Here is a 115,343-nt window from a genome sequence, read left to right on the forward strand (position 1 = left end):
TAATAACGCCTACACCGAATCCCTGCGCCAGGGCAAAAACGCCTACGAAATAGAACACCGGATTGTCCGTAAGGCTACCGGGAAAATCCGCATTGTCCATGAAAAATGCGAGCATATCCGCGATGAAAACAACAAGGTTATCTATTCAATCGGGATGGTCCACGACATCACCGAGCGCAGGCAAGCGGATGAAGCCGTCAAGAAATCTGAGCAGAAACTCAAGGCCATATTTAATTCCATGCCCTGCGTGGTGATGATAATGGACGAGGAACGTCGGGTCATGGCTATCAACAATGCCTCCCAGCAAATCCTCGGCATCCCGTCTGATAAAATATTCAACCAGCGCTGGGGCGATGCCCTAAAGTGTATCCACGCCTCGGAAACGCCGCAGGGCTGTGGATTTTCCGCAAGTTGCAGCAACTGCCAAGTCAGGAATACGGCCCTGACGGCCCTGTCCGGCAACAGCATACAGAAGGTCAAGGCGGATTTTGAATTTCTGGTGAACGGTGAAATCCAAAAGCGGCTGCTGGCCATCAACGCCGCGCCCATAGAATACGAACAGAAGAAAATGGCCGTAATTATCGTGGAGGATATAACCGAACTGGCCTATCTGCGCCAGCGGCTCAAGATAGAGCATTCCTTTGCCGGCATCGTGGGCAAGGATGAAAAGATGCTGGAATTATACGACTCCATCAGGGAATTGGCCGACTCCAGCGCCCCGGTCCTGGTTCAGGGCGAGAGCGGTACCGGCAAGGAACTGGTCGCTTCGGCTATCCACAATGAAGGCCCGCGCCGGAATAAACAATTCGTGCCGGTTAATTGCGGCGCCCTGCCGGACGGCCTGCTGGAAAGCGAATTGTTCGGCCATTGCCGGGGCGCGTTTACCGGCGCCATCCGCGACAAAAAAGGACGGTTTGAACTGGCCCACGGCGGTACGATTTTCTTGGACGAGGTGGGCGACCTGAGCCCGGCCATGCAGGTCAAATTGCTTCGGGTCCTCCAGGACGGCTCGTTTGAGCCGGTCGGCTCTGAAAAGACCATGAAGGTCGATGTCCGGATCATCAGCGCCACCAACAAAAACCTGCACAAGGAAATCAAGGCCGGACGCTTCCGGGAAGACCTGTTCTATCGGCTGTGCGTGGTACCCCTGACCATGCCGCCCCTCAGGGAAAAAATCAACGACATCCCGCTTCTGGCCAAGACCTTCCTGGAATGGTCGGCCAAAGAATACCAAAAGGAAAAGGTATCGCTATCTCCGGAGGCGTTGGATATCCTGATGGGATATTATTGGCCCGGTAATGTCCGGGAATTGCAGAACGCCCTGCAATTCGCAATGGTTAAATGCCGGGGCAAGGTGATTAAGCCAGAGAACCTTCCGGCCAGCATATCTCCATTTAATAAACGCCCGCTCCTGCGCAGGCAGCGAAAAGGCAAGCTTGACTCACGGTCTGTGGAAGAGGCCCTGAAAAAAACCGCGGGCAACAAACTGGAGGCCGCCAAACTCTTGGGCGTGGGCCGGGCCACCATCCACCGGTTCCTGGCTGAGAAATAGGGCCGCCAACCCCGTCACATTGCCTGGCTTAGTTTTTGCTTAGACCGCATAGGAATATCCCTTATAGCCTGACTGTATGTCTTTCCTATATAAACTGCATTTCTTACGTTGCTAAACCGTATTACTTACGCTGCCAAACTGCATTTCCTCCGTTATTAAACTGCATTACTTTTCCGGACGAACTGTATTTCTTCCGTAGGCAGACAGTATGCCTTCTATATAGAAACATAGTTTCCCCTATAACGAGGGGGAGTGTCCCCCACCCCTCCCCCAGTGGGGTGTCAGCAACCTGCATGTTACAGGCGTGGTTACAGCATGGTTATATTTGTCTCAATTATCGCATCGTCTCATTTATTCTAAATGATACATATACCGGCCAATACCAACTGGTAACTCTTAGCATAACATCATATACTACACAATAATATGTAAAATAACCCCTGTTATTAACGATCCCGGTTAACGGCTGAACCGTACACGATGTCTCATTTATCTGCGCCTTTATAAGACACTAAAAACCTGTCATTTATTTATCGCATTTCCCTAACCTGTTACCTGACAAACGATTACAAATGTATTTTAAACATTATCCGTCAAAAGGCGGTTCTGGCACAGGAATTGCTCTTATTACTTTAATGAATGTCATCACCAATGGACAATATTAAGTATGGGATGACTGTAAGGGAATAGCGGCCATAATTATCCCTCCTTTAAACGCCGCTATTCCCGGTTTTTAATAATATTGTAAGATGCCGAAGAATAAAAATGCCTGGTACTGATAGTAATCATAGGGACCATTCGCGTTACCGTATCAATAACACAATGGTCCAATATAAACCGGTCCATTTTTTGGGGTTGTTTGGCAAGACCTCCAAAAAGCATCTGATACTGGATATCTCGCGAGATGGGATGCAGTTTGTCACGCGGGAGGGATTTAAGAAAGAGGCGCTGCTCTCCCTGGATATCTCGGCGCCGGACCTGGATAACGGGATAATCCACGCCCAAGGCCGGGTGGCCTGGGTCAGAAAGGCGCCGGACCTGGAGGCCTATGGCGTGGGCGTTAAATTCGACCCGATGGAACAGACGGAACAGGATAAACTGAAATCGCTGATTGACACCAATAACCTGAATAAGACCAAGATTTCCGACAGCGTGCATCTTAAAATAAACGGTAAATTATGATAACCACCTGAAAGGAGAGGGATATGCAAGATTCAAAGGTTCAGATAAGCCCGGACACCTGGGTATATATAGATGAGGACCGGGCCAAGCTAATCGTTGAAATAGACCTGCCCCGGGACAGCTCGGCCGGGCCGGCATCCGAGGAACAGATGAGAATACCGGAGTTTCTTCGGCTAAGAAATAACGCCTATTAAACAGGAGGCGAACTTGTTTCCGAAATCAATCATTCGAATTATTAATGCCAACGGGCGTATTTACTTAATGCCATCTCTGGTTCTCATCATTGGCATCGGATTAACGCTGTTCTTTTTCTTCTGGCTGCGGTCCGTGGAACTCCGGCAATTACAGGACGACCTTAATATCACCTCGCGAGACCGAATACAAGACGTAATTGAGCATATGGAACAACGCAAGTCAAAGCTATTTAACTTCGCCAATGCCTTTTATTACGCCCACAGCGATAATATATTAAAGGGCAATGTCGAGGGGTTTTCGCAAACGGCCAACCTGTTCTTAACCAGCCATTCGGACATTAAAAAGATAATGCTGATACCCCGGGTAGGCGATGCCCAGCGCGCCAGGTTCGAATCCTCGCTGCGCAGCCGGGATAATTCTCCGCTCCAGATTACCGAAGAAAACAACAAGGGAATGTTAACCCGCGCCGGCCCCCGCCCGGAATATTTCCCGGTCCATTCGGTGGAACCCCTGGGAGAAAATTACGACTACGTCGGTTTCGATCTATCTTCTCAACCAACCTATAGGGAAACCATAGACCGGGTCTGTAAAACCGGCGATATCCTCTGCACAGACCGCATTCCGCTGGCCTTCGGCTCCAAAGACCGGTTCGGGGTGGCGCTCTTTATCGCAGTTTACCGGGGCAATGCCTTCTCCGCTGAAGAGCGGACCAAAAACCTCTTCGGTCTGGTGGGCATGGTTATTGACATCGGCCGAACGGTGGAAATATCATTTGATAAATTTAAGGATGAAGGAATCGACCTGTACCTTTATGATTCCTCAGATGATGATAACAAACATCTGCTTTACTATAATCGTTCGCTTGCGCCCTTCGGCGTTCAGCGTCATGCCTCGCTTAGTTCGGCCGGCGACAGAATAACCAACCCACCGGAAGTAGGTCATTCCGTATTGCACTTCCGGCAGGAATTCTCCGTTGCCGGGCGCCAATGGACAGTGCTGGCCGTTCCCACGCCGGGTTTTCTGGCCACGCGCCGGAACCGTCTGCCCTGGAGCATATTGGTTATGGGGCTACTGGCCACCGGACTGGTAAGTTTCTATTTTATCACCGGTTCCCGGCGCACGGCACAAATTACCCAACTGGTAGCCCGGCGCACCTCGGAACTGTCCGCTGAAATCACCGAGCGCACTAAGGCCGAGGCCACGATTAAGGACGCCAACCTCCAACTGACCCACTGGGCGGCTAAACTGGACCGCTATAACCGCCAGGTCACCCTGTTAAGCGAGATGAGCGAACAACTCCACCTGTGCCTGACCAGCGAAGAGGCCTATCGCGTCATAAAACAGTTCGTAAAGAAATTATTCCCGGACGAATCCGGCGCGCTTTATATCATCAACGCCTCCAAGAATTTCCTGGAAGCCGTGGTGACCTGGGGCGACCTGGCGATTGAACCCGTGGTCTCACCGGACGACTGCTGGGCGCTCAGGCGCGGGCAGATCAACCTGGTCAATGCCTCCCACTCCGGCGTATTGTGCCGCCATTTTGCCAAGCCAGCTGCATTCAGTTACTATATGTGCCTACCGATGATGGCCCAGGGCGAAACCATCGGCATCCTGAATATCCGCCACCTTAAAACCACCAGTGATGACAGTCAGACCCGTTATTTCGAAGCCCAGAAGCAACTGGCCACTACTGTCGTGGAACACATTTCATCGGCCCTGGCTAATCTAAGCTTGCGCAAGAAACTCCGCGAGCAATCCATCCGGGATCCGCTGACCGAACTGTTTAACCGCCGTTATATGGAGGAATCCCTGGAGCGCGAACTGCATCGGGCCAAACGCAACAATTTGCCCATCGGCATTATTATGTTCGATATCGACAACTTCAAGGTATTCAACGACACGGCCGGCCACGATGCCGGTGACAAGGTTCTTCAGGCCCTGGCCGGTCTGATGAAGGCGCAAATCCGCGAGGAAGACATCGCCTGCCGGTTCGGCGGCGAGGAATTCATCCTCATCCTGCCGGATATGCCGCTGGATAAGGTCAAGGAGCGGGCTGAGAATCTGCGCAGCAAAGCCCAGACGCTTACCCTGAGCCATAAGGATAAGCCGCTCGGCCCGATTACCATTTCGCTGGGCGTGTCGGTTTTCCCTTTGCACGGCGCTACGGCCGAGACCCTTATCAAGTCCGCGGACCAGGCCATGTATCGCTCCAAGGAGTCCGGCAAAAACCGGGTGATGATCAGCGATGTTACGGAACCGCCCAAAGACGGCGGCCAGATATTGAAACCGGAAAAAATCGGGAAACACCTGTGAACCCCGTTAGAATCGTCCGGAGTAGGCGAAACGGATTTCTATGGGCGTTTAATCCATCAGTTAACGCTGATCTAACAAGGCAAGGAGATGTTGTTGATATGGATACTATAAAAAAAGAGTTAATCGGCGGTGATTTTGAACTGGACCGGCAGAAACTCATCGGCACCGGCTCATGGGGCAATGTCTATCTCGGTTTCCAACGTTCCCTCAGCCGGCCGGTGGCTATTAAGATACTAAAAAAAGAACTGGTCCAGGAGGAAAATTTCGTCAAGTATTTTCAGCGCGAGGCCAGCACCATGGCTAAAGTCGTGGATGAACATATCGTCCAGGTCTATTTCGCCGGTGAGTATGACGGCTCGTATTTCTTTATTATGGAATATGTCCCGGGCAAACCACTGTCCAGATTCCTCGAACGCGGCCGGAAATTCACCGTGCCGGAAACCATCTATGTAGCTAAGGCCGTAGCCCATGCATTGAAAGCCGCCTGGGAATCGCCGGCTAAAATAGTCCACCGCGACATCAAACCCTCCAATATCATGGTTTCTTACACCAGCACTATTATCAACCCCCTGATCCAGGAACACCAGCCGCCGGAAAACCTGGCCTTTCTGGATTTGAACATTATGGAAAGCAAAATCAAGGTCATGGATTTCGGACTGGCCCGGATCAGCAAGGGAATTCTGGAATCGACCATGAATGGCCGGATTATCGGCACTCCTAAATATATCTCGCCCGAACAAGGAGTGGGCAATCCGGCTGATATTCGCTCGGATATCTATTCGCTGGGCATTGTTATATATGAAACTGCGGCCGGACGGATTCCCTTTGAAGAAGATTCGGCCATAGACCTAATTAAAAGCCATATCCATACCGAGCCGCCGGCTCCCAGTTTATTTAACAACCGCATTTCCGGAAATTTAGAGGCAGTCATACTCAAATGCATCCAGAAAAACCCGATGGATCGTTATCAGAACCCCAATGAATTATTGGCCGCCTTAAAAGCCGTGCAACAGGCAAATGACCCACAGAGTTATCCGGTGGTCGACCCGCCGGGCCGCCGGGCAACCGACCCGCAGGGTCAGGATGTTCGGCTAACCCTGCCGCCGCCCCCGGTCGAGGCGCCGGTGAATGACTTACAAGACTACCTAGTAGGCGGTTCCGCATCAACCAGGCCGCAGGAAACCGGCGATAAATACCCAACCATTATACGGATTATTCAGGAATCTAAAATAAAATACTGGGCTGTTGCGATTGCCCTGCTATTGGTTATCGTTATCGGCATCATCGCCTCTTTCACCCTAAACAACAAGGTTAACCTATTTACCGTATCGCCGGATTCGTCAGTCCCAAATGTCAAATTTGACGCCCTACTCAGCCAGGCCCGACTGGCCATTAAACTCAAAGAATTTGACCGGGCCAAGGAATTAATGATGCAGGCCGCAGGCCAGAATCTTGATTCCGGTGAACTGAAAAAACTCATCCAGGAATACAACACCGCCCAGCCCTGTCCGGTTCAGGAAAACCTGATTCCAACCATCAGGGGTATGCTTAAACACGCCCAGATGGAAATAGCGGACAATAATTTTGACAAGGCGCGCTTTATCTTATCCGAAGCCTATTTCCTGGACCCGTGCTCACCGGAAATAGACGTGGTCTTCCACGAGATGGAGGCGAAAAAGAAATTGCTCCAGACCCCGTCCGTTAACTCCGCTGCCAACCAGAAAATCGAGGCCTTACTCCAGGAAGGGCTGGCCTTTCTCCGGCAGAAAAATGTCGCGGACGCCGAACGCAAACTCATCGAAGCCCGTTACCTGGCCCTGCAAAACCCCGGCAACCTCAAGGAATTAGGGGACGCCATAAACAATCTCCTGGAAAATATCAAGAAAGAATCAAGTGGCAAATAAAAACACTAAAACCAACGGCGCGCCGAACTCCGCAGAGACCGGGAGTACCCACCGGAACGGACCGAACTCCGCTCCGATGCCCTACGGGTTCGGAGCGCCCCGAACGAAGCATCGGGACGCAGAGACCGCGCCAGCGAACTACAAACTCCCGCTCAGGATTCTTGTCACCACCGTCGTATTAATATTTGCCGTCGAGATGGAGGTGATGGTCCTTATCGACTCCCTGCAGCTGTCCAAGACAGACCGGATAATCATAGATTCGCTTTTGTTAGTCGCCATTCTCGCTCCTATTCTCTACATCCTGGTATTCCGCCCGGTCAACAAAATCGTCAAGCAATGCCGGCAGTCCGAGGAGGAATATCATACCATCCTGCGCACTACATTGGACGGTTTTTGGATTACCGATATGCAGGGCCATTTCCGGGATGTCAACGACGCCTATTGCCAAATGCTCGAATACAGCCGCGCCGAATTGCTCCGGATGCACATCTCGGATGTGGAGGCCTATGAATCGCCGGCCGAAATATTCGGCCGCATCCAAACCCTGATGGAACACGGCTCGGGACGTTTTGAGGTCCACCACCGGGCTAAATCCGGCCGCATCCTCACCCTGGACCTGTCCATTAATTACCTCAGGGAACAGGGCCGGCTCTTCGTCTTCGGGCACGATATCACCAGGCGCAAGCAGACCGAGCAGGAACTCAGCGACGCCTATGACAAACTCAATAATTCGGTGAAAGTCCTGGGCCGGCACAACAGCGAAATAACCCTGCTGGCCGAGATGAATACCATGCTCCAGGCGTCCTTCACTATTGACGAAGCGCATCAGATTATCGGCCAGTATCTACCCCGCCTGTATCCGGCCGACTCCGGCGCGCTTTATGTTTTCAATTCATCGCGTAATTTAGCCGAGACCGTGGTCAGCTGGGGCAAAGCTGTGCCGGAAGAGCCGAACTTTACACCGGAGGAATGCTGGGCGGTCCGGTTAGGCAAACCCTATCTCAGCAAAAACACGCCGGACGCCAAGCCGGGCTGCGGCCACGCCAAAAACATATCCGGCATATTATTCTGCGTGCCGATGATATCACAGAATGAGGTCTCGGGCGTATTGGCTTTGGTCTTCAGCCCGGCCGAGGCCGGCACGGATGAAAACATCCGTCTGGAACAGAAAAAGCATATGGCCGTTAATATTGCCGGCCACGTCGGCCCGGCCGGCCAGAACAAGCCGAGCACGCTGTTGATATGCCGCAACAACTTCGCCCGTTCCTTTGCCTGGCAGAACGGGAATCAGCTGGAGATTATCGACCAGTACAACGGCAAATCCGCCGAATCGAATATCCAGTCGGCCGCCGTTCTTGACCTGGACGGCGACGCGGTTCCTGAAATCGTGCTTTACGACAGCCAGGCCAAGCAGCTGTCCATACTCAAGAGAAACGGCGGCGGCGTTTATGAGATAGCGGAAAACGCGGACGTGGGCTATTTCAACCTCAGGGAAATATTCATCCGGGACATGAATAATGACGGCGCGAAAGACCTGATCCTTTTCGGCCAGGAGCGGTTTGGAATTCTTTATGCCGGGGTTGCCGACCAGCAGTTCGAGCCGCTGGCCGGATACAGCACGGCCATCAAGAAGGGTGTCTATACCCGATACGCGGTGGGTGACGTCAATTCGGACGGCGTAAAAGACATCGTGGTAATCGAGGCCAAGCGGCACAATCTGGAAATCCTTTCCATAAACAATAAAAACGAGCTCAGGCAGGAACTAACCTGGCCGATATTCGAGGACCCTGAAACCAACCTGCTGGATGAAGAGATGGATGACTACCGCTGGCGCAACCTGCCCACCACCGAGCCGCGCGAGATAAAAATAGCGGACATCAACAACGATGGGAAAAGCGACATCCTGCTCCTGGCGCACCGCAACCTCATCATTTATTTGCAGGAGTAGCCGGGGCAAAAACGCGGGATTAAATCCGCGGGCCGGGGCAGATTATCCGGAAAGAATGAGTGACATGAAAATATTATATCCGGCCCTGCTGGTCGCCGGGCTGGCGCTCAACGCCTGCTCTTCCGGGCCCCAAATCTCTCCGGAGGACGCCCGGATGTATGAACTCGGATTCCAGAAATTACAGGATGAATGGGCGGCTCCGGAGGAAATAAACGGGTTTATCCTTGATGAAAAAGGAGTGCCGGCTGATTTCGCCTCCCAAGCCGCGCCGATCGGCTTATGCATGACCGCGGCAATCAAATACGATGCCGCGCCCGAGGATATCGAGAAAATCAAGAAAGGATTTACGCGCTTTTCAGAGCTGATCTGGCATAATACCTGGGGCAATATGCGCGTAAAAAAGCGGTTCTGAATAATAACGCCGATAAGGGCTACATATCCCTGGAAAAGCTGGGCCGGGAACAGGGTGGGCACGCCTATTTCGGAGGCCTGATTACGGTGGGCGTAAACCTGCTGGACATCGGCGGCAGGCCGGATATCGGCGTGCGCGTCTTCGGGGCCGGAATCCTGCACGAATTCAACCACTCCATGTTCCACCTGCCGGATGAGTATCCTTATAAGAGCCGGTCGGACAAGCCCCTGAAAAAATGCGTCATGGACCCGCGCAGCCGGGTGACATCGCTCTGCGCCGACTGCGAGAATCTAATTCTGAAGCGTTTTGCCGCCTTTAAATTCCCCGCTGAAAACGAAAGGGCCGGCTGGGCCGACGCGCATCCGGCGCCCGAAATATGTTTCGTCATCAAATAAAGCCAAGCCTGACGTAATTCCCGGTCCGGCCGCGGCGGCGCCATGAAAATAATAAAAGGGCAGATAAGATTAAGTTTTCAGGTTACGCGCCGTGATGAAATAGTTGTTTTCGCCGAGGGAAATGATAGGATGGCAATAAAAGGATGTTATATGAAAACCTTATCGGCCGGCGTATTGCTTGCGGCGTTGTTCCTGGCCGCCGGTTGTTCAGCGCCTAACGCCTACAAGCCAAAGGCGAATTATGAAAGTTACGGATACACCGGCGCAATCGGCCAGGGGATGCCCAACACCAATATCGGTTACGCCCTGTTCGCCGGGAACAAGGAAATCACTCCTGAACTGCTCAAAAGCCACTGTCTCAGGCAGGCCGCTGAATTATCCGCCGCCCGGGGCTATGATTATTTCCAGATAATTAAGACCGATTACTATACGGGCAAGGTCCGCGAGGAAAAGTCGCGCTATGCGGGCAAGGGCGAAGACAGCATCAGCAAGTACGAGCGTTATTTGGTGTGGGAGGAAAAAGTGGACGCCAAGTGCCTGCGTCTGGATTTCCGGGCCTTGCGCGGTCCGTTGCCCCGGCTTGACGCCCAGGCCCATCCGCCTGAAACATACTCCGTTTCCCAAATACTCAGGCCCGGGTCCGGCGCGCCCGGCAACGGGAACCCAGCGCCTGAATCAGCCCCGGCCAAATGCGCCAGGTGCAGGCAAGTCAACCTCCGGCCCGTTAATCCCGAACACTGCGATGCCTGCGGGAAATACCTGTTCAGTACCCTGATTTGCCCCTTCTGCGCCGAAGAAGCCGGTCCGGTCCACCAGGGCAAAAATAAGTGCCTGCGTTGCGCCAGGGAATTCCGCTTTTCCGCCTGCACGGACTGCGGTATGGAGCATAGTCTGAAGGAATTCAAATCCTTTAAATGCTCATTCTGCGGGGCGCTTTCAGAACCCGGCGTGGAATCAGGCCCGGACAGCTTCAACTGTCCGCATTGCCGCAAGCGTCTGGATTGGCCCGCCGAATTGAGCGGGGAATACGCCTGCGCGAAATGCCAGAAAGCCATTACCATTCACGCGTGCCCGGATTGCGGCGCGGCTCACGCGCTTGATATTCCGAAACCTTATACCTGCTGGGTTTGCGGCAAATGGGTTAAACTTAATGCGCTGGAAGAGGAAAAACCCGCCTGTCCGCATTGTTCCGCAAGCCAAGCCTGGCCCGAGGGCCCGGTTTCAGTCGGCCGATGCCTGAGCTCCGGGAAAAAAGTATATCTGGCGCATTGCCTTCGGTGCGAAAAATGGCTGGCCTTGGACGGGCCGGGAGATTTCTTCTGCCGGCGATGTGGAACCTGGACCGGGATTTACTGGTGCGGCAATTGCAAAGAATTCCAAAGGGGCGACCCAAACAGCCCGCCCGATAAATGCCCACGCTGCCTGAAAGATATGGTAAGGGATAAAAAGTAGCTGAGAATAGCGCCGGCCAAACGCCTTAATGCCGATTAAAGATGACAAGACCCAAGAAAATCACCGCCCAGGATGTTTATAACTACACCAAATGCCGGTATCGGGTTTATCTTGATTCCAACGGGGACCGGAAGGAAAAAGGCGAGGCCGGGCCGTTCGTAAAGTTATTATGGGAGAATGGGCTCCTGAAGGAAAAAGAATACATCTTGACATTGAGCAAGGAGAGGGTTGAAGACCTCAGCATGTACCTTCCGGATGCGGCATTTGAGAAAACCATTGAAAGCATGAAGGCCGGCCGTGAATTGATATACCAGGGATGCCTTCAGGTGGACACTTTCCTGGGGCGGCCGGACCTCCTTCTCAAGCATGCAGACGGCTCGTCCAAATTCGGCGCTTATTACTACGAGCCGATCGATATCAAGGCCGGTAGGGGATGGGAGGAAAAAGACGGAGCGCGGATTAAATTCAAGGAGCATTACGCCTTTCAACTGATGTTTTACCGAATGGTGCTTAAAACAATCCAGGGATGCCTTCCCGAAGAAGCGCGGATTATCAATGTTAATAAAGAACCGGAAAGTTTCAACCCCGGGGAGTTTGAGCTTGGCTTTGAAACGGCCTTGGCCGAGGTTACAGACCTGGTCCAGGGCCGCAAAACCTCCGAGCCGGCGCTGGGAGGCGGATGCGCCCAGTGCGAATGGCACGGACATTGCCATAAATGGGCCAGGGAAAACAACGACCCGACTCTAATATTTTATGTAGGCAGGCAGGCAAAGCTTAAACTAAAGGAAGCCGGCCTGCGTACGGTTAATGATATTGCCGGCATGGACATAACAAAATATCTTAAGGGAAAATATAAGATACCGGGGGTGGGCGAAACGACATTGTCCAAAATGCAGAAGCGCGCCTGCGTGATACTGTCAGGCCGGCCCGAAATCAGAGCCGGATATTCATTCCCGGACGCCGGGAACGAAATATATTTTGACATCGAGGACGACCCTACGCGGGGAATCACTTACCTATTCGGGCTGCTGATTAAAAAGGGCGGCAGGGAGGATTACCGTTGTTTCCTGGCCAAAAAACCAGAAGATGAGGAAAAGGCCGTCATAACATTCTGGGACTTTATCCGGAAGACGGACGACGCGGTTTATTACGTCTATTCCGCCAAGGAGCGTTCCACCTTAAAGCACCTGATGGAAAGGTATAACCTTGATGGGGAAATTTTCAATAAGTATGTCGGTTCGGAGTTTGACCTTTATAGCGACCTGGTTTTCAGATATTCCGACTGGCCTGTTTATTCCTACGGTTTAAAGCACATCGCGGCACAGATAGGGTTCAAATGGCGCGATCCCGACCCGTCCGGCGCCAACTCTATCGTTTGGTATAATGATTACCTGGCAAATCCAGGGGATGAGGGTAAAATCCAGAGAATTATTGATTATAATGAAGACGACTGCCGGGCTATGGTCGTGCTGACGGATTACTTCAGGAAGGCGCAACACCAAAGGTAGCTCCAGTTCATATTTAATTATCCACTCGTACAATTCGTGTTATTCTTTCCATAGACGGGCAGGCGGTAGATCTGATAATTTAATCACTCTGTTTTCCGCCGGGAGTCTGCGGGGTGCCGCTGGGCAAGAGCCGACACGTTGCTGTGATTCTGCCGACTCTAATGTCTCATTTTTTATACTGTCTCATTTACAATAAATGATACATGAGGCTGATGATTAACACTGATTTAAATTGTTATAACACAATATGTATCAAGATAATAAACAACGCTGACCTGATTATTGGTCATCGATGCTTGTATTTAAGGTAAGAATAATGTATCATTTATCCCTTTATCACTAAGACATCCAGAAAAGATTCTATACCCATGCTGTTTCCTTAACTGATTATCCGGCAAGCGATTAAAAATGTATCTGAAGGTATTGCCGGGGCAAGGGTAATTCTGGCACGGTAATTGCATATAAGTAATTAGAGGAAATTACTAACTTTATGAACAAGAGAATGTGGCGCCATTAGGGCGCCATGGCGCTTCGGCGCCGAAAGGAGTCAACGAAATGTTTGATCAACAGAAGATGGCCCAGACGGTTCTTAACCTGGCCCAGGATTACACTACCACGACCATGCAGGTAATGCGGACCTCAATGGAGATGTACGAAAAGACCCCGGATACGATGCTGAAACAAAGTATGGTAGTCCAAGAAGAAGGCCAGAAACTGATGGCCGATTGGACCACTAAGGCCAAACAGGGCCAGAAGAATTACTGGGATATGATGGATGAGAACATCAAGAAGATGTCGTCATTTTTCAGCCCGAACGGCCACAACACGGACAAGAAAAGAACAACGGCAAGTTAGGCGAATAAGACGCCTTAATAACAAATAAGAATGCCCCGTTATATGACGGGGTCTAACTCGCCCGTACGGGCGGAGTAAGAAAAGGAGGCAAGAAATATGAGCGGTAACGGATATAATACGACCAATATCGGCGAGAATGCCGGCAAGGTCTGGCAGACCCTGGCCACCAACGGCGGTCGACAGCTGGAAACGATTGCCCAGCAATCCAATTTGCCGGCTGAACAGGCCTATCTGGCCCTGGGCTGGCTGGCCCGGGAGAACAAGATTAATTTCGCTCCACGGGGCAAATATACCTATGTAGAACTGACCAAGGCGGAAAAGGACGCCTGCGCCATATGCACGCACTAATTACTCAAAAAACCTATGATTGTAAGCCGTCGGAGAGAGCAATATCCCTCCGGCGGCATAATGAAAGGAGCCAGACAAGACATGGGACAAAAAAGATAATGAACCAAAAATATAACAACCATCTAAAGAAATCGCTGGAACTGGCCAAAGAACTGATTATCCTGGCGGACGAAGGCGAATCGGAAAGCGTGGATAACGGCTGCCGGGTCCTTTACGGGATTCTGCGTGACTGCGCCTATAAGATTAAGGCCCGGGCCGAAGGCGAGTTGAAGAAGCATCTTTTCACGATTATATAAAATAGATTTTTGCGCCCCGGATTTTTGTAATATCCGCGGGCTGGTGATCGCCTAAAGAGGTTAATACTGCTCGGTTGTTCGCCTCGACTAAGCTAAAAAGGAATACTGATGACCCAAAAACAAAGCATAAAAACCACCCTGATATTCGGGCTGTTTTTCATATCCCTGGGCGGCTGGCTGCTACACCTGCGGGTTCATTCCCCGTCTGCTAATTCCCTGAATTACATCCCGTTTTTCATCGGGCTGGTTAATATCGTAATCATTCCCTGGATGTTCTTCTTCCGGCGCCTGATACATTGGGCTTATATATTAAACGGGATGAGCGTGATTGTCGGCATCATCCTGATGGCTCATTTCTCGCTGGGTAAATTACCGCCGGAGTTAAGCTGGGGTGCGATTTTCCTGAACACCACCCTGGCGGATATCATGCTCCTGTGCGGAAAGTTCGTAGCGGGCAAGGCGCTGTTTGATTTGGAGTTCAGTCAGATAGACAAGAACCTGCCGGTGAAGTCCAGGTTCCTGCGCTATCCCAACCTGGGCTGGTGGCTGGTGCATCTGGCGGCCATTGCCGCGGTTTACGCCATCGGCGCGGAGGTATTATAATATGGAGAAATTTAGAATCGGCACAGTCGGCTGGGCAATCCTGCACCTAATCGCCATCGGCCTGGTATTCTTAGCCGGTCATTATATAAAGTTCTGATAACAAATGTAACCCCTCCGTGGCGCCAGCGGCGCCACTACGGGATAAGAGCCAGTAAGTTGCTTAGTTTACACTGAGTGTAACGAATGTGCTCCTAACTGGCTCTAAGGAGTTAACTCTATGAAAAAGTTATTGGCCAGCGGAACCGTTCTGACCGGCGTATTAATCGCCTGGGGCTGCGGAAAGGCCGAACCGCCGGTTCAGCCAACAGGAGCGCCCAAGACCCCTGTGCAAAGCACTGGTCGGGAGCACCTACGAAGCGCACCGGGAGACACCGAGACACCCAAGGTTGAAACGACGGCAACAACAAACGAGGCCCCAAAACCGGCCGAGGCGGTAAAAATTCCGGTACTACCCCACACCATCAGCGATGCCGAAGTGGGTAAGAAGGCCGTCTGTCCGGTTATGGGCACTGAGGTCACCGTGACCAAGAATACCCTGTCCGCCGAATACAAGGGCAAGGTTTATTATTTCTGCTGCGGCGACTGTCCGGGTCCGTTCAAGGCCAATCCGGAAAAATACGCTAAATAGTTTATGAAGAATAAGAATTTTAACGCCTCGGCCATCAAATGGCTGGGGCTGGCCATCGCCTCGGAGAAGGCAGCGCTGGATGATTATCTTGAATACGCGCACCTGGCCCAGGATAAAACCGGCAAGGATATGTTCATCAAACTGGCCCAGGATGAGTTCCGGCACATGACCATACTGGAAACCGAACGGGAACGGCTCCAAGCCGGACGCGCCTGGCTGTCCGTGAAAATACCCGCCTCGCCTGTCGAGCAGGCCATTACCCGGCTCGATAAAAACACCTCCGCGGCTCAGGCCGGCGAAACCCAGGTGCTGGAATTAGCCCTGAAGGCGGAGAAAAAGGCCGGAGAATTTTACCTGGCCCAGTCAGGGAAGGTGGACAGCCCAGCCGCCTGCGCGCTCCTGCAACGCCTGGCCCGGATGGAAAACGCACATTACCAGATACTCCAGGCCGAATTAGACAACATCAATAAGACCGGCTTCTGGATGGGATTGAGCGAAATATCAATGGAGGTGAACTAAGCGAAGCGTGAGGCGGAGCACCCCGATATTATCTGGGAGCGCACGCAAATAAATTCCGTCATCCTTGATTTAGGTCAAGGCGTATTGTCGGCAAATAAGTTATATGATTATCATTGAACATCCCGATGCTTATCGGGATAAGAGCCGGAATATCCAACCGGCTCTAAAAGGAGGAAAAATATATGAAGATTAACGTTATTTTTTACAGCATGTACGGCCATATATACCAGCTGGCCGAGGCGGTGGCGGCCGGAGCTAAAGAAATAACCGGCGCCGAGGTGAAACTACTCCAGGTACCGGAGACCCTGTCCAACGAAGTTCTGGGCAAGATGGGCGCATTGGAAGCCAGAAAGCGCTTTGCCCATATCCCAACGGCGACGATGGACGATTTAGCCCAGGCCGATGCGATTATCTTCGGCGCGCCGACCAGATTCGGCATGATGTGCGCCCAGATGCGCACCTTCCTGGATTCTACCGGCGGGCTGTGGGCCAAGGGCGCGCTCGTCAACAAGGTGGGCAGCGTTTTCACCTCCAGCGCCACCCAGCACGGCGGACAGGAATCGACCATCCTGAATTTTCACACCACCCTGCTGCATCACGGGTTTATAATAGTAGGCGTGCCGTATTCCGAACAGCGCCAGATGGGTCTGAAAGAAATCTCCGGCGGCTCGCCGTATGGGGCGTCGACCATTGCCGGGCCGGACGGCGCCCGGATGCCCAGCGAAAACGAACTGGCCATTGCCCGATTCCAGGGCAGACACGTGGCGGAAATTACCGGACGTTTAATCGATTAAGGTATAAGTGTTTCCTTGACTTTAACCTGTAAATAAGATAAGGAGGTGAGTATGGCCAAATGGAAATGCAAGGTTTGCGATTACATCTATGACCCTGAAAAAGGGGATCCGGATAATAACATTCCGGTTGGTACGTCTTTTGAGGACCTGCCCGACGACTGGGTTTGTCCTGAATGCGGCGTGGGCAAGGAAGAATTCGAGAAAGTATAATGTTTAGTCCCGACAAAAACTGTCGGGATAAGACCCAGTAACGGACTTCCGCCCCTTCGGGTCGGAATTCCTAACTGGCTCTAAAAAGGAGTTGCGGTATGCGAAAATGGGTTTGCGGAACCTGCGGTTATGTCTGGGACGGTGACAACCCGCCCAATAACTGCCCCAAATGCGGCGCGCCTAAGGATAAATTCACCCAGCTGCCCGAAGATAAAGCCAAGCTGGTTGACCGGTCCCGGCTGACCAATGACCTGCATATGAAGCTGGAGGCCATAATGAATAAGGCGATTGCCGTGGCCGAGGATGGCATCAAGGACAATCTCGACCCGCCTTGCGTGGTGGTATTCAATAAAGCCAAGGCCGATGCGGAAATCATCAAGCAGATGATCAAGGCGGAAATCCAATCCCATATAAACAAAGGCAAGTGGGGATAAACAAAATATTGTAAACTGTCCCTGTGGGACATAAAAGAAGGAGCTAACCATGCCAAAGGCATCAAAAGAATTGCTGGACCTGTTGAACACCGCTATTGCGCGTGAGTTGCAGGTTTCCATCCAGTACATGTGGCAACACATACTCTGGAGCGGCGTGAAACACTTTGCGGTCCAGGAAAAGTTCAAGGACATCGCGATTGAGGAGATGAAACACGCCGAATCCATCGCCGAACGGCTCTTCTATCTGGACGGCATGCCCACCACCAAGCCGTCTCCGATAATTGTCGGCAAGAATCTCAAGGAGATGGTTGAGCAGGATGCCAAAGACGAAGAAGGCGCCATAAAACTCTACAAGGAAATCATTGAAGCGGCCGGCAAGGAAGGCGATGAGACTACCAAGCAGCTGTTCCGGAATATCCTGATGGAAGAAGAAGACCATCATGATACCTTTACATCCCTGTTGGAAGAGATTTAATATTAGAGTCAGTTAGACCTATGAAGTTTACCCTGAGTAAACGAAGGGTTACCGACTCTTACATGGCGCCAAAGGCGCCATCTAACTCGCAGTAACTCACTGCGTTCGAACTACGAGTAAGAAAGGAGTTGACTATGTCAGGATGTTGTTGTGGCGGAAGCAAGAAAAAGACGAAGAAGAGAAAGAAATAAGAATAAAACCAACAGGGAATACTTACTAATCATTATGGGAAAGAAATACGGGTATTTCACCTAAACCACATATAAGATAGAAAGGAAAGCTATGCCCACCTGTTTCAAAGCAATAGCCGTTATTGCCATCGCCTTAATCATCACTGTAGGATGCTCCCAGACCGCAGCGAAACCGGAGCCGGTCCAGCCAACGGTGACTTTAAACTATGACTTCATCGACCGGGGCGCCACTCACCAGGCGGAAATGGAAGATGTCATGGGTTCGGTGGTGGCCGGATACCTGATAGTAAACGAAGAATACCCCCGCTCGACGCTGGTAAACTATCTTTACAGAGGCAAGTGTTTTTATTTCCCGCTGGTAACCACGGCCCAGCCGGGCTTTTTCAAATCGCTCCAGTCCAACCCCAAGGTCTTTTTTGCGGTGGATAAATACACCCAATTGCACTGGTGGAGCGCCAACGTCTTCGGCAAGGCCGAGATAATCAAGGAAACAGCTCGGGTGTCCCAATGGCTGGAGGAATATGAAAGAACCCTGGGCAAAGACGGGTTTAATTACCCGGCCCCAAAAGACGTGGCCAATACGGTCATTGTCAAGATTACGCCCGAAACCATCACCGGCCGGAAGATGAACGACCCGCAGAACCCGAATTACGCGCCGCGCCTGCCCTGGATGACCCTATCGCACGGACGGGCGGATACGGATGTTACGGCCCGGGCACTGCCGGTTGAAGTATCAGGATCCACCTTAGCCAAGGAAGTATCTTTGGGCGGAGTCGAACCCGCTGTGGTTGAATCAATCCTCAAAGGCGTGGGTGGTTGTCGGCTGAACATCGTAGACACCGAGTATCCATATTCCATCCCGATGAGCGTGATGTCGTATACCAACGGTAATGTCATCCTGCACTCAAATAAAAAGGGCCAGAAGATGGATTTGCTCAGGGTTAACCAGAAAGTGAGTCTGGATTACCAGTGGTTCTGGAACAATTCCAAATGGACCGCGCTGTATTTGGAAGGCCACATAAATATCCTGGAAAAACCCGAAGAGATAGCCAAGGCGCTGGGCATGGGCGCGCCCCAGATGTTTGATAAGATGGCCCAGCGGATGGCCGTTTTGGAATTCGTTCCTGAAAAAATATCAGCCCGGCAGATAGAAATACCGATTAAATGGTATTCCCAGATGCCCGGCACCAAAACCAGATAACCTCGTCCCTAAAGGGACAAAACCAGACCCCGCCCCGTTGTAACGTCGGGGCGGGATAAGAGTCAGTACGTCACTGCGTTTCTACTGACTCTAAAAGGAGTATCCTATGTGCGGATGCGGATGTGGCGCTAAAAAGAAGACCAAGAAGAAAAAGAAATAACAGGAAACAAAAGCCGGCAACGTATTTAAGAGAGGAGAAGTTTCACTATGTGTAAAACCTGCGTAAAGCATAAGAAGAAAAAAAGGTAGAATTAAACACGGGTTATTCTTCTATAAATAAATGGATTACTCCATCAAAATCGGGGGCGAGGCCGGCCAGGGTCTGCAGAGCATCGGGCTTATCTTGGCCAAAACATTCAACCGCGCCGGCTATCATATTTTTACGGTCCAGGACTACGAATCCCGCATCCGGGGCGGGCATTCGGCTTTCTACCTGCGTTTCAGCGATAAGCCGGTCGAGGCGTCATCAACCCCAATAACCTTCCTGGTCTGTTTTGATAAACCAACCCTGTCTCTCTACCAGACCGATGTATCGCCATCCGGTTACATTATATATAACTCTGATGCCATTAAAGAAGAAGTTCGGTTGAAGCCCTTTGACGAAGTTAATGGTCGGGAACTCGCTACTGCGAGACCGCGTAGTGCAACGAAGCGAACTAAGCAACTGGAGCGCACCGGGAGACATTCCGTTCCGGTCCCGCTGGATACCCTAGCCCTGCAAACAGGCAATGACAAGATATATGCCAATTCCATTGCGCTGGGCGCGGTTATCGGCCTGGTCGGCTGCGATTTCAATATCCTTTCTGCCACCCTGGCCGAATTCTTCGGCGGCAAGCATAAACAAGGCGATGTAGTGGAAAAGAATATTCTTTCCGCTAAAACAGGGTTTGAGCTTATCAGGAATAAATTCCCGCAATGCCCGTTTCCCTTGGCGGTTAAACCACGCAACAACCGGATGGTCATCACCGGCAGCGAGGCCATTGCCCTAGGCGCGCTGGCGGCCGGATGCAAGTTTTATTCCGGCTATCCGATGACCCCGTCCACCGGCATCCTGAATTATATGGCCCACGCGGCTGATAAAATGGGCGTGGTAGTGGAGCAGGCCGAGGACGAGATTGCGGCCATCAATATGGCGCTGGGCGCATCGTACGCCGGCGTGCAGGCCATGACCGCCACTTCCGGCGGCGGATTCGCCCTGATGATTGAGGGCCTGTCACTGGCGGCCATGACCGAGACGCCTATTGTCATTGCCCTGGGCCAGCGGCCGGCCCCGGCCACCGGATTACCCACCCGAACCGAGCAGGCTGACCTGGAATACGCGCTCTATGCCGGGCACGGCGAATTCCCCCGGGCCATCTTCACGCCGGGCAATGCCCAGCAGTGTTTTTATCTGACCGCCCACGCTTTCCAGATTGCCGAGAAATACCAGATTCCGGTCTTTGTCCTGACTGACCAGTATCTGGCTGATTCCTATCAGGATTTTGAGCCGTTTGATATATCCAGGATTGATGCCACCCGCTATATTATGACGGATGGAGAATTATCATCCGTGAAAGAATACAAACGCCATGCGCTTACGCCGTCCGGCATCTCGCCCCGGGCCCTGCCCGGCCAGTCCCAGCACCTGGTTATCACGGACAGCGACGAACACACTGAAGACGGACATCTGACCGAGGATTTGCAGGTCCGAACCCAAATGGTGGATAAGCGCCTGCGCAAATACGAGGCGCTCTCCAAAGAGGTTATTGCGCCGTCTTTAGAAGCAAATACTAAAGCCAAGACCATCTTGGTTTCCTGGGGTTCTAATTACGGCGTGGTCAAGGAAGCGGCTCAAGCGCTTGATTACGCCGCCCTGCACTTCCAGCAGGTCTGGCCATTTCCCAAGGATGATTTTCTCCGGCTGACCCAAGGCGCCCAAAGGATTATCGTCATAGAAAATAACGCCACCGGACAGCTGGCCCGGTTAATAAAAAGCCAGACCGGCTTAACAAATATTAGTTCTATTAATAAATATAACGGATTGCCGTTTACAACAGATGAGCTAACCGCAAAGATTACAAAATAACATCTTTGTATTCATCTGTGTAATCGGTGTAATCTGTGGTTGCAATTATGTCAACAGTATTCGACAATAACACCAAGCCGGCCTGGTGCCCGGGTTGCGGCGACTTCGGTATCCTCAATGCAGTCAAGAAGGCATTGACAGAATTAGGTAGGGCGCCACACCAGGTGGCCCTGATATCCGGCATCGGCCAGGCCTCTAAGCTCCCGCACTATCTTAACTGTAATGTCTTTGACGGCCTGCACGGCCGGCTCCTGCCCGCGGCCCAGGGCGTCAAGATTGCCAATAAAGACCTGACCGTCATTGCCGTGGGCGGGGACGGCGACAACTACGGCGAAGGCGGCAACCATTTTATCCACGCTATCCGGCGCAATGTCAATATCACCCTGCTGGTCCACAACAACCAGGTTTACGGGCTGACCAAGGGCCAGGCATCGCCCACCAGCGATTTGGGAATGGTCACCAAGGTCCAGCATGACGGGGTGTTATTAACGCCCTTTAACCCGATGGCTATTGCTATTGCCTTGGACTGCGGGTTTGTGGCGCGGTCATTCGCCGGCAACCCGGCGCACCTGACTGACACCATCAAGCAGGCCGTCAATCATAACGGCTTTGCGCTGGTGGACATACTCCAGCCCTGCGTGACCTTTAATAAAATCAACACCTACAAATGGTATCGTGAACGGGTCTATGACATCGGTAAAGAAGCAGGGTATAATCCGTCAGACCGTCTCAAGGCATTTGCCAAATCGCTGGAATGGGGCGACAAAATACCTATCGGTTTGATATACAAAAAAGATAAGGCATCCTATATTGACTCGGTTTCTGTGCTTCAGGATAAACCACTGGTCAATCAGCCGCACCAACCAGAAAAAATAACCGATTTGCTGGCTGAATTTGTATAGAGGGTAGTATCACCTCGCCCCATAACCACTATCACCACGCCCCATAACCTCTCCCGCCCTGCCAGAGGTGAGGTATAGCCCTCAGAGAGAACCTATCCCGCCCTGCCAGAGGTGAGGTATAGCCCTCAGAGAGAACCTCTCCCGCCTTGGCAGAGGTGGTCTATCGCCCTCAGAGATAACCTCTCCCGCCCTGATAGAGGTGGTCTATCGCCCCCAGAGATAACCTCTCCCGCCCTGATAGAGGTGAGGTACCGCCCTCAGAGAGCGCCTCTATCGCCCTGCCAGAGGTGGTCTATCGCCCCCGGAGATAACCTCTCCCGCCCTGATAGAGGTGGTCTATAGCCCTCAGAGAGAACCTCTACCGCCCTGATAGAGGTGGGGTATAGCCCTCAGAGAGCGCCTCTATCGCCCCCAGAGAGGTGCTCTATAGGGGCGGGAGAGGGGCTCTATCCAGGGGGGTAGGGGGGTCTCTTGCCCTAAGTCATTGTCAGATAAGGTTCATTATTTTATGAAGGTGATAAAAATACACCAAAGAAGATATGAATTAGCCACATACCTGTTTAAGACCCGCCTCTGGAGGGAGAAATAAGGGGCATCAAATCCGGAAGGTGGTAAAAATAGTGATGGACAATTACGCAGTCGGGCAGGTATTACTGTCCTATCCCGCCGAGAATCTGCAGACCCAAGTCATAAGCCGCGACATAGGCGTAACTGCCTGCAACAAAGACGCCCTCGGCAGGGCCCGGCGTATAGTAAGAGCCGGCTGAAGCTGGAGCGGCTGGGTTAGAGATATCTATAATCTGCAGCCCTGAATATGCATCCGCGACATAGGCGTAACTGCCTACCACATAGACATCCACGGCAGAACTCGGTGTATTGTGAGAACCGGCTAAAGCGGGAGCGGCTGGATTAGAGATATTTATGATTTCCAGCCCTGACTCAGCATCAGCGAGATAGGCATAACTGCCTGCCACATAGACGTTATAGGCATGGCCCGACGTATAGCAAGAGCCAGCTAAAGCGGGAGCGGCTGGATTAGAGATATTTATAATTTCCAACCCTGCAGTCCAAGCCGCGACATAGGCGTAACTGCCTGCCACAAAAATGCCACCAGCAGAGCCCGACGTAGCGTAAGAACCGACTAAAGCGGGAGTGACCGGGTTAGAGATATCTATAATCTGCAACCCTGAATTAGCATCCGCGACATAGGCATAACTACCTGCTACGAAGACGCCACCGGCAGAGCCCGGCGTATCGTAAGAACCAGCTAAAACTGGAGTGACCGGGTTAGAGATATCTATAATCTGCAACCCTGAATTACCATCCGCGACATAGGCATAACTACCTGCCACATAGACGCCCAAGGCAGCGCCAGGCGTATCGTAAGAGCCGACTAAAACGGGAGTGACAGGGTTAGAGATATCTATAATCTGTAGCCCTGAACTCCCGTCCGCAACATAGGTATAACTGCCTGCTACATAGACATCGTATGCCCAAGCCGGTGTATTGTAAGACCCGACCAACTGGGTATTGAAACCGGTGGTAAAACTCCAAGGATTACCGGTTGTCGTTCCGGCCGAGTTTTTGGAATCAATTCTCCAGTAATATGTGGTGGTGTAAGCAAGCGCAGTCGGAGAAGTATAACTAAGGGCCGTTATACTTGTCGTAATAGGCGACCAGCCGGTAGAGGTCGTGCCGAGATAGACATCATAAGATGTCGCGCCGCTGGCCGATGCCCAACTCAATTGCAGGGTAGCTGGCACACCCGTCTCCCCATTAGACGGCATAGGTGAAGTTACCTGATTTGGTGGTGTGTTACTACTGCCACTCGTAGATTTATCGCAGAAGCCGCCATAACCCAAGGCAATAATAACTCCCAGTAAAATAGCCAAGGTTATTTTTGATATGGTATTCATATAGTTACCTCCATCTATAATATACATACAATTCCTATTTTGTCAAGGTGAACCCGATAATATTTCGGCCTGTTTGCATCCCAACCTACATAGGGATAGGCAGGTCTTATTGTCCAACTTGTACCGAGGTCAATCTATTGGCTGTATCACCCAAACCTAATTGACCGTAGTCATTACCTCCCCAAGTCCAGAGCGTGCCGTCGGTCTTCAGGGCGATACTATGATTAGAACCACAGGCAATGGCGATTGCGCCTGTCAAACCGGTTACCTGCACCGGGGTCAGCCGGTTAGTAACAGTCCCATCGCCCAACTGACCTGAGCCATTATATCCCCAGGCCCAAACCGTTCCGTCATTCTTCAGGGCGATACTGTGATAATCACCGCCGGCAATAGCAATGATATTTATCAGTAATCCAACCCCACCCGGCCCTTTAACCTGCACCGGAGTTAAGTGGTCAGTAGTCGTCCCATCTCCTAACTGGCCATACCAATTAGCTCCCCAGGCCCAGACCGTTCCGTCATTCTTCAGGGCGGACATACTGTTATAAAAACCACCGGCAATGGCGATTACACCAGTCAAGCCGGTTACCTGCACCGGGGTCAATCGGTCTGTCGTGGTTCCATCCCCTAACTGGCCATACCAATTATTTCCCCAGGTCCAGACCGTGCCGTCATTCTTCAGGGCGACGTTGTGGATAATCCCTTTGGTAATAGCGATTACACCTGTCAGGCCGGTTACCTGCACCGGGGTTAACCGGTCAGTCATGGTTCCATCTCCCAACTGGCCGTAATAATTGCTTCCCCAGGTCCAGACCGTGCCGTCATTCTTCAATGCTATACTATGATAAGCGCCACCGGCAATGGCGGTGATATTTGTCAGGAATCCAACCCCACCCGGCCCTTTAACCTGCACCGGAGCTGACTTCATAGCAGTAGTTCCATCACCCAATTGCCCCCAACCATTATTTCCCCAGGCCCAGACCGTTCCGTCATTCTTCAGAGCCATACTGTGTTCATAACCACCGGCAATGGCAACTATACCGGTCAGGTTCATACCGGACAAATCTTTTACCGGCACCGGACTTAACCGGTCAGTAGTAGTCCAATCGCCTAATTGACCGGAACTATTTAATCCCCAGGTCCAGACCATCCCGTCATTCTTCAGGGCTATACTGTGGGAACCACCACCGGCAATGGCAATTACGTCCACTAATCCGATTACCTTTACCGGGGTCAATCGGTTAGTGGTAGTTCCATCGCCCAACTGGCCGAAATAATTATATCCCCAGGTCCAGACCGTGCCGTCATTCTTGAGGACTATGCTGTGGGAACCACCGCCTGCAATGGCGATTGCGCCTGTTAATCCACTTACCTGCACCGGAGTCAACCGGTTAGTGGTAGTCCCGTCTCCTAACTGGCCATACCAATTATTTCCCCAGGTCCAGACCGTGCCGTCACTACTCAGGGCGGCGATGCTGTGATAACTACCGCCGGCGATGGCGATTATATTGGTCAGCCCGGTTACCTGTACTGGGGTTGATTTGGGAGTCATAGTCCCATCGCCTAACTGGCCGAAGAAATTATTTCCCCAGGTCCAGACTGTGCCGTCATCTTTCAGGGCTATGCTGTGGGCATCACCGCTGGCAATGGCGATGATATTTGTCAGGAATCCAACCCCATCCGGTCCTTCAACCTGCACCGGTGTCAACCTTGTTGTGGTAGTTCCATCACCTAATTGCCCCCAATTATTCAATCCCCAGGCCCAGACCGTGCCGTCATTTTTAAGGGCTATGCTGTGGGAACCAGTGCCGTCGAATGGTATGCTGTGGGTACCACTGCCGGCAATGGCAATTATACCTGTTAATCCGCTCACCTGCACCGGAGTCAATCTATTAGTAGTAGTCCCATCTCCTAACTGGCCGTAAGAATTATATCCCCAAGTCCAGACCGTGCCGTCATCTTTCAGGGCTATACTGTAGGAACCACCGCCTACAATGGCGATTGCGCCTGTTAATCCGCTCACCTGCACCGGAGTTAAACTGTTAGTAGTGGAATTATTTCCTAACTGGCCCTTATCATTCAATCCCCAGGCCCAGACCGTGCCGTCATCCTTAAGGGCTATGCTATGATAACCGCCGCCGGCAATGGCGATTATATTTGTTAAGCCAGGTATCTTTACCGGTGTCAATCTGTTAGTAGTAGTCCCATCACCCAACTGGCCGAAATAATTATATCCCCAGGTCCAGACCGTGCCGTCATTCTTGAGGACTATGCTGTGGTAGACTCCACCGGCAACGGATGACCAGTTTGAGAACAATGACTGCGTGGTAAAACTCCAAACCGCACCCGGTGTCGTCCCGCCGGCATTCTTGGAATCAATCTGCCAGTAATAGGTGGTGTTGTAAGAAAGCACTCCGGGCTTGTAAGTCGCGCCTACCTGATTGGTTTTATAGGGCGGCGGGTTGGTCGTGCCGAAATAGACGTCATAAGAAGCAGCGCCCGTGGCAGGCCCCCAGAACAGTTGACTGTAAACAGAAACATTTATTGCTAAACTACTCGGACTGTGCGAGGTCACCTGGGCCGGCGGTGCAACTATCGTCCTAAAACTCCAGATATTGCCCGGAGTGGTTCCCCCAACATTCTTGGAATCAACCCGCCAGTAATATTGAGTGTCATTAGTTAGCGTGCTCGGATTAAAAGTCATTCCTGATTGATTATTGCTAACACGATTTGTAGGTGGATTAGTTATCCCAAGATATACATCATAAGAAGTAGCACCACTGGCAGCATTCCATCTTAACTGTGGAGTAACTGAGATATTACTTGAACCATCTACAGGAGTAAGCAAGGTTACCAGAGCAGGCGGTGCAACTATGGTTCTAAAACTCCAGACATTGCCTATTGTTGTTCCGCCGACATTCTTGGAGTTAATCCGCCAAAAGTAAGGAGTGTCATTAATCAGTGTGCTTGGATTAAAAGTCGTTCCTGATTGATTATTGCTGACACGATTTGTTGGTGGATTATCTAATCCGAAATATACATCATAGGAGGTCGCGCCAGCGGCAGCAGCCCATCTTAACTCTGGAGTAACTGAGATATTACTTGTATTATTTCCGGGGGTTGGTGAACCAACCTGGGCCGGCGGTGCGACTATAGTGGTAAAACTCCAGACATCACCTTGAGTTACCCCGCCTGCGTTATAGGAATCAACCCGCCAGTAATATATGTCGTTATTAAGAAGCGGGCTAAACGGGCTCGGAAGGATATAGCTCGTACCTGTTTGAGTACCCATAAATCTCCAGGGCGAAGTCGAACCGAAATAGATAGCATAATAGGTAGCGCCGGCGGCAGGCGCCCACCTTAACTCTGGGGTAACTGATACATTACCTGAAGCATCTGCAGGATTAGGCGAAGCCGCCTTGGCCGGAGGAGCGACAATTGTGGTAAAACTCCAGACATCCCCTTCAGTCGTGCCGGCAATATTACTGGAATCAACCCGCCAGTAATAGGTGGTGTTATAATCAAGTTGGCTTAGATCATAACTCGTGAGCGTGGTAGCGCCTTTATATGGCGGTGGATTAGTTGTTCCAAGATACACATAATAATAACTTGCGCCGGTGGCAGTCCTCCAACTTAAACTCAATTGCTGGTCAATCGGAATATCGGTCGCTCCATTATCAAGGAAAAGCAAGACTACCTTGTCAGGCGGAACTATTGTGGTAAAACTCCAGACGTCGCCTGTAATTGTTCCCCAAACATTCTTAGAATCAACCCGCCAGTAATAGGTTTTTCCGTAATCAAGTTGGCCCGGGTTATAGAAGTTGTTCGGAGTATTTGTCTTAAGCTGGGCTAAGGTTAGTTGCTCGGTTGTGCCGAAATAGACATTAAAAGAATTAGCGCCATCGGCAGGTGCCCAAACTAATTGTCGATTACCCTGGATATTGGTTGCTCCGTTACCTGGGTCTGGCAAGGTTACCTTGTCTGGCGGCCCCAGTGGCTTTGCCGGTGTAGGATGCGCATCATAATCGGAGGTACCTAATCCCAATTGACCATAAAGGTTCCATCCCCAAGTCCAGACCATGCCGTCATTCTTCAGGGCGACGGTATGTGAGCCGCCAGCCGCGATGGCTGACCATTTGGTGTCAGTACCAATCTGATTCGGTGTAGAATGCGCATTATTGTCAAAAATACCTAAACCTAATTGACCATACCCATTATAACCCCAAGACCAGAGTGTGTAACCAGACCCGCTAATCTTCAGTGCTAAGGTGTGAGAACCTCCGCAGGCAATCTTACGGCTCCAGTTGAACGTCTCGTCTACCATCTGCGGAAAGTTATATGATGTCTTATTTGGATTAGTATTAACAAAACCCAATTGGCCTTCATAATTATTTCCCCAAGCCCAGAGACGTCCATTGTACAAACAGGAAGGGTACGGTTCCACGGCAACTGTATGCTGCGCTCCGGCTGCAATGCTTACCCAGCTTGTCTTTGTCCCATCACTATTATACCTAACAATCTCTCGAGGAGTAGTATAACTTCCAGGTCTACCTAATTGACCAAACTCATTATCTCCCCATGTCCAGAGTGAGCCATCGATCTTCAGGGCGACGGTATGTAGCGCTCCGGCCGCAATGGCTGACCAGTCGGCATCATAACCTATCTGCTTTGGTATATTACTGCTATTCGCTGTCCCATCACCTAATTGCCAATGGAAGTTATCTCCCCAGGCCCAGAGTGTACCATTTGTTTTAAGGGCGACGGTATGCTGCGCCCCAGCCGCTATGGCTGACCAAGTATTATCAGTGCCTACCTGCACCGGTGAAAAACGGTCGGTATAATCACCTAATCCTAATTGTCCATTATTTCTTCCCCAGGCCCAGAGTGTGCCGTCATTCTTTAGGGCGACGGTATGTGAGCTACCGGCCGCAATAGCTGCCCAGTTGGTATCCATGCCAACTTGTATGGGCCGGTTTCTGTTAGTCCTATCCCCTAACCCCAATTGCCCCTCGGTATTCAACCCCCAGGCCCAGAGTGAGGCCCGGCCTTGACCTTCATTTCTCAGAACTACTGTATGACCTCCTCCGGTCGCAATGCCTAACGGTGGATTAACCCCTATATATAAAGAAAGGGTTATAACCTGCGCCACAATAAGATTATTGACAGTGTCAATATAGGCAATGGGGACATTTATCCACTGGTTTAACGTGCTGTCGTATTTGAGTAATATTACATCTTCTTCCCTTACTCCTAATGCAAGGATTTTTTGCTCATCATATGGGACTTTGATAGTGATTGGTTCGGTGAAAACCAGTCCGGGAGGGTCAACAAAATCAATAAGCGGTCCGGCATTTGTAAATCCAACTGGTTTAGACGGCAGGGCGGCAACAACTTCAGGCGTGGATTCTTGAATCATCAGAATGGCCGTGGTGGTCAGGGTTCCGGCCGGGATTTCTATGGTTGCCCCAAATATCGGGCTTTCCGGCGCGGTTACTCCAACCGTGCCGCCATCCGCGCCGACTGCGCTGACCACGACATCGTTCACAATAATGGTAACCGTCCCGCTCACAGAAAGATTACCAACGCCATTATCCGTTGCCGTAAATGTTACGGGATAACTGCCGGCCTGCTCATAGGTCGGCGTCCAACTGAATACGCCGGTTACCGAATCAAAGGCGGCGCCAGCCGGCAGGCCGCTGGCCGAATAACTCAACGCATCGCCATCCGGGTCTGTGGCTGACGTAAATGTCAGTAATTGGCCTTCATTGGTTATTTTATTATCAGATGAGGTTATTATCGGGGCTCTGTTAACATTGTTGACTATTATAGTAATTGCCTTTTCATCATACAGTGAGCCGGGGTCGGTTACCCTGAATTTAATATTGGGGTAAGTACCAGCCTGAGTGTAATCAGGCGTCCAGGAGAATGTATCTCCCTCAAGGATTGCGCCGGCCGGCAGACCGGTTGCTGAATAATTTAAGGTATCGCCATCAGGGTCAGTGGCTGATAAGGTGAATGTTAATGCGGCCCCCTCATCAATACTCTTATTGCCAATATCGGTTAATACTGGAGGCCTGTTTACATTATTTACTGTTATCGTTATTGACTTGGAATCACTCAATGTATTAGCAGCGGCTGTAAAAGTAACCGCATAACTGCCTGCCTGTGCATAGTCTGGCGTCCAACTAAATACGCCTGTTACCGGGTCCAGCGCTGCGTTATCAGGCAAACAGGTCATTAAATAAATTATGGCATCGCCATCCGGGTCTATGGCAGAAAGCACAAAGGTTAATAACTGGTTCTCGTCTGTGGTCTTATCTCCGGGCGAGGCAAGAACTGGCGGTCTGTCTATATTATTTACGGTAATAGCAACTGTCTCTTCATCAGCCAGAGGAGTCGGACTATTATCAGTAACCCTAAATGTAACATAGTAAACACCTGTTTGTGTATAGGTCGGCGTCCAACTGAATGCACCTGTTACCGAATCCAAGGTCGCGCCATTCGGCAGGCCGATTGCCGAATAATCCAGCGCATCGCCGTCCGGGTCTGTGGCAACCAGCGTAAAGGCCAGATTAACATTCTCGTCCACGTTCTTGTTGCCAATGGCATTTAAAACAGGCGCTGTATTGACGCGACTTAATACGGTAATCGTCCCAGTCATCGGTAAGGAAACCCCGATTATCTTAACCTGCGGCTCTTTATCGTTGTTTCCCTGTCCATGATTATCAACGTTTTTATTATGCTGGTTGCCATGGTTACCGTTGTTATCGTTATTACTGTTGTTGCCGTTAGATTCATTATCTACTTTGTCGTTCTTATCATCTTTGTTGTCGGCGTTATCGTTAGATTCTTTATCAACCTTCTTTCTTATCAATTCCCCAATAAGGGTATATTGATATACCCCATCCTTAACCAATTCGTTCTGTAAGTTCTTACCATTACAGGTCTGGGTAACTGTAATAGGAAAATAAACATCTTCGCCGTCTTCTTCGTTCGGGCGTGGCGGCGGAGAAATCTCCTGCTCATTGGTAAACTGATTGACCTTTTCGCCGGTTACGCCGTCAGAGAGTTCCCAGGCATGCCTTATAAAATACTTAAACATCTCCTCTTGCGTATCTGACTGAGAACCCAGCCCATCCGTATATTTCACCAGAAATTCACCGGTGAGGACCGCTTCACCCAGCGCAGGAGAAAACGGGTCCGGCGCATCCGAGACCTTATCTAATACAAGTTTTTGGTTATTGACCTTGCCCTGGCCATGGATGCCGCTGCTTCCGGTAATGAGCCCTCCATTATCGTCCATCGGACAACCTTTGGTACCTACTGTCAGAGATGTGATTCCGATTAACAATGCTATAATGCTTATTCTTTTTATTACGTTCATCTTTCCCTCCTTGTTTTATAGTATTGTTTGACTCGGTTAAATGATATCTAAGACGCTACGACAATGAATGCAGAACTAACTTAATTATAATTAATATATACCTTATCCGGGAAAAATCAAGTGAAATCTGATATTTTCTTAGCACATCCCTTAACAGGTTACTTATTTGGCTTCTCAGGTATGGGCATAATAATAGACGGCCGCACTGGTATCCTGAATATTCCCATTTCCGGCATCCCGAAATTATCGGGACTCCACTGCGGTTTCGATGGCAAGGGTATGGAATATTCCGGCTTAGGCCGGACGATTTCTATCAGGAGTTCCTTGATGGTCTTTATCTCGCCCTTGAGTTGGTTAATCTCGGCTTCGTATTTCTCTTCCCTTTCAGATTTCTTATATGCCCTGGCAATTTTGGTTTCCTTCTTCTTTAACCGTTTCTGTAAGTCCTTTGCCTTTACTTCCCTTTCCGCCTGAAGGAGCGAGTCGGTGATATTGACATCGCTCGGTTTTAGTTCCAGTCCTTTCCTAAAGTCAGCAATGGCCTTGTCCAGAACCTCCATATTGGCGTAAATCACGCCCCGGTAGAAATAGGCCATGGCATCCTGGGATGTTAATCCAATGAGTTTATTGAAGTCAGTTAGCGCCCGGCCAAATTCACCGGCCACGGCATAACTCCTGCCCCGGACCGTATAAAGCATTACTGCCTCGTTGCGGTCCTCGTCCCTGAATATCTTTAGCGCCGTATTGCAGTCAATAACGGCATCTTTATACCTGCCGAGCAGTTCATAGGTCATCGCCCTGAGGATGTTGAAATACGGGCTGACCGGCTCTATGGCCAGTCCCTTTTCGCAGTCAGCCAGCACATCCTTGAATCTGCCGGACAGGAAATTGATATTGGCCCGGTCAAAATACGCCTCGGTATAATCCGGGTTGTGCCGGATGGCGGATGACAGGTCATTCAATGCCGATTGATACTGGTTCATCTGGCTATAGATTAACGAGCGATGGTAATACGGGTCTGCGTCATAGGGCGAGGATTCTATTGCCTTGGAGAATGAATTCAGCGCCTCGGCCGTGTTATTGAGTTTCCCGTAACACAGGCCTAAATGATAATAAGCATCAGATAATATTTCGGTATCGTTCTCAGAGGGTTTTTTCCTGGGCGACAATGCCCGGACTATGGAGTCAAATAGTTTCTTGGCGTCCAGGTATTTATCCTGGTTATATAAAGCTACGCCCTGTTTTATGGTAGCGCGGAATGAAGAACGTTTCATAAAAGCCCCCTTATAGGCATTTGGCAGTAGGCACTGGGCATTAGTTTTCCCCAATGCCTCATCCCTCTTGCCTAATGCCCGGTTTCCCTATAGAATTAATATAAGCGTTAAGTTGCGGATGCAGATTCTTACAAAGCGCATCCATTTCCTTATACTCTTTATCGGTAATCAGTTTCCTTTTTAATGCCCTCTTTAACCAGAAGGTGATTTCGTGCAAAGAGCCGCGGGCATAATACAGAAACTTGATATTTTCCTTATAATGATACCTGCCGAATCCTTCAGCAATGTTAGCGCCAATAGAATCACCGGCTCTTACCAATTGTTCGCCGACGGTCCTCTTGGCAAAGGCATTCCACTTATCACAAATATCCCAAATCTTATCCGCTATCTCCTCGGCAATCTGATAAACTCTCAGGTCTTCTATGTTCGTTACCATAAATCCTCCTTAAAGGCAATAGTCATTGGGCAATAGGCATCAGGTTTTAATTACCTAATCCCCAATGCCCAATCCCTTATGCCCCGTTTTAGGCACCCATTTCGCCACTTCCTTGTTGCGCTGTTCCCAGACCTTGCGCCAGGCCTGGCCGAATATCGCCCGCAGGTCGTTCTCGGTCTTGGCCCTGAAGAGCGCCTCATCCTGATTGATGGCTATGTATTTCCTGCCCCTGCTCACGAAGCAATACCAGAGCCGGTGTTCCTCGCCGTTCAAGACAGCCAGGATTCTGAATAACATCGCCATTGACTCGGCGACATCTTCGTATGCGCCGCCGCAGTGCCACTCGGAATCCTTATCCTCAACCTCAAACCAGAGCAGGTCCGAGTCGTCCTCACCGGCTCGAACCATCTGCGAGATGAGAATAAACCTGTTGCGACTGCGCTCACGTTGTATATTATAACATTCATTCGTGCAGACCCGGTAGAGATAAGACGATAATTTTCTGGTGTTCTCTATATTATCAAGGTTCTGCCAGGACTTGGTCAGGGTCATCTGGGATGCATCCTGGGCATCCTGGAAGTCATTGACCTTTTCCTTGGCAAACCAGGTCAGACGTTCGCGGTAACGTTCGTCCAGCCGCTCAAAGACCTTTATCTCGCCTGATTTATAGGCGACCATCAACTCCTCATCGGTCCTGGTTTCTGTAATCATCAGACAGCCCTTTCTGGCAATCCAAATATGTCTATAATAAATATACCCATACTATATGCGGATTCAAGGGAAATCTGAAATAGCCGGTTTCCCCTTAAAATTCCCGCCTTGTAACGTATTGCTGATATTGAGGATATAAGAATCTGCAAATAAATATACGATTTTATGCAACTGGGGGTGGGGGGTAGTACGTCCTAATAATAGAGGGAAAGCAAGGGCTGAAGGCCCGGCCGGAATCACCCTACCGCGACCCCTGTAAGGGTGACAGGGGAAACGGTTTCCGGTGTGGTTTGAGGCCCTGGCCTACCTTCACGCTGTTCGGTATCTGTTATTCGTGGCTCGGATAAATGGACAACGAAACCTTAATAACAAACCACGGATTGGGAGAACACTAATATGTTTACCAAGCATTTTGAGCTGAAACTGTATGTGCCAGAGACCTGGGAGGTCTCCGGTGACATGCCGTTAAGGTGGAGAGACAACCTCAAGAATGCGGCTCAGTATATGTACGACCGCCTGACTGCCAAGATACCTGATGATGGGACATTCATCAATAAGATGGCAACTCCGGCGGGCAAGGCATACCGGGCGCTGTTAAACCCGGCTTATGTTTCCAAGAGCGGGCGGACGGCTGATGATATCAGCAATTCGCACGCCACGAATATGGGCCTCAAGTTTAGACAGTGGCTGGATAACCTGAGAAAGTCATTCGCCGAGGTGGGCGGCGTCCAGGCCAAGTCCTTCAAGGACAAGGTTGACGCGGCCATAGACCGCTGGGCAATCGCGGTCGGCGATAAGTCCATCCGCCTGACCGGCGACAGGATTCGGGGCCGTTCGGTGGCTCCAATAGCCGCCCATTATCTGGTCGGAGAGGAAATGGCTTCGGGCTGGATAAGGGAAGGCGATTTGGCGGACGGTACGCCTTACAATATTACCTCGGAACTGCAGAGGACGGCCTTCAAGGCGGCGCTGATGCAGAGGATTCTCCAGGGTGGGATGATGGTCATCAACTCCGGGAATAATCCGGGCGTGATAACAAAGCAGGGCGACATTAATGCCGAACTCTTGACGATGTTGAGAGACCCGGCTAAGTGCGATGCTTTTGTAGGGACACCGGCACCGGATAAGTGCTTCTGCGCCTGGGCTCTGGACGGTTCTTACCTGTATCTGCACATACAGGTTGGTTTGACTACACCATAAGGTAGTTAAAGTAACGGGGCGTTTTCTCCGATGGACATCGGAGGGACGCCCCGTCTATTTTTGTTTCTGCCCGTTAGAGGCAGGCCAAAAATCAGCCGTACTGTATTTCACCTTAATACTGCCAGCCGGTTACATCATCTCCGGTTCCCTCTATGCCATCCTTGCCATCTGACCAGAGGTCATATGAACCGGGATTATAACTGCCCGGATAACGGTAGTGATACGGCCGGCCCCAAGGGTCGTTAGGAATTTTATCCAGATACTTCTGCCCCTGGTCATTACTTATTAATATCTGAAGTCCCTGTTCGGCTGACGGATAGTCGCCACAATCCATCCTGTATTGCTCTAATGACGTGCTGATGTTTCTTATCTGAGCTTTAGCCATGGACTCGTTGGCAACATCTCTTCCATGGATGATATTCGGAATGGCGATTGCCGTAATTATTGCGAGAATCGGCATCACAATAATCGCCAGTCCACCCAGAATCAGCCCGGCGATGGCCTTACCCTTACCCTTTAGAGCCCCGGCGCCTTTCTTGATATTGACCAGTCCGATAATACCCAGGATTATGGCCGGAATCGCCGGTAAACAAAGAAGCATTCCGGCTATCCCGCATATTAGGCTCCAGAGCGCGGCGCAACTAGTCCTGGGTGCATTGGTTGTCCCCGGTTCCGCGCATCCGCATCCACATTGATTTTGTTCTGGCATATATCAACTCCTTTCATGAAGTCTTATGTTAAGATTATACCTATTACCCATAGGCAAGTCAATGATTATATAAAACTTATCCTATTTTTCCCTTGCCTATCCGTCTGTTTTATGCTATACTCCTTGGCCTATGAAACAAATATACCTGGATAATCATTCGGGTACCAGAACGGATGAACGGGTGCTCAACGCGATGCTGCCGTATCTCAGGGATTCCTACGGCAATGCCCAGAGCATGCATTCGCTGGGCAACCAGTCAAAGGAAGCACTCGAGGTAGCGCGCCATCAGACGGCTGACCTAATCAATGCCAATGACGACGAGATCTATTTCACCTCCGGCGGGTCTGAATCCAATAACCTGGCCATCAAAGGCGTGGCCGAGGCGTATGCCTCCAAAGGCAAACATATCGTGGCTTCAGCCATTGAACATTTTTCGGTGCTATATTCAGCCAAACGGCTGGAGCAGGCCGGATTTCAGGTGACCTTACTGCCGGTTGATAAACACGGAACTATCTCGGTTGATGACCTGAAACAGGCTATCCGAAAGGACACGGTGTTGGTTTCCATCCAGCAGGCCAATCCGGAAATCGGGACTATCCAGCCCATAGAGGAATTGGCCCGCATCGCCAAGGCCAAAGGGGTACTGTTTCATACGGATGCCGTGGCAACCGTGGGCACGATTCCGGTGGACGTGAAAAAGCTGGGGGTTGATTTACTGACCCTGGCCGGCTCGCAGTTTTACGGCCCCAAAGGCGCGGCGGCTCTTTATATCAAAAAGGGCGTCCGGGTGATTCCCCAGATTGACGGCGGCATCCAGGAAAACGGTCGTCGGGCCGGCACGGAAAACGTCCCGTCTATCGTCGGCCTGGGCAAGGCGTCTGAAATCGCCAAGGCCGAGATGGTCGATAATAACCGGAAACTTATTACCCTGCGGGACAGGTTGATTTCCGCCCTTTCCCCAATGGAATCGGGGAATGGTCGGGAGCATCCCGACCCGTACGGGCAGGAAGCGCACCGGGAGACACTGCCCGGCAAGATGGATTATATTTATCTCAACGGGCATCCGGTTAATCGCCTGCCTAATAATATCAATTTCTCGGTGGAGTTTATCGAGGGCGAGGCCATGCTGCTCTTCCTGGATGGCGCGGGGATTTATATTTCCAGCGGCTCGTCCTGCGCCTCCAAGGCGCTCAAGATGTCACACGTGCTGTCCGCCCTAAAGGTGGATTCGGCCGTGGCCCAGGGCTCGGTCCTAATGACCCTGTCCAAATATAACAGCACTGAAGACGTTGATTATATCCTGGCGGAATTTCCGCCTATAATAAAGAAGTTGCGCGATATGTCGCCGCTCTATGCCCACTTTAAGAAAACCGGCCAGCGCCAGGCCGCCGGCCCGGGCACTGATTACGCCCACGCGCATGAACATGACCATGACACCTGTGAGACATAAATGAAAGACAAAATGACCATCATTCTGTTCTCAGGCGAACTGGACAAGGCCATTGCGGCTTTTACACTGGCCACTACGGCCGCCTTAAGCGGCATGGAAGTGACTATCTTCTTCACCTTCTGGGGATTAAACGTCTTAAAAAAGACCACTTACACCGTCACCGGCTCGCAGAATATTCTCCAGAAGATGTTCAACCTGATGAGTCCGGCCACACTGCCTATCAGCAAACTTAATATGTTCGGTCTCGGGCCCTGGATGATGCGCCGGCTGATGAGAAAGTCAAAAATGGCCTCATTAGAAGATATGATGAAACTGGCCCGGGAACTAAAAATAAAATATATTGCCTGCACCACCAGTTGCGGCGTCCTGGGATTAGGCCCGGAGCATCTGGTGGGCGAGGTGGATGAATTTGCCGGCGCAGCCACCTATCTGGCCGAGGCCCGGGAATCAAATATTAATCTATTTATTTAGTGACAAGTTTCACAAACTATGCTTAAATAAACGGGAATGTAAATATGCACCTGGATAAGACACTGGATTGCATCGGGCTGTTTTGTCCGATGCCCATAGCCAAGACCAAGCAGGAACTGGACAAAATGAATCCGGGCCAGACGCTGGAAATCCTGGCTGATGACCCGGGCTTTGAGAAAGATTTACCGGCCTGGTGCCGGATGACAGGGGAAAAGCTTGTGGCATTAGAAAAGGAGGGGAATATTTTTAAGGGGTATGTAACAAAAAAGTAGAAAGGAAAGCAGCATATGTTGTTCGCGCTAATGGGTAAGTATGACCCTTTGAAAATAACGGAAATCCATGCGAAGGAGAACGAGGTCTTTGATAACCCCCCAATGGGTTTAAAAGTGCTCGGCCGTTATTCCATGGTAGGACGCCGCGGCGGATTCATAGACATTGTCGAAGCCGAAAACGCTGACCAGTTGGCGGCTATAACTTTGAGGTTCGTAGGTCTGGTGGAGTTTGAGATTGTGCCGTTGATAGACACGATCGGCGGCCGGGCCCGCAAGCTTATCTCAGAATTCCACGGCGAAATCGCCCCGATGCACGGGCCGATGCCCGAATTAGAACTAATCTCGGCGGCCGAGGCGCCGGCCATTAGTTCGGTAATGCAGGAGAAACGAAAATTCAACCCGCCCAAAGAGGTTTCCGAAAAGGCATATATCAAGAACCTCAAGCAATACAAGGAGCTCTATAAGCAGTCCATTGACGACCCGGAGACATTCTGGTCCGAGCGCGCCTCGGAACTGCACTGGTTTAAGAAATGGAATAAAGTCCGGGACAGCAACTTCGCCAAGGCCCAGATAAAATGGTTCACCGGCGGTAAGACCAACGTATCCTACAACTGCCTGGACCGGCATATGGAAACCAGCCGCAAGAACAAGACCGCCATCATCTGGGAAGGCGAAAACGGCGAAACCAGGAACTACAGTTACCAGCAGTTATTCCACGAGACCTGCAGGTTTGCCAACGTCCTGAAAAGAATGGGCGTGAAAAAGGGCGACCGGGTTACTATCTATATGCCGATGATACCGGAACTAACCATTGCCATGCTGGCCTGCGCCAGAATCGGCGCCATCCACAGCGTGGTCTTCGGCGGTTTTAGCGCCGAATCCTTAATCGACCGCATCAATGACTGCGGCTCAAAGTATATCCTCACCTCGGACGGCGGTTTTCGCGGCGGCAAGACCATCGCTATTAAAGCCAATGCGGACAAGGCCATGGAAAAAACCCCGACCGTGGAAAAAGTTATCGTGGTCAAGCATGCCAACGTTACGGTCGATATGCGCCCGCAACGGGATTTGTGGTGGCATGAATTGATGGCGGATAAAACTATCACGGAATGCTGCCCGGCCGAAGAGATGGATTCGGAAGACCCGCTTTTCATCCTCTACACCTCCGGCTCGACCGGCAAGCCCAAGGGCGTGATGCACACCACCGGCGGTTATATGGTTTATACCTATCTGACCTTCAAATGGATATTCGACTGCCACGATGATGATATCTTCTGGTGCACGGCCGACATCGGCTGGGTGACCGGGCACAGTTACATCGTTTACGGTCCGCTGGCCGCCGGCGCCACCGAAGTGATGTTTGAAGGCATCCCAACCTACCCGCAGCCGGACCGGTTCTGGGAAGTGGTGGATAAGCACAAGGTAAATATATTCTATACGGCCCCGACCGCCATCCGCGCCCTGATGAGCTTCGGCGAGGAGTGGGTCAAGAAGCATAGCCTGTCGTCCTTGAGAATCCTGGGCAGCGTAGGCGAGCCGATTAATCCCGAGGCCTGGATATGGTATTACAAAAACGTGGGCCGGGAACGTTGCCCGATAGTTGATACCTGGTGGCAGACTGAGACCGGCGGCATCCTGATTACCCCGCTTCCGGGCGCGATTCCGACCAAGCCCGGTTCTGCCTCGATGCCGTTCTTCGGCGTGGTGCCTGAGATATTTAATACCGAAGGCAAACCGGTAAATCCTGGCGACGGCGGATACCTGGTCATCAAACAGGATTGGCCCGGAATGATGAGGGGCGTCTATGGCGACCAGAAACGGTTCTTTGATACCTATTTCACTCATTTCCCCGGCGTCTATTTCACCGGCGACGGCGCCCGGGTCGACGAAGAAGGATTCTACTGGCTGATGGGCCGGGTGGATGACGTGATTAATGTCTCCGGACACCGCATCGGCACCGCCGAGGTGGAAAGCGCGCTGGTCGCCCATCCCAAGGTGGCCGAGTCAGCCGTGGTCGGATTCCCGCATAACATTAAGGGCCAGGGCATCTATGCCTATGTCTTCCTTAAAGGCGGCATCACCGGCACCAAGGATACCAAGAAAGAATTATCTGACCACATTAACAAGTTAATCGGTCCGATTGCCAAACCGGACGTAATCCAGTTTGTGGCCGGACTACCCAAAACCAGGAGCGGTAAGATTATGAGGCGCATCCTGCGCAAGGTGGCCGAGGGCGATACCAGCAATCTGGGCGATATCACCACACTGGCCGACCCGAGCGTGGTAGAACAGATAGTTATCGGCGCTAAACAGGAAACACGGGCGCAAAAGTAGTTGGATAAGTAACCATAGTCCTGTCCCCCGATGACCATCGGGGGGCAGGGCTGGTTTCCGGGATTGACATTATCCGCCCCATTGGGGCGTTTAGTATATACGTTACCTCCAGAAACCGGTCAGCGCGTTAACGTTACACCGCTTGTCAATCCTCGATTAGAAAGAACCAATATGTCACCAACAGAACAAATCCTAATCAAGCCCTTAAATCCGGTTTCAAGTCCGACGCCTGCTCCGGGCGCGCCGCAGACAACCTCCAATAAGGGCTGGACTGTCACCCTGGCCGGCACCGGCATCAATCTGGCCCTGGGCGTGCTTTATTCCTGGAGCGTCATCTCCAAGAAGATACCCGAGGACTGGGGCTGGAACGAAGCAGACCGAGCCCTGCCTTACACCATCGCCTGCCTGGTCTTTGCCTTTATGATGGTCCCGGCCGGCAAACTCCAGGACATCTTCGGCCCGCGCCTGGTAGCCAGTCTGGGCGGACTACTGACCGGCCTGGGATTGATACTGGCTTACCAGTTTAACTCGGTCGCCATGTATATCCTGTGCTTCGGGGTTTTAGCGGGCACCGGCATCGGATTCGGATACTCATCGGCCACGCCGCCGGCCATAAAGTGGTTTCCGCCGGCCCGAACCGGTTTGATTGCCGGAATTGTGGTGGCCGGCTTCGGCCTGGCCTCGGTCTATATCGCGCCCCTGGCCCAGTATCTTATCGGGCTCTACGGCGTGCCGGAAACTATGCTGATATTCGGCGTATCCTTCCTGGTCACCGTGGTAATTCTGGCGCAATTCCTGGTCAATCCCCCTCCGGCCGCGTCAGTTGCTCAATCCGGCCCGACCGCTCCGATGCTCACGAACCCGAAGGGACCGCGTCCAACGAACGGAGCGCCCCGCATCCCCGCAGGGCATCGGGACGCCGCCAGCAAGACCGGCGACTACCTCATCGGCCAGGTTTTAAGCACCTACCAATTCTATATCCTCTGGCTGATGTATGCCTTTAACGCCGGCGCCGGTCTGATGGTCATCGGCAAACTGGCCAAGGTCGTCTCGGTCCAAACGTATTACGAGGCCGGATTCATCCTGGTCGCCCTGCTGGCCGTGGGCAATGCCGGAGGCCGCATCCTAGCCGGCATACTCTCGGACAAACTGGGCCGAATCAGGACCCTTCAGCTATTCACCCTGTTCCAGGCCGTGCTGATGTTCCTGATGCCGTTCGTGGACAGCGCCTTGGTCCTGGTCTTCTTCTCCATCTTTATCGGAATGAATTACGGTTCCAATTTATCGGTCTTCCCGTCCATTACCAAGGACTTCTTCGGCCTGAAGAATTTCGGAGTCAATTACGGGCTGGTCTTTACGGCCTGGGGCGTGGGTTCTCTGCTGGCCCTGGTCTCGGGTATAGTTTATGTGCGAACAGGCAGTTTCCAACTGGCCTTCTTCCTGTCCGGCGCATTGCTGATAGTCAGTATCATCCTGTCCTTTACCGTCAAGAAACCCGTTCGGGCCATCGAACCGGCAAGAAGCTAACAAAATTACCCCCACACCAATTTATTGGTGTGGGGGTAAAATAATTGACCCGATACACAATATTTTATAAATTACCCTGAATATACGCCCTGGATTATTCTATCCCGGGGCATAGAACCATTTATTATAGAAGGAGATTATATTATGAAAAACAAACTATCATTGTGGATTGTCGTCGTAATCGGATTACTGGTTTCTATGGGTTGCGGAGCGAAAGTTGATGTCATCAAATTAGGCATAGCCGGTCCCTTAACCGGCGACCAGGCCAAGATGGGTACGGACGTGTTGAACGGCGCCACCCTGGCTGTTGCAGAATGGAACGCCAAGGGCGGCGTCCTAGGCAAGACAATCATCATCGTGGCCCGCGACGATATGGCCCAGGAACAGCAGGCCCAGTCGGTGGCTAAGGAACTGGCCGGCGAAGGCGTAATCGGCGTGGTCGGCCATTTCAACAGCGGATGCACCATCCCGGCTTCGGTGGTTTATCACGATTCCAATATCCCGATGATTACCCCGTCCTCAACCAATCCTTACGTCACCGACCGTAATTTCGCCAATATCTTCCGGGTCTGCGGCCGCGATGACCAGCAGGGTAAGGTGGCGGCTGATTTCGCCGTCAATACCTTAAAGACCAAACGGGTAGCCATCCTGCACGACAAGACCCAATACGGCCAGGGCCTGGCCGACGAATTCAAGAAGGCGCTCGGGGCCAATGCCGAAACCGTTTACTACGGCGGATTTCCCAAAGAGGAACTCAACTTCAAACCTATTATCAGCGCGGTCAAGGAAACCAATCCCGACCTATGGTTCTTCGGCGGCATCTATAACCAGGCCGGCCCGATGGTGGTCCAGGCGCGCGAAGCCGGACTGACCGCCGTGTTTATGAGCGGCGATGGCGTGATTGACCCGGTCTTCCTTAAGGTGGCCGGCGCGTCAGCCGAGGGCTCTTACCTAACCTTCTCCCGCGACCCGAAAGACGTCCCGACTGCCCAGGCCTTCCTGGATAAATACCATAAGCAATACGGCGAACACGGTCCTTATTCCATCTACGCCTATGATGCGGCTAATATTATTCTGTCCGCCATTCAGGCCGCCGGCACCACCGACGGAACCAAGGTGTCCGAACAGATTCGGAAGACCGTCTATGACGGCTCTATCGGCAAGGTCCAGTTTGACGCCAAAGGCGACCTAGCCAGCTCATACTATATTATATGGGTGGTCAAGGACGGCAAGTTTGTGCCATACGAGAATAAATAATAAATTAACCCCCTCACCCTTCCCTCTCCCCTATGGGGAGAGGCTAGGTGAGGGGAAACATTAAATTTCATACTATAACTTATCAGAGTGCCCCTAAAGTGTCATTGCGAGGAGCGAAGCGACGAAGCAATCTCATATTCTCCGCATAAATAGGGATTGCCACGCTCCCGGAGTTTACCCCGTCGTATGACGGGGGTCGCTCGCAATGACAGAGTGGTGCTTTTTAGACACCCTGTTATAGCGAGAATCCAGACGACCAGCTAACTGACCAATATGCTGCAACACTTAGTCAACGGTTTGATTCAAGGCGGTATCTACGCGCTGATTGCCCTGGGCTACACCATGGTCTACGGCATCCTCGGAATGATTAACTTTGCCCACGGCGAAATCTATATGATTGGCGCCTATCTGGGCATCATCTCGCTGGCCGTCCTGACCGCCATAGGCGGGCCGATTTCCGGACTGCCCATTCTCTGCCTGTTCATCGCCCTGATTATCAGTGTGGTCTTTGCGGCCGGCTACGGGTTTTCCATAGAACGGGTGGCCTATCGCCGCCTGCGCCACGCCCCGGTCTTATCCGCGCTTATCAGCGCCATCGGCATGTCCACCTTCCTGCAGAATTATATCATGGTCGCCCAAGGCAAGGAAAACAAGGCCTTCCCGGCATTCTTCAAGGAACCGCTCATCAGCCATCCGTATCTGGTCGGCGGCGCCCGGATATCACTCCTGGAAATAGTTATCATTGCCTCCTGCGTCCTGATTATGCTCGGACTGCACCTGTTCATCAGCCGGACCAGAATCGGGCGGGCTATGCGGGCCACAGCCCAGGACAAGAAAATGGCCGCCCTGGTCGGCATTGACATCAACCGAATCATCTCCCTGACCTTTATCATCGGCTCAGCCCTGGCCGCGGCCGGCGGTGTCATGGTCTCGATGTATATCTCCACCACCAGATTTGATGTCGGCTACATGACCGGCATCAAGGCGTTTACCGCGGCGGTCCTGGGCGGCATCGGCAATATCCCGGGCGCTATGCTGGGCGGATTCCTGCTCGGAGTCGTGGAAACCCTGGGCATCGCCTATATCTCGCCGGATTACAAAGAGGTCTACGCCTTTGTTATCCTGATGCTGGTGTTGATTGTCCGGCCGACCGGGCTATTGGGCGAACGGCTGGCTGAAAAAGCGTAATTATCCATAGCTGTCTTTCAGAGATGAATTGATGGGTTTTCCCCTCACCCATCCTCTCCCCTAAGGGGAGAGGAGAAAGGTGAGGGGGATAAATAAATGATACCTGACAAAGCATAACTATGAAACTGTTTTTCGGTTGTGCGCCATTAGGGCGCCATGGCGCTTCGGCGCCAAAAGTATTATTGACCCCGTTAGAGATGCGGGAATAATACTTACAGTAATTAAAACTATTTACTTGAAAAGTTATGGCGATAGAGGATAAGAATCAATCACGGTCACGCCTGTGGCGTGACCTATCTCTAACGGGGCTGGTCGCGCTTTGGTTCGGGCTGATTACACTGCCCATTGTCGGGATAAAGATGGGTGATGAGGGTGTCACCTGGCGGCTCGGCCCGCTGGTCATTGCCGGTCTGGTCCTAGCCGGCGGTTTAATCTGGCTGGGCATCAGCCGCTGGAAGGGCTTTACCAATTTCATATCGCAGCGCCTTCTGGCTCCGCTCCACCACACCGCTGACCAGATGGCCAAGCCAGCCGTTATTAAATGGGAAACCGCGTCCATCCTGGTTTTGCTGGCTGTCATTCCCTGGATGCTCCCGGCCAAGCATCTCAATCTGGCGGTTGATACCGGCATCTACATCATCCTGGCCCTGGGATTGAATATCGTGGTCGGCTCAGCCGGACTGCTGGTCCTGGGCTATGCCGGATTCTGGGCTATCGGCGCCTACACCTACGCCCTGGCTTCCATTATGTTAGGCTGCCCGTTCTGGCTGGGACTGCCCTTAGCCGCGGCAGTCACCGGATTATGCGGGCTGATTGTCGGACTGCCCTGCCTGCGCCTGCGCGGCGATTACCTGGCCATTGTCACGCTCGGATTCGGCGAGCTGGTCCGCTACCTGCTCAAAAACCTGCCGGGCTTAACCGGCGGTGAAAAAGGACTGCCCAATGAATACCAGACCGGCGCCATCAACCATCCGCAAATATTCGGCTGGGTCTTAAAACAGCCGATTCATTATTATTACATCACCTTTATTATGGTGGTCCTGACCATCATTATCATTGAGCGGCTGAACAGCTCGCGCATCGGCCGGGCCTGGATTGCGCTCCGGGAAGACGAACTGGCCGCCACCAGCATGGGCATCAATACCACCAAACTGAAAATCCTGGCCTTTGTCATCAGCGCGGTCTGGGCCGGATTTGCCGGCGTGCTTTATACGGCCAAGATGAATTACATCACGCCCGAGGCGTTCAGGTTTGACCAGTCAGCCCTGATTCTGGCTATGGTCATCCTGGGCGGGATGGGCAATACCTTCGGCGTGATTCTGGGCGCGGTTATTTTATATATCCTGCCCTGGTTTATCCGGGACCAGATGCCGGCATTTCAGGATTACCGGCTGTTGATATACGGGGCGACTATGGTCCTGATGATGCTCTTCCGGCCCCAGGGACTGATTAGCAGTAAACGCCGGCAGGTGGAGTTAAGTAGTGCGGAAGGATAATTAATTAATACTAACAACGGGATTTAACAACCCCCTTTTATTCCCCCTTTGTTAAGGGGGACTGAGGGGGTTGTTACTCCGCTAAATCCGTTGAATCCTGTTGTCTAATATATTATGACCGACAATACCTTACTGGAAGCAAAATCAGTATCCAAGCAATTCGGCGGCTTGGCCGCATTGCAGGACCTGAGTTTCACATTAAGCAAGGGCGAAATCCTGAGCATCATCGGCCCAAACGGCGCCGGTAAAACTACTTTCTTTAACTGCGTTACCGGCCTGGGCAGCCCTACCGCCGGAGACATTGTTTTCGGTAGCCGCTCCATCGCCCGATTGCCAGCCCATCAGATTACCCGGCTGGGCATTGCCCGGACATTCCAGAATATCCGGCTCTTTGCCGAGATGTCGGCCCTGGAAAACGTCATGGTCGGGATGCATTGCCGGACCGGCTGCGGGGTGCTGGCCGCGCTGACCCGCCATCCGGGTATGGTCCGCGAGGAAAAGACCATTACCGATGCGGCCCTGGAATTACTCCGCTTTGTCGGCTTAGTAGATGAGGCCAATACCTGGGCGCGCAATATGGCTTACGGAGACCAGCGCCGGCTGGAAATCGCCCGGGCGCTGGCCACCCAGCCCCAGCTCCTCTGCCTGGACGAGCCGGGCGCCGGAATGAACCCGGCTGAAACCAATGAACTCATGAACCTGATTCGCAAGATACGCGATAAGGGCATTACCGTGCTCCTGATTGAGCACCATATGAAGGTGGTCATGGGCATCTCGGACCGGGTCATTGTCCTGGACCACGGAGTGAAGATATCCGAGGGAGGCTGTAAGGATGTCCAGTGCGACCCCAAGGTCATCGAGGCTTATCTGGGGAAAGACCATAAGGTGCAATAATAATGAACTAAGCGAAGCGTGAAACGGAGCACCCCGACCCGTACGGGCGGGGAGCGCACGGAAAATAAAACCGAATAAAAATATGAATCGCACCCTTTTAATTATCGTTGGAATATCCTGCGCCGTGATTACCGCCGCCGGGATAATGTGGTATGACAGCCCTATCAATACAGCACTCAGACAACTTCATGACAAAGATCCGGTAACACGTTGGTGGGCTACCTGGACATTGAGGAGGCTTCGCGATAAAGGCGCAATCCCTGAAATTATAAAGTTATTACAGGATAATGACCCATTGGTTCGTGCGTCGGCTGCTACTGCATTGGGTGAATTCGGAGCTGAAGAAGCAATTCCTGAGATTATCAATTTGTTACATGATAATTACTCGGAGGTTCGCAGCTCGACTGTTGTTGCATTAGGCATGCTTGACGCTAAAGAATCAATCCCTCAGATAAAAGAACTACTCAAAGATAACTACGAATGGGTGCGAGAAGCCGCCGAACAATCCCTGAAACAACTAGGCGTATCGGAGGAGGAGATAGAAAAGGCAAAGGAGGGAAAGTAATAAACAGGGACTCTTAAGAGACCTTAAAGAGAGGATCTCGTAAAAGTCTCGTCCAAGTCCCTGTTCTATTTATTCGTGTAATTCGTCCTTATTCGCTGGACGCGGTCTCTGCGGAGTTCGTGTTTATTCGTGTTTAGTATTCTCTGTAACTTAATATTATGTTAATTCTTAACGACGTGCATACGGCCTACGGGCCAATCGAGGTCCTGAAAGGCGTTTCGCTCGAGGTCAAGCCGGGCGAGATAGTCACCATCATCGGCGCCAACGGAGCGGGCAAGACCACCACCCTGATGGCCATCTCCGGCATCAATCACCTCAAGCAGGGCACGATTACCTTTACAGGCGAACGGATTGACAATCTCCCGGCGCATGAGATTGTGGCCAAGGGCATTGTCCAGATACCCGAAGGCCGGCGCATCTTCCCGCGCCTGACCGTCCTGGAAAACCTCCAGATGGGCGCCTTTATCCGGAATGATGACACCAGCTCAGACATAGACCGGGCATTTAAGCTGTTTCCCATACTCAAGGAACGGGCTGCTCAAAAAGGCGGCACGCTCTCGGGCGGCGAACAGCAGATGCTGGCCATTGCCCGGGCCCTGATGGCCCGTCCGAAGTTATTGATGCTGGACGAACCGTCCCTGGGCCTGGCCCCGATTATCGTCACCCGGATATTCGACGCCATCAAGGAACTCAACCAGTCCGGCACGACCATCCTGCTGGTGGAACAAAACGCCCGGATGGCGCTCCAGATAGCCAGCCGGGGTTATGTCCTGGAACTGGGCCGGGTGGCGCTCTCAGACACGGCCCAGAACCTGCTCAATAATCCCAAGGTCAAAGAGGCATACCTGGGCGGATAATTCCGGTTGCTTAATTTATAGACATTCATAGGTAAAAGATTTATATTTCAGTAAGCAGATTCAGCGGATAGAACAGATTAAACAGATAATTTATAAATCTGCTAAATCAGCAAAATCTGCTTAATCCGTTTACGCAATTATGAATAAAGTATCCGTAACATTCTCTCCGTCGGCCAAGACCGTCCGGGTTGTCCAGGGCACGAGCATACTGGACGCGGCCCGCGAGGCCGGACTGCATATCCAGAGCGTCTGCGGCGGAGATGGCGTCTGCGGCAAGTGCCGAGTCATTATCAAGAAAGGCAAAGTGGAATCACCGCCTACCGGACTGCTGACCCCGGAAGAGATTGATGACGGCGTGGTCCTGGCCTGCGAGGCCAAGGTGTTCGAGGATATCAGCGTTGAGATTCCGCCTGAATCACGGGCTGATGAAGGCGAGATTCTAATGGGCGCCCAGGGCCCGCACAAGAAGTTTGATTTATATTCCAATGTCGAGGAACTGGCGCCGGACATCATCCACGAGGCCAGGATTATGGAGCACAGCCCGCTCTCGACCAAGATATTCCTGAAACTCCCGCCACCGACACTGGATGATATCATCAGCGACCTGGAACGCATCTACCGCGCGCTCCATAAAAAGGGCATAGACCATATCCAGACCGGTTTGGCCAATCTCAAGAACATCGGCGGATTCCTGCGCGAGCATAACTGGGCCGTTACCGTGACCCTGGGCAAGCGCAACGGCACGACCGAACTGGTCCAGCTGGAAGGCGGGGACACCTCAAAGACCAATTACGGCGTGGCCGTTGATATCGGCACCACCACGATCGTGACCCATCTGGTGGATTTGGTCAGCGAGCAAACCGTCTGCTCAATGGGCGCGTTCAACAAGCAGATTACCTACGGCGATGACATCATCTCCAGGATTATATTCGCCTCTGAAAAGGAAGGGCTGGAAAAACTCCACATGGCCGTGGTGGACAACGTCAATTCCCTGATTCAGGGCTGTATTACGGACTGTTGTAGTAAAAGTAAGCATATTAAGTTAGAGGACATCACCTGCGTGCTCTGCGCCGGCAATCCAACCATGACCCATCTGTTGCTCAATATCGACCCGGGCTATCTGCGTAAAGAACCCTATGTGCCGACCACCAACGAAATGCCGGTGATTCGGGCGGCTGAGGCCGGCATCAAGATAAACCACCGCGGGCTGTTGGCCTGCGCCCCGGGCGTGTCCAGTTACATCGGGGCTGATATCACGGCCGGGCTGCTGGTCTCTGACCTGACCGAAAAACCTGAGGTGGCTATGTATATTGATATGGGCACCAATGGCGAGATTGTGCTGGGCAACAAGGACTGGCTGACCTGCTGCGCCTGTTCGGTCGGACCGGCATTTGAAGGCAGCGGCATCAGGTGCGGCACACGGGCCATCAAGGGCGCTATCCAGAAGGTCAAAATCCCTGACCCGACAAAACCGGCTATCGTGGAAACTATAGGCAGTGCGCCGACCGAAGGGAGTCCCGTAGGGGCTAACGGCTTCTGCGGTTCGGGACTAATTGAAATTATCTCAGAACTCCTCAACGCCGGGATTATCAACAAAGCCGGGAAGATTGACAAATCTCACATCTCACATCTAACATCTAACTTCCAGCCAATCCGTTCAGGCGATGAAGGACTGGAATATATCGTAGTCCCAAAAGATCAGAGCGCTACCGGCCGGGACATCGTCATCACCCAGGCAGACATTGACCATCTCATCCGCTCCAAGGCCGCGGTCTATGCCGGCATCTCCACGCTCCTCAAGAGGATGGGCTATACGGTCAAGGATGTCAGCCGTTTTTATATTGCCGGCGGATTCGGCAGCCACCTGGACATCGCCAAGGCCATTGACATCGGCTTATTGCCCAATGCCCCGCTGGACAGATTCAGTTACATCGGCAACGGGTCGGTCGAAGGCGCGCGGATGATACTGCTATCGTATATTGCCATGGCCAAGGCGCGCCAGGTAGCCGACAAGATGACCTATATTGAACTCTCTACGGACAATTCCTTTAACGAGGAATTCATCTCGGCCATGTTCTTACCTCATACTGACCTGTCTCTATTCGCCAAATAGAACAAACCAGATTGTAATTGGAAAGAATCTAATTGGTGACTGGCAGTTCGAGCGCCCCTTGCATAGCAATGGTCGGGAGCACGCCGAAGGCATCGCACCGGGAGGCAATGAGTTACTGCCGGTTATCCCGACAGTATTTGTCGGGGCTACCTCACACAGATTTGACGCTGTTTAATAAATAGGTATTATATCACATTATTATCCCCAAATTACAAATATACCCCCTATACCCTAACCCCACATACCCATACCAAGCACCCCATAGTATGCCCTATGGCTTCTCCCTTAGGGGTGCCCTTACCTCCGCAGTACATTGACCCTACCCCCGCAGTAACTTGCCCCGCATCCCGCAGTATCTTAACCTGCACCCCGCAGTACCTGGCATGGCATCCCGCCTACCCATGTCCCCTATCCCTACGTATGCCCAGCGGACTATCCCTTAGGGATAACCTTCACCCCTCAGTATCTTGACCCGCACCCCGCAGTACCATGACCTGCACCCCCAGGGGGGATGCCCTGCACCCCCCAGTACCATACCCCTCACCCCGCAGTCCCATGCTCTAACCCTCCCTTAGTGGAGCACCATCTCCCCCCACCTATTTTTAGTTCTTAGGCGACAACACGTCTACAAATCCAAAAATCTCATATTTTTTCATTTTCTTTAATAGCTTGCCATTGTGTCAGTTAGGGCAAGGTTTGAAAAATAGTGTTTCCGGATTAGGCGACAACCCGGTCGCCAGTATACCCTTTATGGGGGAAATATCTATTAGCCGCTGAGGCACACATTCGTCACACTCAGTATAAACTCCAGGCACAGGGGTTTATAACGTTCTTTGTAGTTAATATTCCTTGACCTCTATGATTTATGCGGGTAAGATTCGTCCATTATCCCTCTTTATTTATATAACATTGTATCGGGATAAGCCGCCGTAAGGTTCTCCCCGCCCATTCGGGCGGAGTGCGAACCTAACGGACATCCCTTTGGGATTCGTCTTATGGTTATTGCAGTTGCGGGCAAGGGAGGCACCGGGAAAAGCACGGTCGCGGCCTTGCTCATCCGGGCGTTGCTGGCCCAGAATAAGAAGCCGGTCCTGGCTGTGGATGCTGACCCGAATTCCACTTTGGGCGATTATCTGGGCATCACTTGTTCCTGTACGGTGGCGGACCTGATTGAACAGACCAAGGGACTGCGTAACCTGCCGGACGGCGTGTCCAAACCGGCTCACCTGGAATACCAATTACAGAGCGCCATCACCGAATCCGCTGGCGTGGACCTGCTGGTCATGGGCCGGCCCGAGGGTCCGGATTGTTACTGCATGGCCAACAACATCCTGCGCGGTTATGTCCAGAAGATTGTCGGTAATTATCCTTATGTGGTGATTGATAACGAGGCCGGAATGGAGCACCTGTCCCGCAAGACCACCCAGAATATTGATGCGCTGTTATTGGTGAGCGACTCGACTGAGGTCGGACTGAAGACGGCCGGGCGTATCAGGGAGTTGATTGACAAGATGCCCTTCCTGAATATTCGTAACAAATATCTCTTGATAAACCGGGTTAATAATTCTATTAATACTGCCCAAGCAGAGGAAATAACTGGACTGAAGATAATCGGAACTATACCGTATAGCGAGGAGATAGAAAAGCAGATTAACCGCAAAGACGCAAAGATACTTGGAAATATAGATTTGATTCTCAGCGCACTCTGCGCCTCTACGGTAAAATAAAACTACTGAAAGGATTTGCGAGATGACCAAACCGAGAATATTATCAGGGATGAGACCGACCGGAAAGATGCATCTGGGGCACTTAGTCGGCGCGCTGGAGAACTGGGTAAACCTGCAGGGCGATTATGAATGTTTCTACATGGTGGCCGACTGGCACGCCCTGATGAGCGAATACCAGAACGATACCCATTCCATCCGGAAACACGGATACGATAACGTGATTGACTGGATGGCCGCCGGCATCGACCCCAAGAAGAGCACCATCTTCGTCCAGTCGGACGTGCCGGAGCATCTGGAGCTGAATATGGTTCTGTCCACGATTACGCCTATCGGCTGGCTGGAGCGCTGCCCGACCTACAAGGAGCAGAAACTGGAACTGAAGGAAAAGGACCTGTCCACCTACGCCTTCCTGGGCTATCCGGTGCTCCAGGCCGCGGATATCCTGATTTACAAGGCCAATGCCGTGCCGGTGGGCGAGGACCAACTGCCACACCTGGAACTGACCAGAGAGATTGCCCGGCGGCTGAATTTCATTTTCTCCAAAAAGCACAACGGCCAACCGCTGGTGCCGGAGCCCGATGCCAAGCTGACCCGGTTCCCGCGCCTGCTCGGCCTGGACAAGCGCAAGATGAGTAAGTCATACGAGAACGCGATTAACCTGGCTGATTCGCCGGAAGAGATAGCCAAGAAGGTCCAGACCATGTTCACCGACCCGGAGCGAATCAAGAAGACCGACCCGGGCCATCCGGCGGAATGCAATGTCTATGCCTATTATAAGGTCTTTGCGGCCGGCCGGACCGACTCGCTGGCCGAGGAATGCCACCAGGCCAAGCTCGGATGCACGGACTGCAAGAAGGCGCTGGCTGAACTGCTGGTCAACCTGACCAAACCGTTCCGCGAGAAGCGCCGGGAGATAGAAAAAGACCACGCCTATGTCAAGCAGGTGCTGGCCGACGGGGCCCTGAAGGCGCGCGAGATTGCCGGAAAGACCATGAAGGAAATCCGCAAGGCGGTGTTCGGGTAAGCGGAGAGCATATAGTTTAATTATAAAGTGCGAGTAAATGTAACCCCTCCGTCCCTAAGGGACTGCGGGATAACTCGCACTAACTCTGGTCCCGAAGGCATTCGGGACCCTCAAAGTGCGAGTAATGGAATTCATAAATTACAAAATACAATTAGAGAATTTTTACGGGCCGCTGGACCTACTGCTCCATCTGGTCCGGGAGAGCGAGCTTGACCCACTGCGCATCCCGATTTCCAAGGTGACGGACCAGTACCTGACTTATCTCGAGATGATGCAGAAACTGGATATCAACCTGGCCGGCGAGTTCCTGGTCATGGCTTCCACCCTGATGGAAATCAAGTCGCGTACCCTGGTGCCGATTTATGCCGATGAAGAGGAGGCCGAAGAAGAGGCCGACCCGAAGTTTGAACTAATCCGGCGTCTGCTGGAATACAAGCGCTACAAAGACCTGTCAATTAAACTCCGGGCGCTGATGGAATTCCAATCAAAGACGTTTACCCGGCCCCGCCTGGGCCGGACTGAAGAACTTAAGGACGCAAAGACCGAAGAAGACGCTGCGAAAGAGGAAGAATCTCAGGTGGAACTGGATATGTGGCAGCTGGTCAAGTCATTCGCCAAACTGAGCAAGGATATAGCGCTGGACACACCGACGGCCATACTCTATGACGATATTCCAATAGAAAAGGTGATTGAGGGCATCCTGCGGGAATTGGAGCGAAAAGGCGAGGTGTCGTTCCGGGCTATGCTGGCGATGGATGTGGATGACGCTAAAGACGCCCCGGCGCTCCGGCGCCGCAGGATGAATCTGGTACGTAATTTCCTAGCCACCCTGGAGCTGGCCCGGCGCAAGTCCATCGAGGTGGTCCAGGAGAATGATTTTGATGATATCAAGATACGGATAAAGCCGATTACACCAGAGGAAAAACCAACGGAAGAACCAAGGACTGAAGAACTAAAAAACTGAACAGCTTAGAATCAAATGCTACTTCTCTAACTCGGCTGAGAGCGTTTCGCGGGCGACTTCCTCTACGGTAGAATGGCCGTCATAGATGGCTTTTAAGCCGCTTTCGCGCAGGGAGCGCATGCCTTCTTCCCGAGCCGCATTGCGGAGCGCCTCCACCGAGGCGTGCGACATTATCAATTGCTTGACGCGATTGGTCATGAGCATCATCTCGAAGATAGCCATCCGGCCCTTGTAGCCGGTCTGGTTGCAGGCCGGGCATTTCCGGCCGTAATAGAATTTCTTGCCTTTTATCTCTTCGCGCGACAGGTTGAGCTCGATAAGCATTTCATCAGTCGGCTCCATTTCCTCCTTGCAATGCGGGCAAATCTTCCGGATTAGGCGCTGGGCGATAATGCCTTCAATCGTGGCGGTAAGCAAAAACGGTTCGATTCCCAAGTCCAGAAGGCGGCTGACCGAGGACGGCGCGTCATTAGTGTGCAGCGTGGTCAGGACTAAATGCCCGGTAAGCGACGCCTCAATAGCCATCTGGGCGGTTTCGGCATCGCGAATCTCGCCGACCAGGATGGTATCCGGGTCCTGGCGCAGGATGGACCTGAGGCAGGCCGCGTAGGTCACGCCTATCTCCTCGTTAATCGGGCACTGGACAATACCGGGCAGATCGTATTCCACCGGGTCTTCGGTGGTGATGATTTTCCATTTGATATCGTTGAGATAGTTCAGGGCGGAATAGAGCGTGGTGGTCTTGCCCGAGCCGGTCGGGCCGGTGACAATAACAATGCCGTTAGGCAGTGAAATCAGGTTCTTAATCAGTTTTTTGTCGTCATCGGCCAATCCGATATTGTCGATATCCAGCGAGACTATGTCTTTATTGAGGATACGCATGACCACGCTTTCGCCGAACATGGTTGGCAGGGTGGAAACGCGGATGTCAACGGGCTTACCGCCGACGGTCAGCGAAATCCGGCCGTCCTGGGGCAGGCGCATCTCGGAAATATTGAGATTGGCCATGATCTTGATTCGGGAAATAAGGGCCGGCGCCAGACTCAAAGGCGGCGGCACCATTTCGTAAAGCACACCGTCTACCCGGTAGCGGATTTTTAATTCCTTCTCGAACGGTTCGAGATGGATGTCGGCAGCCTGGTCCTTGATGGCATGGAGCAAAATCAGGTTAAGGAGTTTCTTGACCGGCGCCTGCTCGGCCATGGCCTGAACATTATCTATGTTAAATGCCCGGCCTTTTTCACCGCCGGATTCCAGGGCGTCTTTCACGTCATCCACAGTCTTAGACATCCGCTTAAGCAATCCGTCCACGGATTTGTCTTCCTCGTGCGGGTAATATTTGTCTATGGCCTTGTTGAGAGCGTTTTCATCGCTCAGGGCGCCCTTGATAGCACACCCCAGGGTAAAGCGTAAATCATCCAGGATATTGATATTAAGCGGATTGAACATGGCCACGGTCAGGACATTCTTATCAAACTTGACCGGAATGATTTTATAGGAACGGGCCATGGAGGAGGGAATTTTATCGATAATTTCCTTGGGGATTTCGGTTTCTTCCAGATTGATGACTTCCATGCCCACCTGGGCGCCCAGGGCCAGCAGGACCTCTTCCTCAGTGGCATAGCCCAATTGGATGAGAATCTTGCCGATGGCGCCGCCCTTCTGCCCCTGAATAATCATGGCCTGCTTGATCTGGCTCTCGTTGACGACCTCCATCTCCTTGAGTATCTGGCCCAATAATCTACGCGGACTCATATTTTAACCTATATCTTATTGGTTCGGATTAGTCAAGAAAACTCGTTTTCTTGCCGGCCGGTTCACTTTATTAGCCGTCAAAATATTGACAAACCGAAGAAGCGTTGTATCCTAAACGCGTAATTTTAGCCGCAATAATCGGACTAAAACCAAACAATCCAATTGCTCATGGGGTGCAAAACTATTGCAATAAAATAATGCGCTCAAAAGGAATTCTGATTATTTCATTAGATTTCGAGCTCTACTGGGGAGTACACGATAAAATAAGTTTAGACGATTATATCAAAAAATATCCCAAGTCGCGTTCAATTGTCTCAGCATTATTGGATTTATTCAACAAATACCAAACGCATTCAACCTGGTCTACAGTAGGGTTTTTGTTCTTTAAAACGCGCGCTGAATTGCTCGGCGGATTACCGTCTGAAAAACCCGATTACAGCAACAAAAGCCGTTCGCCATATGAGTTTGTTTCCGCTATAGGCAACGATGAAGCCGAGGCGCCGTTTTGTTATGCGCCTTCGTTAATAAAACTGGTTTTAGACACCCCCCACCAGGAAGTCGGAACGCATACCTGTTCGCATTATTATTGCCTGGAAGAGGGGCAGAATATTAATGCCTTTAGGAGTGATTTAGAGTCGGCGATACGAGTCGCCAAAAAATATAACCTGACCCCTGAGAGTTTGGTTTTCCCCAGGAACCAGTTTAATCCGGCCTGCCTGGATATCTGCCGGGAAATGGGAATTAAATCTTACCGGGGCAATGAACTATCCTATCTTTATAAAGCCCGGAATGAGGATATGCAGTCCTTGTTTTATAAAGGATTACGGTTTTTGGACGGCTATTTCAATATTTCAGGACATAATTGTTATTCCGTTGACAGCATAGAACGCAAATTGCCGTTTAATTTCCCTTCCAGTCGATTGTTTTTCCGCCCGGTTAATGCCAGGCTGAAAATGTTGGAACCGTTACGATTGCGCAGGATACTTTCCGGGTTGCGTTATGCAGCCCAAAGGGGGCTGGTTTATCATTTGTGGATGCACCCGCATAGTTTGGAACTGAACCTTCGAACAAATTTACTATTCATCGAGAAAATATTAAAATACTATCTGATTATGCGTGAACGATATGGGATGGAAAACCTGACCATGAGCGAATTATCCCATCTCCTATTAGAAATATAATATGTGGTTCCCTGACGAATTAGTTGCTGTCACGAAAACGCATGGCTGGACTGCCCGGCCATATACCAAGGGCGACTTGGCAGAATACCTCAAGCTTACCTTATCAGAACATGGCGACAGCGCCGATATTTCCAACGCCGCATATATCAAGTGGTTATATGAGCAAAACCCGGCTGGACAGGTCAATATGTGGCTGGCTGAAGCCGGCAATAGCCTTATCGGCTCGTACAGCACAATTCCTGTGAATCTGGTTATTGACGGTAAAAACCTGGTGGGCTCGCAAGCGTTAAACATATTAACCCATAAGGATTATCGCGGCAAGAAAATATTTATCACCCTGGCCGAACTTGCTTATCAAAACGGATTTAAAGACAGGAATATCGCCCTGATTTACGGACTGCCAAACAAGATGATATATCGCGGGTATCCAAAATACCTGCATTTTACCGATATCGGCAATATGCCGCTTCTAATAAAAGTGAATAATCTGGGTGATTTACTAAAGGACCGAAGCCGGTTTATTCCTTCCTGGTTTTTTAATCTGGTTGGAAGATGCGTTTTTAGAAAACAGCGGTTGTCTTATGACAGAAAGCGCTTAAAAATAGAACGGATTCTATCTTTCGATGACAGATTCGACCATTTGTGGGAAGCCAATAAAGGCCTGTTTAAAAATATAGTTGTCCGAAATAAGCAATACTTAAATTGGCGTTATATGAACAATCCCGCCAGAAAATATACTGCGTTTTCAATAGCGGATTTAATGGATAACCTAAAAGGATTTGTCGTATGTAAAACAACGTCCGTCAGGGGAATTAAGGCTGGCTTTATCGGCGACTTGTTCGTTGAGAACAATGACGGGCAAATAGCCGACATCCTTATAAAAAAAGCCGAGGAGTATTTGTGCGAGCAAGGCAGCCGCATATTAAGCACCCTGTTGTTCAAGCATATTCATTTTTATAATACATTCCTTAAGAATAATTTTATAAAATACCCTGCGTTCCTTGGCTCGAAATCGTTTCCGGTCATTGTCCGCTCAATGGACAGAAAACAACATCTTATTTCTGATCTAAAAAAGTGGCATTTAACCATGGGCGACTTCGATATTTTTTAATTTGCTCGCCGCATTTTCATCTCTTACCGACAAATGTAATTATTGACAAATCGGCATAATTTATTAGAATTATTCTCATGACAAAGTTCGGTATTATGTGCGATAGATTCCTAGAGGCGTGCTGGCTGGCAGCGCTGATACTCTCGCCTCTCTATATGAATATCTACACCCACCGGATGTTTGAGCCAGACAAGGGCACAATCAGTCGCTCATTGGCGCTCCTGATGATTGTGTTTTATCTTATAAAAGTAATGGAAACCACCAAACCCGCAGCCCAGACTCAAACACCTGCGAATAAACAAAAGAAACAAGCCGAAGAAAACCAGGCTAAAATCCCTTCTAAATCAGTTCGGAGTTATATCATCCTGCCATTTTTGGCATTTATTACCATCTATATTATTTCGGTGGTCTTTTCAGCCGTGCCGTTTAACAGTTTGTGGGGCGGTTATGACCGGATGCAGGGGCTTTATACCAATGCCTCTTTTTGGGTAATCTTTATACTCGCGGCCATAAATATCAAAACCCGGGAGCAGGTAGAGCGGCTCATCAGCACCATAATTTTCACCTCGGTCCCGATTGTGGCTTATTGTTTTATCCAGCGACTGAGGTTAGACCCGGTGCCCTGGCAAGCCATGGATCCGTCAATCAGGGTTTCCGCCACCATGGGCAATCCGATATTTCTTTCGGCTTACCTGATAATACCAATTACCTTGACTATCTCAAGGTTTGCCAGAAGTCTCTATGAAAAGAATCTAATAGCTTACATTTTTTACGGGGTGCTTGTCGTTCTGCAGGTTATCACGGTATTCTTAAGCCAGAGCCGCGGTCCGATGATGGGAATGTTCGGTAGCATTTTCCTATTTATCTTAATTTATGCCTGGGCGTACCGTAAAAAAACCCTTTTGCTAACAACTATCGGCGCTTCTGTGTTTGGAATTATATTTCTTTTTGTCTTCAACCTACCTCATATCGTCACTTTCAAGAACCCGCCCGATACGGTAGGCGGATATGACATGCAATCCATTAAAAATAGCGAGCTTCAAACGATCTCTAATACTTCAATCAGCACCATGGAATCGTTGTGGCATAAAACCTTCGGAAAATTACTGAATATCCAGTACTTTCGCCAGTTTGGACGCCTGCTGGAAACAAATCCCCGCTCATCCGGAAGAACCAGAATAGTTTTGTGGAAAGGCGTATGGAAATTAATCAACGATAAGGATGAACCGTATCGCTTTTTTATCGGCTGGGGGCCTGAATCGCTTTCTACGGTCTATTATAAAAATTACACTATGGAATTGGCAAGATTAGAGGGGGCTAATGTCCATGCAGACCGTACCCATAATCACTATCTTGACGTCTGGGTAATGCACGGCATCTTGGGTTTAATTGCCTATCTATCAATGCTGGCGGCAATATTTTATACGGCTTTCAGAATCATTCGCTCAATCAGAAATGTATCCCCGCCAACCGGACCGCCTGATGCTATTTCAACAGGAGGGATTTCCACTGACATTCTTATTGTTATAGGGTTGGCCACTGCGATTCTGGCTCATCTTGGTGAAATCTTCGTCGGTATCGCTATTGTCTCCACCTATACTCACTTCTGGGTTATTACCGCAACAATTTATGCAATTTACCGGCTAAGCCTGCTTTCGCAGAACAATAAAAAAACGGATTACTCCCCCCTGGATACAGAGTCGGGATTCCACTGGGGCGTGTATCTGCTTTTAGGATACGCACTACTTACCCTTGTCATCGCATTCATCCTGTTCCAGTTCTCCTGGCCTACCGGAATGCTGCCGCCGGATATGAAATCCACCAGAGATGCCCTGCTGACTACTTTTTGCATCTGGTTACTGGCCGGGGTTATCCTGGGTATTGTAGCCTGGCCCCGCTATTTATTCTGGACCTATACAGGCCAAACCATAATGATGGCGGTAATCATGGTCAGACGCTACTGGCCTGACGACTCTACTAACACCGATATGTTAATGATTTACTCGTGGTTATGGATTATGGCCGGCATCGTTGTCGGGGCTTTATCGCTGTCCAGGAAAGAAAGGCCCATCCGGATATGGACTTTCAGCAATGTCCTGGTGGGGCTGGTAATATCCACAGTTGTTTTCTATATCATCGCAAATAAAAACCTTTCGGTGCTTCGAGCAGATGGCTTTTATAAATTCTGTTTCAGTTATGACCAGAGCGCCGAACAGGCTGTCAATAACGGGGAAGAAAGCGCTAAGGTCGCGCTAAAAGAAGGAAAAGAAAACGAGGCGGTTAAAATCAGGCGCGATAAAAGAAACGAGGCGTTTCAGATCAGATTAATGTGCATCAAGCATTTCCAGAACGCTCTCAAATTCGCCCCCGACGAAAGGGCGTACCTTAACGGTGCCGGCCGGAATTTCCTGGAACTTGCTAAGTTAGCTATGGACCAGGGCCGGGAACCCAACGCTAACCCCATTAATAAACTTCGCAATGTACCAAGCATTAAGGACTTGGTTGAGGGCGACTTCCTTAAAAGGGGTCCCGATAACCGGCTGTATACGGATTATACTTATCATGACTTTGCCATTTGCAGTTTTTCCTGTATCCAGCGGGCATATGAACTTGACCGAAAGAATTACGAGCGCATCATCGCCCTAATAAGAATTTACCGCTACCTCGGCGATATGGAGCGCGACCCGACTAAGATAGAAAAAGCATTGAAACTTTGCGACGAAGCCCGTAAAGCCAGCCCGCTGAATGATAAAACCGACGATGAAATCAAGCAATTGATGCAGAGAAAAGAAGCATTTTCAGCGCCACCGCCACCAGAGCAACAGCCAAAATAATCAATATCACCCTCGGGCGCACTTTAGAAGAGATGTAAGCCCCAACCTGCGCACCGATTAGAGCGCCGCCACCCATCAATAACCCAGGGACGTAATCAATATGCCCCCACAACGCATGAGGGACAATCGAAAGCAATACCGTACTGAACAATATAAAATGAGACGTAGCGGTTGCGATGTGAACTGGTATTTTCAACAAATAAATCAATACCGGGACATGAATAATCCCCCCTCCGATTCCCAGACATGAGGCGATAAAGCCGGTTACGAATCCGACAAACACAACCATTATAACTTTTTTCCTTGATAATTCCAGGGGTGTGCAGATTTTCACATTTCCAGATGATTTGTTTTTTCTGAACAATAAATAAATAGCCGCCAAAATAAGGACACCGGCAAAGACAATCTTGAATGCCGTTCCCGTAAAAATATTTGAGGCAAAGGCCCCGATAATAACACCCGGGATGCCCGAAACGATAATAATAGCGCCGAGACGCCAGTATATCCTTTTGTATCGGGCATAGGCAACCGTGCCCGAAAAGGCGTTGAAGGCAACAACGAAAAGAGAGGTCCCGATTGCCGCCTGGGGACTGAACTGATATATTGAGAACAGAACCGGAACGATAAAAATACCGCCTCCGATGCCGGCCAGGGTGCCGACCGCCCCTATTATAATGCCGACAAGAACTAATATTATCATATTTTTGTTATATCATTTCTGCTTGACTTATTAAAACAATTATATAAAATTGTATTCTTATGGATATCTCTTCGTTCAATAAAGAAGATTTGGCCAAACTGGTTTTTATTGACGAACTTACCAACCTTTACAACCGCCGCTTTTTTTACCAATATCTCAGCGATAAAGTAAACTGGAAAGACCCCTCCGGAGGTTTTTCACTTCTAATGATGGACATCGATTTCTTCAAGAAAATAAACGACACCTACGGTCATCTGGAAGGTGACAATGTCCTGCGGCAGTTGGGGGCGGTTCTTAAAGAAACCATTGGGGATAAAGGATTAGCCGTCCGATATGCCGGAGATGAATTCTCGGCGATTCTGCCTTCTATCGATAAAAAAAAATCCCTGGCGCTGGCCGAAGCTATATTAAAACGCGTTTCCGATACAAAATTCCATCAGCGTGATACCAAAGCGGCGCCGCTGGCTATAAATATCAGCATTGGCATCGCCTCGTTCCCCGATGACGCCCATGCATCCCAGGATTTGATAGAGCAGGCTGATAAAGCTCTTTATCTATCCAAACGCGAGGGGCGCAACCGCGTCTCAATCGCCGGTTCATTCTCGGATGAGGATATTCTGGAGCGCAATATTTTCCTCAACTTCCCCTGTCCGGATTTTGTTGCCCGCCAGGATTTCTATCATGAAATCGTAAGATTCCTGGCTCCGGCTCAAGAAGCGAACACCTTTATATTAGTTGAAGGTCCGGTCGGGGCCGGCAAGAGCCGCTTGTTGCGTGAATTGTCCGGTTATAAAGACGCCGTTACTTTCTACAACTCCTGCAATGAAATAGATTCATTAATTCCTTATAGACCTGTCATCACATTTATAAACTCGTTAGCCGAATCCAACAATTCCCTGTTGGGTGAAGCCTGCAAGGAATTAACCAGGGATATGCTCTCGGAAATAAGCCGCATCGTACCGAATATAAGTAAATTTATACTACCACACAACGATTCCTCCTTCCAGACAACCGGACAAAACAGAAAATTATTATTTGATTCTCTGGTAACGCTCCTCAATCTCTTATCTCAGAAAAAACCGCTGTTGTTTCTCATGGATGAGTCGCAGAATATTGACCACGCTACACTTTTGATAGTAGAGGCGCTGACCGAACGGGAAAAAGGGTGCTCCGTGATAGTTGCCGCAATCCGTGACGACTACCTTAATATTTCCCAGTCAGCTAACGAGGTGTTCAACCAGTTCCTTTCGACCATCTCAGAAAGGCAGAATTATAAACGGTTCGCCCTGCCGCTCTTTAATAAAGGGCAAACCGCTGAAATCATCTCGACGATATTCTCCAAGAAATTCCCTGACCAGACTTTCTATGATAAAATCCACCAGACTACCAAAGGCAATCCTTTATTTATTGAAGAACTGCTAAAACATTTATTGCTTAAGGATTTTATTAAACGGGTTAATAATCAATGGGTTCTGGATTTGCCTTCACTCCCGCCGGCCATTTGGCAAAAAGACCTTGATACCATCATCGCAGAGAATATCGACCTGCTGGAGGCGGAAACTAAGACCGTTATCAAACAAGCCACCGTGGTCGGGCAAAATGTTCCGCTTGACGTTCTCAAGGATGTGGCGCACCAAAACGAGGGCGAAACTATCGATGCACTCGACAAAGCTAAGCGACTCAATATCATCAAACCCACCGAACCGAATAAACAAGATCAGTTTACTTTTACCACCAAACACTTCCAGGAGATTGTCTACCAAAATATTGAGGAAAAGGAGCGCGAGACCCTGCACCAAGCCGTCGGCGATGCAACCGAAAAACTCTACCAGGATAAACTGGATTCCGTTGCCCCAACCCTGGCATTCCATTTTGCCAAGGCCGGCGACGAGGCCAAGGCCCAGATGTACGGCCAAAAAACGGAAAACCAAACCGCAAATCTCTTCCGCAAGGATGAGATTCCGGAATATTATTCATCCCTGCAGGGTATTGTCCAATCTAAAATAAAAGAGGCAATCCAGCCCTTGTCGCCACAGAAAATGGCCCTGGTCAAGGACCTCCTGCGCAATCTTCTTTCCACCAGCAAGAATATGCGTCTCTATCCGGACGGCAGCCAACTGATTGTCATGGCTTCTGGAGGTCTGGTCAAGATTATGAATAGCATATTTGACGAAACCCAGACCTTCACCCTAAGCGAAGCCAAAAGCGCCCTTAATATCAACACCACCCCATTGGATGTCAAAACCTACGGCTCGGCGGTCGAGGAGTTCCTTTCGCTTCTGAAGGAACATTATATCAAAAGCATCACCTTCCGTCATGGCGTAACCGAACAAGAAATAGAGCGCCTCCTTAAGAATCTTGACAGGTCGCCGGACAAACCCTTTGCTATCAAGGGCTACTGGAATCAATTTCTTGACGATAGGGGTATCACTAATATCGGCGTTGCCCAGCGGTCGTTTATCGCCGCAAAAGGAAAGGACGCTCCTGCGTCGGTTTCCACGGCCCAGGAAAAAGTGGAATTAGATGGTCCAATTGTTGGGGTGCTTAAGGATTTCTTCCGGTTTTTCTGCGCCGCAGTGGAAAATATCAAACTCTATCCGCCGGGTAGTCAGTTGGCTATGGAAGCCGTCAAGTTTGTCACCCAATCCATAGAAAACGTCTTCAGCCACCTTTCTATCCTTAATCTTTCGGTCTCTGACGATATCCTTTTAGTCAACGGCACTCCGGGCCATCCGCGGATCTTAGGAACGGCATCCACTGCGCTCTCCAAAATTATCCGCGAATATCAACTCAAGAGCGTCTCGTTTATCAAGGGCACTACCAAAGAAGAATTAGAGTATTTCATTTCCATCTTAAGCGGAACTCCGGTAGACGAGGCTAAGCAAAAATCCGTCAAGGACTGGGATACTATCCTATTAGGAAAAGGCATCAGCAACATAAAAATCGGGATGATGGTTTATGTTACGGCCGATACATCCCGAAGAATGGCACTGCCAACCGGATTGCCCGGAGCAATGCCGGCGCCGCCGCCCGGGACGCCGGAATCTGTTGCCAGCCAGCAACCCAGGGCGCCGGCCGCAGCGCCGCCAAAACCCGCGTCTAAAAAGGACGAATCTCTGACCGCCCGTTTTACCGATATAATGAAAGGTCTGCCGGACCGGCTACTTGAAGATGAATCGCTCAAGATTGCCAATGAATTGCTCGCCAATAGTGACGAAGAAAATTTCAGCCAGTTCCACCAGAAATTTATCCAGAACCTAAGAAGCAACCGTCAGGAAACCCGCCTTACAGCACATACGGCCTACCAAAAACTTTTGAAATCAGCCCAGCCTGAAGCTCAAGCATTGTTAATAGCTAAAACCGAACCGATTATTTTAGGTGAAATTCCCCTTGAAAGATTCTCGTCGGTTTATAACGCCCTGTTTAATTCCGCGCTCAAGCACGCACTCTATTATATGGAGAACAGGGGATACAGCGGACTAAAGAACATCATCAGCGTTATCCTAAAGCGTCATTCAGAGGAAAAAGCATCCGATTCAACCCGGAAACTTACCATTTCCACAACGTCTGCGCTTAAGACGCAGGGTGGCGCTAATTTCAAACTCTATTCGGCCCTCAAGGAAAGCAAGAGCTTCCCCGAATTCCTCCAGAGCTTATTCCATCACGATGATGACGTCAAAAATCTCGTTCGTAGTATCTTTGTCACCTTCAACTTGGTTGCGGTCCAGGACCTAATTGACCTCATTAAGGAAACCGATGACATTGCCTCGCGTGAAGCCGTCGCCGCACTCATAAATCAGATGGGCAATCAGGCACACCAGTTTTTTGTCAATGAACTCAAGGTTCAAACCGATGAGTCAGTTCTCAAGCATCTTTTGGGCATTGCCCATCTCATACCCGCTGAAGACATGGAACAAACGCTGGCGGAATTTATCAGAGAACCTTTCTACAAAGAAACCATTAACGCCTTAGCCCGGCTCAATCCGGATAAATCAACGGCTGTTTTACTACCTTTACTCAATAATAAAAATACTAATCTGCTTTTATCGGTTTTAGCTGTTCTCGGAGGTTTGCAATATTCCAAGCCGGTACTGAAAAGCCAGGCGTCATCAGCCATACTCGCCCTCATGGGAGCATCATCATCACCGGAGATCCAAAAGGAATCGGCAAAAACGCTGGTTAAAATGCAGGAGCAGAAGGCGATTCCGGTTTTCGCCAAAATGCTTGCGGCAAAGCGGTTCCTGGGGTTTGTCGGCGGCATGTCTGATGAGATACGCGGGACGGCGGCCTGGGCTCTGGGCCAGATTAAAACCCCTGAAGCTCAGGAAGCCTTAAATTCGGCGATTAACGACAAAAGTCCGCAAGTCCGCTCTATCGTCAAGCTCAGCCTGAAAAATTACGAATAGATACACGCCGTTAAATCCTGTTGTTAATTTCTTGTCCTATTCCCCTTGCAATGCTAATCTATATCGCTACTATGAACCTCCACGAATATCAGGCCAAGCAACTGTTGGCTAAATATGGGATCAAGACCCCGCGCGGAGCGGTCGCTGGTGAGCCCAAACAAGCCGCAGAAATATTTAACAAGTTAAATCTGTCCAAGGCGGTAGCTAAAGCCCAGGTTCATTCAGGCGGACGCGGCAAGGCTGGCGGCATCAAGGTTATCAATTCGGCTGCTGAAGCCGCCAAAGCCACCGGCGAACTCATCGGCCAGACCCTAATTACACACCAGAGCGGCCCGGCCGGCAAGCCCATCCATAAGGTCCTCATTGAGGAAACCCTGCCGATAGAAAAAGAACTCTATGCCAGCATTGTTATTGACCGCAAGCATAATTGCCCGGTCCTGATGGCATCGACCGAAGGCGGCATGGAAATAGAGGAACTGGCCGCCAAGTCGCCGGAAAAGATTATAAAATTACATTTACATCCATACCTGGGCCTGCAACCGTATCAGGCGCGGGAGCTGGTCTACGCATTAGCAAGTAGCATAGAACAAAATACTCTACGCTCCACGCTTTACGCTGATGGCGCAAAACTATTTGTGGGGCTAAGCAAGCTGTTCGCCGAAAATGATTGTTCTCTGGCCGAAATAAACCCGCTGATTATCAGTAAAGACGGGCTGATTGCCCTGGACGGAAAAATCAATCTGGATGACCGCGGATTATTCCGGCACAAGGATTTGTTGGAGATGCGCGACATCTCCCAGGAGCATCCGCAGGAATATGAAGCATCCAAGCACGATCTCTCGTATATCGGACTGGACGGCAATATCGGCTGCATGGTCAACGGCGCCGGACTGGCTATGGCCACCATGGACCTGATTAAACTGCACGGTGGCGAGCCAGCCAATTTCCTTGACGTGGGTGGCGGCGCATCCAAAGAACAGGTGGCTAACGCTTTCAAACTTCTTATTTCTAATAAGAATGTCGAGGCCATCCTGGTCAATATCTTCGGCGGAATCATGAAATGCGATGTCATTGCCGAAGGCATTACCGCGGCAGTCAAAGAAACCGGCTTAAACCTGCCCTTGGTGGTTCGGCTGGAAGGCACCAACGTTAAAATAGGCAAAGAAATCTTAAATAAGTCAGGGCTGAATATCGTTTCAGCCGATACCATGGATGGGGCGGCCATAAAAGTCGTCAAATGTAGTCAAAGATAGTCAGACATCGCCAAACAACCCTTGGCCATTCTTGACTATTTCTGACAATACTTGACGAATTAAAATATGAGTATTTTAGTCAACAAAGACACTAAGGTCATTGTCCAGGGCATCACAGGCGGAGCTGGATCTTTCCACGCCACCCAGATGCTGGAATACGGCACTAAAATAGTTGGCGGGGTCACGCCCGGCAAGGGCGGTACCAGATTCGCCGACAAGGTGCCGATATTTGATACGGTCCGTCAGGCCGTGGAAAAGACCGGCGCTGACACATCAGTGATATTTGTCCCGGCCGCCTTTTGCGCCGATGCGCTTTATGAAGCCGCGGATAGCGGCCTGAAATTGGTGGTCTGCATCACCGAGGGCGTTCCCACCCTTGACATGGTCAAGGTGCACAAATTCTACCAAGATAAAGGCGTCCGGCTGGTTGGACCGAATGGACCGGGAATTATCACCCCAGGTGAATGTAAAATCGGCATTATGCCCGGCTATATCCATAAGAAAGGCACGATTGGCGTCATCTCGCGCAGCGGCACGCTCACCTACGAGGCGGTTTGGCAGTTGACTAATCTCGGACTGGGCCAATCAACCTGTTTAGGCATCGGCGGCGACTCCATCATCGGCACATCTTTTATTGATGCACTGGAATTATTCCGGGCGGACAAGGATACCAAAGCCATAGTCCTGATCGGCGAAATCGGCGGCACCATGGAAGAGGAGGCTGCGGATTATATCAAAAAGAATATCAAAAAGCCAGTTGTGGCATTCATTGCCGGTAAGACCGCGCCCAAAGGCAAACGCATGGGCCATGCTGGCGCCATTATCTCCGGCGGCAAAGGCACGGCCCAGGAAAAGATAGACAAACTCACGGCCTGCGGCATCAAGGTTGTACCTAACCCGGCGGAAATCGGCAACACAGTTGCCGAGACATTAAAATGATTCCTATACATTCTTTAATCTCCATTGCATTAAAAGAAGATATCGGCTCAGGCGATATCACCACCAACACCCTGATTCCGACCGGGCACAAAAGTACTGCCTATATTATCGCCAAAGAACCGGGCTTTATCTGCGGGCTGTCTCTGATAGCCGCCATCTATAAACGCCTGGGCAGGAATATCCGGGTCTCGCTCAAAACCAGAGACGGAGCTAAGGTCAAGGCCGGCCAGGTCGTGGCTATAGTCAAAGGCCCGACCAGGGCCATTCTGAGCGGCGAGAGAACCGTACTTAATTTCCTCCAACGGCTCTCGGGTATTGCCACCCTGACAAATCAATTTGTTAACAAAGTAAAAGGTACGGGCGTGAAAATCCTGGACACGCGCAAGACCGTGCCTGGCTGGCGTCTGCTGGATAAATATGCGGTCAAGGCCGGCGGCGGATTCAATCACCGCCTGGGACTCTACGACGCATTCCTGATTAAAAATAACCATATTAAAGCAATGCGCGATTCCGGCATCCGGTATCCGGTATCCGGTATCGTAGAAACCCTTAACAGGATATGCCAGACCAAAATATCCAAACATCTTCCTCTTGAAATAGAAGTATCCAACCTCAACCAATTCATCCTGGCCTTGATTCTGCTCAACTCAGCGCCGTCTCCGAAAACAGTGATTATGCTGGACAATATGACGCCGTCACAGATTAAAGAAGCGGTTACTATCAGGAATAAGGCCGGCGTAGCGAAGCGAAGTCCCGATGGCTATCGGGGCAGACATATCCTTCTCGAAGCCTCCGGCGGTATCATCCTTAATAACATCGATAAATTCGCCACTACCGGCGTTGACTATATCTCCATCGGCGCGCTCACTCATTCACCCAAAGCATTGGATATGGCTTTGCGGATAATCTGATTTTTTCCTCTTTCTCTTGCCCCGGCACGATTAATTTTATATAAGAAACCGCCATATGATAAAGATTTCTAAACCAACAACTATGGTCTGGGAAACGTCTATTCCCGAAGGGAACGGACTAAAACTCTTCAGCCGGGGCAAGGTGCGCGACGTCTATGAGACCGCGGATTATCTGCTGATTGTTACGACCGACCGGCTTTCGGCCTTTGACGTGGTGCTACCTGACCCGATTCCCTATAAGGGCGCGGTCTTGACCGCCCTGTCCGAATTCTGGTTCGATATCATAAAGAACATTACCCCGACCCATTTTATCACGGCTGATTTCGGGACCATTGCCGCCAAGATACCGGCCGTGGCCGGATATGAAAAAGAATTAACCGGCCGGTCTATGCTGGTAAAAAAGGTTAAGGTCTATCAAGTGGAATGCATTGTCCGCGGTTATTTGGCTGGCTCGGGCTGGAGCGAGTATGCCAAAACCCAGAGCGTCTGCGGAATAAAACTGCCGGTCGGACTGAAGGAATCAGCCCGTTTGAGCGAGCCGATATTCACTCCGTCCACCAAGGCCACCAGCGGGCACGACGAGAATATCTCATTTGAAAAGATGACTGAACTCATCGGCAAGAAAGACGCCGAGGAATTAAAGTCCCGGACGCTGAAAATATACGAGCTCACCCATCAATACGCCCTGGCCAAGGGCATAATTATCTGCGATACCAAGATGGAATGGGGCCGAGACGCCAGCGGTAAAATAGTTTTAGCGGATGAGTTGCTGACTCCGGATTCGTCCCGTTTCTGGCCCAAAGACAGCTATGCGCCGGGCCAGGGACAGCCGTCCTTTGACAAACAGTTTGTCCGCGATTATCTCAACTCCATCGGCTGGGACAAGAAACCGCCGGCGCCCAAACTGCCCGAGGAAATAATCAATAAAACCTCCGAGAAATACCTGGAGGCGTATAAACGACTGACCGGTAAATCCTTATAAAAATGCCCCCGCGTTTCGCGGGGGTCTAAGTGTCGGTAATGCTGGTGCGGAACCAGCAAACCGGCACTAAGAGCGGGGGTGGTGGAACTGGCAGACACGTACGTTTGAGGGGCGTATGCCGTAAGGCTTGCGGGTTCAAATCCCGCCCTCCGCACCATTTAACAGGAGTAATTATGACAAAACGCATCATCATATTCGCGCTGCTCTGGAGCATTATCCTGCTCGGCCATAGCGTCGGGAATCTGCCCGACTGCTTCGCCCAAACCAAGGACCAGCCCGAAGCAAAACCCGGCCAACCGGCCGCTCCCCAAAAGCCCCAGGCAAAGCTGATGAAGGTGGGCGAGATAAAAATCGGCATGGCCGGCTACGGCCTGACCGTATTCCAAAGCGACAAGGGCATAGAAAAGTTTGGGATAACCGTAATGGGCGTGCTGAAAAATGGTAACGGCCCGAAGTATGACATGATTCTGATAAAATGCTCTCATCCGGTGGTGGACAAAGCCGGCGTGATTGCCGGCATGAGCGGTAGCCCGATTTACATCGTGACCGACAAGGACAAAGAGCCGGCCGGCCGCTTAATCGGCGCCCTGGGTTACGGTTGGTCGTTCACCAACGAATCCGTGGCCGGCGTCACGCCCATCGAACTGATGCTGGCTGACCTCAACAAGCCCATAGAAAAATCCACCGGCTCCATCAAGGATAGCGACACCGAATATCGGCTGGCCTCGTTGCCTTCCAACATCAAGATGGCTGAAGCGCCCGGAGCCATGAGGCCGTTGATGACTCCTTTATTCGTCTCAGGCATAAGCACCTACCGCCTGAAATATCTGGCTAAGGCGCTGGAAAGATACAATATTATGCCGGTCCAGAGCGGCGGCGCCACCGGCGCTATCAAAGAAACGGTCAGCCAGGAACTCGAGCCGGGCAGCGCGATTGGCGTGCGCTTAGTCGGCGGAGACGAGGATTGGGTCGGCGTGGGCACGGTCACTTACGTTGACGGCGACAAAATCCTGGCCTTCGGACACCGGATGGAGATGTGGGGCGAGGAAATCCAGGCGCCCATGACCAATGCTTATATCTACGGCACCATGTCCAGCATCAACCACTCGTTCAAGTTCGGCTCCGGCATCGATAATATCGGCGTCCTTCAGCAAGACCGGAGAAGTTCCATCAGCGGCACCCTAAAGAAAACCGCGCCGATGATACCGATGAAAATATCCGTGGAGAACACCAAAACCGGCCGCAAGGAAACATTTAATTACGAGGTACTGGCCGCTTACACCCAATTCGCCGAGACCATTCCCTGGCTGATGATGAGCGCGGCCGATGCCACGGAACTGACGCCCTTTGAGCCGGCCATGATTGAGGTCACCACCACGCTCAAAATAAAGGACCAGGAGCCGATGGTTTTCAAGCGTTTGGTTAGTGATTCCGTTTCCGGCGCCGGCTGCGGCGCTATCAATAATATCTTCAAGCCCATCTGGTATAATCCTTATCTCAAGGTGCCGGTGGAGAACGTGGCATTTGACATGCGCATCACCAACGAAAACCGCGCCCTGCAGCTGCTCAACGCCTGGACCGAGGCCAAGGAAGTCCTGCCCGGCGAGACCATCAGGATTTACTGCCAGTTAAAACCCTACCTTAAAGAACCGTTTATCAAAACCATTGATTTCACCGTGCCCAGCGACCTGAAACCGCCCCAAACCCTGGCCGTTACCATAATGAGCAGCAATAATCTGATGCCGCCCCTGCCCAGCCCGACCAATGTGCCGGAACTGATAAGTTATTTGAAATCATTCTATGACGGCGGCAATCTGGTGGCCCTGATGTCCCTGCCCGGGATTGACCTGAAATTCAAGGGGAATAATTATAAGAACCTGCCCGGGTCGTTCCTAAGCGGACTTATCAACCAGTGGCCCGGCACGGTTTACGGCGCCTCCGGCTATGATACCTACCGGCGTTCGCCAACCTTCGAGAAGCCGCTGGAATTGGGGCAGGATTATGTTATGGCGATTGAACCGATGCAAAATATTGTTTACGGCAGCCGGAGCGTGGCCGTTAACCTCGTGAAATACAAGAGCAAATAGGAGATTTATATGAAAAACCTTATTTTACCCGTCGCCTTCATCCTTTTACTGGGCACCAGCCTGTATGCCGTCCAGTCCTCATCCTGGGAGATAAACAATCCCACCGGATGGCGCAAGGGCGAGATGCAGGGCGCGATTCTGTCCGCGGACGGCTCGCTCACTATGGGCGCCACCTACACCAAAATCGCACTGCCCAGCCAGCCCATTACGGACGAGGATTCCGGGCTCTGGTGCAGCGCCACCGTAAACGACCGCGTCTATTTCGGCTCGGCCAAAGGCATAATCTATTCCCTCGATCAGAAGGAAAATAAGCTGAACGAGGTATTTAATACCGGCGAAATGCTGGTCACTACCATGGTGGCCGATAAGGACAGTCTCTATGCCGGCACCATTCCTAACGGCAAGGTATTCAAGATAGACAAATCAGGCAAGGGAACATTATTCTGCACCATTTCTGCCGGTCCAGCCAAAGGCGATCCCACCAAGGCGGGACAAACATACGTCTGGCAACTCTGCCTTGATAACGATAATAATCTCTATGCGGCCACCGGCCCCGAAGGCAAGATATACAAGATTGACAGCACTGGAAAGGCCGAGGTCTTCTACGACACCAAGAAAAAGAACGTCCTGTCCCTGATATTCAATGGGAAGGATTGTTTCTATGCCAGCACAGCCGACCCGGGCATTGTCTATCGCATCTCGCTCAAGGGCCGGCCGGAAATCGTAGCTGATTTGGGCGACTTGGAAATCAAGTCGCTGGTTTATTCACCGGAGAAAAATGAACTTTTTATCGGCGCCAACAAGGGCATCCGGGTGGCGCCCCAGGAATTCCTAGGTCTGATACAGCAGTCAGCCAAAAAGGCCGCGGTTACCCCGCCGGTCCCGGGCCAGGCACCCAAGGACGCGGTTCCGGGCGAAACCAAACCAACTCTACCCACAGAAACGCCCAAACACGAAGCCCCTCACGAGACCCCTCCGCCGGCTGACCGGGACCACGGCGACCATCATCCGCCTGCGCCGCCCGCCCCGGACCACAAGTCCGCAGACAGTCCCGCTAATAGGGACAAGTCCATCGCGCCGGAACGGAAATCACAGGACATAATTGATTCCGAAGACATTATTGTAGAAGAAACTCCTATGCCTGCCGCAGGCGTGGTCGAACATGAACCGACCCAGGCGCCGACCCCGTCTCCCACACCGGCTCCGGTCACCATGGCTCCGGCTGTCCAGTCCGAAACTATTTCAGTCCCACTGCCTCCGGAAACGCCCCGGCCGCCGGTCCATTGCGTCATCTATAAAATGTCCAACAGCTTTATCAAAGAGGTCACCGCGCTCAACGACTGCTATATCACCGAGCTGAAACTCAACGCGGACGGCGTCCTGGTTGCCGGCACGGACAACAGCGGCCGGATTTATTACGTCTTCCAGAGCGGCAAGTTCTTCATTCCCTATGACCTGGATGCCGGACAGGTCCTGACTCTGGTCATGAATAAAGACAACCAGCTCTACGCGGCCGGTTCAGGCAAGAAGGCCGCGGCCTATCTGGCCCGGACCGATTTGGCCGTCAAGGCCGAATTCACCGCCGATGTCTGGGACGCCCGGTTCCCGTCCCGCTGGGGCAACTTCTCATTCAAAGGCCAAGGCGCGCTCATGCTTCAGGTCCAGAGCGGCAATACCGCCAAGCCGGACGAGACCTGGTCTGATTGGTCTGACCCGGTTATGGTATCCGCCCAAGGCGGATCCGCCTCTGGCGGAAAGGCCGATGAATCGGTCAAGCCCAATGCCCCGACGGCCCGCTATTTCAGGGTCAAACTGGCCTGGGACAGCCGGGACACGGTCATCAAGGAAATCACCCAGAATTACCTGGTCCACAACCAGCAGCCCAGAATCATGGGATTTAATATCGCGCCGGTTCCGCCCCTGCCGCCTACCGGCGTCATTCAGAAAATGCCGTTCCGGAAGATGAACTACCAGGTCCAGGACCCGGATGGCGACGCCCTTTCCTATCGCATCTATTACCGGGCCGAAAACCAGAAGGCCTGGATACTGCTCAACCAGGAATTCCCGGGCGGCCTGATATTCCAGCCGGAATTCAACTGGCTGACCGACTCGCTCCAGGACGGCCGGTATTTCATCAAGCTCGAGGCCACGGACGAAAAGGTCAATCCCAACGGCACCGAACTCAGGGACGAGAAGATATCAGACCCAGTCATCGTGGACAACACCCGGCCGGAGATAAAAGGCCTGGCAATGGACAAGAATCTGGAATGTTCCGGCCAGGTCGTGGACACCCTGTCCCAGATTCGGCGGATAGAATATTCCTTAGACGGCGGGAAATGGGAAGCGGCCTTCCCGGCCGACGGCATCATGGACTCCAACTCCGAGGACTTTAAGTTTACTTTAGCTGTAACTGCCGCTGGATTCCATAACATTGCCGTCCGGGCCTTTGACGAATTCGGCAATATGGGATTGGGGCAGATGGAATTCGAAAGGAGATAATAACCACAGATTACACAGATGACACAGATGGCGAAAATCCCCCTTAATAAAGGGGGATTAAGGGGGTTGTATTAGTGTCTTAGTGGCTAATCTTTATATATTATGAAAACAACTTATTACATCGGTCGCTTCATCTTCCGCTGGCGCTGGATACTCTACATCGCCACCTTCGTGCCCATGGTCTTTATCAAGTGGCACGAAACCCGGCACTGGCTCATCTGGCCCATCGGCGGGTTCCTGGTATTCCTGGGCTCCTGGACCCGGGTCTACGCGGCCCGCTACATCGGCTGGAAAGCCAAGCCCGAAGACCCGATGAAACGAATCCTGACCACGGACGGCCCGTACCGGATTACCCGCAACCCGCTCTACTGGGGCAATATCATCGGATTCGGCGGCTCGGCCGTGATGTTCGGACTGCTCTGGTATATCCCGATAGCCGTGGGCGTGATTTTCCTGCTCCACCATCTGCTCATCACCTGGTATGAAGAGAACCGGATGCGCGAGAAATACGGCGCCGAATACGAGGAATACTGCAAAAAGGTGCCGCGCTGGGGCCCGAAACTCTCCGGGGCAACGCCGCATGAAATCAGGCCGGAATTCCCCTGGGGCCGGGTATTGCTGGCCGAATTAGGCACCCTGGCCGGATTCTTCGGCACCATTATCCTGGCGCTGGTAAAAGAATTCTATCTCTAATTTGCCACAGAGAATACAACCCCCAAACCCCCTTTGCTAAGGGGGAGTGGTTAATAAATTCCCCCTTAATAAAGGGGGACTGAGGGGGTTGTCTTAGTGGCTCATATTTATTTGTTTGTATGGAATGGACCTCCCACCCTTTTAAGGCCGAACCCAAAAAATCCGTGTTCCTGGTCATTATCATCCTGCTCATCTGTCTCATGGTCTTTATCACCACCAGCAATATCGGATTCACCCTGATTGCTCTGGCCTTGCTGGTCTTATCCATGCGGCAGTTCTTCCTGCCCACGGTTTACGTATTGAATGCGGAGGGTGTCGAGGTGCGATTCTCAGGCGCGACCAAAAAGAAGCGCTGGGACTACTTTCAGAGTTACTATGAAGACCGCAACGGCATCTTATTGAGCCCGTTCAAGGACAAGTCCCGCCTGGAGGCCTTTCGAGGGATATACCTGATTGCGAACAACAACAAACCGCAGATAGTGGAGTTCGTCAAGCAACACATCCCTGACAAAGCGAATTAAATCCCCCTGTTTTTAGCCACCAAATGCCTATTTTCAGTGTTTCCGCCTCTCATATCTCCTTATAAATCAAATCTTTATATCGGCAGGGGGGACCCACCCCCCCCTGGCACCTGTACATTCCCATCCTGTTCCTTAGGGGCGATATCTGATTGATAAATAAGCGGCATCGTATTAATAAACAAACCGTATCCAAAATGCAGACAGGCGGCATTTCCTGCAAAAACATAGTTTAGCATGCTCTATAAGGAGTGTCGGATGTTGCCAATCCAGACCGTATCGGTTTATAAATGAATATGTTGTGCCAAAAAACACTGAAATTCCAAGGGTGCCCTTGAGACTATGCCTCCGGTGCATTTACTTGCCCAGGAATCCGCCCATTTTGCCCATCATCTTGCCCATCTTGGGCATGTTCTTCATCATCTTCTGCATGTCGTTGAATTGCTTGATGAGCTGGCTGACGTCGCCCGGCACGGTGCCGCTGCCCTTGGAGATGCGGTTCCGGCGCTTGATGTCGATGACCTCGGGATTCTCCCGCTCATACGGCGTCATGGATTGGATTATCGCCTCTATCTTCTTGATATGCTTGTCGTCTATGTCCAGATTCTTGATTGCCCCGCCCACGCCGGGCAGCATGGCCAATATGTCCTTTAACGAGCCCATCTTTTTTATCTGCTGGAGCTGTTCCAGGAAATCCTGCAAATCGAGTTTGTTCTTGCGCAGTTTCTCTTCCAGTTTCTTGGCCTTGGCCTCGTCCATATTTTCCTGGGCCTTTTCCACCAAGGAAACGATGTCGCCCATACCGAGAATCCGCGAGGCCATGCGCTCGGGATAGAACTCCTCGAAGTTGTCTATCTTTTCGCCGATGCCGACGAACCGGATGGACTTGCCGGTGACGGCCCTGATGGATATGGCCGCGCCACCCCGGGCGTCGCCGTCCAGCTTGGTCAGTATCACGCCGGCCAGCGGCAGCCATTCATTAAACGACTTGGCGCTGTTGACCGCGTCCTGGCCGGTCATGGCATCGGCTACCAGAAAGACATACTGGGGCTTGAGCCGGGTCGAGATGGCCTTGAGTTCGTCCATGAGTTCCTGATTGATATGTAACCGGCCGGCGGTATCGAGAATAATGCAATCCAGGTTATTCTCGCGGGCGAATTTGAGCGAGTTCTCGCAGATTTTAGGCGGCGTGGTATTCTTTTCGCTGTAGACCGGGATATTGAGCTGCTTGCCCAGGGTCTTGAGCTGGTCCACGGCGGCCGGGCGCTGGACATCAGCCGCCACCAGCAATGGCTGATGCGATTTCTTGGTCAGATACTTAGCCAGCTTGGCGCAGGTGGTGGTCTTGCCGCAACCCTGCAGGCCGACCATCATAAAGATGGTGGGCGGTTCCGAGGCGAATTTGATGCCCTCTTCCGTGGCGCCCATCAGGTTAATCAATTCATCGTGAACAATCTTGATAATCTGCTGGGCCGGGGTGATGCTGTCAATCACGTCCTTGCCCACGGCGCGTTTGGTGACCGTCTCAATAAATTCCTTGACGATTTTATAGTTGACATCGGCTTCCAGGAGCGCCATCCGGACCTCGCGCAGGCCGTCCTGGATATTCTTCTCGCTTAAGCGCGCCTGGCCGGAGAGCTTCTTAAACGCGGCTTGTAGTTTTTCGGTAATGGATTCGAACATCTTGCTATAGGTTACAGGATGTTACAGAAAGTTACATAAGGTTACAGAAAGTTGCATTCCCAAGCTGCAACCTCTTGTAACCTCATGTAACCCTATTGTAACCTTTTGTAACTCCTTATCTTATTCCTCAGTTGTAGATTGAACCTTATCTGATACTCGTTGTATATTCGCCCCTAGGGCATTGAGTTTGGCCTCTATCTTTTCATAGCCACGGTCAATGTGATAGACGCGCTGGATTTCGGTTTCGCCGGTGGCGACCAGACCGGCTAAGACCATGGCAGCCGATGCCCGCAGGTCGGATGCCATGACCGGCGCGCCGGATAAGTGGCTTCTGCCTTGAATCACCGCATAAGAGCCCTCTTTGCGGATGCCGGCGCCCATACGGTTTAGTTCGGCCACGTGCATAAACCGGTCCGGATATATCCGTTCGGTGACGACACTAATGCCGTCAGCCAGGGTGAGCATGACCATGGTCTGGGCCTGCATATCGGTCGGGAATCCGGGATACGGCAATGTGGTAATGTCAATGGGTTTAAGGGTATTGACGCGCTTGACCCGGCATTCGGTGTTGGAGAGCCGTTCCACTGTGACGCCCATCTGGGCGTAATTGTCAATGACGGCGGCCAGGTGGTCCATCCGGCAGTTCTTGATGGTAATATTCTTTCCGACCAGGGCGCCGGCCGCGATAAAGGTGCCGGTCTCAATCCGGTCCGGAATAACGGTGTGGGTGGCGCCTTTCAGGCGTTTAACACCCTCAATCTCCAGATGATGCGTGCCGATGCCTTTTATCTTAGCGCCCATCTTGGTCAGGAACAAGGTCAGGTCCTGGACCTCTGGTTCGCAGGCGGCGTTTTCGATGACGGTCTTGCCCTTGGCTAAGACCGCGGCCATCAGGACATTGGCTGTACCGGTGACGGTCGAACCGAAGGTGCCGCCCAGATACATATTGCAACCCTTCAAGCCCCTGGTCCGGGCAATCAGGTAGCCGTGCTGGTAATCAATATCAGCGCCCAGGAGGCGCAGGCCCTTTTCGTGCAGGTCGATCGGCCGGACGCCGATGACACAGCCGCCGGGCAAAGAGACCTTGGCGTACCTGCGTTTGGCAATGAGCGGACCTAAGACACAGACCGAGGCACGCATGGTCTTGACCAATTCGTAACGGGCTTCGGAGTTCTTTTCGCTGACGACCAGGGTCTCGATATCGCCGTTGGGCTTACGTTCCACGCTGGCGCCCAAGGCGCGCAGTATCTGCATCAGGGTCTCGACATCGCGCAGCAGCGGCACGCCTTTGATGACGCATTTCTCGTCGCTCAGGAGTGTGGCGGCCAGGATGGGCAGGGCCGCGTTCTTGGAACCGCTGATATTGACCGTGCCCTGCAATAGGTTATTTCCCTTGATAATGAATTTATCCATAATGCCTCCTGACCCTACGAATTACGAATCCTCTAATTACGAATTCGTAATCCGCCCATTCGTTATTCGTAGTGGTTCGTAATTGGCAGTGAATATTATTTTTCTATCAGCTTTACCCCGTAAACCACGGGCTTAAGCATCTGGCGTGTAATATAGCGCAAATAAGGTCTTTTGGCAATGATTTTCGCTATTGGAGGCGAGAGGGTATAATATGTCCTGACAAAGGCCCGGCCGGCCGGATTGGTCATCAGGCGCCGGTCCCGGAAGGCGCGCAGGGTATTGACCTCCTGGGCCATAGGCGAGCCGTAGGCGGCGGTGGCGATGAAACAAAATGCCCAGTCCTTCTGGACTCCGAAGGCGCTGGAGCCGGAGGTTATATTTTCCTCTTCGGGCGGCAATTGGCCGATAACGCCGAATATCCCCCACTCGGTCGTCCAGCCACTGACGGTCTTGTTGTAATAGTCGATGCTCTGGTTCAACAGCGGCACCCATTTGTTATTAACCGCGTCATAACGGCACAGGGAAAGCGCGGCCTCCGATATAGTAGTGCTGTCGACAATGCCGTTGCCGTCGGCGTCCGGATACCCGACTTTTATGCTGACCGGTTTCTTGATGTCGCTATCGACATCGGTTCTGATATCGCGGAAGACATTGATGGTCGAAAACCCGGTTTCCGCCGGCGTAATAACCGAGGCCGGCGTGTCAATGGTCATCGAGATGGGGTCGCCATAAACCGTCAGGCCGTCCGCCGGTATGAAGACCGTGGTGTCGCCCTTGGTGGTGGAATTATTCTTTCCGGTTGCTATTCTTCTTTTCACCTGGGAAGTCACCGCCGATGAGCTTCCTTCATAGGTATCCGCGGTTACCGGATTCCCCAATTCAGTGTAGCCGGCGGCGGCATTGCTCAGGAAGACCCGGGACTGGGTCCGGTCGGGCCCGGCATTCCAATCATCAAAGGTATTATTCGCCGAATTGAAGTTGGCCAGGGCGGCAATCTCATACCAGTTGCCGACCGCGCCCAGCAGGTTGAAATTGATGGTGGTTAAAAAGCATTCCTGCTTGATATCAGACGCGGAAAAAGTGGATTCTGATAATTGATAGGTTGCCCAGCCGTATGTAATCGGGGGATATATTACGGCTATTGATAACGGGTCGTCAGCCGGCGCGGTAAAAGTGTCCGAAATGACAGAGGTATACATATTACGATACCGGAAGTCAACCTGGCTAATCCGGCTGAAGCAAATCGGGACCGCTTTAATGGTGAGATACCGGCCGCCGACCTTTTCTCGCAAGCCATCTTTATCCACCTGGTATTGCCCGGCCTGGGTGATGATTATGCGCGGGGTAAGAGACGGCAATACCACAACGGTTCTGGTGGTCTCGCCTGAGACGCCGAGCAAGGCGAAGGCCGAGGTCTCGGTCACCCGCAGTTTAACGTTGTACATGCCCGGATACAGGAAGGTATGGTAAGTCTTGCTTAAAGTGGCATCCACGATATCAAAACTGTCGTCATTGTCAAAGTCCCATTCGTATCTGGCAATGATGCCGCCGGCGGCAATGGTGCCATATCCGGAAACGGTAATGGTGTCGCCGGCGGTGATGGTAATAGTATCGGCCGGCTCGTCGATTACGGCGGTCGGTGCCGGCGCTAACGGGTTCGTGCTCACCCAGATTTGCGTGCCCTGCTTCGCAGCCAGTCCAACCGTATTCTGAACCCAAACAACTGGATTGTAGTTACCAACCTTTGACTTGGTATAAGTATAACTGGCCTGATTCACCTGGGAAACATAATCAATAGTATTATTACCGTCAAAATCCCAGAGATAGGCCGTGATGGTGCCGCTCCCGGGGCTGGCATTGGCGGTCAATGTCACCACATACGGGACCTGTCCGGACGAGCCCGGGCTTCTCAGAATAGGATCAATCTGCGGCGAATTACCAGATGATGATAACGGGTTTATGGAAAAATCCCGGTATCCAACACTGCCGTCCAGGTAGGTTATCCGCACCCGGGCCGTATAATCGTCCGCGGCGGTATAACTGAATATCGTGTTGGCCGAAAAGATGCTCTGGAACTCCGGCTTGAAGGTGAAATTATCATAATCAAAATCCACTTCATACCGGACCACTGAGCCGGCCGCGCCGAATTGTCCGTTGAATACCACGTTCAGGGGCGCGGTTCCGCTGGTGGTTGAGACCGTAAAATCGCCGATGGTCTTGGTCTGGCCGGCCAGCGGCAGATTCTGGGCTAATATGGAAATCTGGGAATATTGGCCTTTTATGTCCATTGCAGTCAGGTTCAGCTTAAACGTCTGCCCGGCCGCGGCCGAGCCGGACATCTGGTAAACCACCAGCCAGGTCTGGCTGATACCGACCGTCAGAGTGACGGGTGAGGAAAGGGGCAGGACCAAGGTGCCATCGTCAGCCGGGTAGGTCCCGGGACCGCCCAGGACCGTTTCGCCGATATCATAGAAAGCGTTGGCGTTGCTGTCGCTGATGAGCCGGATTCCGCTGACAGCCAGATTATCAACGCCCGTGCCGGATGCCGTTAATGAAATATTATTTATCAAGACCCCTTCATTGCCGCTGGGGACATAGACCCGGAACTGGAGCATTGACAATCCCGGGGTATCATTGAGTTCGGATGATGCGGCCGGGTTGGTGGCAACGTAATTCACCTGGACCACGGCGTTATTAATACAGGTGACACTGGCCCGGACCACGTCGCTGGCGGCCGGGGATATCATCGCGATATAAACATCCTTGACATTCCCGCCGGTAACGCCCAGGCCGGGCGAGATTTCCACCCGGATTTCCTGGATGGCCGAATAGGCGAGCGGAGTGCTCGGCCAGCCCGCGCCGGTTACATTAGCGGTAATATCAGTCCCGGTGACCGGGTCATCATAATAATTGACAACCCAACCCCCGGCTGAGGCCGTGCCGGTAATGGTAAACGGCTGGGTGATATTGCCGTCGTTTTCCAGCTTGATGTGATAACTCACTACCAGGGTATTATTGAGATTGGCGGACAAGGTCTGGCTCGCCGCCGTGGAGTTATAAACGCCGTTGCCGGTATAAGAAACGGCTGAACCCTCCTTAATCTGGATATCCGGCTTATTTACCGGGGTGCAGGTGGTCTCAGCCCGAACCACGTCGGTAACCGGCGATGCTTCCTGGTCGGACATTATAATTTCTAGCGGGAACATCGTTCCGCCATCTACGGTTAGGCTGGGTGTTATTTCCACTCTTATGCGCTTGTCTCCGCTTCCGCCTAAACTTCCCGTAAACCATGACCCATCTATAATCGCGCTGGTGATTTCAGACCCTCCTGATGTCTGGCTATAATACGAAACCGTCCAATCAGAATTACCGGCCGAACCGCTGACAGAATAATTATACGGAGTACCCAAATAGCTGTCGTTTTGGAGCCGAATATAATAAATTACCGCGGTAAGATTAGCGACACTGCTTGAAGTGACTTGAACCCCGCTCTGAGAATAATACGCATCGTTTCCGGTATAACCATAGTCCGGATTTCCCGTATCAGGCGCATTTTTTTCCTTTATTTGCGCATCCGGTTGGTGGTCACTGGGGGTATCGGCAGAGATAAAAGAATATTGATACCGGGCGAAAAATATACCAATGGTTAAAAAAACAAACAGTAATTTCCTGATATTATACGCCATATCCTATTATCGGATTTTTCCAGTTTATAAATAATCACTTTCAAGGGTAACCTGACGAGAAAAAGGGGAATTCTTATGCCGATGCATAGTAAGAATTCCCCTCTCTGTGTCGAAACTCAGAAACCTACAGTGCTTTTTTCAGGTCATGGCTGGGTTTGAATCCCACCGTCTTTGACGCCTTAATAGTTATCGTGGCGCCGGTCTGGGGATTACGGCCTTTGCGGGCCGCCCGGTTCTTCACCCTGAATGAACCGAAACCAACTAACTGAACTCCTTTGTCCTTCTTCAGCCCGGTCTGGACGCAATCCAGACAGCAGCTCAGCCATCTTTCGGCTGACGCCTTGGTATCCTTTTGGCATTTTGCCATTGCTTCTACCAGTTCTTGCTTATTCACTAAAATCACCCCCTCTCATTTATACGGTAAATATAACATTAAAATCAACCTTGTCAAGCAGAATCTGATATTTTTATGTGATTTACCGCCGGATAAGCCAGGATTTATCGCTTCTCCAGGCCGGCTGGTTTTATCCCAATACTTATGCGGTTTTCGGGCGGCAGTAAACCAGCGTAAAGCAAGGGTTGTACGGTTTTTAGTGCTTCGGCTGGCGCAGTCGTTTCTGCACCGCCTGGCTGGTCAATTCCCTTATGGCGTCCGAGGCAATCCATCGGGCTGCCCCGGAATCTGTCTTTTGTATCTCCTTTGCGGTTGCTACGGCCTGTTTATTCAGATAAAGACTGCGTTTGCCGATCTGCCTCAAGGCCCAGCTAACTGCCTTCCTGACAAAATTACGGTTATCAGACAATTCCTGCTTTATTATAGGCAGGAATTTAGTGAACTCTTTATCTTTTGCATCTTTGCGATGCCAGGCCAGACAGGCCATCAGAGCAAATCCAGCCCGCTTGACAAACTCCTCTTTTCGCTCGCTCCAGGCAACCGCTTTTTTGGGCGCAATCTCCAGCCGGTCAAACAGGTTCATGCAGGACCCGTCGCAGACATCCCAGGAATCAAAATCCCGAGCCCATTTATCCATCTGTTTTTCGGTTACCTTTTCGGATTCATCAACCAGGCCGGCCAGGATGCGCGCCTCGTGGATGCCAGAAGCCCAAAGTTGCCGGGCCAAAGAATGGTTTTTACCGGTCTGTTTGGCCAGCGCCCGCAACCGGGGCATGAAAACGCCCAGGGTCTTGTGCGGATTGATTCCAAACCGGGCCATGCTGGCTACATTTTTGGGATTGGCTAATGACTTGAGTTTATTGATGATTTCGAAGTACTCCATTTTACCCTTTATGCGACACGAATTCCTTTTTGTCCTTATAGCAGAGTATTTGCACCGCGTGTTTGCCCGAATACAGGCAGGGCGGAACCCCGCCGCCAGCCATGACCCATTGACCTATCATATAAAAACCACCCAACCCGGGCAGGGTCATTTTCAGCGGGGTTTTAAATGTCTCCGGCGTAGGCAGCCAGCCCTCAAATGCGCCCTTGTAATTGTGCGTATAACGCCACATGGTATAGGGCGTGGCCACGTCGGTTACTTCAATCCGGGATGAAATGCCCGGATAATACGCTTCTAATCGCTCCAGGATTTCTCCGGCCACCCGCTGTTTCTCCGAATCATATTGCAGGCGATTATTAACCCGAAGGTCATGCCAGTAATCCCAGTCCGTCTCAGCCATTACCTGGACCACCGTCTTACCCGGCGGCGCAAAGTGGGGGCTATGATTAAAAATCCGGAGCGACAAACCAGCTATATCCTGATTTCCTATTTTGACCTGTTTATTAAGCGTGATAATGCTAATGCTCGGCTCCCCCTTGAATTCTCTGGTCACGCCGAAATTAATTATCATAATCGGATTAAACAGTTTCCAGCGCCCCCCGGTGTGCCACCGTCTCTGCGGCATGTTCGGTCCGCTCCAGTGGGTGCTCCCAGTCTCTGCGGAGTTCGCGACCAGTGGCGCCATGGCGCCACTGGACTGATACATATCAAGAATTTGGTTGTTGACGTATTTGCCATCTAACATCTGAAAGATAGTGCTGTAGCCGTCGGCGGCCGATATTACCGTGTCAGCCGTGAATTGCCGACCGTTTTCCAGTTGCACACCAATAGCCCGATTATCCTCGACTATAATCCTGGTAACCGTGGAACTGTAGTCAATCTGGCCGCCTAACCCGCGGTAGCGATTATCCAGAGACATGGCGAAATGCAGTGACCCCTCTTCCAGAACGCCCATCTGCCCGTCCGCCAGCGTGGCCAGCAGCATGGTAATAAAAAATACCGGCACATCGGGCAGGAAGAGATTTTCTATGATACGCCTAAGCAGCGGGTCTTTTATATCCCCGGCAAAATCCCTGACCGAACACCCATATTTCCCATCCATATATTTCAACAGGCGTCTCATTTTCCATATCTGGCCGATTTTATCCAGCCACCCGGTTAATTCAGCGGGCTGGCTTAACCCAATACCCATTATATCCAGCCCCTGCATGGCCCGGGCCGCTGAAATCAGGCTGTCAATCAGGCCGGAATCCTGTGGTGAAAGCGCCTTGAGGTCGCTGGCAAACTTATCCAGATCGCGGGTGATTTCTATGCGTTTGCCGGTGGGCTCATCCAGAAACCGCAGGTAGGCATCCTTCTGCTGGATATGATTGGCCGTCAGGATACCTAATTCAGTGTATAACTGATGGGTGGCCCTGGGCGGTTTATAATCCATTAGGTAGTGGATGCCGCCGTCAATAAGGAAACCGTTACGTTTCCAGCCGGCTACCACGCCGCCGGGCTTGGAATGGTGCTCCAAAATCCGCGTCTTATAGCCGTTCATCCGAGCATAACAACCAGCCGACAGCCCGGCTAATCCGGCGCCTATGATAATAACTGATTTTTCCTGCATACACCGACCTATATTATCATCATTGCATCGCCATAACTATAAAAACGATACTTTTTGCTTATGGCTTCCTGATAGGTATCTACAATCTTCTTGCGTCCCGCAAAGGCAGCCACCAGCGCCAGAGGCGTGCCGTGCGGCAGGTGGAAATTGGTAATCAGTGATTGCACGATATTGAATTGATAGGGTGGATGGATGAATAGGTCGGTCCAGCCGCGTATTAATGACGCCCGCATGACCCGTTGTTTTTCCAGCCAGGGATGAACCATCAGCATTCTTATCTGCCCGGCGATGGTTTCCAGCACCCGACAAGCGGTGGTGCCGACCGCAATAACCCGTTTCTTGTCACGATACGCCTCTAAAAGGGCCCGGGCCGTCTCGGGACTGACCTCAAAATATTCCTGTTCCATCCGATGGTCTTCTATATTATCCGCCTTGATGGGCTTAAAGGTGCCGATGCCGACGTGCAGGGTAACAGAGACAATCCTGACGCCCTTTTTAATCAGCCGGTTAATCAGCGGCCTGGTGAAGTGCAGGCCGGCAGTGGGCGCGGCAATAGAACCGTCCCTATCCGCATACACAGTTTGATAACAGTCCTTGTCTGATTTTATTTGCCCATCCCCGGTCTTTGGCCTTTTTATATAAGGCGGCAGGGGCATTTTGCCCAGGGTCTGCAGGTCTTTGATATTTATGGCTGGCGTAATCCTGATCTGCCAGCCGTCTGCCAGCCGCTTTAGCAGGGTGATATTTATAGCATCCTTGCTGACCAAAGACAGGATCTCGTTTTCCCTGAGCCGGCGGTTGAAGTTTATCAGGGCGGTCCAGATACCCTCGTCTTTTTCATCCTGCTTGATAAGCAGAATATCCGCCACGCCGCCCGAGGCGCGCCGGGCAATCAGCCGGCAGGGAATGACCCGGGTATTATTCAGCACCAGGACATCGCCCTTATTAAGATAATCAACGATGTTGTTGAATCTGCGGTGCTTTATCTTGCCGGTGTTGCGGTCCAAGACCAGCAGGCGTGAGTGGTCCCTTGGTTTAGCCGGCTTCTGGGCAATCAGTTCTTTGGGCAATTTATATTCTAGCTCGCGAAGCTTCATTTAGTTATACATACTCCGTTGCTGTCCTCAACAAGTTTTTCCATCAGTTCCCGGTCTTTTTTGGTCCCTTTATTACCGGTCATTATGGTGTGTATCACTATCTTTTTGAACCGGTTAAATCTAGCAATATTCTCGATAATATTGTCCTTATTGATATATGTGCCATCGGTAGGCCTGCCGTCGGATAACAGGAATACAGTATCAACCTCGGGCTCTGAAAGCGCCTCAATAAGGGCATCGTAGTGGTCGCCCCGCCCGCGCCTGATATCCTCCAGCTTGTCCCAGAGTGACCTGACAAACCCTAATGCCATCTTCTTGTTTTCCTCGGTTGCCTGCAACATTATCTTGGATGCCCTTCGCTTATTATAGCGAATTGCCTCGGTGCTGAGGATTATGATATTAAACTTCACATCAGGAGAAAATCGCTTAAGCGCTTCTTCCAGCTCTTTTAGCACAATATCTATCTTTCGCTCTTTCTTGTCGTCGTTATCTTCCGCCTCGTTTTTCATGCTCCTTGAAAAGTCGACGATAAATACAATATCCCGGCCTAGAATGGGGATGTCAAAAAAGGTGGGGATAGTTTCACCAGGTAAAACGGGCTGTTTTCTGTCACCGAAATCTGTCGGCGTCCTGCTTCTCTTCGGCGTAATCTCTATCTTATCCTTATTTACCTGATACCAACTAAACCACGCTTTGGCGTCAAACCCAAATTCCTGGCCGGTTAAATCCTTTAGCGCGATAATAATATCATACCGCAGGCGCCCTGAAGCATCCGGCAGTCGGTCAACCAGGGCCCTAAGCCCGTCTTTTTCCCTGAGCTCCCTTAAAGATTGGACGGCGGCTGCACGCACCGCAGGATTTTTATCCCGTAATAAACCTGTTGCCGCCTTTAACACTAATATTTTTTCGGAACAGCATCTGGTCAGCATCTCAATGGCGGTAATTCTTGCTTCAGGCAACGGGTCTTTCAGGGCTGATTCCAGATAACCAACTGATTCCTGCGGTTTAATTATCGCTAGGGCCTCAAGTGCCGCGGCTTTGATCGTCGGATTGGGGGCATACGCCCATTTTAATATGGCGTCATATGATTTAACGGATCTTATTTTACCTAACGCCTCTATCGCCGAGGCACGCACCATTAAACTACCATTTGACAACTTCTTTATTAAAGCGTCTTCTGCCTGGGCGTTGTTGGACAGATTGCTAATGCTCCGGATAATCCGGCTGAGCGCTTCTTCGTCCGTTTCAGTATTTAACGCCCTAAGTAGGTATGGCCGGGCTGTTTCGTCTTTTATCATCCCCAATACCCACGCGGTATAAAACCGCTGGTTTTTGCTTTTGGGATTATTTAATGCCACGGTAACCAGATAATCAACGGCATTTTTGTCGGTAAAATCGCCCAGTATCATCAGGGCGGATTCCCTGACCGGGGATTCTTCGTCGTCAAAAAGCGCCACCAGTATCATTGCCGCGTCTTTAGAGTTGTGTGCTTTTAGCTTGTTAATTGCTTTGAGCCGATCCCAGTAATTAGCATATGACTTGTCCGCCAGGGTCTGCTTTATCTCGGATAAATCATCGGTTACGCCGAAGAGAGAAAAAACAGCAACCATTAAGGATATACAAAACAGAAAGGTGTATTTGGATTTGGCCACAAATTACCATCCTTTAGGGTGCGCGCTTACTTACCCGGGATAAACTCCCATATCTTGATACCGTAGTCGCTGGTGGCCAGATACCGGCCATCCGGGCTGAAGGCCAGGCCGTGCACCCAACTGGGCTGGTGTACCGTGATATTCTGGAGCCGCTTGCCAGTCGCGCTTTCCCATATCTTAGCCGTACCGTCCTCGGCGCCTGAAGCCAGCACCGTGCCGTCCGGACTGAAGGCCACCACTCGAATCTGACCTTCGTGCCCTTGTAAGGTCCGGATTTCCTCTCCGGTTTCCACATTCCAGAGTTTTACAGTCTTGTCAAAACTGCCCGAGGCAACCATCTTGCCATCTGGGCTGAAGGCCACGGTATAAGTCAGGTGCCTGTGCCCGGTCAGGGTATGCAGGCATTCACCGCTCTCGATATCCCAGATTTTCACGGTGTTGTCGTGGCTCCCTGAGGCGAGTAGTTTGTTGTCCGGGCTGAAGGCCAAGCCAAAAATATCTGCTGAATGACCCTGTAATATTTTAAGTTCTTTAGCCTCCAGCTGGCCACTTTTGGCCGTCGCGGTCGGCACGTCAAAGAGCGTGATGGTACAGGCCCTATCACCCGAAGCAAGCATCCGGCTATTCGGGCTGAAGGCCACGGACCAGACCTCGGCCGAAATCTTCAGACTAGTCAATATCTTATTCTTCATCGGGTCCCAGAGCTTGACAGTTCGGTCATCGCCACCAGAAGCAAGCATCTTGCCGTCCGGGCTAAAGACCACGGACCAGATAATATCCTTGTGCCCGGCCAAACGATTGAGCTCTAAGCCGCCGGTTACGTCCCATATCTTGATAACCTTTTCGTCGCTGGCCGAGGCCAAGGTCTTGCTGTCCGGAGCAAAAGCCAGAGAGCGAATCAGGAATTGATTACCCTTGATGGTCCGGATTTCCCGCCAGGTGCCGGATGAGGCGGGTTTTTTGTTATCCTTTGCCTGCGCGGCGCATTGGAGAACAAAAGCCGTAAATGACGCGAGAACAATTAAAAGACAAGTATAAAAATATGCTTTTCTCATAAATCACCTCTTTTCACTAACGTTACAATTGTCTTTATGACACTTATACTACCACTCCATTCCTGCCAAGCAAGAAAATTACATTCTATTATTATTGATTTGGGATTTAACAAACGGTATAATCTTGATTATGAAGCAGGTTAAGGTATTTATCCTGAGGGCGCCCGGGACTAATTGCGACATGGAGACCAGCGTGGCATTCCAAAAAGCCGGCGCTCAAGCAGACGCCTTTCACATAAACGAATGGATTAACAACCCGTCTTTAATACACCAATACCAAATCCTGGCCCTGCCGGGCGGGTTCTCATACGGAGACGATATCGGCTCGGGAACCGTCCTGGGCAATGAAATCACCCAGCGCCTGATTAGCGAACTCAACCTGTTTGTAAAGGACGGAAAGTTAATCATCGGTATCTGTAACGGATTCCAGGTGCTGGTCAAAACCGGCTTTTTGCCGGGATTGCCCGCCCGCGCGGAAAAGCCGGTCCGCGAGGCATCTCTTTTTACCAACGACTCAGCCCGCTACGAAGACCGCTGGGTTTACCTGAGGAAATACTCCCAAAAATGCGTCTTCACTAAAAATATGCCTCAGGAAACCGTCTACCTGCCGGTGGCGCACGGCGAGGGTAAATTCATCACTCGTGACAAAGAAACCCTCGATAGGATTATTGCCAATGACCAGGTGGTCTTTAGATATTGCGATGACAAGGGCAAACCCTCGCGCCGGTATCCCTTGAATCCCAACGGAGCCATGGACAATATTGCGGCGGTTTGCGATACCACAGGCCGGATTATGGGAATGATGCCCCATCCGGAGCGGTTCCAGGATGTTACCAATCACCCGCGCTGGACCAGAAAAAAACCCGATTTTCCGCACGGTATGCTTATTTTCCAAAATGCGGTTGACCACGTGAAAAATACCTTATAAGGAGGAATTATGTCAAGCGTAATTATTATCATGGGTTCCAAGGGCGACCTGGAACATTCGCAGAAAATTGCCGGAATGGTCAAGAAAATGGGCGTGGAGTGTGCGATGCGGATTGCCTCGGCCCATAAAGTGCCGCTCAAAGCATTAGATATTGTCAAGCAATACGAAAACGAAGAGGTGGTTTTTATCACGGTGGCCGGACGGAGCAATGCGTTGAGCGGATTTGTGGATGCCAATACGCCCAGGCCGGTTATCGCCTGCCCGCCCTACAGCGATAAATTCGGCGGCAAAGACATTTTTTCCACCATTAGAATGCCTTCGGGCGTCTGTCCGATGCTGGTTTTAGAACCCGAAGAAGCCGGCTTGGCCGCCATGAAAATCTTAGCCCTGAACAACAAAACTCTCACCAAAAAGATAGAGGACTACCAGAAATCAAAAAAGGACGAGATAGAAAAAGCGGATAAGGAACTTACCAGGACTTAAAAAGACAGGGATGTTTCATTTTTTATCTCTCCTTTATTATCTTTTTACTGTATGCCCGACAAACTCCCGATGACCGCTGATGGCCTGAAGAAACTGCAGTCCAAACTTGAGCAGTTGACCAACCAGGCCCGTCCGGCCGTGGAAAAACGCCTGGGTGAAGCCCGGGATTTGGGCGACCTTTCTGAAAACGCCGAGTTCTCATCAGCCCGCGAGGAACTCTGGCGCGTGGACCGGCAGATTGCCGAATTAAAAGACCAATTGAACCGTTCGGAAATCATTACCTCTAAACAGATTGATAAAAACATCATTGCCTTCGGCGCCCGTGTTAAGGTCAAGGATATCGATACTGCGGAAGAAGAGATATACCTGCTGGTTGGCGAAGGCGAATCAAACCTGGCAGAAAACAAGATTGCCGTCACCACTCCGATTGGCCAAGGACTGCTGGGTCATAAAGTCGGTGACAAGGTAAAGATTCCGGTCCCGGCCGGCATGCTCTCATACCAAATCATTGAGATACGTTACGATTTGTAGTGCTGCGCCATGGTTAGAACCTGCCGGTAAAACATTCTAACTGCTTAAACGCCTGAGCCAGAAACATCTTTAAACCATTAACAGTTATGCATCCCTTGCTTCGGGCGTCTTTTATTAATCTGGTCTGGGCCGGGTTGTAGATGGTATCAAAAACTATCATCCCCTTTTTCAGACAGGATTTGGGCACCGGGCTTTTGCCGATATCAGGTATCATGCCTACAGGCGTAGCGTTAATAAAAATCTTATCGACCCCAGATCCTTTGCAGTGTTGAGGCAAACGTCTTAAGGATGGGGCGCCTTTACCGGAATTCCTGGAGAAGACAACGGTCTTTATCCCAGAATGCCTCAGGGCATAAACAATCGCCCTTGAAGCGCCTCCTTTACCCAGAATAAGCGCTTTCCGGTCTTTAAGTAATTTCCGTAAGGGCAACAACGATTCTATTATGCCGATCCAGTCAGTATTGGTCCCGGCAAGTTCCTTCCCCTTGCGATAAAGAGTGTTTATAGCGCCGATTTCCTTTGCGCTCCGGCTTAACTTATCTGCCACTTTCATAGCCCTGATTTTATGAGGACTGGTAATGCTAAAACCGGCCGGCTTAAGAAACGATTTTACCAATGAAAAATCCCTTAAAAAACACTTCGGTTCTATAGCAAAGGGAAGATAAACCGCGTTGATACCACCCGCCCTAAACAAGGAGTTAAATAAAAACGGGCTGCGAGAATGCCCGATCGGGTATCCTAAAAGCCCGAAGATTTTTGTATTCGGGCTGATGGAATCCGCCCGGTAAAGATATTTCATCTGCGCAAACGAAATCTGACCTTCGGCGGTTTCTCCACCGTCTTGATATGAGGCGTAGGTCAAAAACAGACCGAATTTCCTGTAAAGGATGCGGCTGATAACGCCTTTCTCTCCCATGCAAAAGGCAATAAGCTTAGGACGGCCTCGGGGTTTTATTCTCTGCGCCAGCCTGAATATCTTAAAATTATCCCTGAAATCACCGGCGTAGGTAACGATTTTAACCGCATCCGGCGTGTATGCAGCAATCCTCTTGTAAATCGCTTCCAGATTATCAGGCGTCCGGCGGTAATTATGATACGCGAGAATCGTTTTGGTTTTGCAGCGCCGGCTGAAATCAATCAATGCCTTTACCGCCCCGGGAATCTTCAGCGATTCAGGAATATCTATCGTAACGTATTTAAACCTGCCTGAAATAATGGCGTCTGATAAGAGCCTCACTCTTTCCGCCTCGGTGCCGTTAAAGCAGCCGCCGTTTGCTTTGGCATAGCAGGTGAAAATAAGCGGCCGGGTGACTTTCTGCTTAAGAAGGAGCGATAACGAAAAATCTCGGATGAGATCGGCTCTAATCTCAACGAGATCAATTGCTTTTGTGGCGCGCCTAAGATTCTTCAGCAATTCACGCATGGAACCCGGCCCATATGCATCTGGGCCGGACGACCAACCGCCGAACGGAACGCAAATCATTCCTCAATCACCACCTTGGCGCCCTGGGAAATCAGGTCGTAAACCTCTTCCACTTCTGTATTGTACATCCGGATGCAACCGTTGGATATCTTCTTTCCGATATTTTCCGGCGCAGTTGTGCCGTGGATGCCCAAGGCCGGGCTTTCCTTGAACCCCATCCATCTGGTGCCCAGAACATTGCGGCTGTCGCCGTAAGGAACCTCCTCTTTGCGCCCATCCTCGGTCTTTTTATACCAAGTCGGATGAATCGTCTTGGTACCGACAGTGTATATCCCGGCCGGCGTGTCGCAATTCTTGGTCGGGTCGCCTACGCTTATCCGGTATTCCTTTATAAAATCGTTATTGATATAAAGCGTCAGGGTTAGGGTGGTTTTGCTGACCTTGGCCCATATCGGCCCGGTCAGAATCTTTAGTTTGTCATTGGGAAAGATATTGTGGGTTTTAAGGCCGTTAATCCGCCTGATATGCCCCAGGGCAATTTCTCCGCTGCCCGTCTCAACCTTATATTGCTTACTGATATTGGTAAGGTTATCGCCCGGCTTTACCGTGTAAACCGTGCTGTCCGGCGTGGGGAACGGGGAAAACACCAACTTTTTATTCAGTTCGCTCAGCCGGTTTCTAATCTCCGATGTCTTTTCCTTGGTGATATTGCTTTTCAAGGCCAGCGAATAGGCGTTCCGCGCTTTGTATTCCCGGTTCGGCTCGTCAGCCAGCGAAAGATAATAATCGCCCAGTTCTACACCGGCCTCGCGGGCGCCCTGGCTGTCCGGAAATTTGGTCTGTGCCATTTCCAGATACTTGAGTTTCTCCGACTTATTCTTGCTGCGTTTACCGATTTGATAATAAGCGTCGCCGCAATAAACGCTGGCCGGATGTTCCTTAATCAATCTTTCCCAGATTTTCAGCGCCTTATCGGTCTTTTCCAGTTTCTCATAAGACCAGCCGATATAATCAAGATACTTGTCAGCTCCGGACGGATTTTCAGTTATCTCGTCCTCAAGCCGATTAATGGCGTCCTTGTATTTCCCCTGTTCGTAAAGAGTAATCCCGCCGGTCTTCGGCTGGACCGGCTCCTGCGGCTGGGTTGCCTGCGGCCCGGTCACCGGTGGCGGGGCGGTCTGCTGACGCGGTTTCCAAACCTTGGCATAAAGCAGGTAGGCGGCGACAACCAGGATAACGAAAAATATAAACTTCTTCATAACTTTCCTTTCGCTTAAATTTGTCGGTTACTTAAATATTATCGGCTAAATACGGGTGCCGCTTTAGGGCTAATTCGGGCAGAAAATCCTATTTGTCCGGCGGTTTTTCCGGAGAGGAAATATTTGGGGTGGGCGATGTCTTTTCCGCCTTGGAAAGCAGTCGCTTGGTCATTTCTTTGGCAAACAGCAAAATGGTCACAAAGAATATTAAAAAAGCCAGAAAGACTATTATCCGTTTTCCTAAAGTTGGCTCTTCATCTATAGCCTCATCTGCCGTGGTGGTCTTTGATAGCTGAGAACCTTTGGGAGTTCCGGAAGCCGCAGGTGCCGGCTTCCCGGCGCCCGGCGCTGCTTTACCTTCCGCTTTCGTGGATGCCACCTCCTGAATAGCCCTCTGAAGCGCATTGCTGGACAATTTGGCCGGCTCGGCTGTGATGGTCTTGTCATCCGATGCCATTTTCAGCGTCTCTGACTGACCGGCTGGTTGAGCCGGCGCCGGAGCAGATTCCGCTGCCATCTCGCTGTAAGTCAGGGTGGTCCGGCCGATGACAATCCGGTCCTTGTCGATTAGCTTGCGCCGCGAGACCTTTTCGCCATTGACGATAATGCCGTTGCGGCTACCCATATCAACCAGCATGAAGGAACCATCCGGCTCCCGGGTGACTTTGGCGTGCTGCCTTGAGGCGCGCGGGTCGTCGATGAAGATGCTGTTGGCCTTTTCCCGGCCGATAATCCCCTCGGCGCCCAGGGTTACCGTCCGCTCGCCGGCGCTTTGTCCTTCGGTTACGATAATTAAACAAGGCATAACGTTAAATAATCAATACTACCTAAAAAGTCAAGGAAAATACTGTGCAGAAACAATAAAGTATCACTTTGGCAATGTCTTAAGCGATTTAATGCGATTTCTTTCCCACACCTGTGCAGATTGATACCCGTAGTGCTGCGGACTAACATTCGCATCCCTGTAGACTAACACCCGTATTCCTGTGGACTAACACTCTTAGTCCTGCGGAGTCAGGTTCGTATGCCTGTGGATTAACACCCTTAGCCCTGCGGAGTCAGATTCGTATTCCTGTGGATTAACACTCTTGGTCCTGCGAAGTCAGGTTCGTATCCTTGTAGATTAACACTCGTATCCCTGTGGACTAATACCCGTATACCTGTGGATTAAGCCCCTTATACCTGTAGAATAAGGGTCATATTCCGCACCCTTCACAGATAGTGGGCAGGGGATATACGGTTAGGGGGGTAGTGGGGAGGGGGTGGGGAGTGGTTCAGATATGTTTCTCGTGGAACTATGCTTTTTGGTGAGAAACAGGTGAGAAACACTACTTTACCTGGTCTAGTTTATCCAGTATCCTCTGAAAGTCATCCAGGGAGTAGAATGATATAAATATCCTACCCTGCTTGTTATCCTGGGTATAGACACTGACCTTGGTATTAAACTTGCTCATCAGGCGCTCTTCTATGTCCCTGACATGGGGGTCTGTAGCCGGAGAGACCTGGGTAGCTCCGTCAAGAGTACCCGGCTTACGCCTCTTGAGCCACCTGATGATATACTCCAGGCGCCGGACCGACATACCCTCCCTCTTTATCCTCTGGCAGATCTTTATCTGCAGGGTCGGGTCATTTATGGCCAACAACCCTCTGGCATGGGTGGTCGAAATGGTCTCCCTAGCCAGCTCATCCTGGACCTCAGAAGGCAGGTCCAGCAGCCGGATGAAGTTAGCCACCGTAGCCCGGTCCAGGCAGACCCGACCGGCGATTTCCTCCTGGGTCAGGTTAAAGAAATTCATCAGCTCCTTATAGGCCCGGGCTCGTTCGATCGGATTAAGGTCCTTGCGCTGGGTGTTTTCTATCAAAGCCCATTCCAGCATCTTCTGGTCATCCACATCCTTGACAATCACCGGTACCGATCCGACCTTCAGCTCCACGCAGGCCCGCCAGCGCCTCTCGCCGGCCACAATCTCATAATAATTGACGGCCTGCCCGGATTTGGTCGGGGATTTCCGGACCAGTATCGGCTGGAGCACCCCGGCTGATTTGATGGACTCCATCAGGTCTGAAAGCGCAGTCTTATCAAAGGTCTTCCGGGGTTGGAAACGATTGGGAATCAGCTGGTCCGTGCGCAACATCAGAACGCCGTCGGAAGAAGCCGCCGGTTGAATGGCCGGCTCCGGCCGGGGCGGAACAAAACGCTCGCTCGGCGGGCTGATCCCGATATTCATCGGGACGCTAACAATCTGCTCCGGTTTGGCCGGAACAACCGCCAGTTTGGTTTCCGGAACCGCTTCTTGCTTCTGGGCCGGCTCGTCAAATCCGGCAAATAACCGGTCCAGTCCGCGGCCTAATTTCTTTTCCATATTTAACTGCGTTTACCGTATAATATTTCCCGGGTTAATTCCACGTAACCGCTTGTTCCCCTTGATGTTATGTCATACTCAATGGCCGGCTTGCCAAAGCTGCTCGCCTCGGAAACCGCCACATCGCGCGGTATAATCGCCTTATAAATCTTGTCCGGGAAATGATTTTTTATCTCCTCGAACACCTCTTTATTATACTGCAGGGAATTATCATACATCGTCAGGACAATGCCTTCAATAAAAAGCGCCGGATTTGAGTCCTTTTTCACCGTCTCGATAATCCGCATAATCTGGCTCAGGCCCTCCATGGCAAAATACTCGCACTGAATCGGAATCAGCACCGAGTTGGCCGCGTTCAGGGCGTTGATGGGAATCCGGCCGAAGGCCGGCGGGCAGTCCATTATCACGAAATCATATTCCCGGCCCAATGACAGCAGCGAGGTCTTCAATCTCTGCGTGCCCATCACCCCGGTCAGCAGCCGGTGTTCCAGCATGGCCACCATGGGCGATGACGGCATGACCGATAACTTGGCATGGTATTCGGTCTGCTTGATGGATTCCGGCTTGACAATCCCTTCCAGCAGCGCCTGATAGGTGCCGAAGAACCTATCCGGCGCGATATTCAGCCCGCTGGTGGCGTTGGCCTGCGGGTCTAAATCAACCAGCAGGGTGTTCTTCTCGGCCAGGGCCAGGCAATAGGCCAGGTTTATGGCCGTGGTGGTCTTGCCCACCCCGCCCTTTTGGTTGGCAATGGCGATTGATTTCATTAAATACAGCGATTAGATGTTAGTGATCAGATACTAGTGATTCTTACGATGGTCTTTCACTATTATCCTGTCGCTCGTATCTTATCACTCTTAACTGGCGGGGTCAACAAAAATATCTTGACTCCGCTTGGAATATTGTTATAGTTATAGAAATTAAAGAAAGGATTCAATCTATGTTTGACAAATTCACCGACCGGGCCCGCAAGGTAATGAGTTTAGCCCGAATGGAGGCCCAGCGTCTGGCCTCCGAGGCCATTGGCACCGAGCATATCCTGATGGGCATCATCCGCGAGGGTTCCGGTGTGGCGGTCCGGGCCCTGATGAATATGGACGTGGACGGCAAAAAGGTCATGGAAGAGATAGAAAAGCTGATTCACGCCGAGCCCAGGCAGGCCGCGGCCGGCCAGATACCGTTTACTCCGCGGGCCAAGAAGGTCCTGGAATTCTCCCACGAGGAAGCCCTGGCCCTTAATCACGACTACATCGGCACCGAACATCTGCTGCTCGGACTATTAAAAGAAGAAGAGGGCATCGCGGCCCGGGCCCTGACCAATGTCGGGCTGAAGCTTTCCGAATTACGCGAAGAGATTATGACCATCCTGGGCGGCGGCATGACGCCTCCGCACGAGGAGGAGGAGCCCGAATCCGAGGAAAAAGCCACGGCCAAGGCCGGCGCGCGCAGCCCAGCCGGACGGACCAAGACCCCGGCCCTGGACGCCTTCGGACGCGACCTGATTGAACTGGCCAAGACCAACCAGCTCGACCCGGTCATCGGCCGGCGCCGGGAAATTGAACGCCTGCTCCAGGTGCTCTGCCGCCGGACCAAGAATAATCCGGTGCTGTTGGGCGAGGCCGGCGTGGGCAAGACCGCCATCGTCGAAGGCCTGGCCTTGGACATCATCGCCGGCAACATTCCCGACTTATTAAAAGACAAACGCATCGTTATCCTGGACCTGGCCCTGATGGTGGCCGGCACCAAATACCGCGGCCAGTTTGAGGAGCGCATCAAGGCGGTCATGGCCGAGGTCAAGAAAAGCAAGAACATCATCCTGTTTATCGACGAGCTGCATACCTTAGTCGGGGCCGGCGGGGCTGAAGGCGCCATCGACGCCTCCAACGTCCTCAAGCCCGCCCTGTCCCGCGGCGAAATCCAGTGCATCGGCGCCACTACGCTCGATGAATACCGGAAGCACATAGAAAAAGACGGCGCGCTGGAGCGTCGATTCCAGACCATCATCGTTGACCCGCCGACTAAAGACGAGGCGCTCCAGATTCTCAAAGGCCTGAAAGACAAATATGAGGCCCATCACAAGGTCCATTATAGCGACGAAGCCCTTAAGGCATGCGTGGAACTCTCTTCCCGCTACATCACAGGCCGGTATCTGCCGGACAAGGCCATTGACGTCATGGACGAATCCGGCGCCCGGATCCGTCTGCAGGCCAATGTCAAGCCGCCAGACCTGAAAGAACAGGAAGACGTCATCCGCCAGCTGGAAAAGGAAAAAGAAGCGGCCATTGCCGGCCAGGAATTCGAACTGGCCGCGTCCCTGCGCGATAAAATCCAGAAGTCCCGCAAACAAAAAGAGAACGTGCTCAAGGACTGGAAAACCAAGGAAGTGGAAAAGAGCGGCACGGTGGATGAAAATATCATCAGCGAGACCGTGGCCCGGATGACCGGCATCCCGCTGTCCCGGCTGGAAAAGAAGGAGGCCGAACGTCTGCTGAGGCTGGAGGAGGAACTCCACAAAATCGTGGTCAGCCAAGACGAGGCCATCTACGCTATTGCCAAGGCCATTCGCCGGTCGCGTTCCGGACTGAAAGACCCGCGCCGTCCCATCGGCTCATTCATCTTCATCGGCCCGACCGGCTGCGGCAAGACCCTGCTGGCCAAGGCCCTGGCCAAGGTCATGTTCGGCGAGGAAGACGCTTTAATCCAGATTGATATGTCCGAATACATGGAAAAGCACAACGTCTCGCGCTTAATCGGCGCGCCGCCCGGCTATGTCGGCTACGAAGAGGGCGGGCAACTCACCGAGAAAATCCGGCACCGGCCCTATGCCGTGGTTCTGCTTGATGAAATCGAAAAGGCCCACAGCGACGTCTTTAATATGCTCCTCCAGGTCATGGAAGAGGGCCGGCTGACCGACAGTTTCGGACGGCACATCGACTTCAAGAACACTATCTTAATCATGACCTCCAACATCGGGGCCGATGTCATCAAGAACCAATCCTCGCTCGGATTCAAGAAGGCCACGATTGACGCCTCTTACGAAGGCATGAAAAACCTGCTCCTGAAAGAGGTGGAAAAGCACTTCCGGCCCGAATTCCTCAACCGCCTGGACGACACCATCGTCTTCAAGGGCCTGTCCAAAATCGACCTGCGGAAGATTGTGGATATCGAGATGGAACGGGTGATTACCCGGATGAAGGAGCGCGAACTGACGATTTCACTCGAGCCGGATGCCATCGAATTCCTGATTGACCAGGGCTATAACCCGGACTTCGGCGCCCGGCCGCTCAAGCGCAGCATCGAAAAACTCATTGAAGACCCGCTCTCCGAGCAGATTCTCCGGGACGAATACAAGGGCTTCAACATGGTCAAAATCAAGGTCAAGGACGGGCATCTCTACTTCGATGCCTGCCGGACCAATGACGAACCGATGATCTGCAAGACCGCTGAAGAGCCGAAAAAGACATAACAGCATAGAGCACAGAGCGTAGGGTGTTTAGCTATATGCTCCATGCTCTAAGCCCTACGCTGATAAGATGCTCAAACAGCTTATATTGGTCTCCTTAATCATCTTCATTCCGCTGGCCACCCTGGTGCTGGCCGCGGTCTACCATTTCTCGCCGGCCTATCTGAACAACTCCTATTTCGGCGGGTTCCCGGCGCTGCTGACCGCCTTCAGCTCACTCTGCGCCATCTACTGCGTCTGCCTGATTGCCCTGGCCTTCTTTATCAACGACCGGAACAAGGCGCTCTCGGCCAAGAATCAGGCCGCGGCCAAAGGACACGAGGACCTGGCCCGGGAGAACAAGACCCTGTCCGCCAAGGTCGACCTGCTCTCGGCCACCCGCGAGATATCGCTCATCATCACCCACGAGGTCGACTTCCAGAAAATACTGGGCAAGTCCCTGGAAATCATCGCCCAGATGATAAATCCCAAGGAATCCGGGAGTGAAATCACCCTGTTCCTTAAAGACGAGATATCCGGCCGGCTCAGCCCCCAGGCCCAACGCAAAGGCGCGGCCATTGTCTTTGAGGATGATCTGTCAAACCAGCTTGACTGGCGCAATGTCAACGAATCACTGGAACACAGCCGGCTGTTCTTCTCGGCCGACGGCGAGATGCTGGACTTCACCATCCCGCTGGTGGCCGACCGGGACACGGTCGGGGTGTTAAAGGCCAAAATCCCGGCTGGCGCCGTGGCGTCATATGCGGAGTCGCAACCCCCGCCAGTTGGCGGGAATAAACTCCGTCCCGATAATTTCGGGGAGGATTACATCAAACACATGCAGGATAATTTAATGGAGTTAGCGCGTGTTTTAGCCCTGGCCGTCAAGACGCCGATGCTCTATAACCGGGCCATTACCGACGGCCTGACCGGTCTCTATACCAAACGCCACCTCTTCAACGAACTGCCGGTCTATATGGAAATCTCCCGCCGGCACGACACCAAGCTCTCCTTTGTCATGTTTGACATCGACCACTTCAAAAAGGTCAACGACACCTACGGGCACCTGACCGGCGACGCGGTGCTAAAAGGCGTATCCGAAACCCTCAAGGCAACCTTAAGGGCAACGTCCACCGCTTATCGGTATGGCGGAGAGGAAATCGCCATCATCCTGCCGCTCTCATCCAGGGACGACGCCAAGGTCTTTGCCGAACGCCTGCGCAAGAAGATAGAATCGCAGTCATTTGCTTCCCAGTCCGGACAGAAACTCAAGGTCACCATCAGCTTAGGCGCGGCCGAATACTCACCCAAAATGGCCGATTTCAAGGAACTCATCTCCCAGGCCGACACGGCCTTATATAGAGCTAAGCAAGGTGGCCGTAATCAGACCATAGTAATATAAGATTAAGGGCTCTGGCCGGCCCTTTGCAAAGTAAGGGTCGGGAGCACCCCGAAAGCTTTCGGGGAGCGCACTGGGCACTCGCAACTCGAGCTACTGCGAAGAGACCAGAAACAATGAACTATCAGCGAACTGCGAGACCACGAGCGAAGCGAAGTGAGCTAAGCAACCGGAGCGCACGGAAAAGTAAATACGCAGCGAAAGGGTGTCACCGGAGAAAACCCAAAGGCCGCAGCCGGGTGTCCCAGGATAATTAATTTCCTTGACTTTACCGGCTGAAAAAGTATACTAATCATATGCCTGACAAGAAAAAAACCGCCATATTAAAACTCAGACGGGATAATCCCGAGAAGGAACTCGATTTTGAGCTGGCCTACCAGCGTTCCCTGACCGTCCAGGAGCGGTTCCGGATGATGTTCCGCCGCTCCCGCACTATCGCCCGCACCTTATTAAAAAATGGATATATCAGACCTTTTGAAATCACTAAACGCACATAAAGTGCGCTATGTGGTCATCGGCGCCACTGCCTTTCCGGTCTATGGCTACTCGCGGGCCACCATGGATATCGATATTTTCATTAAGCCGACCCGGTCTAACGCCCAGGCCACGCTCCGGGCCCTGAAATCATTCGGCTACGATACCTCAGACCTGTCTCTGGCCGATATGCTGACCAAAAAAGTCCTGATCAGACAATATCTGGTGGAAACCGATATCCATCCCTTTGTCAAGGGGATTTCCTTTGAGCAGGTTTGGAAAAATCGGGTGGAGCATAAAATCGGCAAGACCACGGCCTGCTTTGCCGGATTAGATGATTTGATACAGATGAAGAAATCAGCCGGCCGGGCCAAAGACAAAGAAGACCTCAAGGTGCTCAAGAAACTAAAGACCAAGCCAATCTAATAATCATACCGCGGGGACACACACCAGCTAAACGCAAGGATAGAAAATACAGTATGCAGTATACAGGATAAAGCAATACCCCCTCACCCCGCAGCAGGATACCTAAACTATCCCTTAGTGGAGCCCCTCCCCTACCCCCTAAAACCGATATTTTACCCCTAAAATAGGGGGGGGGATACCCCCCCCCAGGTATCCCACCCTTACCCCCCGGTTATCCCTTCCCCCCCCCCTACTACATATCCCCCAGTAGGGTATTACATATCCCATAGAGGGGTATTGCATATCCCGTAGAGGAGTATTACACTAGTAATTGCAGGGTATTACACTACGGATTGAGGGGTAATTGATATCCCTCTTGAACGACAGGTTATCCCTAATGGGATAGATATCCGTAAATTTCTCCTTGACATAAGGGCGGGGTGCTGGATTGTGTCGCATAGAGCGTATAGTAAAAATGCGGAGTTCGTAAACTCAAAGTGCGAGTAAAAATCCCCCTCACCCGGCCCTCTCCCTCAAGGGGAGAGGGTTAGGGGGCAGGTATTCTTTGTGCCTTAGTGTCTTTTGAGCGCCATAAGCCCAGTGGGTCGGCACAATCGTCAACACCCACTAAGCGCACCGGGTACATGTTACGTTTAATCCGTATGTGGTCGGCCATATAACCTAACGTAAAGACGGAAGAACCAAGGAACGTAAGGACGAAGTACACAAATTACGTAGATGAACGCTGATGATTCTTTGTGTCTTAGTGGCGAAAGATTATTTCTTGTATTTTCCGACGCACAGGGTGGCATTATGCCCGCCGAAGCCGAAGGAGTTGGACAGGGCCGCGTTGACCTCCATCTTGCGCGACTGGTTGGGCACGTAGTCCAGGTCACAGTCCGGGTCCGGGGTCTCGTAATTGATGGTCGGATGGACGATGTTGTCCCGGATGCTCAGGACCACGGCCAGGAGTTCCACCGCGCCGGAGCCACCCAATAAATGGCCTAACATTGATTTGGTGGAGCTGATGGCCAGTTTCCGGGCGTGCGCGCCGAATAACTTCTTTATCGCCTTGGTCTCAGTCAGGTCGTTGTAAGCGGTCGAGGTGCCGTGGGCGTTGATATATGAAACCTGTTCGGGTTTGAGCCCGGCATCGTCCAAAGCCAGTTTCATGGTCATCATGGCGCCGTCGCCCTCGGGGTCAGGGGCGGTGATGTGATAGCCGTCGTCGTTCATGCCGAAGCCGAGCATCTCGGCGTGGATTCTGGCGCCGCGGGCTTGGGCGTGCTCCAGGGTTTCGAATATGAATACTCCGGACCCTTCACCCATGACGAATCCGTCCCGGTTCTTGTCAAAGGGCCGGGATGCTTTTTCCGGGACGTCGTTGCGGGTGGAGAGCGCTTTTAATGATGCGAATCCGGCCATGCCCAGGCCGGTAATGGCCGCCTCAGAGCCGCCGGTGATAATCATGTCAGCCAGTCCCATCTGGATAATCTTGAAGGCCACGCCGATGGCGTGGTTGGACGAGGCGCAGGCGCTGGCCACGGAGAAATTCGGGCCCTTGAGACCGTAGTGGATGGCCACCTGGCCGGACGCGGAATTCATCATGACCTTAGGGATGGTAAAGGGCGAGACCCGGGACGGCCCCTTTTGGATTAGCCTGGTCTGCTGTTCCCCGAACTCGACAAATCCACCCACCCCGGAGCCGATGATGCAGCCGACCCGGTGCGGGTTTTCCCTGGTAAAATCGACGCCCGCGTCCTTGACGGCCTGGATGGCCGCCACCAGTCCGAACTGGGCGAACCGGTCCAGGCGCTTGGCCTGGGGCACCGGGAAATAATTGTCCGTATTGAAATTCTTGACCTCGCAGGCGAAGTTGACGTCAAAGCCGGTGGTGTCAAAGGCCGTAATCTTGGCCGCGCCGCTTTTGCCGGCCAGCAGCGCCTGCCAGGTCTCCTCGGCCGTATGGCCCAGCGAAGTCACCCCGCCCAGGCCGGTGATAACAACCCTTTGCTTAGATTCGCTCCGCTCAATACAAGTTTGCATTTTACTCCACCCCGTTACAAATCGCACTAAAACAGATAAGGGGTATTCCCCGCTGTAACGCCGGAGAATACCCCTATATAATTTTATACCTTGGTAGCCAGGGCGCCTTCGATGTATTTTACCGCGTCGCCCACGGTCTGGATTTTCTCCGCCTCTTCATCCGGGATGGACAGGCCGAACGATTCTTCCATTTCCATAATCAGTTCCACCTGGTCCAGGGAATCGGCGCCTAAATCGTTGACGAATGACGTTCCGATCGAAACCTTTTCCTTGGCCACGCCCAACTGCTTGCAGATAATCTCCGTTACCTTGTCTTGTATTTCCTGCTTTGTTGGCATCTTCTCTCCTCCTTTTTCAGTTACAATAAGTAGATTCGCCTTGGCTCACTATAAACCGTTAATAACTGGTTTTTACGGGTCAACCCCGTTAGAGATAGGCCATCCCTTCGGGATGGCCGTGTATTACGTATTTTTCTTATAATACAAGTTGTCGCCTGATTTTGTCGTATAATTCCGATTACTAATAGCAATCATCTCTAACGGGGTCAAGGTTTTTGGCAAATTTTATATAAAAACGGGGTTGGCTTGATTATTCAATGACCATCAGGACGGTTTCGGTATCTACGACCTGGCCTTCTTTTACCTTTACTTCCTTGACCGTGCCAGCGGCGGGCGCGGGCATATCCATTTCCATCTTCATGGCTTCAAAGACGAGGAGGGACTGGTTTTCGGCCACCTGGGCGCCGACGGCCACGTTGATTTTCACGATCTTACCGCCGATCGGGGGTCTGACATCTGCCATATTCTGTTTACTCCTTATCCCGCCCTTGCCCCGTTAGAGGCGAACACAACCAAACAAATACCCTTATGCCTGACTTTAACGCCTCGCTAGCGAACGCTTCTAACGGGGTTTGCAGGATGATTGATTAACTGTATCTTAATAAGGTATCCCGGGCAAGTATTTTCGGTATTTATTTCCAAGCCGGGGATTCTATTTTTTACCGGCCATCAGGTCAACCCCGCACATAACAGACAGGACACCCCAAAATCCTGCTTTTTCCGCCCTGAATGCTTTTTATTGCGTGGTTTTCTAACACTATTTATGTGCGGGGTCAACATATTGCTCAATAATTTTTCCCACCATATGCCGGGCGTCGAAATTGGGGAAGATGAGTTTTTGGCCGTTCGCTCCCATCTGCCGGGCCTGGTCCGGGTTTTTCAGCAGGAAGATAATGGCCTGGGCCATCTGGTCCAGGGATTCCTTGGTCTGCTTGGCCGAGACCGGGGCCGGTATCAGGAATCCGGTTTGGGAGCTGATAACCAGTTCCCGGGCGCCGTCCACGTCGAATGACACCACCGGCTTGCCCAGTGAAAACGACTGCGGAATGGTCCGGGCCAGGCCTTCCCTTAATGACGGATGGACCAGAATGTCAATGGCCTGAATCATGGAGGGAATCCGGTCCGGCGGGACCAGCCCGGTGAAGACAAACCAATCCTCCAGTCCCCGGCCATTGATCTCCCTTTTTATCCGGCCGCTTAACGACCCGTCGCCCACGAACAGGAATTTCACCTCGGGCACGGCGCGGATAATCCGGACGGCGATTTGCAGGACATATTCGTGGCCCTTGAGCGGGAACAGCCGGGCAATCGTGCCGACCACCTTATGGCGGCTTTCCAATCCCAGCCGGCGCCGAACTGTTTCCTGGGACTCCGTCACCTTGAATTTATCCAGTTCCAGGGCGCTGTAGATGGTGGTGTATTTTTCGGGCGTGCCGATACCGGCCTTGAGCGACTGGGCGGTCATGGCGTCAGCCACGCTGATGAATTTGCTGGTCACCCAAGAAGCGGTCTTTTCCGCCAGGATGTAGAGGAAATTAACCAGCTTATTCTGGTAGGGATAAAACGACAGCCCGTGCAGGGTATGGACGATAATCTTGACGCCGGACAGGAATGCGGCCCAGCGGCCCAGGATGCCGGCCTTGGCGCTGTGGGTATGGACGATATCGGGCTTCAGGCGGCGCATCAGGATAAGCAGTTTGATAAAGGCGATGATTTCCAGGAAGGGATTGATATTCCGGCGCAGCTCCGGGACGATAATCAGTTCCACGCCGCTGTCCTTGACCCGCTTGATAAGCTCGCCCTCCGGGCCCAGGGCCGGGCCGGAAATCAGGACCACCTTGTATTCCGGGCGGGTCTGCAGACCCTCCACGGTCAGGATGGTGTTTTCCTGCGCGCCGCCCAGAATCAGCCGGGTGATGATGTGGACCACGGTTATCGGAGCATCTTTTTTTATCATTTACTATAACTTTATCGGTATTTTTGTATAATAACAAGAGTAATCGCAGTCAATTATTTGAGGGTTATTCCGTTATGCGTTCTATCAAACAACTGTCATTAAAGGAACTCAAGGCCTGGCTTAAGGATAACCAGGAGCCGGCCTATCGGGCCGAACAGATATTCCACTGGCTTTATTCGGATGGTGTGCGCGGTTTTGACGGAATGACCAACCTGTCCGCGCCCTTGCGGGAAAAACTGGCCGGGCAGTTTGACATCTCGCCGCTTAAATTGAGCAACAAACTGGTGTCATTTATCGATAACACCGAGAAATACCTGCTGGAACTGCCGGACGGCCGGACCATCGAGAGCGTGGTCATGCCATACCCAAGGCGCTGCACCATCTGCATCTCTACCCAGGTGGGTTGCCGGTTCCACTGCGTCTTCTGCGCCAGCGGAAAAAAGGGACTGATTCGCAATCTGGCCGTAGACGAGATACTGGAGCAGGTTGTTCTGGGCAAGCAGGAAGACCACCAGATTACCCACATCGTGTTCATGGGCATGGGCGAGCCGCTGGATAACCTGGATAATGTCATCAAGGCCATCGGGGTGTTTAATGACCCGAACGCCTTTAATATCGGGGCCCGCCGGATGACCATCTCGACCTGCGGAATTCCGTCCGGAATCCGGAAACTGATGAGCCTGCACCTGCAGGTGGAATTGTCGGTCTCGTTACACGCGGCCAACGATGCGCTGCGCTCCCGGCTGATGCCGATAAACAAGCAATACCCGCTGAAATCACTGATAAGGGAATTGAAGGAATATATCAAGCAGACCAACCGCCAGGTGACCTTTGAATATATCATGATCGACAAACTTAACTCATCCGATAAGGATGCGCTGGAGCTGGCCCGGCTGCTCAAGGGGATGGAATGCAAGGTTAACCTGATTCCGTTTAACACCACCAGCGCGGCCCGGGATTTTAAGCCGCCCATCGCATCGGAAATAAAGCGGTTTCAGAAGACCTTAGCGACCGAGGGCGTAAAGAATACCCTGCGCGATTCCCGGGGCGCGGATATCCAGGGCGCCTGCGGGCAATTGAGCTTGTCAACCAGATGATGAACCCCGCACATAAGCTTGTGCAGTAGCAGTGGTAACGGATTTGTGACAAGCGACTATTAGAAATATTTATTGAAAGCGTAAATTTATGAGCGGGGTAAAGATATTAGGCATCGATTACGGCAAGAAGCGCATCGGACTGGCTATCAGCGTGCCGGGCACCAGTTTCGCCGTGGGCTATAAGATTCTGGAGGTTGATCCGGCCGAACCGCCGGTTTCGGTGATAGAAAATATCCGGGAGATTGTCGGCAAGGAGCACATCTCAGCGCTGGTCATCGGGCTGCCCAAGCAATTTGACAATACGCTGGGCATCGCCGGCAAAGAGGTGATGCGCTTTGCCGATGAGGTTAAGAAAAATATTGCCGTTCCGGTGGTCATGTGGGATGAAAGACTGACCTCCAAGCAGGCCGAGGTGTTATTGCGGGATGTCAACATGTCGCATAAGGACAAGCGCGAGCAGGTTAATGTCACGGCGGCCCAGGTGATGCTTCAAAGCTACCTGGACGCCCAAGCCAGCCGGGTCCCGGCCGACGCACCCGAAGGGACCGCCCCGAAAGCATTCGGGGAACCCGAACCGAATGAAAAGGAACATGAGTCACCCCATTAGAAGTGACAATAGCGGAGAGAAAATGATGGCACAAAGATTTAAACCTGATATTACGGACACTTCTAACGGGGTAAACGATTACCAGCAGGTAAAAAAGAGTTATCAATCAGCTGATTTGGCCAACCGCTACGATAAAAAGCGGTTCAAGGAATCGGCCCGCAAGCAATTGCTCAACCGCCAGCTGATGACCGCCCTGACCGGCGTGTTAAATTACGCCGGAACAAACGGCTGCCGGATTGATTCGGTGCTGGACATGCCCTGCGGGACCGGCCGGGCGTTTTCCACGCTGCTGAATAAGGGCATCAGGTTTATCGGGGCGGATATCTCCCTGGAAATGATGCTCCAATCGCGGTCTATCCCGGACGCCAAGGATGCGCCGCTGGTCCAGTGCGACGGAGCCCGGATGCCGTTCAAGAACGGTAGTTTCGACGCCATCGCTTCCCTGCGTTTCCTAACCACGTTTATTCCGCAGGAGGCGCGGGCGCCGATTTTCCGGGAGATGAGCCGGGTCAGCCGGGGCTGGGTCATAATCGAGTGCCGGCACGAAAATATCCTGAGCATTGTGGGCGAATGGATATTCCAAAACATCCTGCGCCGGCCGCCCAGGTTCAATTATTTCTCGCGGGACGCCATCAAACAGGAGCTGGAACAAGCCGGGATAAAACTAGAAAAGGTTTACTGCCCTTACGGCTTGTCCTCAAACAAATGGCTGCTGCTCGGGCGGGTGATGCCCGGCTGCTGTAATAAAACATGAACGCCTTTAGCAATAAGATAAAATGGCGCCACGTGTTTATAAATAACGCCCTGCCCAAACAGTTCAAGATAAGCGCCATAGCCATCTTCGGCCTGTTAGTCTGCTACGCCCTGCTGCGCCTGGGGTTTTTCCTGGCCAATCGCGGGTTCTTTGTTGATGTCAGCGCCGGTGAAATTCTGTGGTCTTTTATCTACGGCCTGCGGTTTGACATCTCGGCTCTGCTGATGATTAACGGCGCGCTGTTATTATTGTATAACTTCCCGGGCAACCCGGCGGCGCGCTGGCCCTGGTTCAGATTGGGATTGCTTCTGCTTTTCTGGCTGGCCAATCTGGTATTTATCGGGCTTAACCTGTCCGATTACATCTATTTTCCGACCATCCAGCGCCGGCTGATGTCAGAAATCTACACCATCCTGCCGGACATTCTGCGCATGCTGCCTTCGACGCTCCTGGAATACTATTATATGGTCCTGTTGCTGCTGGCCGGCGGCGCCGGATTTGTATTCGCGAGTTTGTGGTTATTCCGAAAGGCGGATAAGTTATTTGCCTACAGCCCCAATATCTTAAAGGAAAGCGCCTGGCTGGTTGTGATAATATTGCTGCTGATGCTGGGAATCCGGGGCGGCCTGCAATCCCGGCCCATCCGCCCGGCCCACGCATTTTTTTCGGCCAACCGCAGCACCGGATACCTGACCCTGAATTCCTCTTTCACCATCTTAAGAAGCCTGACCCAGACCAACCTGCCCAGTTACAAACTCATGCCCGCAGACGAGGCGCTGAAGACCGTGCAGGCCATGCTCAAGGCCGATAACGAGCAGATACTCGACCCGCAATATCCGTTCCTGAGACAGCGGTCATCGGCCGGCCACCCCGGGAAACCCAATGTAGTGGTGTTTATTTTGGAGAGTTGGACAGCCGATTATTGCCAGAGCGTTTCCGGACAGTCAACAGCCATGCCGTTCTTCGACAGCCTGACTGACCAGGGCATGCTCTTCACCAATTTCCTGGCCAACGGCCAGCGTTCGATTATCGCCCAGACGTCAATCCTGACGTCCATTCCGGGGTTTTTCTCGACCAATCTGCGCGGGTCTAAAAAGGTCATGATCGGCTCGCAATCCGAGATGAACCGGTTTCTGGGTTTGGGAACCATTCTGATGAAAGAAGGCTACGCCACCTCGTTCCATCACGGAGCCAAGACCGGCTCGATGGGTTTTGACGCCTATTCCAGGCTGGCCGGATTTTCCAATTATTACGGCAAGGAGGATTACCCAAACCTGACCGCCAGCGCCACGGACGGCACCTGGGGCGTCTGGGATGAGGAATTTTTCCTGGATTCCCTGCGCCGGATGGACGGATTCAAAGAGCCGTTCTGTTCGGTGGTGTTCTCGCTGACCTCGCACGACCCGTTCCCGATTCCGGAGCGCCGGCAATCCCTGTTCAGCCAATATTCCAATGAAACCAAATTCCAGCGGGTGCTCCGCTATACCGATTATTCGCTCCAGCAATTCTTTAACGCGGCCCAAAATAAACCCTGGTTCAAGAATACGATATTTATCATCACCGGCGACCACACCAATTATTCCCGGCCCAATATCCTGCGTTCGTATTATCACGTCCCGCTCCTGATTTACGCGCCCGGTATTATCAAGCCCCAACGCTGTAACCAGATTGGCTCGCAGGTGGATATTCTGCCCACCATCCTGGACCTGTTGTCGATTCCCACCGTCCACGCCTCAATGGGCCGCTCGCTCCTGGACACAACCAAGACCCATTATGCCGTGATGACCGAAGGCGCGTATTGCGTTATATTTGACGACTGCTTTGTCCTGCTGGACGACCTGGAAAAGACCACCGGGCTGTTTGATTATCACGCCGACCCTTATCTTAAGGATAACCTGCTGACCCGGGATCCGGAAACGGCCCGGAAATTAAAGCATCATCTCTACGCCTATATCCAGGAGGTGACCTACGCCATAACCAATGATAAGGTCTGCCGGGACGAGGATATTAAAATCAATAAGCCGGAAGGAACCAAATGAAGAATAAAAGATTACTCTGGCTGGGCCTTTTAATATTTAACCTAATCGTTATTGCTTTTTTGCTGGCGGTAATTCACGTCCACTCTGACTATGCAAATACACCGCCTAATAATTTTATAGGGAACAACTCTTTTCATCAACCCATAAACTCAGGAGGCGGACATCCGTTTACATTCCTGGTCATCGGCGACAGCCGCGCCAAAAAGACCTCGGAACACCTGATAAAACTGGCCCGTGCCAAAGGTGAGCCGGCATTTATGGTTATGAACGGTGATTTTGTCTGGCGGCCGGGCATCTGGAACCACCGGTTCTTCCTGACCCGGATGCTCAACGTAATCAAGCCGTCCTTCCCGGTCTTCCTGGTCCCGGGTAATCATGAAATCAGCGATTATGGCAATCCGGGAGACCCGGGAATGGAAAACCCCGAACGCCAGGTAACAAGCCAGGTTTATGAGATGCTCTACGGACCGAGGAATCTTGATTTCGTTTATAACAACTGCCTGTTTATCATCTGCGACGGAAGCGACCGCAGCCCGGTGAATTATCTTGATTATCTCCGGGATGTCTTGTCCAAAAAGGCATTGGGGAAAAAATATATCTTCGTCTTTACCCACTACCCGCCCAAAGGACTGGATGCCGTCATCAAAAAGGCCTGCCTGCCTGACGAGCAGGAATTCTTCGCCCTGATGGAACAATACAAGGTCAATTACTGCTTCTTCGGCCACCATCACGGCTACTGGAAGGGCGAGCGTAACAGCACGACCTACATCATCAGCGGCGGCGGCGGCACCCGGCTGGAGCCGCATATCCCGGACAAGCTCCATCATATCCTGCGGATGACCGTCGGTCCAGACAAGATTAGCGAAGAGAAGATTACCAGCCCGGCCCAAAGCAATCTGGGAAACTGGTTCGGGGAAACCGCCTTTACTTATATTTTCCCGGTTATCGATACGAACGGCTGGGCGCTTTATATCATTCTGGTTGTTTTCATGCTTGATAGCGGGATGGCGTTTTTCCTGTTCCGCAGGGCCGCCCCAAAACCACGGCTGGACGGCCTCAAGTCACCCGAATAAATGAATTATCTGTTCAAAACCAATTTCGGCTGGTGCGGGATTTCTGCGGATGAAAATGTTATCCGAAGAATCGTCCTGCCTTCGCATAATAAGCGCCTGGTATTGCAGAGACTGAATAAACCCAATCGCGTCCATAAAAATAATTCCGGTCTGGCGCCGGCGATAACCGGGCTGCTTAAAGACCTGATCCGGTATTTTAATGGAGAAAAGGTTGACTTCAATAACCCGGCAAGATATATAAGCGGTTTAACCGATGCGAGTGATTTTGAAAGGGCGGTATATCAGACTTTAATATCAATTCCTTACGGCCGGGTGAGGTCTTACCAATGGGTGGCGCAACGGGCCGGGCATCCCAAGGCCGGCCGGGCCGTGGGCAATGCCCTGGCTAAAAATCCGCTGCCCATTATCATACCCTGCCACCGGGTGATTAAATCAGACGACTCGCTGGGCAATTTCTCCGCGCTGGGCGGAACCGGGCTGAAGAAAAAACTCCTGGAGCTGGAGAAGGCGTTCCCGCCCCGTCCCGACGGGATCCCTGCCGAGAAAGGAATTCGGGGTGACAAAGGAAAGGTATTAAGTTGCGTCATATGATAAAGAAAGAAGTCCTGGATATCCTGGCCTGTCCGCTCTGCAAGGCGGACGTGAAATTAGAGGGACTGACGCTGACCTGCGCCAATCCACAGTGCCTGTGCCGTTATCGGATAGAGGATGACATCCCGATAATGCTGATAGACGAGGCCGGACGCCCCTGCCCCAAGTGCGGCGCGCAGCGGGATTGGCTGGAAGAACAAAACCTGCTTAAATGCCCTAAGTGCGCTTGTGAATTAAGCGCTTCCTAAAATTATGGATAAACGAACTGTTTTATTTATTCTGCTCACGGTGGTTATCTGGTTTTTATATATCCAGTTCGTGGCGCCCCGGCCACAACCACCGGTTGTCACCAGAGAAATTACCGAAAATGATACGGTTACGGCGGCGGGCGAAATGACGCCAACCCGGAAAGCGCTCATCTCCGCCCCGGAAAAAACCGGGACCGCCTTCCGCCAACCCGCCAATATCGAGCCCAGGCAAAAGGTGCTGGAGAATAATTATATCAAAGTAACCCTTTCCAATAAAGGCGCGGCTATAGAATCCCTCGTCCTCAAACAATACAAGTCGGCCCGGCTGGCCCTGTCATCAGAATCTTCCGGCCAATTATCCCTTATAAATACAGCCTACCCTTCTAAATACGCCCTTTCCCTCAAACATCTAAATTCCACCGATGACCTCGAATCCGGGCTTTGGGAGGTGGTAACAGAAACCGCTTTTTCTGTAAAATTCCGTTATACGACACCGCAGGGACTAATTATTTATAAGTTATTTTCCCTGGATAAATACAATTATGCCCTGGATTTCTCAATCAATCTGGAAAATATTTCCGGCAGCCCCATTACCTCAACCCTGCTCATCCAGGGCGTGGACACCATGCCTCCAGAGTCATATAATGCAACGGATGTTACCGGATTATACTCCTATACCGACCCGCCGATTACGGATACCGTCCGGGGCGAAAAAACCGACCTGAACGCCGAAGACGGGCAGATCAAATGGTATCTGGAACAGCCCGCCCCGTCTACGATGAAAAAGGACATGAAGAAAAAGAACAGCACATCCTTTACTTTGGTCCGGGGGCAAGATAATGTTTACTGGACCGGTATTACCAACAAATATTTTTCCTCTATTCTCGTACCGGCATCCGTAGCCGACATCAGCATCTACGGTTTTAACGTCCGTGAATGCCCGGCCTTACCCAATAATTCCAGCCCATATTCAAACCTGGACTTCTATATCCAGACCCGGGATTTCGTCCTTAATCCCAAAGAAGCGAAGAATCTGGATTTCCTGTTTTATGCCGGCCCGAAAAAAGCATCTGATTTGGCCGTGTTTTCCCATCTGGGATTCGATAAATTGCTGTCCTACGGCTGGTTCGGGTTCATCAGCAAGCTTCTCCTTTTGATACTGGGCGGACTGTTCGGGCTCTTCAAGAATTACGGCATTGCGGTCATCTTCCTTACCATTGTGGTAAAGGTGCTTATGTTCCCGATTACTAAAAAGGGCCAGGTCTCCATGTATCACCTCCAGAAGCTCCAACCCCGCATCAAGGCCCTGCAGGAACAATATAAAAACGACAAGCGCAGGTTTGGCGAGGAGCAGCTGAAGCTGTTTAAGGAGTTTGGGGTTAATCCATTGAGCGGCTGCCTGCCCATGCTCCTTCAGATACCGGTCTTTATCGGCCTCTACTGGGCGCTGGCTCAGGCCATTGAATTGCGCCAGTCGCCCTTTATGCTCTGGATTACCGACCTGTCCCAGCCGGACCAGCTGTGCAAACTGCCGTTTCCGATTCTGGGCGCGCATTATCTCCACGTCCTGCCCCTGATTATGACCGTTTCCTGGCTGGTCCAGTCGCTCACCCAGCCCAAATCGCCCGACCCGCAGGCCCGTCAACAGCAGAAGATGTTCCTGTTCATGCCCCTGGTTTTTGGCATCATGTTCTATAGCGTCCCTTCGGGCCTGACCCTGTACTGGTTCACTAGCACGCTCCTGGGCATCGCGGAACAAATCCTGATTAAGAAATATTATTTCAGATAATAATTGGCAAGCGGATTAAGCGGATTTTTACCCGGTAATCCGCTTACGTGTTTATGGACGATACCATCATCGCCGTTTCCAGCCCGAGCGGGAATTCACTCAAAGGCATCATCCGCCTTTCCGGCAGCCGGGCATTCAGTCTGGTCCAAAGGGCTATCAATAAAAGGATCCTCTGGGAAAATATCTGGCGTTCTCTTGATGTCACCCTTAATATAAATCAATCAAAGATTCCGGCGACCCTGTTTCTGATGCCGGCGCCCCGCTCCTACACCCGCGAAGACGTGGTGGAAATCCATGTCCCGGGTTCAAGGATCCTACTGGAAATCCTGGTGGAATATTTTACCCGAAAAGGCGCCCGCCTGGCCCGGCCCGGCGAATTCACCCAACGCGCCTTTCTTAACGGACGGCTTAATCTAACCCAGGCCAAGGCGGTCTTGGATATCATCCACGCATCGTCCGAACAGGAACACCGCCTGGCCGTAAACCAACTGAATCAGTACGCCTTCCGCCATATTAAAGAAATAAACCAGCACCTGCTTGAACTGGCTTGCCAAATAGAGCTGACGCTTGATTTCTCTGACCAGGGGGTGGAAATCATCCCG

The 115,343-nt window shown here is 51.6% G+C and carries 92 protein-coding genes, 1 tRNA gene and 1 pseudogene (2 of these 94 cut by a window edge); 68 read left to right on the forward strand and 26 right to left on the reverse strand.

The window, feature by feature from the left end:
• The 23 genes from HZA49_03025 to HZA49_03135 form a co-directional block, all read left to right on the forward strand.
• A protein-coding gene (locus HZA49_03025) for a sigma 54-interacting transcriptional regulator (protein ID MBI5778411.1) crosses the window boundary here: on the forward strand, positions 1–1,552 show its 3' portion. Its footprint begins 1,508 nt before the window's first position; only the last 1,552 of its 3,060 coding nucleotides appear in the window; the start codon falls outside the window, past its left edge; it ends in the stop codon at positions 1,550–1,552.
• An 822-nt stretch (positions 1,553–2,374) separates the two neighbouring features.
• Positions 2,375–2,734, forward strand: coding sequence for a PilZ domain-containing protein (locus HZA49_03030; protein ID MBI5778412.1), 360 nt, complete (start codon positions 2,375–2,377; stop codon positions 2,732–2,734).
• 23 nt (positions 2,735–2,757) lie between these two features.
• On the forward strand, positions 2,758–2,928 hold the full coding sequence (locus tag HZA49_03035; protein ID MBI5778413.1) for a hypothetical protein: 171 nt from the start codon (positions 2,758–2,760) through the stop codon (positions 2,926–2,928).
• A 67-nt stretch (positions 2,929–2,995) separates the two neighbouring features.
• Positions 2,996–5,242: a diguanylate cyclase gene (locus HZA49_03040; GenBank protein ID MBI5778414.1), complete on the forward strand. Its 2,247-nt coding sequence runs from the start codon at positions 2,996–2,998 to the stop codon at positions 5,240–5,242.
• A 98-nt stretch (positions 5,243–5,340) separates the two neighbouring features.
• Positions 5,341–7,146 (forward strand): serine/threonine protein kinase, encoded by a 1,806-nt coding sequence (locus HZA49_03045; protein ID MBI5778415.1) that lies wholly within the window; start codon positions 5,341–5,343, stop codon positions 7,144–7,146.
• Positions 7,136–9,094 carry a PAS domain S-box protein gene (locus HZA49_03050; protein ID MBI5778416.1) on the forward strand — a complete coding sequence of 653 codons (1,959 nt, stop codon included), beginning with the start codon at positions 7,136–7,138 and terminating at the stop codon, positions 9,092–9,094. The genes HZA49_03045 and HZA49_03050 overlap by 11 nt, the downstream gene beginning before the upstream one ends.
• A gap of 55 nt (positions 9,095–9,149) precedes the next feature.
• Positions 9,150–9,506: a hypothetical protein gene (locus HZA49_03055; GenBank protein MBI5778417.1), complete on the forward strand. Its 357-nt coding sequence runs from the start codon at positions 9,150–9,152 to the stop codon at positions 9,504–9,506.
• Between the two features lie 86 nt (positions 9,507–9,592).
• On the forward strand, positions 9,593–9,901 hold the full coding sequence (locus HZA49_03060) for a hypothetical protein (protein MBI5778418.1): 309 nt from the start codon (positions 9,593–9,595) through the stop codon (positions 9,899–9,901).
• 150 nt (positions 9,902–10,051) lie between these two features.
• Positions 10,052–11,353 carry a hypothetical protein gene (locus HZA49_03065; GenBank protein MBI5778419.1) on the forward strand — a complete coding sequence of 434 codons (1,302 nt, stop codon included), beginning with the start codon at positions 10,052–10,054 and terminating at the stop codon, positions 11,351–11,353.
• A 41-nt stretch (positions 11,354–11,394) separates the two neighbouring features.
• The gene (locus HZA49_03070) at positions 11,395–12,861 is read left to right on the forward strand and encodes a TM0106 family RecB-like putative nuclease (protein ID MBI5778420.1); all 1,467 of its coding nucleotides are present in this window, start codon (positions 11,395–11,397) and stop codon (positions 12,859–12,861) included.
• Between the two features lie 555 nt (positions 12,862–13,416).
• The gene (locus HZA49_03075) at positions 13,417–13,716 is read left to right on the forward strand and encodes a hypothetical protein (GenBank protein MBI5778421.1); all 300 of its coding nucleotides are present in this window, start codon (positions 13,417–13,419) and stop codon (positions 13,714–13,716) included.
• Positions 13,717–13,812: 96 nt separating this feature from the next.
• A complete protein-coding gene (locus tag HZA49_03080; protein MBI5778422.1) occupies positions 13,813–14,064 on the forward strand; it encodes a winged helix-turn-helix domain-containing protein in 252 nt (83 codons plus the stop codon).
• Positions 14,065–14,162: 98 nt separating this feature from the next.
• Positions 14,163–14,360, forward strand: coding sequence for a hypothetical protein (locus HZA49_03085; GenBank protein MBI5778423.1), 198 nt, complete (start codon positions 14,163–14,165; stop codon positions 14,358–14,360).
• A gap of 108 nt (positions 14,361–14,468) precedes the next feature.
• The gene (locus tag HZA49_03090) at positions 14,469–14,963 is read left to right on the forward strand and encodes a hypothetical protein (protein MBI5778424.1); all 495 of its coding nucleotides are present in this window, start codon (positions 14,469–14,471) and stop codon (positions 14,961–14,963) included.
• Between the two features lie 502 nt (positions 14,964–15,465).
• On the forward strand, positions 15,466–15,591 hold the full coding sequence (locus tag HZA49_03095) for a YHS domain-containing protein (GenBank protein MBI5778425.1): 126 nt from the start codon (positions 15,466–15,468) through the stop codon (positions 15,589–15,591).
• Between the two features lie 3 nt (positions 15,592–15,594).
• Entirely contained in the window at positions 15,595–16,110 is a 516-nt protein-coding gene (locus tag HZA49_03100) for a ferritin family protein (protein ID MBI5778426.1), read from the forward strand.
• Positions 16,111–16,292: 182 nt separating this feature from the next.
• On the forward strand, positions 16,293–16,904 hold the full coding sequence (wrbA, locus tag HZA49_03105; GenBank protein MBI5778427.1) for an NAD(P)H:quinone oxidoreductase: 612 nt from the start codon (positions 16,293–16,295) through the stop codon (positions 16,902–16,904).
• A 51-nt stretch (positions 16,905–16,955) separates the two neighbouring features.
• The gene (locus HZA49_03110) at positions 16,956–17,114 is read left to right on the forward strand and encodes a rubredoxin (protein MBI5778428.1); all 159 of its coding nucleotides are present in this window, start codon (positions 16,956–16,958) and stop codon (positions 17,112–17,114) included.
• Between the two features lie 98 nt (positions 17,115–17,212).
• On the forward strand, positions 17,213–17,548 hold the full coding sequence (locus HZA49_03115) for a rubredoxin (GenBank protein ID MBI5778429.1): 336 nt from the start codon (positions 17,213–17,215) through the stop codon (positions 17,546–17,548).
• 49 nt (positions 17,549–17,597) lie between these two features.
• Complete coding sequence (locus HZA49_03120) at positions 17,598–18,023, forward strand: ferritin (protein ID MBI5778430.1); 426 nt, start codon at positions 17,598–17,600, stop codon at positions 18,021–18,023.
• A 282-nt stretch (positions 18,024–18,305) separates the two neighbouring features.
• Positions 18,306–19,415: a pyridoxamine 5'-phosphate oxidase family protein gene (locus HZA49_03125; protein ID MBI5778431.1), complete on the forward strand. Its 1,110-nt coding sequence runs from the start codon at positions 18,306–18,308 to the stop codon at positions 19,413–19,415.
• 280 nt (positions 19,416–19,695) lie between these two features.
• Complete coding sequence (locus tag HZA49_03130) at positions 19,696–21,480, forward strand: 2-oxoacid:acceptor oxidoreductase subunit alpha (protein ID MBI5778432.1); 1,785 nt, start codon at positions 19,696–19,698, stop codon at positions 21,478–21,480.
• Between the two features lie 47 nt (positions 21,481–21,527).
• Complete coding sequence (locus HZA49_03135) at positions 21,528–22,382, forward strand: 2-oxoacid:ferredoxin oxidoreductase subunit beta (GenBank protein MBI5778433.1); 855 nt, start codon at positions 21,528–21,530, stop codon at positions 22,380–22,382.
• 650 nt (positions 22,383–23,032) lie between these two features.
• Here the strand turns inward: HZA49_03135 and HZA49_03140 are convergent.
• The 5 genes from HZA49_03140 to HZA49_03160 form a co-directional block, all read right to left on the reverse strand.
• Complete coding sequence (locus HZA49_03140; protein MBI5778434.1) at positions 23,033–24,325, reverse strand: hypothetical protein; 1,293 nt, start codon at positions 24,323–24,325, stop codon at positions 23,033–23,035.
• 79 nt (positions 24,326–24,404) lie between these two features.
• Entirely contained in the window at positions 24,405–31,682 is a 7,278-nt protein-coding gene (locus HZA49_03145; GenBank protein ID MBI5778435.1) for a putative Ig domain-containing protein, read from the reverse strand.
• Between the two features lie 158 nt (positions 31,683–31,840).
• On the reverse strand, positions 31,841–32,956 hold the full coding sequence (locus HZA49_03150) for a tetratricopeptide repeat protein (protein ID MBI5778436.1): 1,116 nt from the start codon (positions 32,954–32,956) through the stop codon (positions 31,841–31,843).
• 58 nt (positions 32,957–33,014) lie between these two features.
• Complete coding sequence (locus tag HZA49_03155) at positions 33,015–33,392, reverse strand: four helix bundle protein (protein MBI5778437.1); 378 nt, start codon at positions 33,390–33,392, stop codon at positions 33,015–33,017.
• 54 nt (positions 33,393–33,446) lie between these two features.
• Complete coding sequence (locus tag HZA49_03160) at positions 33,447–34,103, reverse strand: hypothetical protein (GenBank protein MBI5778438.1); 657 nt, start codon at positions 34,101–34,103, stop codon at positions 33,447–33,449.
• Positions 34,104–34,499: 396 nt separating this feature from the next.
• Here HZA49_03160 and HZA49_03165 point away from each other — a divergent pair, with 396 nt between their 5' ends.
• Positions 34,500–35,303, forward strand: a complete 804-nt coding sequence (locus HZA49_03165; GenBank protein MBI5778439.1) for a hypothetical protein — start codon at positions 34,500–34,502, stop codon at positions 35,301–35,303.
• A 112-nt stretch (positions 35,304–35,415) separates the two neighbouring features.
• Here the strand turns inward: HZA49_03165 and gspG are convergent, their stop codons facing one another.
• Positions 35,416–36,012, reverse strand: coding sequence for a type II secretion system major pseudopilin GspG (gene gspG / locus HZA49_03170; GenBank protein MBI5778440.1), 597 nt, complete (start codon positions 36,010–36,012; stop codon positions 35,416–35,418).
• A gap of 130 nt (positions 36,013–36,142) precedes the next feature.
• Here gspG and HZA49_03175 point away from each other — a divergent pair, with 130 nt between their 5' ends.
• The 15 genes from HZA49_03175 to HZA49_03245 all read left to right on the forward strand — a co-directional run bounded on the left by HZA49_03175 (position 36,143) and on the right by HZA49_03245 (position 54,151).
• Positions 36,143–37,462, forward strand: a complete 1,320-nt coding sequence (locus HZA49_03175; GenBank protein ID MBI5778441.1) for a cysteine desulfurase — start codon at positions 36,143–36,145, stop codon at positions 37,460–37,462.
• Positions 37,463–37,933, forward strand: a complete 471-nt coding sequence (locus HZA49_03180; protein MBI5778442.1) for a DsrE/DsrF/DrsH-like family protein — start codon at positions 37,463–37,465, stop codon at positions 37,931–37,933.
• Between the two features lie 44 nt (positions 37,934–37,977).
• Positions 37,978–38,205 (forward strand): sulfurtransferase TusA family protein, encoded by a 228-nt coding sequence (locus HZA49_03185; GenBank protein MBI5778443.1) that lies wholly within the window; start codon positions 37,978–37,980, stop codon positions 38,203–38,205.
• A gap of 15 nt (positions 38,206–38,220) precedes the next feature.
• Positions 38,221–40,539 (forward strand): acetate--CoA ligase, encoded by a 2,319-nt coding sequence (acs, locus tag HZA49_03190; protein MBI5778444.1) that lies wholly within the window; start codon positions 38,221–38,223, stop codon positions 40,537–40,539.
• A gap of 171 nt (positions 40,540–40,710) precedes the next feature.
• Positions 40,711–42,066, forward strand: a complete 1,356-nt coding sequence (locus HZA49_03195; protein MBI5778445.1) for an OFA family MFS transporter — start codon at positions 40,711–40,713, stop codon at positions 42,064–42,066.
• Positions 42,067–42,210: 144 nt separating this feature from the next.
• Complete coding sequence (locus HZA49_03200; GenBank protein MBI5778446.1) at positions 42,211–43,323, forward strand: branched-chain amino acid ABC transporter substrate-binding protein; 1,113 nt, start codon at positions 42,211–42,213, stop codon at positions 43,321–43,323.
• A 273-nt stretch (positions 43,324–43,596) separates the two neighbouring features.
• Positions 43,597–44,511, forward strand: a complete 915-nt coding sequence (locus tag HZA49_03205) for a branched-chain amino acid ABC transporter permease (protein ID MBI5778447.1) — start codon at positions 43,597–43,599, stop codon at positions 44,509–44,511.
• Between the two features lie 245 nt (positions 44,512–44,756).
• Positions 44,757–46,007 carry a branched-chain amino acid ABC transporter permease gene (locus HZA49_03210; protein ID MBI5778448.1) on the forward strand — a complete coding sequence of 417 codons (1,251 nt, stop codon included), beginning with the start codon at positions 44,757–44,759 and terminating at the stop codon, positions 46,005–46,007.
• Between the two features lie 114 nt (positions 46,008–46,121).
• Positions 46,122–46,901: an ABC transporter ATP-binding protein gene (locus HZA49_03215; protein ID MBI5778449.1), complete on the forward strand. Its 780-nt coding sequence runs from the start codon at positions 46,122–46,124 to the stop codon at positions 46,899–46,901.
• 82 nt (positions 46,902–46,983) lie between these two features.
• On the forward strand, positions 46,984–47,466 hold the full coding sequence (locus HZA49_03220; GenBank protein ID MBI5778450.1) for a HEAT repeat domain-containing protein: 483 nt from the start codon (positions 46,984–46,986) through the stop codon (positions 47,464–47,466).
• Positions 47,467–47,624: 158 nt separating this feature from the next.
• Positions 47,625–48,323 carry an ABC transporter ATP-binding protein gene (locus HZA49_03225; protein ID MBI5778451.1) on the forward strand — a complete coding sequence of 233 codons (699 nt, stop codon included), beginning with the start codon at positions 47,625–47,627 and terminating at the stop codon, positions 48,321–48,323.
• A gap of 139 nt (positions 48,324–48,462) precedes the next feature.
• The gene (locus HZA49_03230) at positions 48,463–50,436 is read left to right on the forward strand and encodes a DUF4445 domain-containing protein (GenBank protein MBI5778452.1); all 1,974 of its coding nucleotides are present in this window, start codon (positions 48,463–48,465) and stop codon (positions 50,434–50,436) included.
• 995 nt (positions 50,437–51,431) lie between these two features.
• A complete protein-coding gene (locus HZA49_03235) occupies positions 51,432–52,163 on the forward strand; it encodes an AAA family ATPase (protein ID MBI5778453.1) in 732 nt (243 codons plus the stop codon).
• Positions 52,164–52,185: 22 nt separating this feature from the next.
• Positions 52,186–53,187, forward strand: a complete 1,002-nt coding sequence (gene trpS / locus HZA49_03240) for a tryptophan--tRNA ligase (protein MBI5778454.1) — start codon at positions 52,186–52,188, stop codon at positions 53,185–53,187.
• A 124-nt stretch (positions 53,188–53,311) separates the two neighbouring features.
• Positions 53,312–54,151: a segregation/condensation protein A gene (locus HZA49_03245; protein ID MBI5778455.1), complete on the forward strand. Its 840-nt coding sequence runs from the start codon at positions 53,312–53,314 to the stop codon at positions 54,149–54,151.
• A gap of 18 nt (positions 54,152–54,169) precedes the next feature.
• Here the strand turns inward: HZA49_03245 and tadA are convergent, their stop codons facing one another.
• A complete protein-coding gene (gene tadA / locus HZA49_03250) occupies positions 54,170–55,906 on the reverse strand; it encodes a Flp pilus assembly complex ATPase component TadA (GenBank protein MBI5778456.1) in 1,737 nt (578 codons plus the stop codon).
• Between the two features lie 197 nt (positions 55,907–56,103).
• Between tadA and HZA49_03255 the strand changes: the two genes are divergently transcribed.
• The 3 genes from HZA49_03255 (at position 56,104) to HZA49_03265 (ending at position 61,032) form a co-directional block, all read left to right on the forward strand.
• On the forward strand, positions 56,104–57,087 hold the full coding sequence (locus tag HZA49_03255; GenBank protein MBI5778457.1) for a polysaccharide deacetylase family protein: 984 nt from the start codon (positions 56,104–56,106) through the stop codon (positions 57,085–57,087).
• A gap of 1 nt (position 57,088) precedes the next feature.
• Complete coding sequence (locus HZA49_03260) at positions 57,089–58,198, forward strand: GNAT family N-acetyltransferase (protein ID MBI5778458.1); 1,110 nt, start codon at positions 57,089–57,091, stop codon at positions 58,196–58,198.
• A 77-nt stretch (positions 58,199–58,275) separates the two neighbouring features.
• Positions 58,276–61,032 (forward strand): O-antigen ligase family protein, encoded by a 2,757-nt coding sequence (locus tag HZA49_03265; GenBank protein ID MBI5778459.1) that lies wholly within the window; start codon positions 58,276–58,278, stop codon positions 61,030–61,032.
• Here the strand turns inward: HZA49_03265 and HZA49_03270 are convergent.
• Positions 60,965–61,732: a sulfite exporter TauE/SafE family protein gene (locus HZA49_03270; GenBank protein ID MBI5778460.1), complete on the reverse strand. Its 768-nt coding sequence runs from the start codon at positions 61,730–61,732 to the stop codon at positions 60,965–60,967. The genes HZA49_03265 and HZA49_03270 overlap by 68 nt on opposite strands.
• 59 nt (positions 61,733–61,791) lie before the next feature.
• Between HZA49_03270 and HZA49_03275 the strand changes: the two genes are divergently transcribed.
• The 10 genes from HZA49_03275 (at position 61,792) to HZA49_03320 (ending at position 76,023) form a co-directional block, all read left to right on the forward strand.
• Positions 61,792–66,138, forward strand: a complete 4,347-nt coding sequence (locus HZA49_03275; protein ID MBI5778461.1) for a diguanylate cyclase — start codon at positions 61,792–61,794, stop codon at positions 66,136–66,138.
• Between the two features lie 71 nt (positions 66,139–66,209).
• Positions 66,210–67,391: an ADP-forming succinate--CoA ligase subunit beta gene (gene sucC, locus HZA49_03280; GenBank protein MBI5778462.1), complete on the forward strand. Its 1,182-nt coding sequence runs from the start codon at positions 66,210–66,212 to the stop codon at positions 67,389–67,391.
• 66 nt (positions 67,392–67,457) lie between these two features.
• Positions 67,458–68,330 (forward strand): succinate--CoA ligase subunit alpha, encoded by an 873-nt coding sequence (sucD, locus tag HZA49_03285; GenBank protein MBI5778463.1) that lies wholly within the window; start codon positions 67,458–67,460, stop codon positions 68,328–68,330.
• Positions 68,327–69,241, forward strand: coding sequence for a carboxylating nicotinate-nucleotide diphosphorylase (gene nadC / locus HZA49_03290; GenBank protein ID MBI5778464.1), 915 nt, complete (start codon positions 68,327–68,329; stop codon positions 69,239–69,241). Before sucD ends, nadC begins: the two co-directional genes overlap by 4 nt.
• Before the next feature lie 82 nt (positions 69,242–69,323).
• Positions 69,324–70,223 carry a phosphoribosylaminoimidazolesuccinocarboxamide synthase gene (locus HZA49_03295; GenBank protein ID MBI5778465.1) on the forward strand — a complete coding sequence of 300 codons (900 nt, stop codon included), beginning with the start codon at positions 69,324–69,326 and terminating at the stop codon, positions 70,221–70,223.
• A gap of 72 nt (positions 70,224–70,295) precedes the next feature.
• Positions 70,296–70,380: transfer RNA gene (locus tag HZA49_03300), tRNA-Leu, on the forward strand.
• A gap of 16 nt (positions 70,381–70,396) precedes the next feature.
• Entirely contained in the window at positions 70,397–72,310 is a 1,914-nt protein-coding gene (locus HZA49_03305) for a hypothetical protein (GenBank protein MBI5778466.1), read from the forward strand.
• A gap of 9 nt (positions 72,311–72,319) precedes the next feature.
• Positions 72,320–74,809, forward strand: a complete 2,490-nt coding sequence (locus HZA49_03310) for a WD40 repeat domain-containing protein (protein MBI5778467.1) — start codon at positions 72,320–72,322, stop codon at positions 74,807–74,809.
• A 102-nt stretch (positions 74,810–74,911) separates the two neighbouring features.
• Entirely contained in the window at positions 74,912–75,502 is a 591-nt protein-coding gene (locus HZA49_03315; GenBank protein MBI5778468.1) for an isoprenylcysteine carboxylmethyltransferase family protein, read from the forward strand.
• 119 nt (positions 75,503–75,621) lie between these two features.
• Complete coding sequence (locus HZA49_03320) at positions 75,622–76,023, forward strand: hypothetical protein (GenBank protein ID MBI5778469.1); 402 nt, start codon at positions 75,622–75,624, stop codon at positions 76,021–76,023.
• Between the two features lie 354 nt (positions 76,024–76,377).
• On the opposite strand, the gene ffh is transcribed toward HZA49_03320, so the two are convergent.
• The 9 genes from ffh to HZA49_03365 all read right to left on the reverse strand — a co-directional run bounded on the left by ffh (position 76,378) and on the right by HZA49_03365 (position 89,495).
• Positions 76,378–77,703 (reverse strand): signal recognition particle protein, encoded by a 1,326-nt coding sequence (gene ffh / locus HZA49_03325; GenBank protein ID MBI5778470.1) that lies wholly within the window; start codon positions 77,701–77,703, stop codon positions 76,378–76,380.
• A gap of 120 nt (positions 77,704–77,823) precedes the next feature.
• On the reverse strand, positions 77,824–79,116 hold the full coding sequence (murA, locus tag HZA49_03330) for a UDP-N-acetylglucosamine 1-carboxyvinyltransferase (protein ID MBI5778471.1): 1,293 nt from the start codon (positions 79,114–79,116) through the stop codon (positions 77,824–77,826).
• A gap of 95 nt (positions 79,117–79,211) precedes the next feature.
• Positions 79,212–82,802 carry a hypothetical protein gene (locus HZA49_03335; protein MBI5778472.1) on the reverse strand — a complete coding sequence of 1,197 codons (3,591 nt, stop codon included), beginning with the start codon at positions 82,800–82,802 and terminating at the stop codon, positions 79,212–79,214.
• A 124-nt stretch (positions 82,803–82,926) separates the two neighbouring features.
• Entirely contained in the window at positions 82,927–83,196 is a 270-nt protein-coding gene (locus tag HZA49_03340; GenBank protein ID MBI5778473.1) for an HU family DNA-binding protein, read from the reverse strand.
• A 196-nt stretch (positions 83,197–83,392) separates the two neighbouring features.
• Positions 83,393–84,079, reverse strand: a complete 687-nt coding sequence (locus HZA49_03345; protein ID MBI5778474.1) for a DNA alkylation repair protein — start codon at positions 84,077–84,079, stop codon at positions 83,393–83,395.
• A gap of 1 nt (position 84,080) precedes the next feature.
• Complete coding sequence (locus tag HZA49_03350) at positions 84,081–85,691, reverse strand: NAD(P)/FAD-dependent oxidoreductase (GenBank protein MBI5778475.1); 1,611 nt, start codon at positions 85,689–85,691, stop codon at positions 84,081–84,083.
• A gap of 8 nt (positions 85,692–85,699) precedes the next feature.
• Complete coding sequence (gene queA / locus HZA49_03355) at positions 85,700–86,788, reverse strand: tRNA preQ1(34) S-adenosylmethionine ribosyltransferase-isomerase QueA (GenBank protein MBI5778476.1); 1,089 nt, start codon at positions 86,786–86,788, stop codon at positions 85,700–85,702.
• Positions 86,785–88,440, reverse strand: coding sequence for a HEAT repeat domain-containing protein (locus tag HZA49_03360; protein ID MBI5778477.1), 1,656 nt, complete (start codon positions 88,438–88,440; stop codon positions 86,785–86,787). The genes queA and HZA49_03360 overlap by 4 nt, the downstream gene beginning before the upstream one ends.
• A 26-nt stretch (positions 88,441–88,466) precedes the next feature.
• Complete coding sequence (locus HZA49_03365; GenBank protein ID MBI5778478.1) at positions 88,467–89,495, reverse strand: WD40 repeat domain-containing protein; 1,029 nt, start codon at positions 89,493–89,495, stop codon at positions 88,467–88,469.
• Positions 89,496–89,625: 130 nt separating this feature from the next.
• On the opposite strand from HZA49_03365, the gene purQ reads away from it, so the two are divergent.
• The 3 genes from purQ to greA are packed head-to-tail and all read left to right on the forward strand — an operon-like array spanning position 89,626 to position 91,437.
• A complete protein-coding gene (purQ, locus tag HZA49_03370) occupies positions 89,626–90,423 on the forward strand; it encodes a phosphoribosylformylglycinamidine synthase I (GenBank protein ID MBI5778479.1) in 798 nt (265 codons plus the stop codon).
• A 9-nt stretch (positions 90,424–90,432) separates the two neighbouring features.
• Positions 90,433–90,906, forward strand: coding sequence for an AIR carboxylase family protein (locus HZA49_03375; GenBank protein MBI5778480.1), 474 nt, complete (start codon positions 90,433–90,435; stop codon positions 90,904–90,906).
• Between the two features lie 51 nt (positions 90,907–90,957).
• Complete coding sequence (greA, locus tag HZA49_03380; protein ID MBI5778481.1) at positions 90,958–91,437, forward strand: transcription elongation factor GreA; 480 nt, start codon at positions 90,958–90,960, stop codon at positions 91,435–91,437.
• A 13-nt stretch (positions 91,438–91,450) separates the two neighbouring features.
• Here the strand turns inward: greA and HZA49_03385 are convergent, their stop codons facing one another.
• The 5 genes from HZA49_03385 to HZA49_03405 form a co-directional block, all read right to left on the reverse strand.
• Positions 91,451–92,920, reverse strand: coding sequence for a type I 3-dehydroquinate dehydratase (locus HZA49_03385; protein MBI5778482.1), 1,470 nt, complete (start codon positions 92,918–92,920; stop codon positions 91,451–91,453).
• On the reverse strand, positions 92,917–94,119 hold the full coding sequence (locus tag HZA49_03390) for a L,D-transpeptidase family protein (protein MBI5778483.1): 1,203 nt from the start codon (positions 94,117–94,119) through the stop codon (positions 92,917–92,919). Before HZA49_03390 ends, HZA49_03385 begins: the two co-directional genes overlap by 4 nt.
• 88 nt (positions 94,120–94,207) lie before the next feature.
• Positions 94,208–94,924: an FHA domain-containing protein gene (locus HZA49_03395; protein MBI5778484.1), complete on the reverse strand. Its 717-nt coding sequence runs from the start codon at positions 94,922–94,924 to the stop codon at positions 94,208–94,210.
• Between the two features lie 523 nt (positions 94,925–95,447).
• Positions 95,448–96,482 (reverse strand): ParB/RepB/Spo0J family partition protein, encoded by a 1,035-nt coding sequence (locus HZA49_03400; GenBank protein MBI5778485.1) that lies wholly within the window; start codon positions 96,480–96,482, stop codon positions 95,448–95,450.
• 2 nt (positions 96,483–96,484) lie between these two features.
• Positions 96,485–97,249: a ParA family protein gene (locus tag HZA49_03405; protein ID MBI5778486.1), complete on the reverse strand. Its 765-nt coding sequence runs from the start codon at positions 97,247–97,249 to the stop codon at positions 96,485–96,487.
• A 173-nt stretch (positions 97,250–97,422) separates the two neighbouring features.
• Here HZA49_03405 and HZA49_03410 point away from each other — a divergent pair, with 173 nt between their 5' ends.
• From HZA49_03410 to HZA49_03425, 4 genes are all read left to right on the forward strand, one after another.
• Positions 97,423–99,948: an ATP-dependent Clp protease ATP-binding subunit gene (locus tag HZA49_03410; GenBank protein MBI5778487.1), complete on the forward strand. Its 2,526-nt coding sequence runs from the start codon at positions 97,423–97,425 to the stop codon at positions 99,946–99,948.
• A 67-nt stretch (positions 99,949–100,015) separates the two neighbouring features.
• Positions 100,016–101,326, forward strand: coding sequence for a GGDEF domain-containing protein (locus HZA49_03415; protein MBI5778488.1), 1,311 nt, complete (start codon positions 100,016–100,018; stop codon positions 101,324–101,326).
• A 293-nt stretch (positions 101,327–101,619) separates the two neighbouring features.
• Positions 101,620–101,820 (forward strand): hypothetical protein, encoded by a 201-nt coding sequence (locus HZA49_03420; protein ID MBI5778489.1) that lies wholly within the window; start codon positions 101,620–101,622, stop codon positions 101,818–101,820.
• A complete protein-coding gene (locus HZA49_03425) occupies positions 101,798–102,223 on the forward strand; it encodes a nucleotidyltransferase (protein MBI5778490.1) in 426 nt (141 codons plus the stop codon). The genes HZA49_03420 and HZA49_03425 overlap by 23 nt, the downstream gene beginning before the upstream one ends.
• 756 nt (positions 102,224–102,979) lie before the next feature.
• Here HZA49_03425 and fabF read toward each other — a convergent pair.
• The 4 genes from fabF to HZA49_03445 all read right to left on the reverse strand — a co-directional run bounded on the left by fabF (position 102,980) and on the right by HZA49_03445 (position 106,543).
• On the reverse strand, positions 102,980–104,248 hold the full coding sequence (fabF, locus tag HZA49_03430; GenBank protein ID MBI5778491.1) for a beta-ketoacyl-ACP synthase II: 1,269 nt from the start codon (positions 104,246–104,248) through the stop codon (positions 102,980–102,982).
• An 83-nt stretch (positions 104,249–104,331) separates the two neighbouring features.
• Positions 104,332–104,586 (reverse strand): acyl carrier protein, encoded by a 255-nt coding sequence (acpP, locus tag HZA49_03435; GenBank protein MBI5778492.1) that lies wholly within the window; start codon positions 104,584–104,586, stop codon positions 104,332–104,334.
• 250 nt (positions 104,587–104,836) lie between these two features.
• Complete coding sequence (locus HZA49_03440) at positions 104,837–105,049, reverse strand: acetyl-CoA carboxylase biotin carboxyl carrier protein subunit (protein MBI5778493.1); 213 nt, start codon at positions 105,047–105,049, stop codon at positions 104,837–104,839.
• A gap of 294 nt (positions 105,050–105,343) precedes the next feature.
• Positions 105,344–106,543, reverse strand: coding sequence for a glycosyltransferase family 4 protein (locus HZA49_03445; GenBank protein MBI5778494.1), 1,200 nt, complete (start codon positions 106,541–106,543; stop codon positions 105,344–105,346).
• Between the two features lie 74 nt (positions 106,544–106,617).
• Between HZA49_03445 and rlmN the strand changes: the two genes are divergently transcribed.
• The 9 genes and pseudogenes from rlmN to mnmE all read left to right on the forward strand — a co-directional run.
• Positions 106,618–107,640 carry a 23S rRNA (adenine(2503)-C(2))-methyltransferase RlmN gene (gene rlmN / locus HZA49_03450; GenBank protein ID MBI5778495.1) on the forward strand — a complete coding sequence of 341 codons (1,023 nt, stop codon included), beginning with the start codon at positions 106,618–106,620 and terminating at the stop codon, positions 107,638–107,640.
• Between the two features lie 88 nt (positions 107,641–107,728).
• The gene (gene ruvX, locus HZA49_03455) at positions 107,729–108,247 is read left to right on the forward strand and encodes a Holliday junction resolvase RuvX (GenBank protein MBI5778496.1); all 519 of its coding nucleotides are present in this window, start codon (positions 107,729–107,731) and stop codon (positions 108,245–108,247) included.
• 22 nt (positions 108,248–108,269) lie between these two features.
• Positions 108,270–109,001 carry a class I SAM-dependent methyltransferase gene (locus HZA49_03460; GenBank protein MBI5778497.1) on the forward strand — a complete coding sequence of 244 codons (732 nt, stop codon included), beginning with the start codon at positions 108,270–108,272 and terminating at the stop codon, positions 108,999–109,001.
• Positions 108,998–111,040 (forward strand): sulfatase-like hydrolase/transferase, encoded by a 2,043-nt coding sequence (locus HZA49_03465; protein ID MBI5778498.1) that lies wholly within the window; start codon positions 108,998–109,000, stop codon positions 111,038–111,040. The genes HZA49_03460 and HZA49_03465 overlap by 4 nt, the downstream gene beginning before the upstream one ends.
• The gene (locus HZA49_03470; GenBank protein MBI5778499.1) at positions 111,037–112,113 is read left to right on the forward strand and encodes a metallophosphoesterase; all 1,077 of its coding nucleotides are present in this window, start codon (positions 111,037–111,039) and stop codon (positions 112,111–112,113) included. The genes HZA49_03465 and HZA49_03470 overlap by 4 nt, the downstream gene beginning before the upstream one ends.
• Entirely contained in the window at positions 112,114–112,704 is a 591-nt protein-coding gene (locus tag HZA49_03475; GenBank protein MBI5778500.1) for a methylated-DNA--[protein]-cysteine S-methyltransferase, read from the forward strand. It begins immediately after the preceding gene.
• Positions 112,701–112,853 (forward strand): annotated as a pseudogene (locus HZA49_03480) (Trm112 family protein). Before HZA49_03475 ends, HZA49_03480 begins: the two are co-directional and overlap by 4 nt.
• Positions 112,854–112,956: 103 nt before the next feature.
• The gene (yidC, locus tag HZA49_03485; GenBank protein ID MBI5778501.1) at positions 112,957–114,741 is read left to right on the forward strand and encodes a membrane protein insertase YidC; all 1,785 of its coding nucleotides are present in this window, start codon (positions 112,957–112,959) and stop codon (positions 114,739–114,741) included.
• A 53-nt stretch (positions 114,742–114,794) separates the two neighbouring features.
• On the forward strand, positions 114,795–115,343 hold the beginning of the coding sequence (gene mnmE / locus HZA49_03490) for a tRNA uridine-5-carboxymethylaminomethyl(34) synthesis GTPase MnmE (GenBank protein MBI5778502.1). The gene runs 792 nt beyond the window's last position; only the first 549 of its 1,341 coding nucleotides appear in the window; its start codon is at positions 114,795–114,797; its stop codon lies beyond the right edge, outside the window.

Source organism: Planctomycetota bacterium (assembly GCA_016235865.1).
Classification (GTDB): Bacteria; Planctomycetota; MHYJ01; order JACQXL01; family JACQXL01; genus JACRIK01.

Coding starts and splice junctions, on each gene's coding strand:
- HZA49_03305 (MBI5778466.1), top strand. CDS start 70,397: ATGACAAAACGCATCATCATATTCGCGCTGCTCTGGAGCATTATCCTG.
- HZA49_03030 (MBI5778412.1), top strand. CDS start 2,375: ATGGTCCAATATAAACCGGTCCATTTTTTGGGGTTGTTTGGCAAGACC.
- HZA49_03165 (MBI5778439.1), top strand. CDS start 34,500: ATGTTTACCAAGCATTTTGAGCTGAAACTGTATGTGCCAGAGACCTGG.
- HZA49_03195 (MBI5778445.1), top strand. CDS start 40,711: ATGTCACCAACAGAACAAATCCTAATCAAGCCCTTAAATCCGGTTTCA.
- trpS (MBI5778454.1), top strand. CDS start 52,186: ATGACCAAACCGAGAATATTATCAGGGATGAGACCGACCGGAAAGATG.
- acpP (MBI5778492.1), bottom strand. CDS start 104,586: ATGCCAACAAAGCAGGAAATACAAGACAAGGTAACGGAGATTATCTGC.
- HZA49_03145 (MBI5778435.1), bottom strand. CDS start 31,682: ATGAACGTAATAAAAAGAATAAGCATTATAGCATTGTTAATCGGAATC.
- HZA49_03220 (MBI5778450.1), top strand. CDS start 46,984: ATGAATCGCACCCTTTTAATTATCGTTGGAATATCCTGCGCCGTGATT.
- rlmN (MBI5778495.1), top strand. CDS start 106,618: ATGCGTTCTATCAAACAACTGTCATTAAAGGAACTCAAGGCCTGGCTT.
- HZA49_03035 (MBI5778413.1), top strand. CDS start 2,758: ATGCAAGATTCAAAGGTTCAGATAAGCCCGGACACCTGGGTATATATA.
- HZA49_03245 (MBI5778455.1), top strand. CDS start 53,312: ATGGAATTCATAAATTACAAAATACAATTAGAGAATTTTTACGGGCCG.
- yidC (MBI5778501.1), top strand. CDS start 112,957: ATGGATAAACGAACTGTTTTATTTATTCTGCTCACGGTGGTTATCTGG.
- HZA49_03070 (MBI5778420.1), top strand. CDS start 11,395: ATGACAAGACCCAAGAAAATCACCGCCCAGGATGTTTATAACTACACC.
- HZA49_03065 (MBI5778419.1), top strand. CDS start 10,052: ATGAAAACCTTATCGGCCGGCGTATTGCTTGCGGCGTTGTTCCTGGCC.
- ffh (MBI5778470.1), bottom strand. CDS start 77,703: ATGTTCGAATCCATTACCGAAAAACTACAAGCCGCGTTTAAGAAGCTC.
- HZA49_03185 (MBI5778443.1), top strand. CDS start 37,978: ATGCACCTGGATAAGACACTGGATTGCATCGGGCTGTTTTGTCCGATG.
- HZA49_03270 (MBI5778460.1), bottom strand. CDS start 61,732: ATGATAATATTAGTTCTTGTCGGCATTATAATAGGGGCGGTCGGCACC.
- HZA49_03265 (MBI5778459.1), top strand. CDS start 58,276: ATGACAAAGTTCGGTATTATGTGCGATAGATTCCTAGAGGCGTGCTGG.
- HZA49_03205 (MBI5778447.1), top strand. CDS start 43,597: ATGCTGCAACACTTAGTCAACGGTTTGATTCAAGGCGGTATCTACGCG.
- HZA49_03115 (MBI5778429.1), top strand. CDS start 17,213: ATGCGAAAATGGGTTTGCGGAACCTGCGGTTATGTCTGGGACGGTGAC.
- HZA49_03470 (MBI5778499.1), top strand. CDS start 111,037: ATGAAGAATAAAAGATTACTCTGGCTGGGCCTTTTAATATTTAACCTA.
- HZA49_03045 (MBI5778415.1), top strand. CDS start 5,341: ATGGATACTATAAAAAAAGAGTTAATCGGCGGTGATTTTGAACTGGAC.
- HZA49_03315 (MBI5778468.1), top strand. CDS start 74,912: ATGAAAACAACTTATTACATCGGTCGCTTCATCTTCCGCTGGCGCTGG.
- HZA49_03140 (MBI5778434.1), bottom strand. CDS start 24,325: ATGTATATTATAGATGGAGGTAACTATATGAATACCATATCAAAAATA.
- HZA49_03255 (MBI5778457.1), top strand. CDS start 56,104: ATGCGCTCAAAAGGAATTCTGATTATTTCATTAGATTTCGAGCTCTAC.
- HZA49_03310 (MBI5778467.1), top strand. CDS start 72,320: ATGAAAAACCTTATTTTACCCGTCGCCTTCATCCTTTTACTGGGCACC.
- queA (MBI5778476.1), bottom strand. CDS start 86,788: ATGAAGCTTCGCGAGCTAGAATATAAATTGCCCAAAGAACTGATTGCC.
- HZA49_03415 (MBI5778488.1), top strand. CDS start 100,016: ATGCTCAAACAGCTTATATTGGTCTCCTTAATCATCTTCATTCCGCTG.
- HZA49_03420 (MBI5778489.1), top strand. CDS start 101,620: ATGCCTGACAAGAAAAAAACCGCCATATTAAAACTCAGACGGGATAAT.
- gspG (MBI5778440.1), bottom strand. CDS start 36,012: ATGCCAGAACAAAATCAATGTGGATGCGGATGCGCGGAACCGGGGACA.
- HZA49_03080 (MBI5778422.1), top strand. CDS start 13,813: ATGAGCGGTAACGGATATAATACGACCAATATCGGCGAGAATGCCGGC.
- HZA49_03215 (MBI5778449.1), top strand. CDS start 46,122: ATGACCGACAATACCTTACTGGAAGCAAAATCAGTATCCAAGCAATTC.
- HZA49_03055 (MBI5778417.1), top strand. CDS start 9,150: ATGAGTGACATGAAAATATTATATCCGGCCCTGCTGGTCGCCGGGCTG.
- HZA49_03375 (MBI5778480.1), top strand. CDS start 90,433: ATGTCAAGCGTAATTATTATCATGGGTTCCAAGGGCGACCTGGAACAT.
- HZA49_03460 (MBI5778497.1), top strand. CDS start 108,270: ATGATGGCACAAAGATTTAAACCTGATATTACGGACACTTCTAACGGG.
- HZA49_03200 (MBI5778446.1), top strand. CDS start 42,211: ATGAAAAACAAACTATCATTGTGGATTGTCGTCGTAATCGGATTACTG.
- HZA49_03410 (MBI5778487.1), top strand. CDS start 97,423: ATGTTTGACAAATTCACCGACCGGGCCCGCAAGGTAATGAGTTTAGCC.
- HZA49_03160 (MBI5778438.1), bottom strand. CDS start 34,103: ATGATTACAGAAACCAGGACCGATGAGGAGTTGATGGTCGCCTATAAA.
- HZA49_03225 (MBI5778451.1), top strand. CDS start 47,625: ATGTTAATTCTTAACGACGTGCATACGGCCTACGGGCCAATCGAGGTC.
- sucC (MBI5778462.1), top strand. CDS start 66,210: ATGAACCTCCACGAATATCAGGCCAAGCAACTGTTGGCTAAATATGGG.
- HZA49_03095 (MBI5778425.1), top strand. CDS start 15,466: ATGGGCACTGAGGTCACCGTGACCAAGAATACCCTGTCCGCCGAATAC.
- HZA49_03295 (MBI5778465.1), top strand. CDS start 69,324: ATGGTCTGGGAAACGTCTATTCCCGAAGGGAACGGACTAAAACTCTTC.
- HZA49_03155 (MBI5778437.1), bottom strand. CDS start 33,392: ATGGTAACGAACATAGAAGACCTGAGAGTTTATCAGATTGCCGAGGAG.
- HZA49_03110 (MBI5778428.1), top strand. CDS start 16,956: ATGGCCAAATGGAAATGCAAGGTTTGCGATTACATCTATGACCCTGAA.
- HZA49_03125 (MBI5778431.1), top strand. CDS start 18,306: ATGCCCACCTGTTTCAAAGCAATAGCCGTTATTGCCATCGCCTTAATC.
- tadA (MBI5778456.1), bottom strand. CDS start 55,906: ATGAGTCCGCGTAGATTATTGGGCCAGATACTCAAGGAGATGGAGGTC.
- HZA49_03400 (MBI5778485.1), bottom strand. CDS start 96,482: ATGGAAAAGAAATTAGGCCGCGGACTGGACCGGTTATTTGCCGGATTT.
- HZA49_03405 (MBI5778486.1), bottom strand. CDS start 97,249: ATGAAATCAATCGCCATTGCCAACCAAAAGGGCGGGGTGGGCAAGACC.
- HZA49_03335 (MBI5778472.1), bottom strand. CDS start 82,802: ATGGCGTATAATATCAGGAAATTACTGTTTGTTTTTTTAACCATTGGT.
- purQ (MBI5778479.1), top strand. CDS start 89,626: ATGAAGCAGGTTAAGGTATTTATCCTGAGGGCGCCCGGGACTAATTGC.
- HZA49_03275 (MBI5778461.1), top strand. CDS start 61,792: ATGGATATCTCTTCGTTCAATAAAGAAGATTTGGCCAAACTGGTTTTT.
- HZA49_03465 (MBI5778498.1), top strand. CDS start 108,998: ATGAACGCCTTTAGCAATAAGATAAAATGGCGCCACGTGTTTATAAAT.
- HZA49_03365 (MBI5778478.1), bottom strand. CDS start 89,495: ATGAGAAAAGCATATTTTTATACTTGTCTTTTAATTGTTCTCGCGTCA.
- HZA49_03180 (MBI5778442.1), top strand. CDS start 37,463: ATGAAAGACAAAATGACCATCATTCTGTTCTCAGGCGAACTGGACAAG.
- HZA49_03395 (MBI5778484.1), bottom strand. CDS start 94,924: ATGCCTTGTTTAATTATCGTAACCGAAGGACAAAGCGCCGGCGAGCGG.
- HZA49_03230 (MBI5778452.1), top strand. CDS start 48,463: ATGAATAAAGTATCCGTAACATTCTCTCCGTCGGCCAAGACCGTCCGG.
- HZA49_03085 (MBI5778423.1), top strand. CDS start 14,163: ATGAACCAAAAATATAACAACCATCTAAAGAAATCGCTGGAACTGGCC.
- HZA49_03320 (MBI5778469.1), top strand. CDS start 75,622: ATGGAATGGACCTCCCACCCTTTTAAGGCCGAACCCAAAAAATCCGTG.
- HZA49_03350 (MBI5778475.1), bottom strand. CDS start 85,691: ATGCAGGAAAAATCAGTTATTATCATAGGCGCCGGATTAGCCGGGCTG.
- HZA49_03260 (MBI5778458.1), top strand. CDS start 57,089: ATGTGGTTCCCTGACGAATTAGTTGCTGTCACGAAAACGCATGGCTGG.
- HZA49_03040 (MBI5778414.1), top strand. CDS start 2,996: ATGCCATCTCTGGTTCTCATCATTGGCATCGGATTAACGCTGTTCTTT.
- HZA49_03120 (MBI5778430.1), top strand. CDS start 17,598: ATGCCAAAGGCATCAAAAGAATTGCTGGACCTGTTGAACACCGCTATT.
- sucD (MBI5778463.1), top strand. CDS start 67,458: ATGAGTATTTTAGTCAACAAAGACACTAAGGTCATTGTCCAGGGCATC.
- HZA49_03445 (MBI5778494.1), bottom strand. CDS start 106,543: ATGATAAAAAAAGATGCTCCGATAACCGTGGTCCACATCATCACCCGG.
- HZA49_03075 (MBI5778421.1), top strand. CDS start 13,417: ATGTTTGATCAACAGAAGATGGCCCAGACGGTTCTTAACCTGGCCCAG.
- HZA49_03475 (MBI5778500.1), top strand. CDS start 112,114: ATGAATTATCTGTTCAAAACCAATTTCGGCTGGTGCGGGATTTCTGCG.
- greA (MBI5778481.1), top strand. CDS start 90,958: ATGCCCGACAAACTCCCGATGACCGCTGATGGCCTGAAGAAACTGCAG.
- wrbA (MBI5778427.1), top strand. CDS start 16,293: ATGAAGATTAACGTTATTTTTTACAGCATGTACGGCCATATATACCAG.
- HZA49_03210 (MBI5778448.1), top strand. CDS start 44,757: ATGGCGATAGAGGATAAGAATCAATCACGGTCACGCCTGTGGCGTGAC.
- HZA49_03130 (MBI5778432.1), top strand. CDS start 19,696: ATGGATTACTCCATCAAAATCGGGGGCGAGGCCGGCCAGGGTCTGCAG.
- HZA49_03175 (MBI5778441.1), top strand. CDS start 36,143: ATGAAACAAATATACCTGGATAATCATTCGGGTACCAGAACGGATGAA.
- HZA49_03440 (MBI5778493.1), bottom strand. CDS start 105,049: ATGGCAGATGTCAGACCCCCGATCGGCGGTAAGATCGTGAAAATCAAC.
- ruvX (MBI5778496.1), top strand. CDS start 107,729: ATGAGCGGGGTAAAGATATTAGGCATCGATTACGGCAAGAAGCGCATC.
- acs (MBI5778444.1), top strand. CDS start 38,221: ATGTTGTTCGCGCTAATGGGTAAGTATGACCCTTTGAAAATAACGGAA.
- HZA49_03385 (MBI5778482.1), bottom strand. CDS start 92,920: ATGATTTGCGTTCCGTTCGGCGGTTGGTCGTCCGGCCCAGATGCATAT.
- HZA49_03090 (MBI5778424.1), top strand. CDS start 14,469: ATGACCCAAAAACAAAGCATAAAAACCACCCTGATATTCGGGCTGTTT.
- murA (MBI5778471.1), bottom strand. CDS start 79,116: ATGGATAAATTCATTATCAAGGGAAATAACCTATTGCAGGGCACGGTC.
- HZA49_03235 (MBI5778453.1), top strand. CDS start 51,432: ATGGTTATTGCAGTTGCGGGCAAGGGAGGCACCGGGAAAAGCACGGTC.
- nadC (MBI5778464.1), top strand. CDS start 68,327: ATGATTCCTATACATTCTTTAATCTCCATTGCATTAAAAGAAGATATC.
- HZA49_03390 (MBI5778483.1), bottom strand. CDS start 94,119: ATGAAGAAGTTTATATTTTTCGTTATCCTGGTTGTCGCCGCCTACCTG.
- HZA49_03100 (MBI5778426.1), top strand. CDS start 15,595: ATGAAGAATAAGAATTTTAACGCCTCGGCCATCAAATGGCTGGGGCTG.
- HZA49_03150 (MBI5778436.1), bottom strand. CDS start 32,956: ATGAAACGTTCTTCATTCCGCGCTACCATAAAACAGGGCGTAGCTTTA.
- HZA49_03345 (MBI5778474.1), bottom strand. CDS start 84,079: ATGGAGTACTTCGAAATCATCAATAAACTCAAGTCATTAGCCAATCCC.
- fabF (MBI5778491.1), bottom strand. CDS start 104,248: ATGCAAACTTGTATTGAGCGGAGCGAATCTAAGCAAAGGGTTGTTATC.
- HZA49_03135 (MBI5778433.1), top strand. CDS start 21,528: ATGTCAACAGTATTCGACAATAACACCAAGCCGGCCTGGTGCCCGGGT.